The organism is Paraglaciecola sp. L1A13 (genome assembly GCF_009796745.1).
GTDB lineage: Bacteria > Pseudomonadota > Gammaproteobacteria > Enterobacterales > Alteromonadaceae > Paraglaciecola.
This window is the reverse complement of record NZ_CP047024.1, coordinates 3,401,709-3,517,051: the sequence shown is the minus strand read 5'-3', so window position 1 is coordinate 3,517,051 and position 115,343 is coordinate 3,401,709. Positions and strand designations below refer to the sequence as shown.

General features: G+C 41.8%; 96 protein-coding genes, 4 tRNA genes, 1 other RNA gene and 1 riboswitch. Of the genes, 80 read left to right on the top strand and 21 right to left on the bottom strand.

Annotated features, from left to right (window positions below; all coding sequences use genetic code 11):
- Window positions 1-221: 221 nt before the first annotated feature.
- Window positions 222-1,583 carry a hypothetical protein gene (locus GQR89_RS14825; protein ID WP_158770754.1) on the bottom strand — a complete coding sequence of 454 codons (1,362 nt, stop codon included), beginning with the start codon at window positions 1,581-1,583 and terminating at the stop codon, window positions 222-224.
- Between the two features lie 295 nt (window positions 1,584-1,878).
- Window positions 1,879-5,400, bottom strand: a complete 3,522-nt coding sequence (locus GQR89_RS14820; protein ID WP_158770753.1) for a 6-hydroxymethylpterin diphosphokinase MptE-like protein — start codon at window positions 5,398-5,400, stop codon at window positions 1,879-1,881.
- Between the two features lie 338 nt (window positions 5,401-5,738).
- Between GQR89_RS14820 and GQR89_RS14815 the strand changes: the two genes are divergently transcribed.
- From GQR89_RS14815 to GQR89_RS14645, 35 genes are all read left to right on the top strand, one after another.
- On the top strand, window positions 5,739-6,542 hold the full coding sequence (locus GQR89_RS14815; protein WP_158770752.1) for a flagellin: 804 nt from the start codon (window positions 5,739-5,741) through the stop codon (window positions 6,540-6,542).
- A 251-nt stretch (window positions 6,543-6,793) separates the two neighbouring features.
- Window positions 6,794-8,233, top strand: coding sequence for a sigma-54 dependent transcriptional regulator (locus GQR89_RS14810; RefSeq protein ID WP_158770751.1), 1,440 nt, complete (start codon window positions 6,794-6,796; stop codon window positions 8,231-8,233).
- A gap of 145 nt (window positions 8,234-8,378) precedes the next feature.
- Window positions 8,379-9,563: a PAS domain-containing sensor histidine kinase gene (locus GQR89_RS14805; protein WP_158770750.1), complete on the top strand. Its 1,185-nt coding sequence runs from the start codon at window positions 8,379-8,381 to the stop codon at window positions 9,561-9,563.
- 2 nt (window positions 9,564-9,565) lie between these two features.
- Complete coding sequence (locus GQR89_RS14800) at window positions 9,566-10,909, top strand: sigma-54 dependent transcriptional regulator (RefSeq protein ID WP_158770749.1); 1,344 nt, start codon at window positions 9,566-9,568, stop codon at window positions 10,907-10,909.
- Window positions 10,910-11,160: 251 nt separating this feature from the next.
- The gene (gene fliE / locus GQR89_RS14795; protein WP_158770748.1) at window positions 11,161-11,502 is read left to right on the top strand and encodes a flagellar hook-basal body complex protein FliE; all 342 of its coding nucleotides are present in this window, start codon (window positions 11,161-11,163) and stop codon (window positions 11,500-11,502) included.
- Between the two features lie 10 nt (window positions 11,503-11,512).
- Window positions 11,513-13,219 (top strand): flagellar basal-body MS-ring/collar protein FliF, encoded by a 1,707-nt coding sequence (gene fliF / locus GQR89_RS14790; RefSeq protein WP_158770747.1) that lies wholly within the window; start codon window positions 11,513-11,515, stop codon window positions 13,217-13,219.
- A 53-nt stretch (window positions 13,220-13,272) separates the two neighbouring features.
- Window positions 13,273-14,322 (top strand): flagellar motor switch protein FliG, encoded by a 1,050-nt coding sequence (gene fliG, locus GQR89_RS14785; protein ID WP_158770746.1) that lies wholly within the window; start codon window positions 13,273-13,275, stop codon window positions 14,320-14,322.
- 24 nt (window positions 14,323-14,346) lie between these two features.
- Window positions 14,347-15,147 carry a flagellar assembly protein FliH gene (fliH, locus tag GQR89_RS14780; RefSeq protein ID WP_158770745.1) on the top strand — a complete coding sequence of 267 codons (801 nt, stop codon included), beginning with the start codon at window positions 14,347-14,349 and terminating at the stop codon, window positions 15,145-15,147.
- Window positions 15,148-15,153: 6 nt separating this feature from the next.
- On the top strand, window positions 15,154-16,488 hold the full coding sequence (gene fliI / locus GQR89_RS14775; protein WP_158770744.1) for a flagellar protein export ATPase FliI: 1,335 nt from the start codon (window positions 15,154-15,156) through the stop codon (window positions 16,486-16,488).
- Window positions 16,489-16,580: 92 nt separating this feature from the next.
- Window positions 16,581-17,021: a flagellar export protein FliJ gene (fliJ, locus tag GQR89_RS14770; RefSeq protein WP_158770743.1), complete on the top strand. Its 441-nt coding sequence runs from the start codon at window positions 16,581-16,583 to the stop codon at window positions 17,019-17,021.
- A 262-nt stretch (window positions 17,022-17,283) separates the two neighbouring features.
- Complete coding sequence (locus GQR89_RS14765; protein WP_158770742.1) at window positions 17,284-19,572, top strand: flagellar hook-length control protein FliK; 2,289 nt, start codon at window positions 17,284-17,286, stop codon at window positions 19,570-19,572.
- Between the two features lie 80 nt (window positions 19,573-19,652).
- Window positions 19,653-20,180: a flagellar basal body-associated protein FliL gene (gene fliL, locus GQR89_RS14760; protein ID WP_158770741.1), complete on the top strand. Its 528-nt coding sequence runs from the start codon at window positions 19,653-19,655 to the stop codon at window positions 20,178-20,180.
- 18 nt (window positions 20,181-20,198) lie between these two features.
- Window positions 20,199-21,257: a flagellar motor switch protein FliM gene (fliM, locus tag GQR89_RS14755; protein ID WP_158770740.1), complete on the top strand. Its 1,059-nt coding sequence runs from the start codon at window positions 20,199-20,201 to the stop codon at window positions 21,255-21,257.
- A gap of 20 nt (window positions 21,258-21,277) precedes the next feature.
- Window positions 21,278-21,673: a flagellar motor switch protein FliN gene (gene fliN, locus GQR89_RS14750; protein ID WP_158770739.1), complete on the top strand. Its 396-nt coding sequence runs from the start codon at window positions 21,278-21,280 to the stop codon at window positions 21,671-21,673.
- A complete protein-coding gene (gene fliO / locus GQR89_RS14745; RefSeq protein ID WP_158770738.1) occupies window positions 21,633-22,133 on the top strand; it encodes a flagellar biosynthetic protein FliO in 501 nt (166 codons plus the stop codon). The genes fliN and fliO overlap by 41 nt, the downstream gene beginning before the upstream one ends.
- Complete coding sequence (gene fliP, locus GQR89_RS14740) at window positions 22,126-22,881, top strand: flagellar type III secretion system pore protein FliP (protein WP_158770737.1); 756 nt, start codon at window positions 22,126-22,128, stop codon at window positions 22,879-22,881. The genes fliO and fliP overlap by 8 nt, the downstream gene beginning before the upstream one ends.
- 2 nt (window positions 22,882-22,883) lie before the next feature.
- Window positions 22,884-23,153, top strand: a complete 270-nt coding sequence (gene fliQ, locus GQR89_RS14735) for a flagellar biosynthesis protein FliQ (protein ID WP_158770736.1) — start codon at window positions 22,884-22,886, stop codon at window positions 23,151-23,153.
- 1 nt (window position 23,154) lies between these two features.
- Window positions 23,155-23,934, top strand: a complete 780-nt coding sequence (fliR, locus tag GQR89_RS14730) for a flagellar biosynthetic protein FliR (RefSeq protein ID WP_158770735.1) — start codon at window positions 23,155-23,157, stop codon at window positions 23,932-23,934.
- A 15-nt stretch (window positions 23,935-23,949) separates the two neighbouring features.
- Entirely contained in the window at window positions 23,950-25,074 is a 1,125-nt protein-coding gene (flhB, locus tag GQR89_RS14725; RefSeq protein WP_158770734.1) for a flagellar biosynthesis protein FlhB, read from the top strand.
- Between the two features lie 109 nt (window positions 25,075-25,183).
- Window positions 25,184-27,286 (top strand): flagellar biosynthesis protein FlhA, encoded by a 2,103-nt coding sequence (gene flhA / locus GQR89_RS14720; protein WP_158770733.1) that lies wholly within the window; start codon window positions 25,184-25,186, stop codon window positions 27,284-27,286.
- Window positions 27,287-27,320: 34 nt separating this feature from the next.
- The gene (gene flhF / locus GQR89_RS14715) at window positions 27,321-28,637 is read left to right on the top strand and encodes a flagellar biosynthesis protein FlhF (RefSeq protein ID WP_158770732.1); all 1,317 of its coding nucleotides are present in this window, start codon (window positions 27,321-27,323) and stop codon (window positions 28,635-28,637) included.
- Window positions 28,634-29,500: a MinD/ParA family protein gene (locus GQR89_RS14710; protein ID WP_158770731.1), complete on the top strand. Its 867-nt coding sequence runs from the start codon at window positions 28,634-28,636 to the stop codon at window positions 29,498-29,500. Before flhF ends, GQR89_RS14710 begins: the two co-directional genes overlap by 4 nt.
- Window positions 29,497-30,225, top strand: a complete 729-nt coding sequence (locus GQR89_RS14705; protein ID WP_158770730.1) for an RNA polymerase sigma factor FliA — start codon at window positions 29,497-29,499, stop codon at window positions 30,223-30,225. The genes GQR89_RS14710 and GQR89_RS14705 overlap by 4 nt, the downstream gene beginning before the upstream one ends.
- 46 nt (window positions 30,226-30,271) lie before the next feature.
- Window positions 30,272-30,655, top strand: coding sequence for a chemotaxis response regulator CheY (gene cheY, locus GQR89_RS14700; protein ID WP_158770729.1), 384 nt, complete (start codon window positions 30,272-30,274; stop codon window positions 30,653-30,655).
- 32 nt (window positions 30,656-30,687) lie between these two features.
- Window positions 30,688-31,431 (top strand): protein phosphatase CheZ, encoded by a 744-nt coding sequence (locus GQR89_RS14695; RefSeq protein WP_158770728.1) that lies wholly within the window; start codon window positions 30,688-30,690, stop codon window positions 31,429-31,431.
- Between the two features lie 12 nt (window positions 31,432-31,443).
- The gene (locus GQR89_RS14690) at window positions 31,444-33,654 is read left to right on the top strand and encodes a chemotaxis protein CheA (protein WP_158770727.1); all 2,211 of its coding nucleotides are present in this window, start codon (window positions 31,444-31,446) and stop codon (window positions 33,652-33,654) included.
- A 24-nt stretch (window positions 33,655-33,678) separates the two neighbouring features.
- Complete coding sequence (locus tag GQR89_RS14685; RefSeq protein ID WP_158770726.1) at window positions 33,679-34,818, top strand: chemotaxis response regulator protein-glutamate methylesterase; 1,140 nt, start codon at window positions 33,679-33,681, stop codon at window positions 34,816-34,818.
- Window positions 34,819-34,893: 75 nt separating this feature from the next.
- Entirely contained in the window at window positions 34,894-35,673 is a 780-nt protein-coding gene (locus tag GQR89_RS14680) for a ParA family protein (protein ID WP_158770725.1), read from the top strand.
- On the top strand, window positions 35,670-36,449 hold the full coding sequence (locus tag GQR89_RS14675; RefSeq protein ID WP_199271330.1) for a chemotaxis protein CheW: 780 nt from the start codon (window positions 35,670-35,672) through the stop codon (window positions 36,447-36,449). Before GQR89_RS14680 ends, GQR89_RS14675 begins: the two co-directional genes overlap by 4 nt.
- 23 nt (window positions 36,450-36,472) lie before the next feature.
- The gene (locus GQR89_RS14670) at window positions 36,473-36,967 is read left to right on the top strand and encodes a chemotaxis protein CheW (RefSeq protein ID WP_158770724.1); all 495 of its coding nucleotides are present in this window, start codon (window positions 36,473-36,475) and stop codon (window positions 36,965-36,967) included.
- A gap of 37 nt (window positions 36,968-37,004) precedes the next feature.
- Window positions 37,005-37,409, top strand: coding sequence for a DUF2802 domain-containing protein (locus GQR89_RS14665; protein ID WP_158770723.1), 405 nt, complete (start codon window positions 37,005-37,007; stop codon window positions 37,407-37,409).
- A 376-nt stretch (window positions 37,410-37,785) separates the two neighbouring features.
- Window positions 37,786-38,712, top strand: coding sequence for a homoserine O-succinyltransferase (gene metA / locus GQR89_RS14660; protein WP_158770722.1), 927 nt, complete (start codon window positions 37,786-37,788; stop codon window positions 38,710-38,712).
- 33 nt (window positions 38,713-38,745) lie between these two features.
- Entirely contained in the window at window positions 38,746-39,804 is a 1,059-nt protein-coding gene (locus GQR89_RS14655; protein WP_158770721.1) for a homocysteine S-methyltransferase family protein, read from the top strand.
- A gap of 91 nt (window positions 39,805-39,895) precedes the next feature.
- Window positions 39,896-42,520: a methionine synthase gene (gene metH / locus GQR89_RS14650; RefSeq protein ID WP_158770720.1), complete on the top strand. Its 2,625-nt coding sequence runs from the start codon at window positions 39,896-39,898 to the stop codon at window positions 42,518-42,520.
- Window positions 42,521-42,595: 75 nt separating this feature from the next.
- A complete protein-coding gene (locus GQR89_RS14645) occupies window positions 42,596-43,183 on the top strand; it encodes a DUF938 domain-containing protein (RefSeq protein WP_158770719.1) in 588 nt (195 codons plus the stop codon).
- Window positions 43,184-43,255: 72 nt separating this feature from the next.
- Here GQR89_RS14645 and GQR89_RS14640 read toward each other — a convergent pair whose 3' ends face one another.
- Entirely contained in the window at window positions 43,256-44,413 is a 1,158-nt protein-coding gene (locus tag GQR89_RS14640; RefSeq protein WP_158770718.1) for a GNAT family N-acetyltransferase, read from the bottom strand.
- Between the two features lie 44 nt (window positions 44,414-44,457).
- On the opposite strand from GQR89_RS14640, the gene GQR89_RS14635 reads away from it, so the two are divergent.
- The 9 genes from GQR89_RS14635 (at window position 44,458) to GQR89_RS14595 (ending at window position 52,370) form a co-directional block, all read left to right on the top strand.
- Entirely contained in the window at window positions 44,458-44,907 is a 450-nt protein-coding gene (locus GQR89_RS14635; protein ID WP_158770717.1) for a regulatory protein RecX, read from the top strand.
- Between the two features lie 125 nt (window positions 44,908-45,032).
- Window positions 45,033-47,630 carry an alanine--tRNA ligase gene (alaS, locus tag GQR89_RS14630; protein ID WP_158770716.1) on the top strand — a complete coding sequence of 866 codons (2,598 nt, stop codon included), beginning with the start codon at window positions 45,033-45,035 and terminating at the stop codon, window positions 47,628-47,630.
- 135 nt (window positions 47,631-47,765) lie between these two features.
- Window positions 47,766-47,981 carry a carbon storage regulator CsrA gene (gene csrA / locus GQR89_RS14625; RefSeq protein ID WP_158770715.1) on the top strand — a complete coding sequence of 72 codons (216 nt, stop codon included), beginning with the start codon at window positions 47,766-47,768 and terminating at the stop codon, window positions 47,979-47,981.
- Window positions 47,982-48,330: 349 nt separating this feature from the next.
- Window positions 48,331-48,421: transfer RNA gene (locus GQR89_RS14620), tRNA-Ser, on the top strand.
- A 106-nt stretch (window positions 48,422-48,527) separates the two neighbouring features.
- Window positions 48,528-48,604: transfer RNA gene (locus GQR89_RS14615), tRNA-Arg, on the top strand.
- 45 nt (window positions 48,605-48,649) lie between these two features.
- A tRNA-Arg gene (locus GQR89_RS14610) sits at window positions 48,650-48,726 on the top strand.
- 419 nt (window positions 48,727-49,145) lie between these two features.
- Window positions 49,146-49,409, top strand: a complete 264-nt coding sequence (locus GQR89_RS14605; RefSeq protein ID WP_158770714.1) for an OadG family protein — start codon at window positions 49,146-49,148, stop codon at window positions 49,407-49,409.
- A gap of 30 nt (window positions 49,410-49,439) precedes the next feature.
- Complete coding sequence (oadA, locus tag GQR89_RS14600; RefSeq protein WP_158770713.1) at window positions 49,440-51,227, top strand: sodium-extruding oxaloacetate decarboxylase subunit alpha; 1,788 nt, start codon at window positions 49,440-49,442, stop codon at window positions 51,225-51,227.
- A 12-nt stretch (window positions 51,228-51,239) separates the two neighbouring features.
- Complete coding sequence (locus tag GQR89_RS14595) at window positions 51,240-52,370, top strand: sodium ion-translocating decarboxylase subunit beta (RefSeq protein ID WP_158770712.1); 1,131 nt, start codon at window positions 51,240-51,242, stop codon at window positions 52,368-52,370.
- Between the two features lie 132 nt (window positions 52,371-52,502).
- Here the strand turns inward: GQR89_RS14595 and GQR89_RS14590 are convergent, their stop codons facing one another.
- Genes GQR89_RS14590 through pspF form a run of 6 tightly spaced genes read right to left on the bottom strand, consistent with a single transcriptional unit; the run spans window position 52,503 to window position 58,943 of the window.
- Entirely contained in the window at window positions 52,503-53,288 is a 786-nt protein-coding gene (locus GQR89_RS14590) for an ATP-binding cassette domain-containing protein (protein WP_158770711.1), read from the bottom strand.
- Window positions 53,285-54,280 (bottom strand): oligopeptide/dipeptide ABC transporter ATP-binding protein, encoded by a 996-nt coding sequence (locus GQR89_RS14585; RefSeq protein ID WP_158770710.1) that lies wholly within the window; start codon window positions 54,278-54,280, stop codon window positions 53,285-53,287. The genes GQR89_RS14590 and GQR89_RS14585 overlap by 4 nt, the downstream gene beginning before the upstream one ends.
- Window positions 54,280-55,173, bottom strand: a complete 894-nt coding sequence (locus tag GQR89_RS14580; RefSeq protein WP_158770709.1) for an ABC transporter permease subunit — start codon at window positions 55,171-55,173, stop codon at window positions 54,280-54,282. Before GQR89_RS14580 ends, GQR89_RS14585 begins: the two co-directional genes overlap by 1 nt.
- Window positions 55,160-56,191: an ABC transporter permease subunit gene (locus tag GQR89_RS14575; RefSeq protein ID WP_158770708.1), complete on the bottom strand. Its 1,032-nt coding sequence runs from the start codon at window positions 56,189-56,191 to the stop codon at window positions 55,160-55,162. The genes GQR89_RS14580 and GQR89_RS14575 overlap by 14 nt, the downstream gene beginning before the upstream one ends.
- Entirely contained in the window at window positions 56,191-57,825 is a 1,635-nt protein-coding gene (locus GQR89_RS14570; protein WP_158770707.1) for an ABC transporter substrate-binding protein, read from the bottom strand. Before GQR89_RS14570 ends, GQR89_RS14575 begins: the two co-directional genes overlap by 1 nt.
- A gap of 5 nt (window positions 57,826-57,830) precedes the next feature.
- A complete protein-coding gene (pspF, locus tag GQR89_RS14565; RefSeq protein ID WP_158770706.1) occupies window positions 57,831-58,943 on the bottom strand; it encodes a phage shock protein operon transcriptional activator in 1,113 nt (370 codons plus the stop codon).
- Between the two features lie 216 nt (window positions 58,944-59,159).
- Here pspF and pspA point away from each other — a divergent pair, with 216 nt between their 5' ends.
- From pspA to hppD, 8 genes are all read left to right on the top strand, one after another.
- On the top strand, window positions 59,160-59,843 hold the full coding sequence (gene pspA / locus GQR89_RS14560; RefSeq protein ID WP_158770705.1) for a phage shock protein PspA: 684 nt from the start codon (window positions 59,160-59,162) through the stop codon (window positions 59,841-59,843).
- Window positions 59,844-59,865: 22 nt separating this feature from the next.
- Window positions 59,866-60,102, top strand: coding sequence for an envelope stress response membrane protein PspB (gene pspB / locus GQR89_RS14555; RefSeq protein ID WP_158770704.1), 237 nt, complete (start codon window positions 59,866-59,868; stop codon window positions 60,100-60,102).
- Entirely contained in the window at window positions 60,099-60,560 is a 462-nt protein-coding gene (gene pspC / locus GQR89_RS14550; RefSeq protein WP_158770703.1) for an envelope stress response membrane protein PspC, read from the top strand. Before pspB ends, pspC begins: the two co-directional genes overlap by 4 nt.
- Before the next feature lie 161 nt (window positions 60,561-60,721).
- Window positions 60,722-62,146 (top strand): YcjX family protein, encoded by a 1,425-nt coding sequence (locus GQR89_RS14545; RefSeq protein WP_158770702.1) that lies wholly within the window; start codon window positions 60,722-60,724, stop codon window positions 62,144-62,146.
- A complete protein-coding gene (locus tag GQR89_RS14540) occupies window positions 62,143-63,216 on the top strand; it encodes a YcjF family protein (protein ID WP_158770701.1) in 1,074 nt (357 codons plus the stop codon). The genes GQR89_RS14545 and GQR89_RS14540 overlap by 4 nt, the downstream gene beginning before the upstream one ends.
- A gap of 158 nt (window positions 63,217-63,374) precedes the next feature.
- The gene (gene phhA, locus GQR89_RS14535) at window positions 63,375-64,175 is read left to right on the top strand and encodes a phenylalanine 4-monooxygenase (RefSeq protein ID WP_158770700.1); all 801 of its coding nucleotides are present in this window, start codon (window positions 63,375-63,377) and stop codon (window positions 64,173-64,175) included.
- Window positions 64,176-64,305: 130 nt separating this feature from the next.
- On the top strand, window positions 64,306-65,862 hold the full coding sequence (gene tyrR, locus GQR89_RS14530; protein ID WP_158770699.1) for a transcriptional regulator TyrR: 1,557 nt from the start codon (window positions 64,306-64,308) through the stop codon (window positions 65,860-65,862).
- 201 nt (window positions 65,863-66,063) lie between these two features.
- Window positions 66,064-67,167, top strand: a complete 1,104-nt coding sequence (gene hppD / locus GQR89_RS14525) for a 4-hydroxyphenylpyruvate dioxygenase (protein ID WP_158770698.1) — start codon at window positions 66,064-66,066, stop codon at window positions 67,165-67,167.
- A gap of 109 nt (window positions 67,168-67,276) precedes the next feature.
- On the opposite strand, the gene GQR89_RS14520 is transcribed toward hppD, so the two are convergent.
- Window positions 67,277-67,744, bottom strand: coding sequence for an Lrp/AsnC family transcriptional regulator (locus GQR89_RS14520; RefSeq protein WP_158772279.1), 468 nt, complete (start codon window positions 67,742-67,744; stop codon window positions 67,277-67,279).
- A 220-nt stretch (window positions 67,745-67,964) separates the two neighbouring features.
- On the opposite strand from GQR89_RS14520, the gene GQR89_RS14515 reads away from it, so the two are divergent.
- Both GQR89_RS14515 and ffs read left to right on the top strand, forming a co-directional pair.
- Window positions 67,965-69,014 (top strand): Glu/Leu/Phe/Val dehydrogenase dimerization domain-containing protein, encoded by a 1,050-nt coding sequence (locus GQR89_RS14515; RefSeq protein ID WP_158770697.1) that lies wholly within the window; start codon window positions 67,965-67,967, stop codon window positions 69,012-69,014.
- A 117-nt stretch (window positions 69,015-69,131) separates the two neighbouring features.
- Window positions 69,132-69,228, top strand: an RNA gene (gene ffs, locus GQR89_RS14510) — signal recognition particle sRNA small type.
- A 25-nt stretch (window positions 69,229-69,253) separates the two neighbouring features.
- Here ffs and GQR89_RS14505 read toward each other — a convergent pair.
- Window positions 69,254-69,520, bottom strand: a complete 267-nt coding sequence (locus tag GQR89_RS14505; RefSeq protein ID WP_158770696.1) for a late competence development ComFB family protein — start codon at window positions 69,518-69,520, stop codon at window positions 69,254-69,256.
- 272 nt (window positions 69,521-69,792) lie between these two features.
- On the opposite strand from GQR89_RS14505, the gene GQR89_RS14500 reads away from it, so the two are divergent.
- From GQR89_RS14500 to GQR89_RS14485, 4 genes are all read left to right on the top strand, one after another.
- Complete coding sequence (locus GQR89_RS14500) at window positions 69,793-72,771, top strand: TonB-dependent receptor (RefSeq protein WP_158770695.1); 2,979 nt, start codon at window positions 69,793-69,795, stop codon at window positions 72,769-72,771.
- 436 nt (window positions 72,772-73,207) lie between these two features.
- Window positions 73,208-76,108, top strand: coding sequence for a TonB-dependent receptor domain-containing protein (locus GQR89_RS14495; RefSeq protein ID WP_158770694.1), 2,901 nt, complete (start codon window positions 73,208-73,210; stop codon window positions 76,106-76,108).
- A 93-nt stretch (window positions 76,109-76,201) separates the two neighbouring features.
- The gene (locus GQR89_RS14490) at window positions 76,202-77,842 is read left to right on the top strand and encodes a tetratricopeptide repeat-containing sulfotransferase family protein (RefSeq protein WP_158770693.1); all 1,641 of its coding nucleotides are present in this window, start codon (window positions 76,202-76,204) and stop codon (window positions 77,840-77,842) included.
- 168 nt (window positions 77,843-78,010) lie between these two features.
- Window positions 78,011-78,304 carry a hypothetical protein gene (locus GQR89_RS14485; protein WP_158770692.1) on the top strand — a complete coding sequence of 98 codons (294 nt, stop codon included), beginning with the start codon at window positions 78,011-78,013 and terminating at the stop codon, window positions 78,302-78,304.
- A gap of 211 nt (window positions 78,305-78,515) precedes the next feature.
- On the opposite strand, the gene GQR89_RS14480 is transcribed toward GQR89_RS14485, so the two are convergent.
- Complete coding sequence (locus tag GQR89_RS14480; RefSeq protein ID WP_158770691.1) at window positions 78,516-79,481, bottom strand: class I SAM-dependent methyltransferase; 966 nt, start codon at window positions 79,479-79,481, stop codon at window positions 78,516-78,518.
- A gap of 537 nt (window positions 79,482-80,018) precedes the next feature.
- Between GQR89_RS14480 and GQR89_RS14475 the strand changes: the two genes are divergently transcribed.
- From GQR89_RS14475 to GQR89_RS14450, 6 genes are read left to right on the top strand one after another with little or no spacing between them, the layout of a single operon-like run.
- The gene (locus GQR89_RS14475) at window positions 80,019-80,783 is read left to right on the top strand and encodes a DUF3450 domain-containing protein (protein ID WP_158770690.1); all 765 of its coding nucleotides are present in this window, start codon (window positions 80,019-80,021) and stop codon (window positions 80,781-80,783) included.
- A gap of 5 nt (window positions 80,784-80,788) precedes the next feature.
- Window positions 80,789-82,141, top strand: coding sequence for a MotA/TolQ/ExbB proton channel family protein (locus tag GQR89_RS14470; RefSeq protein WP_158770689.1), 1,353 nt, complete (start codon window positions 80,789-80,791; stop codon window positions 82,139-82,141).
- Window position 82,142: 1 nt separating this feature from the next.
- Complete coding sequence (locus tag GQR89_RS14465; protein WP_158770688.1) at window positions 82,143-82,667, top strand: MotA/TolQ/ExbB proton channel family protein; 525 nt, start codon at window positions 82,143-82,145, stop codon at window positions 82,665-82,667.
- 12 nt (window positions 82,668-82,679) lie between these two features.
- Window positions 82,680-83,081, top strand: a complete 402-nt coding sequence (locus GQR89_RS14460) for a biopolymer transporter ExbD (RefSeq protein ID WP_158770687.1) — start codon at window positions 82,680-82,682, stop codon at window positions 83,079-83,081.
- Between the two features lie 2 nt (window positions 83,082-83,083).
- Entirely contained in the window at window positions 83,084-83,698 is a 615-nt protein-coding gene (locus tag GQR89_RS14455) for an energy transducer TonB (protein WP_158770686.1), read from the top strand.
- A complete protein-coding gene (locus GQR89_RS14450) occupies window positions 83,698-84,957 on the top strand; it encodes a lipopolysaccharide assembly protein LapB (RefSeq protein WP_158772278.1) in 1,260 nt (419 codons plus the stop codon). The genes GQR89_RS14455 and GQR89_RS14450 overlap by 1 nt, the downstream gene beginning before the upstream one ends.
- A 102-nt stretch (window positions 84,958-85,059) precedes the next feature.
- On the opposite strand, the gene GQR89_RS14445 is transcribed toward GQR89_RS14450, so the two are convergent.
- On the bottom strand, window positions 85,060-87,213 hold the full coding sequence (locus GQR89_RS14445) for a tRNA(Met) cytidine acetyltransferase TmcA (RefSeq protein ID WP_158770685.1): 2,154 nt from the start codon (window positions 87,211-87,213) through the stop codon (window positions 85,060-85,062).
- Window positions 87,214-87,280: 67 nt separating this feature from the next.
- Here GQR89_RS14445 and GQR89_RS14440 point away from each other — a divergent pair, with 67 nt between their 5' ends.
- The 9 genes from GQR89_RS14440 to rimI all read left to right on the top strand — a co-directional run bounded on the left by GQR89_RS14440 (window position 87,281) and on the right by rimI (window position 93,864).
- On the top strand, window positions 87,281-87,688 hold the full coding sequence (locus GQR89_RS14440) for an acyl-CoA thioesterase (RefSeq protein WP_158770684.1): 408 nt from the start codon (window positions 87,281-87,283) through the stop codon (window positions 87,686-87,688).
- 2 nt (window positions 87,689-87,690) lie between these two features.
- Window positions 87,691-88,581 carry a hypothetical protein gene (locus GQR89_RS14435; RefSeq protein ID WP_233268978.1) on the top strand — a complete coding sequence of 297 codons (891 nt, stop codon included), beginning with the start codon at window positions 87,691-87,693 and terminating at the stop codon, window positions 88,579-88,581.
- Between the two features lie 99 nt (window positions 88,582-88,680).
- A riboswitch (TPP riboswitch) is annotated at window positions 88,681-88,786 on the top strand.
- 74 nt (window positions 88,787-88,860) lie between these two features.
- A complete protein-coding gene (locus GQR89_RS14430) occupies window positions 88,861-90,924 on the top strand; it encodes a TonB-dependent receptor (RefSeq protein ID WP_158770683.1) in 2,064 nt (687 codons plus the stop codon).
- A 14-nt stretch (window positions 90,925-90,938) separates the two neighbouring features.
- On the top strand, window positions 90,939-91,196 hold the full coding sequence (locus GQR89_RS14425) for a hypothetical protein (protein ID WP_158770682.1): 258 nt from the start codon (window positions 90,939-90,941) through the stop codon (window positions 91,194-91,196).
- The gene (gene pnuC / locus GQR89_RS14420) at window positions 91,196-91,825 is read left to right on the top strand and encodes a nicotinamide riboside transporter PnuC (protein ID WP_158770681.1); all 630 of its coding nucleotides are present in this window, start codon (window positions 91,196-91,198) and stop codon (window positions 91,823-91,825) included. The genes GQR89_RS14425 and pnuC overlap by 1 nt, the downstream gene beginning before the upstream one ends.
- Window positions 91,803-92,642: a choline/ethanolamine kinase family protein gene (locus GQR89_RS14415; RefSeq protein WP_158770680.1), complete on the top strand. Its 840-nt coding sequence runs from the start codon at window positions 91,803-91,805 to the stop codon at window positions 92,640-92,642. Before pnuC ends, GQR89_RS14415 begins: the two co-directional genes overlap by 23 nt.
- A 73-nt stretch (window positions 92,643-92,715) precedes the next feature.
- Window positions 92,716-92,792 (top strand) — tRNA-Trp (locus GQR89_RS14410).
- A gap of 78 nt (window positions 92,793-92,870) precedes the next feature.
- A complete protein-coding gene (locus GQR89_RS14405) occupies window positions 92,871-93,419 on the top strand; it encodes a hypothetical protein (protein WP_158770679.1) in 549 nt (182 codons plus the stop codon).
- Window positions 93,412-93,864, top strand: coding sequence for a ribosomal protein S18-alanine N-acetyltransferase (gene rimI, locus GQR89_RS14400; protein ID WP_158770678.1), 453 nt, complete (start codon window positions 93,412-93,414; stop codon window positions 93,862-93,864). Before GQR89_RS14405 ends, rimI begins: the two co-directional genes overlap by 8 nt.
- A gap of 52 nt (window positions 93,865-93,916) precedes the next feature.
- On the opposite strand, the gene GQR89_RS14395 is transcribed toward rimI, so the two are convergent.
- The 4 genes from GQR89_RS14395 to GQR89_RS14380 form a co-directional block, all read right to left on the bottom strand.
- Entirely contained in the window at window positions 93,917-94,171 is a 255-nt protein-coding gene (locus GQR89_RS14395) for a helix-turn-helix transcriptional regulator (RefSeq protein ID WP_158770677.1), read from the bottom strand.
- Between the two features lie 285 nt (window positions 94,172-94,456).
- Window positions 94,457-95,293 carry a hypothetical protein gene (locus GQR89_RS14390; RefSeq protein ID WP_158770676.1) on the bottom strand — a complete coding sequence of 279 codons (837 nt, stop codon included), beginning with the start codon at window positions 95,291-95,293 and terminating at the stop codon, window positions 94,457-94,459.
- A 71-nt stretch (window positions 95,294-95,364) separates the two neighbouring features.
- Window positions 95,365-96,090: a hypothetical protein gene (locus GQR89_RS14385; RefSeq protein ID WP_158770675.1), complete on the bottom strand. Its 726-nt coding sequence runs from the start codon at window positions 96,088-96,090 to the stop codon at window positions 95,365-95,367.
- Entirely contained in the window at window positions 96,090-96,356 is a 267-nt protein-coding gene (locus tag GQR89_RS14380) for a helix-turn-helix transcriptional regulator (RefSeq protein WP_158770674.1), read from the bottom strand. Before GQR89_RS14380 ends, GQR89_RS14385 begins: the two co-directional genes overlap by 1 nt.
- Window positions 96,357-96,960: 604 nt before the next feature.
- Between GQR89_RS14380 and GQR89_RS14375 the strand changes: the two genes are divergently transcribed.
- Window positions 96,961-97,773: an SDR family NAD(P)-dependent oxidoreductase gene (locus tag GQR89_RS14375; RefSeq protein WP_158770673.1), complete on the top strand. Its 813-nt coding sequence runs from the start codon at window positions 96,961-96,963 to the stop codon at window positions 97,771-97,773.
- Between the two features lie 299 nt (window positions 97,774-98,072).
- Here the strand turns inward: GQR89_RS14375 and GQR89_RS14370 are convergent, their stop codons facing one another.
- Window positions 98,073-98,318, bottom strand: a complete 246-nt coding sequence (locus tag GQR89_RS14370; protein ID WP_158770672.1) for a YdcH family protein — start codon at window positions 98,316-98,318, stop codon at window positions 98,073-98,075.
- Between the two features lie 575 nt (window positions 98,319-98,893).
- Between GQR89_RS14370 and prfC the strand changes: the two genes are divergently transcribed.
- The 4 genes from prfC (at window position 98,894) to lysS (ending at window position 105,179) form a co-directional block, all read left to right on the top strand.
- Complete coding sequence (gene prfC / locus GQR89_RS14365) at window positions 98,894-100,480, top strand: peptide chain release factor 3 (RefSeq protein WP_158770671.1); 1,587 nt, start codon at window positions 98,894-98,896, stop codon at window positions 100,478-100,480.
- A 78-nt stretch (window positions 100,481-100,558) separates the two neighbouring features.
- The gene (gene argS / locus GQR89_RS14360; RefSeq protein ID WP_158770670.1) at window positions 100,559-102,295 is read left to right on the top strand and encodes an arginine--tRNA ligase; all 1,737 of its coding nucleotides are present in this window, start codon (window positions 100,559-100,561) and stop codon (window positions 102,293-102,295) included.
- A 187-nt stretch (window positions 102,296-102,482) separates the two neighbouring features.
- A protein-coding gene (gene prfB, locus GQR89_RS14355; RefSeq protein ID WP_158770669.1) for a peptide chain release factor 2 occupies window positions 102,483-103,581 on the top strand; the annotation gives its coding sequence in 2 pieces (ribosomal slippage) (window positions 102,483-102,557 and window positions 102,559-103,581; 1,098 coding nt in all).
- 44 nt (window positions 103,582-103,625) lie between these two features.
- Window positions 103,626-105,179 carry a lysine--tRNA ligase gene (lysS, locus tag GQR89_RS14350; RefSeq protein WP_158770668.1) on the top strand — a complete coding sequence of 518 codons (1,554 nt, stop codon included), beginning with the start codon at window positions 103,626-103,628 and terminating at the stop codon, window positions 105,177-105,179.
- Window positions 105,180-105,293: 114 nt separating this feature from the next.
- Here the strand turns inward: lysS and GQR89_RS14345 are convergent, their stop codons facing one another.
- Genes GQR89_RS14345 through GQR89_RS14335 form a run of 3 tightly spaced genes read right to left on the bottom strand, consistent with a single transcriptional unit; the run spans window position 105,294 to window position 107,478 of the window.
- Window positions 105,294-106,205, bottom strand: coding sequence for a ketopantoate reductase family protein (locus tag GQR89_RS14345; protein WP_158770667.1), 912 nt, complete (start codon window positions 106,203-106,205; stop codon window positions 105,294-105,296).
- A 6-nt stretch (window positions 106,206-106,211) separates the two neighbouring features.
- On the bottom strand, window positions 106,212-106,955 hold the full coding sequence (locus tag GQR89_RS14340) for a TIGR01621 family pseudouridine synthase (RefSeq protein WP_158770666.1): 744 nt from the start codon (window positions 106,953-106,955) through the stop codon (window positions 106,212-106,214).
- Window positions 106,915-107,478, bottom strand: coding sequence for an Hpt domain-containing protein (locus tag GQR89_RS14335; protein WP_158770665.1), 564 nt, complete (start codon window positions 107,476-107,478; stop codon window positions 106,915-106,917). The genes GQR89_RS14340 and GQR89_RS14335 overlap by 41 nt, the downstream gene beginning before the upstream one ends.
- 106 nt (window positions 107,479-107,584) lie before the next feature.
- Here GQR89_RS14335 and GQR89_RS14330 point away from each other — a divergent pair, with 106 nt between their 5' ends.
- On the top strand, window positions 107,585-110,461 hold the full coding sequence (locus tag GQR89_RS14330; RefSeq protein ID WP_158770664.1) for a pitrilysin family protein: 2,877 nt from the start codon (window positions 107,585-107,587) through the stop codon (window positions 110,459-110,461).
- Window positions 110,462-110,565: 104 nt separating this feature from the next.
- Window positions 110,566-112,161, top strand: coding sequence for a glutamate--cysteine ligase (gshA, locus tag GQR89_RS14325; protein ID WP_158770663.1), 1,596 nt, complete (start codon window positions 110,566-110,568; stop codon window positions 112,159-112,161).
- The last annotated feature ends 3,182 nt before the right edge of the window (window positions 112,162-115,343 follow it).

Below are 115,343 nucleotides of genomic sequence, written 5' to 3'. Positions count from 1 at the left end.
TTCATGTACAAACCCTTCGATACAGATTTTTACATAATATTCTAACAGTAAATGACGTTTTATATTTAATGGAACGAAATAATAAAGAAATTTAAGTTAAATTTTTTATTGAAGTTACATTAGAAAGTAATGAAATTCAATGACGTAGGTAACGAAATTAAATGAATAAAGGGGGGGTATTAGAGTTACTTGCTTTTTGTTAATTAAACACTAGAGCCTCTTCACAAACCATCAATAATAATAATCGGGTTTGAGAAATCCTGCAAATCAAACAGTATTTCATTATTATACAGAAATGCAGAGATTAGAATTTTACTATCAGAGAAATTCTCAATGCTAGTGATTGGAATCACCGGGATATTTTTGTATTCACTAATTTTTTCACTTTTTACTTTGTCAACTATAGCGACGAGATTATCGCATATATGTGGAAATAGCAGCATTCCAACCGAACCTAATCCATATAATATATAATCTTGCGAACGATCTAAATCTTGAATAAATTGATAAAGGTTTATCAAACTTACATATTTTTCTTTAACATCGGTTTTTATTGATAAATCATTAGGCATAAAAACTTCATATGAGTAGCTCATACCATATTTCAGTCTAAAGAAGTTATCTTCCATAAAGTAGACAATGTTACTATTGTTACCTACATTCAAAATGCTGGCCCAAAACTGAGTACTGCAATAATCTTTAAATATCCTTATATATTCAGGATCTATAACAGGTTTATGAAAAAAAATTGATTTTTTGTTAAAATACTCGGACTCACTGATCACCGACGATGAAATACCAGCTACACAGGTTATTTCTGGCTGCAGTAATAACTGATAAGTATTTATGTTCTGTAGGAAAACTACGTTTTGTATTTTTTCCAATTGTTGTTGAATAGGCTTAAAATCTTGCATATTCAAATAAGGATGCTTAAGTAAGTATACTCGTTCAAAATCTTGAGAAAGTTTTTTTATATTTTTTTCATAATCAATAAAATTTAAAAATCGTTCATTATAAAGAACAGATTTATCTTGCAACATTTGACCAACAAGCAAACAACTATTTGGTTTTGCAACAAACTGAGTTAAGAAATTTTGATTATGCTGACGTAAAGAGTCTACTTGCTTGTACAATTTTCTATTATCGAATTTAAAGCTTCGCAGTTTTTCTAAAATCACCATGTTGTTAGAGCTGAACTCGAACATCACGTCTTTATAAAACCGAATGGGTGACAACCAAATGTCAATATAAATAACGTCAATATCGGATAAAATGTCGCGAGTATTTGAAGTAAGCTCACATCCGATAATGATATCGTATTGCTTGACTTTATCCACCAAATAATTTCGGCCTTGGGTCGTAATATCTGCTAAGCAAATATCTTGATAAAGATCATTTTTTAATTTAATTTTATTAAGTGAAAAGAAATCCTCTCGACTGAAATTATTTATTTTACTGTCGACAGTCAAGTTCAGTTTTTTCAGTAAAGTTACGAAAATACTAAAAATATTAGCTTGATTTATTAATCCTCTTTGCGTAGATGTTGATAAGAAATCATAAGTGATAAGAATACGCTGTATCATGAAATTATTATATTTCTCCAATTATAAAGGGTTAGCGGCTGCGGAGTTAGCAATACGTCTTTATCGCTTTTTCTCCATTCGCTCTGTACATATTATCTATGGTATTGACAACACTTAGTTATAAGCCCCAACTATCAACCAATGCGTTGGCTCCCAACACTTAATGGGTATTTGTGACACGGCAAGTGGCAGTTAACACCATCGAAGGCGTTTTTTCCTGCCGTGTATGCTAACTTCTTACTTACCTTTATTGTAGATCTTTTCTAATTGAGTGAAAGACCACGTCTAACTGCTGTTAACTATCTAATATCTTTCGCTTAATCTCTAAATGACGCTCTTTCATGGATTTCATTTCTTCGTTAGAGATTAGCGGCATTAATAAATCTTTAATTAATAATTTTCTGTGTATTACTTTACCTATGGTGCCATTTTTCGATTTGTTAGAAGGTGGCTGGTCTTGGTTATATAAACAAATGTATGAATTAAAATCTATAGAAAAATATTTATCATTGAGTAAGGAGAAATTATCATTATTAAAAGGTTCTACTATGGAACTCCAATATCTAGGTAATATTATAGATGCTTTATGTGCGTTTAAGCATGCTCTTATTGCTTGTCGCACAATCCAGATTGAGTCTTTAAAAACATATTCATCGTAGATATTTGGGAATGCGAAATAAGTGACATTGTTTTTATCCGTTAGATTTAATGAATCAATTGAGTTGGTTACAAAGATTGTACTAATTTTTCCTATAATTGGTAGTTTTTTAATTTTTTTAGTTATGAAGTAAATACAATAACCTGGTAAGTATTGTTGATTTTCACTCTCCGATAATGTCAAGATAGATACCTTTAACCAAGGTGAGTTAAGCTTCAAAAAGTATAAGGAAATCTTTTCGAAATAAAAGTCATCAGTAATAATGATTAAGTCTTCATTTTTGTAATTTAATTTTAAATACTCTAATTCTCTTATGATGACGTTGTAGGTCGAAACATCGGAAGTTTCATCGTTAGTATTTAATAATTCCAACTTTATTTTTTTTATTGTTTCAAACCAATGATTTTTGGCATGCGCGAGGTTGACTATAAATGAGTTATCCTCAAAATTTATACTCATTAATTTAGTGAGTATCGCATTCGCATAATTCACAGTCCCATACAAATAATAAAATAACAGTGACTTTCCATTCTTATACGATCTAAATAAAATTTCTCTTTGTTTATTGATGATAAATTCAATATCTTCTCTGGTACTAATCTCTTTACCTAACAGTATTTCAAACTCGTTAAGTTCCGCAATCAATAGTTCTTGAGAAAATAACGCTTCAAATTTCTCCACATAATCATCTAAATTACTGTTTGAGAAAATAGTGGTATTTAGCTTTTTAATAGCGTGTATTTTTTGTAGAGGCGTTGCCACTATCAACAGTTCATCAGGCCTTATTGGTAAAGCCCCTTGAATTTTTGCACCATCACTGCAATTGTAAAACTCTTGCCATTTTGGTTTTGCTCCAGTCACTTGTTCTATGACTTGTTTAGAAACTTTAAATTCATGTTTGGTGTTTACGATAGAGCGGAAATTTCCCGGCACTATCAATGAGGTGTTAGCGGTTGCTGCGTAATCGTATGTTTCTTGCCCGCTATCTTGATAATAACCAGATGATTTTGAATGATGATGTTTTACATCGACGAAACCTAAATCGACACCAATGAGGTAGATACTGGTAAACCCGATGGTGCTGAATAAATCGATGGCAAAATTACTAACCGTTGGGTAGGCGTTTAACAGTGTTGTGAAGTTCTCTCGCCCTAAAACGTTTAGTGCCGAGATTGTTGATGATTCACCTTCTTTAAAGGCAACCATTACATTTTTATATAGATCGCAGGTGTCCGGATGTATGCCGTTGCAGGATATTAGAGTGATGTTTTTTAGGTAGTTCAGATCGCCAATTAATACAGCCCAATCAAAGGTACTGCGGTTTTGTTCTATCTCTGCATGAAAGTCTGGGGTGATGCCATGCCTATGTAAAGCTTGCAGTGCGGTGCCGCAACTCACAACTATTGCTTGGCTTTGCCATTCTTTAATGGCTTCAATCGAGTTGTCTAGAGACGGGCCGTTACCAATAATAAATATAGGCACATCTTTGTCGTCATAACTGAGTTTTTCTGCGGGCTTGGCGCATAATGTAGGTGTTTTTCGCCTCATGCCTTCTTTTGTGTGAGCGATGCCATAGTATGCGTGATCAAAGTATTCGCCCATGGATATAACTATTTTCAACTGCTCTCTGAGCTGGCTTATGGCAGAATTTAAAGATGCATTGTAATAACTTTGGTAAAAGTAGGTACTGTTGAGAATATAAGGACCTATTACGTTGAATTGGCTCAATAGGTCTCTGAACAAATTCGTACCATCGTCGCCTATATTTAAGTAAATACGTGAATCTGAACTTTCGACTTTTTCGAAGATTTTTTGCCAGTCTATGGCAAAGAGTGAAGCATAGAAAAAATCAGGGTTAGGTTCACAAATAAATAGTTTTTCAACACTATGTTCATCAAGTAATTTTTCTAATTGATAGCCTACGCCTAGGCCAAACATGATTATTGATGAGACCTTATCAGGCAGTGCACCTATTTCTTCTTTAGCATCTTCTAATAATTTTTGTGTTTCATTTACAAATTGGTAATGGATATAGTGAGCTAGTTTTGTGCCGGAATAACCTAAAACTAAGCCATCTTTATTCGGTTGTTCGCTAAAGTTGTCAAAGTTTAATACACAATCTTGCTTAGGGGATTCACCGTACCAGGAGTATAGACCTTGGGCTTTGAGTAAATTAATTTCGTTGGCTTGGCTGTTGATTGGCAACCAAAATTTTGGTTTATAATCTTTGTACTGCTTATGGATATTTGGGAAGTATTTTTCAAATGCTTTAAGGTTTGTTTCTAATAACTTACTTTCAGTTGACACTGGAGACTGTTTTGACAAGTCAATTTTAGGTGTCCATGTCGGAATATATTCGAGTTTATTTATAATTGAAGTGATAGTGAAGCCACGACTAAATATGTCATTCCAGTCTCGCTCACATATATCGCGATAAAGTGAATCGAAAATCTCATGATTATAGTGCTTGTAGATATTAAAGCTTGATAGTGAAGTGTGTCTTTTTAGTTCGTTAATATCATTTAATAGGTCTCTACCATCTTTTTCGATTTGAAGGAATATAGTTGTCCCCTTGTCCTTGGCGAGCGCGAATATATCTGACCATGATATGGCCATAGTCGAACACTGAAAGTATTGGATTTCAGGCTCATATATAATCAAATTTTTGATAATACGACTTTCAAGTAATTGTTTTATATGCAGGCCAAGACCGCATCCCAATACAATAAGACATTCAACTTCTTCGCTCATTGGGCTTTGTGCTTGCTCAACTTTAAAGCTCTTAAGCTGTGTATAGTCAAAAGAAATAGAAGAATCTTCTAATTGAATTACATGTTCATTTGGATGAACGAGATCGATACGCGGGCAGCGGCGCAGAGCTTGGTATACTTGTTGCTCTATCTCTTGTTGTGGATGAAAGCCATAAAGTGTTCTGCCTACGCCATAGTCAACAATGTTAGTTTCGCCATACTTATTGTTAAACAAAGATAAACTACTGAGCTTAGACTGCGTAATGTACGGAAGAAGCGATGGGATATTTCGCTGAAATGCATTGATGTTATTTCTGCGCGTTTCGACAATTTTTTTCGCCAGAACATCATCAAGAGTAGCTTGTTTTTCTTCATCTTTTTCTAAGTGTAGACGTATATTTTTTAGCATGGCTCACTTAATTATGTTAACGGTTTTTAACTTAACTCATACTGAGTGAAGGCTATGAGTATTACTTACTAAAACTAGATATTACTAACATAGTAAAAATTAGCGTAGCAAAAACTAGGCCTGTTTAGTTGTCGGTAAATTGACACAAAGTCTACCTAAGCAATTATATAAAAGACAGGCTCGACGGATTTGTACTTTGAGCATACGCAAGCCGTATTAAAATAAACTGTTTGTTATTAAATTACATACACAACCCTTGCTTACTTTTTAACCCATATATTGCTACACTCTCAAAAGGTTTTGAAGAGCTGTAAGGTGCAGTTCTGAGGAGGATAGATATGATTAACTTAAATACTGAATCGAATTCATCTTTGTTGCAGCAAGTTCAGAACAAGCAAGAGTCGAATTTTGAGAAGCTCGCATCAGGTAAAAGAGTTAACAGTGCGGCTGATGGCGCTGCAGCTCAGCAGATAATCGATCGGTTGACCTCTCAGGTAGAAGGTAATCGTCAATCGGTTACCAACGCTTACGATGGTGTGTCGTTAACACAGGTGGCTGAAAGTGGTCTATCAGGTATAAATGACGATGTGAGTCGCATTCGAGAGTTGTCAGTTCAAGCCGGCAATGGCATTCTCAATGATGCTGACCGACAAGCTATCCAAGCTGAAGTTACGCAACTTCAAGACAATATTTCACAAACTATCGAGCAGACTGAGTTTGCTGGAAAGTCCCTTTTGAGTAGCGATAGTAATATCGACTTTCAAGTAGGCGCTAATGCAGGACAGAAAATCGGTGTTGGCACACAAGATATCGCAGCTAATTTGACTGATGTGCTAAATGTCGATTTAAGCACGGCGCAAGGTGCGGAAGATGCACTGGTCGCCGCTGATGATGCTGCAGAGTTTGTTGGCGCAGCGAGAGCGGATTTAGGTGCCACACAAAATCAGCTTGAAAGCGCAGCACGCAATTTAACGGAATCTAATATAAATGTCGCTGCGGCTCGTGGTCGAATTCAAGATACCGACTATGCTCAAGCGACAGCCGATAGCGCCTCAGCTAACATATTAGGGCAAGCTAGCATTTCAGTTCAGGTGCAGGCAAATCAACAGCAAGGGCAAGTGTTAAGCCTGTTGAATGGTTAATAACTAAGCAGATAGAAAAAAAGGCCATTTATGGCCTTTTTTTTTGCCGATTAAATATGCAAATAAGGACTAAAAGCGTTAGCCATTAGTGTATATTGGTTTTTTTAACTGATTGTTATTGTTAATATTTATTTTTTATTGCACGCTTAAAGAAATTTAGGGTTCATTCCTCTATTGCTATCCACCAGTGTTTGGTTAAAATTAAAACCAGAAGTAAAACAGTTAATTAACAAGAAAAGATTGAGGGATGCATGAGTAATATTCTGATTATCAGTGGGCGACCCACGCTCGGGCATAATCTGAACACCATATTGACCTTTTTAGGTGAAAGCAGTACTGCTATCGCTTTTGAACAGGCTGTCAGCACCCTCAAATCTCACTCCATATTTGATGCCGTATTAATTGACGCATTAAATATGGAATTAGCAGGGGAGCTGTGTGATAAATTTCCCCAACAGCCTTTTATTTTAGTTGGTGATAAAGATCCAAATTTTAAGTCAGGTGCTAACCGTGTAGGTGCCGTTGAAGAAGCGGTAACTTACCCCTTGTTAACGCAAATGCTGCACCGTTGCCAAGAGCACCGTCGTATGCAGCCCAACCGCAAAACAACGCCTCAGAACAAAACAAAATTGTTTCGTAGTTTAGTTGGCAAAAGTAAGCAAATACAAAGCGTGCGTCATCTTATTGAGCAAGTCGCTCCGACGGATGCTAATGTGCTTATTTTAGGTGAGTCAGGTACAGGTAAAGAAGTTATCGCGCGTAATGTACATTATTTATCAAAACGCGGTAACAACACCTTTATTCCTGTTAACTGTGGAGCGATTCCTGGAGAGCTGCTTGAAAGTGAACTTTTTGGTCATGAAAAGGGCGCGTTTACAGGTGCAATAAGCGCACGTAAAGGGCGTTTTGAGCTTGCTGAAGGTGGTACTTTATTTCTGGATGAAATAGGCGATATGCCTCTGCAAATGCAGGTTAAATTGCTACGAGTGTTGCAGGAGCGCACGTACGAGCGAGTAGGTGGCATGAAACCTATTCGTTGTGACGTACGCGTGGTTGCAGCGACTCACCGAAATCTTGAGGAAATGATTGAACAAGGTCGTTTCCGTGAAGATTTATATTATCGACTCAATGTGTTTCCTATCGACAGCCCTGCGCTGCGCGAGCGTCACGAAGATATCCCCTTGTTATTACAAGAGCTAGTTTCAAGAATGGAACGTGAAAATGCGCAAATTAAGTTTACTGAAAACGCTATGAAGTCACTTATGGAACATAGTTGGGCAGGAAATGTTAGAGAGTTGTCGAACCTTGTTGAACGGTTGATGATCCTTCATCCTAATCAGCTAATTGATGTGGGTGACTTACCTCACAAATATCGACATTTAGATGTGGATGATTATGAGCCGGATTATCCAGAAGAAGTACTAGAGCGGGAAGCCCTCAATGCGTTGTTCTCGGCTGATGCACAAAGTGACGATGACGACGATGAAGTGGTCGATGACAGTATTAATTCTGCCGAGCTTCCGCCAGAGGGTATTAACCTCAAAGAATATATATCAGAAATGGAAGTCAGTTTGATTTCACAAGCTCTGGAACAACAAGATTGGGTTGTAGCCCGTTCTGCGGAAGTATTAGGTATGCGCCGCACCACACTCGTTGAAAAGATGCGTAAGTACGACATAAGCAAAGCTTGATCCCTTCATCACCATTCCTCGTTCGACAAAAAAATGACACGTCAATATTCATAAAGCGTTGATTTTTAATAATTAATTTATTGGCACAGGATGTGCTTATGTTATTGCTGTATTCAATCTGTCTAAGTTTTGACGTGAGGAACATATGGCACTAAGTAATTTACATACCGTAACAGCTAAACAGACGTCTTCCCAAAATGGGGCTGTCATATCGTTTTCTAATTCCGTCGAGTCTGCGCACGCCCCGACTCAAAGCGCCCAAGAAATTCAGGCCTTGCGTCACCAAGCAACGCGCTTAGAACATTTACTTCAAGTAATGCCGGCAGGCGTAGTGGTTATTGACGGTAAAGGTCATGTCAAACAGGCTAATCATTTAGCCAAATCACTTTTGGGAGAACCGTTAGAAGGCCAGGTTTGGCGTAATATTATTAAACGTTCTTTTCGTCCTCAAGCTGACGATGGCCACGAGGTCTCTTTATTTGATGGGCGCAAAGTTAAATTGTCTATCACCCCTTTGGTCAATGAACCAGGCCAACTTATTGTACTGACAGATTTAACCGAAACACGTCAGCTTCAGCGACGTATTGGACACCTTCAGAAATTATCATCCTTGGGTAAAATGGTAGCGTCTTTGGCTCACCAAATTCGCACACCTTTATCTGCTGCTATGCTTTATGCCGCTAATCTCGCTAGTAGTAATTTACCGCAAGAATCACGTCAGCGCTTTAGCGAGAAGCTATTGTCACGATTACGTGATCTTGAAGGTCAAGTGAATGATATGTTGCTGTTTGCGAAAAGTGGCAATGAACAAGTACTGACTGATATCTCACTCGAAGACATGATGCTAGAAGTCAAGGCGGGTAGCGAAGCAATGCTCAATAGAAGTAATGCTGTACTTGATGTTATTTTGCCCGATCCTAATATCCATTTTATAGGTAATAAAACAGCGTTATGCGGCGCTATTCAAAACCTTATCCACAATGCGCTAGTTGCCAAGACTCTTGATGCACGGATCGTTTTCAGTGCAGAGCGTGACCCACAGAAACTGGATTGCATGCGCTTAACTGTTACGGACAATGGGCCAGGAATTGAGAAGGACAAAATTCAACATATATTTGAACCGTTTTTCACTACGCGAAGTCAAGGTACTGGATTAGGTTTAGCCGTCGTAAAAACGGTAGTTCAATCTCATCAAGGTGAAGTCTCTGTATCCAATTTAGTCTCTGGTGGTGCGTGTTTTAGCATAGTGCTGCCCATTTTAACTCGAACCGGTGATGAACATTTACCCGCCGGAGCTACGAGCAATAACGCCCAACAGGCGAGGAGTTAATTATGTCTCAAACAACGATTTTAATTGTCGAGGACGATGCAGGCTTACGAGAAGCGTTGGTTGATACCTTGTTGCTCGGTAACTATAAAGTACTAGAAGCTGATTGTGCTGAGCGTGGCATGGTTATGATGGCTCAAGAGACAATTGATCTGGTGGTCAGCGATATTCAAATGGGCGAAATGAGCGGTTTATCACTTCTGCGCAGTCTAAAAAACAAGTATCCAAATGTACCTGTGTTACTGATGACAGCCTACGCGACTATTAATGACGCCGTTGTTGCGATGCGTGATGGTGCGACGGATTACTTGTCAAAACCCTTCGCCCCAGAAGTCTTACTTAATCTAGTTGGACGCTACGCACCTGCACAAAAAGTACTGTCTTATGAACCCATTGTAGCCGACCCAACTAGTATCAAGTTATTACAACTTGCTCAGCGCGTAGCACAGTCAGATGCAACCGTTATGGTGCTAGGCCCCAGCGGTTCTGGTAAAGAGGTGCTGGCTCGATATATTCATGATCAGTCGCCTCGTGCTGAGCAGCCTTTCGTGGCCATAAATTGCGCAGCGATTCCTGAAAATATGCTTGAAGCGACGTTATTTGGGTACGATAAAGGTGCATTTACTGGGGCTATTCAAGCGTGTCCCGGCAAGTTCGAACAAGCCCAAGGAGGCACCATTTTGCTCGACGAAATTAGTGAAATGGATTTAGGGTTGCAAGCTAAGCTATTGCGCGTACTGCAAGAAAAAGAAGTAGAACGTTTAGGCAGCCGAAAAATGATCCCGCTTAATGTACGTGTTGTAGCAACAAGTAATCGTAATATTCGCCAGACGGTTGAAGATGGTTTATTCCGTGAAGATTTGTATTATCGCTTAAATGTATTTCCTTTGACTTGGTCCCCTCTAGATAAGCGCCCAGGAGATATTGTGCCATTGGCAGAACATCTGGTAGCGCGTCATCGCGGCAAACAAGGTGCCGGTAGCATTGGCTTTTCATCGTCTGCTCGCAGCAAAATGCTGCAACATCATTGGCCGGGCAACGTTCGTGAACTGGAAAACGTTGTGCAAAGAGCATTGATTTTGTGTGATGGTGAAAAAATTGAAGCAGACGATTTGATGTTGGAATCCGTTGAAAGCGACTTGAGTCAAAATACTCAGCATATTATTGAGGAAGACGAGAGTAAATTAGGTTCAGAACTACGCCAGCAAGAGCATCAAATCATTCTGGATACCTTACAATCTTGCCAAGGACGCAGGAAAGATGTAGCTGAGCGACTAGGCATAAGCCCTCGTACATTGCGCTACAAACTGGCTAAAATGCGTGAAGTAGGGATCGATCTCCCTGCCTAATTTATACTCATTCTCACCATAATTGCATTGTCGTTAAACGATTCTATACCGTCTACTTTTGAGGCGGTTTTTTTTACCTGCTCTATCCTCCTAGTAATCCCATCATGTCAATAAACCGTCATGGTGGAAATCCCCCATTAAAAATATGTTAAGCTACTGATATGTAACGAATAAATTACTTGGCATTAACTTTGCTATCATCTAAGTAAGACATAAAACCGTCATCTCGTTATTACGCCTAGGAGCGCATCATGGATATCAAGGCACAGTCACTTTATCAAGATATGCAAAGCATGGCTTTACAAAGTAAAGCAGGGCTTGGTGAGCTTAATCCAGCCAGCTTAAACGGAGCACAAGTTAACCCTTCTGGTCAGAACTTTGCCGATATGCTTGGTCACGCTCTTGAATCAGTCAATAGCATGCAGTTAGATGCGAAAGGCCAGGCAGAACGTTTCGAAATGGGTGATAAAAGCTTGAGCTTAGCGGATGTTATGTTAGCCAAAGAAAAGTCTGGAATAGCGTTTGAGGCAACGATCCAAGTACGAAATAAAGTACTGGAAGCTTATAAAACAATCATGAACATGCCGGTTTAGGAGCTAACACGTGGCTGAAGCAACAGGTACAGAGTTGGCAATGAGTAATGCCAGTGCAGATCAATACTCAGGCGGTTCAGATGCAGAGCAAAAGTCTGGATTTATGGACTCATTGGGTTCGACTGATATGGTTCGTCAACTCACTCTAGTGGTGGCTTTGGTTATTTGCGTGGCTATTGCGGTATTTATCATGATTTGGGCACAAGAGCCTGATTATCGTCCATTAGCGAGAATGCAAACTCAAGAATTAATTGAAACGCTAGACTACTTTGATCAGAACCAAATTGATTATCGCTTAGAGGGCAATACCGTCTACGTTAGTTCAGATCAATACCAGAACATTAAGCTTGGTATGGCACGTCAAGGTTTGAGTCAAGGCGCCTCAGAAGGCACTGACATCATTATGCAAGATATGGGGTTTGGGGTAAGCCAAAGGGTCGAAAAAGTACGCCTGAAGCATGCTCGAGAACAACAGCTCGCGCGAACTTTAGAAGAAATGAGTGCCGTTACGCGGGCTAAAGTACTACTGGCATTACCTAAAGAAAACGTATTTGCTCGTCGAGAGAAAAAAGCCAGTGCCACTGTCGTTATCACGCCAAGACGTGGAGCCGTTATATCAAGCGAAGAAGTGAGTTCAATTGTCGATATAGTCGCCTCTGCCGTTCAAGGCTTGCAGCCTGAACGTGTAACGGTTACTGATAGTAATGGCCGATTGCTCAACTCAGGTTCACAAGACAGTGAAGCTGCGCGAAGCAAGAAAGAATTTGAGATGGAGCGCAAGCGTGAAAGTGAGTATTTGCAAAAAATTGATTCGATTTTAATTCCAGTTCTTGGGTTAGGTAATTATACCGCTCAGGCCGATGTGACTATGGATTTCACCGCTGTTGAACAAACTAAGCGTAGTTATAATCCTGATTTGCCAGCTATTCGCAGTGAAATGACCGTCGAAGATAACAGTATTGGTGGGGTAATTGCTGGCATTCCTGGGGCCTTAACCAACCAACCACCGCTTGATTCGAATATTCCAGAAGAAGCTAATTCTAGTAGTGCTCAAACGTCTACGCCGGGACGCAATCACAAAGAAGAAACCAGAAATTACGAATTAGACACCACCATCAGTCATACTAAGCAACAAACGGGTGTTATTCGTCGCTTAAGTGTATCTGTCGCGCTGGATCATGTTGCCAGTTTAGGGGAAGACGGGACCAATACATTTGTTCCACGTTCTCAAGCTGAGTTGCTTGATATTCGCCGTTTATTACAAGGTGGTATAGGCTTTGATGTGACCCGTGGGGATTCACTTGAAGTAGTTAGCATACCCTTTAGTCGCGAAGGCCAGGTGGCGTTTGAAGAGCTACCCATATGGGAAGATCCCAAGTTTATGCCAATTCTCAAATTAGTTATTGGCGGGTTAGTTATTATTGTGCTTATTTTAGCGGTTGTACGCCCAATGTTACGGAAACTAATATACCCTGAAGATACTAAGACAAATGATGACTTTGATGCCGATGAGGGACTAGACTTAGGTGATGAAACGATCAGTATGCTTTCACAAGAGTTCGATGATTCCCAAGTTGGATTTGCGGCAGACGGCAGCTTTATGTTGCCAGATTTGCACAAGGACGAAGATGTACTCAAAGCAGTGCGAGCCTTGGTGGCAAACGAGCCTGAGTTATCGTCTCAAGTGGTAAAAAATTGGTTATTACAAGACGAATAAATATCGCTAATGTATGCAGCGCATACCTATGTTACGAGTAAGAGATTAACACCATGCCAGATGAAATAGCAGCACCTGAAACGACTGGGGAAAGTGGTTACGACGTTGGTAAATTAGAAGGCGTTGAAAAGGCTGCCATATTGTTGCTCAGCTTAACGGAAGAAGACGCGGCACAAATACTTAAACATCTTGAACCTAAACAGGTACAAAAATTAGGGCAGGCGATGGCCCAAATTGAAGATATGACGCAGTCAAAAATCACCGCTGTGCATAAGCATTTTATAGATGAAATTCAAAAATACAGTACGATTGGCTTCCAAAGCCAAGACTTCGTTAAACGCGCATTAACCTCCGCTTTAGGTGAAGACAAAGCCGCTAACCTCATTGATCAAATTCTAATGGGCACAGGTGCTAAAGGGCTAGATTCACTTAAATGGATGGATTCCAAGCAAGTGGCCAGCATTATTCGTAATGAACACCCACAAATTCAAACCATTGTAATGTCTTACTTAGACGCGGAGCAATCAGCTGAAATTCTTGCTCAGTTCCCTGAAAAAGTACGCTTAGATTTAATGATGCGCGTCGCTAATCTAGAAGAAGTTCAACCCGCTGCATTACAAGAATTAAATGAAATTATGGAAAAACAATTTGCGGGGCAAGCAGGAACCCAAGCGGCCAAAATGGGTGGCTTAAAATCTGCAGCCGATATTATGAACTACTTAGACACCAACATCGAAGGTCAGTTGATGGATGCTATTCGTGAGCAAGACGAAGAAATGAGCCAGCAAATTCAAGATCTTATGTTCGTGTTTGATAACTTAGCAGATGTAGACGACCGAGCGATTCAAGCTATTTTACGTGAAGTACAACAAGATGCATTACTCAAAGCGATTAAAGGCGCCGATGACGCATTGAAAACTAAAATTACATCGAATATGTCTAAGCGTGCGGCCGATATGTTGCTTGATGATCTAGAAGCACTTGGTCCGGTACGTTTAAGCGAAGTCGAGGCCGCGCAAAAAGAAATTTTATCCGTGGCTCGTCGTTTAGCTGATGCAGGTGAAATTATGCTTGGCGGAGGTGGCGGTGATGAATTCCTATAAGCTTAGACACAGAAGCTGTAACGTATGAATGATTTCGATAGTGACCACGATGAATCAGTTAGCGCTTGGGACTTACCTTTTGTCGAAGATGAACGTAAAGCCAGTGATACCAGCACGAATGCGTTAAACAAGCGTTCGACTTGGAAATATGAACCTCCTGAACAAGATTTAGCAGAAGAAGATAATTTTACTCCCCCTACTGCGCAAGAAATTGAATCGATTAGAGCTGCCGCACAAGCGGACGGTTTTGAAGAAGGGCAAAAAGAAGGCCTTGCAAAGGGCTATCAAGAAGGGCTCGAACAGGGTAAAGAACAAGGACTTGCCGAAGGCTTAGAAGAGGGAAAGGCGCAAGGGCTCGCTGAAGCAAAGGAAGCTATTAATCAGCAATTGGAAAGTTGGCAATCGCTGCTAGCCACGTTACACAAACCGGTAGAATTGGTAGAAGAAGAGTTACAAAGAGAGTTAGTTTTGTTGGCGGTATCTTTGGCTAAATCTGTAATTCGAGCTGAAGTCAAAACCAACTCAGATATCATTTTCAACGCGATTAGTGAAGGCATTAAAGCGCTGCCAATCAATGAGCGCCAATATCAAATTCACCTGCATCCAGAAGACATTAAGTTGGTTAGTGAACACTTTAGTGAGCAGGAAATTGAAAAACATGGCTGGCAGTTGATCGAAGCGCCGACTTTGTCTCAAGGAGGCTGCGATATTGTAACGCAAAATAATGCGGTCGATGTGAGCGTAGAACGCAGAGTTAAAGATGTGCTGGACAAATTTATGTTGGAGCAAGGGTTAGATACTATCCCCTCTGGCGAGGATGGCTAGCTAGCGATGACACGCAATATATTACAAAATATTAAAGCGCTGCAACAACAGGTGCCAAAAGCACCTGTTGTTGCAGCGGGTAAGCTCGTTCGAGGTATTGGTTTAACGCTGGAGGCCGTAGGTTGCCATATGCCAGTAGGAAGTCAGTGCTTAATTCAGACCGTAGACGGCGAGATTGAAGCTGAAGTAGTTGGATTTGCTGAGCATATTACCTACTTAATGCCCACACAGGCAGTGAAAGGCATAGTGCCTGGTTCGCGAGTTCAACCCCTAAATCGTGAGCAAGGTTTACCTGTTGGCATGTCTTTATTAGGTCGAGTGGTCGACGGCAATGGCCAGCCTTTAGATGGGTTAGGGGCCATTAAAGCAGAAAAGCGTGTACCCCTAACACGACCACCAATGAACCCGTTAACTAGAAAACCGATTAAAGAGCCACTAGATGTTGGTGTTCGAGCGATTAATAGCATGATTACTGTCGGTAGTGGTCAGCGTATGGGCTTATTTGCAGGTAGTGGAGTAGGTAAAAGCGTTTTGCTTGGCATGATGACTCGTGGCACGACCGCCGACGTCGTCGTTGTTGGGTTAGTCGGTGAGCGGGGCCGAGAAGTAAAAGAATTTATCCAAGATATTTTAGGTGAGGAAGAGCGCAAAAAATCTGTGGTGGTCGCGGCGCCAGCTGATACATCGCCCTTAATGCGCTTAAAAGGGTGCGAAACAGCGGTTACCATAGCGGAATATTTTCGCGATAAAGGCATGAATGTGTTGCTGTTGATTGACTCACTAACACGATACGCCATGGCTCAGCGTGAAATAGCATTAGCTGTGGGTGAGCCGCCCGCGACGAAGGGATATCCACCGTCTGTTTTCGCGCGTCTTCCTGCATTAGTGGAGCGAGCTGGAAATGGAGCAGAAAATCAAGGTTCGATTACAGCATTTTATACTGTCTTGACAGAAGGCGACGATTTGCAAGATCCCATCGCTGATTCTGCTCGAGCGATTTTAGATGGCCATATTGTGTTGTCTCGAGAGCTGGCCGATTCGGGTCATTATCCGGCGATTGATATTGAAGCATCTATTAGCCGAGTTATGCCTATGGTGGTGAGCCCTGAACATCTTCAAGTTGCTAGGCGCATACGCCAAGTTTATTCCACCTACCAACGAAATCGCGATTTGATAAGCATAGGTGCATATACACGAGGTAATGACCCAAGAATTGACTTGTCCATAAAGGCAGAACCGGCGATCAATGCCTTTTTGCAACAAGGTATGCAACAAATAATATCTTTTGATGAGAGTGTTGAAACCATGAGCAAACTAGGTACTGGGTTAGGTCCAGCGTAGCATTTATCTGATTTGAATGAAGGTAAGCACATCGACGAATAGCAACCGCCTGATATCAACCGTACCTAATTAAGTATAACAAGGAGCTCACTATGTCCGTGAATAAACAATTGCAAATGGTAGCCGATTGGGAGCGACGTAAAGAACAAAAAATGGCGACGGATTATCAGCTTGCTCAGCAAAATGTGACGGATAACCAAAACAAACTTACTGGTCTTGAACAATACCGAGTTAACTACTTAAAAGAAGGGATCCGTAAGGGCCAGTTAGGTATAGCTGGGAAGAACTTTGGTCAACATCAGTCATTCGTTGGTAAAATTGATGCTGCGTGCGAACAACAAACTAAGCAAGTTAGTAATGCGTTGGTAGTCGCAGAGCAACGTAAAACCCAATGGTTAGCACAACAGCGCAAGCGAAAAGCAGTGGAAATGCTGCTAGCCAAACAGGCGCTGAAAATTCAGCAACGTCAAGATAAAGCTGAGCAACAGATGCTTGACGAATTAGCGTTACAGAAGTTTATCCGCTCAAAGTAATGTGTTTTTCATCGCCACCTTGCGTGCTTATCCGTTCAGTTCGATTAAGTAACCTATGCATAATCATTCTCGTTTAGTTGTAATAATTGATTTTCTTCAAATTGGAACGAACATTGCTCTAATGCGTTACAAGCGTAAAAAACAAGAGAGTTTTATGATGAAAACGTCATCTTTGCTGTTCTTTATTATCGAAGGCTACATTGTAACTAACTGTTTTTACGTGATTAATTTATCATTTGCACGGTTGTGCCGAGGAGCTTAAATGCTGCAACAAATTGCCACCACTAAATCAGACATTGCCGCTTTTACGGTAGAAGTTAGTGATGAAACAATGGCTAAACTTCAAAACTCTGAAGAATTTGCTTCTATGCTTGCTAAAGAAAATGCTCAGCATAAAGCGCCGAATAAAGGGGCTGAGGTAAAAGCGAATGATACGAGCAAGCTCGCTCAAGTAACTGTATCTAAAAGTACGAGTAAGAATAAAAACGAAACAAACACTGTAGATGTTATCCCGCCCGAAAAAAACGATAAAAATAGTACGGACTTAATAGATGGCAAACACGATGTGATCACTGGTGAGGAGTCAATTAGTCTAGAAAGTAAAAATAATGTCGTCAGAGAACAAGTGGTCGATGAACAACAGATTTTATTACCTAATAAGGTGACAAAATCAACTGGCAATGAGGCAAGTGAAGAGATAAAGAGTGAGGTTAACGTTAAGGTGCAAGTTGAAGAGGCAATTGGCCTTGAAACTATTGACATAAAGCGTGATACATCTACTGTCGTAACAGCGAATGCTGTGACTCTACCTTTAAACGATGACGTTGTAATAGATGGGCAAGAAGACAACGATGGCTCTCATTGGTTGTCTATTGTTGAGAAATTAGTCGCCAGTAGTCTTAGTGATGACTCAGATGTTAATCAAGTACATGTTACCGGTGAAAAACTAACGCCAGTTCTAGAAATTGACAATACAGATTCACTCAGCAAAGTTGAAAATAGCGACCAAGCAGCACTTCAGACTTTATTGAGCAAAATAAACAGTATGGCTGTTGAAACTAAAGATGTGCAACAAGGCAGTAATGACGTTGACACTTCTGCACTTGACGAAAATAGCGAAATGTTAGCCCTGTTGGAGAATAACCCACAACTTTTAGAAGCGTTAAAGCAGCTTCTATCAAGCCAAGAGAAAATGGCCGTTGGCTCTAATATCGAAGGAATGGATTCAAATACCCAACTTCACGCATTGTTGAATAATGTCAATTTGGCTACCGAACTAGAACCTGATGCCAGCTTAGAGTTTAGTGACGAAGAATTGACACAGTTAGCTGAGGTCTTGTTTACATTCATGGATTCAGAAAAAATATCATCTAGTACAGAGGAATCACCCATCTCGAGTTTGTCGTCATTGGACTCTGTCGAGCAAACACCTTTAGAAAATAACCTTGCCTCACAAGGCTCAAATGAGACTAAACAAGGTGATGATGTGAGTATCGATATTTCTCTGGCTAATAGTAATAGCGCTACCGTGGACAGCGTGGCAGTGGTGCAAGAGGGAGAGTTGACTCAACAGGAATTAGCCTTATTAGAAAGTACCCCTGAATTGCAAACTCTATTGCAGTTGCCCCCAGAAAAACTGGATCGAGCTTTATCTTTGTTAGTGAAGCAATTTCAGCAGATAAATGGAACTGCAACTGAGAAAGATGTTTCAGTTCAGGAGATTAAAGATGTTAAATCTTCAACTGCATCGGATTTAACAATGTTGCGCCAGACGGCTGATTCTGATGGATTACCTGAATTCGTAATTGCACTTAAAGCGGGTTTAGCAGAAGTGAAAATGCAGTTGGAAAAGGGACGAGAGCCGAGAATCGATTTAAAAGGCTTAGTGAACGACGCCATTAAAGCGTCACCAGAGTTGGCAAGCAATATGCTTTCTGTCAAACCTGAACAGGTCGAATTGGCAACGCGCTCAGTACTTCAGGTGCTGGATGTCGCTCAGCTTATGAGTACAGCATTGGAGCAGTCAGCCCATCAGCAATCGGTGAGTACAACTTATCGAGAGCAAGGCATTAATATGGTTGAGCACACGAAGGCAAGCCAATTACAACAAGGGCAATTGGATAAGTCACTTAATCTGGCCAAGCCAGAAGCCCATCAACAGTTGGCTGAAAAGGTGCGCTTTATGGTTAATACCAATCAGTTGGTCGCAGATATTCGCCTAGATCCTGCTGAACTAGGCTCGATGCATGTGAAGGTAACGGTTACAGGGGAATCTGCCAATGTCAGTTTTGTAGTCCAGTCAGCTCATGCAAAAGAAGCGATAGACAATGCTGCGCCTAGATTAAAAGAAATGTTAGCTGAGAAAGGAATAGAGTTAGGCCAATCATCAGTAGAACAAGAGTCTAAGGAACAACATGGCGAGCAACAAATGGCTGACCAAAGAGATGGCACTGGCACTGAGTCAGGTTTAACAGAAGCAGATGTACCTGAAGGTGTATTACAGCAACCTATCGTTAATGGGGCATTAGGTGGAATAGATTACTTCGTTTAACGCAATGCGTTATGGGTTATCCATTGCGATTTTCTGCGTAAGAACGATAATACCGGAAAATTATTATACAAGGCGTGGTCATGGCTGAAGAAGAATTACAAATGGAAGAGGGCGGCAAGAAGAGTAAGCTTATGATGATTATTATCATCGTAGTTGTGTTACTTATTGGTGGCGGCGCGGCCGCATATTTTTTACTGGGTGGCGAAGATGAAGCAGCCATGGTAGAAGGAACCGAACAAGAAATGGTTGAAGGTGCCGAGGGCGAACCGTCAGCTCAGCTTAAAGCTGGGGCCGCCTTGTATGTATCAATCCCTAATCCGATCACATTCAATGTTCCAGGCACCGGTCGGGACCGATTAGTTGAAATTAAGGTTCAATTGATGGTGCGTGGTAGTGATGCAGAAGAAAAAGTTAAAATGCACATTCCGTCGATTCAAGGAGCACTTAATCGGGCCTTTAGTCAGGCGAATGCCGACGATTTAGTGACCGAGGCCGGTAAGGCCGCCATTCGCGTTAACGCCCTAAAAGAGGTACAAAAAACCTTGAAAGATGTCGCGGGCAATGAACTGGTAGAACAAGTATTGTTTACCGGTTTTGTAATGCAATAAGAATAAGCGAGAGAGAGTTTGAGCGATTTATTATCCCAAGATGAAATCGATGCGCTACTTCATGGAGTAGACGACGTTGATGAAGACGACGTTGAAGAGGCTATTGCTGATGGCACTGCTCTTGAATATGACTTTTCGTCACAAGATCGAATTGTTAGGGGAAGAATGCCAACTTTGGAGATCGTTAACGAACGATTTGCCAGACACATGCGGGTCAGTTTGTTTAACATGATGCGCCGTTCGGCAGAAGTGTCGATTAACGGTATTCAAATGATTAAGTTTGGTGAGTATATTCACACCTTATTCGTGCCAACAAGTCTAAATATGGTGCGCTTTCGTCCTTTGAAAGGCACGGGACTGATCACCATGGAAGCGCGTTTGGTCTTTATACTAGTGGATAACTTTTTTGGAGGGGATGGTCGTTATCACGCCAAAATCGAAGGACGAGAATTTACACCTACCGAGCGTCGTATTATTCAAATGTTGCTTAAGCTTATCTTTGAGGATTACAAAGAGGCTTGGGCGCCGGTAATGGATGTTTCCTTCGAATATTTGGACTCAGAAGTTAACCCTGCCATGGCGAATATTGTTAGTCCCACAGAAGTTGTCGTCATCAGTTCGTTCCATATTGAGCTTGATGGCGGTGGTGGCGATTTTCATGTGTCATTGCCGTATTCGATGCTTGAACCGATACGGGAGTTGTTAGATGCCGGTGTGCAAAGTGATAAGGAAGACACCGACTTACGTTGGAGCAAAGCCCTTCGAGATGAGATAATGGACGTAAAAGTCGAGCTATCGACTCATATGATGGATTTAACCCTTAGCCTGAAAAAGATCATGGATCTTAAAGCGGGGGATATAATTCCTATTGATATGCCTGAGCACATCACCGTGATGATTGAAGAATTACCTACTTTTAGAGCCAAACTAGGTCGCTCGAGAGACAATTTAGCACTTAAAATTACCGGAAAAATACCGAGACCGACATCGGTTAAGTCCGAATTACAACTATTAACCAAAGGCGGCCGCAGAATAGATAGCGACGCCGAGTTACAAACCCTTGAAGATGATTTGTAACCAATCAAGAGGCAATTATTATGAGTGAAGAAGACGGCGTAGACGATTGGGCTGCAGCTATGGCTGAACAGGCTGACGAAGAAAGCAAAGATGGTAAAGCAACGGTTGCCGAATATGACGAGCTCGAAGAAGACAAAGACATTTCCCCTGCGGAGAAACGTAAGTTAGACACGATTTTAGATATACCTGTGACTATTTCCATGGAAGTAGGTCGCAGCCATATCAGTATTCGTAATTTACTGCAGTTAAACCAAGGATCCGTTGTTGAATTAGACCGCGTTGCCGGTGAACCACTCGATGTGTTAGTAAATGGCACGTTGATTGCTCATGGTGAAGTAGTAGTAGTCAACGATAAATTTGGTATTCGATTAACTGATGTCATTAGTCAACTGGAAAGAATTAAAAAGCTCCGATAGACAAACCTCTTTTAAAACAAGGGTTTGGATATTACTGAGCCCTCTGTTTTTAGCCCCTAATTCAGCTCTTGCTGAGGCAAAAACCCTCTCTGATCCCACTTCAATAGTGTCAATTTTTCTATCCTTACTGCTCGTTATAGCAGTGGTTTTCATGTTGGCGTTTATTATGCGACGGTTTAACGTCACTGGTGGAAGTACAGGACAACTTAAAGTTGTTGCTTCTCTTGCTGCCGGCCCAAAAGAGCGAGTCTTAGTGATTGATGTGGGAGGCGAACAGCATCTCATTGGCGTGACAGCGCAAAGCATCAATCATTTAGCTAAGCTAGACAACCCTATCGCAAACGATAAGCCCCCATCCGGTGAAAACTTTAAAGACAAGCTCAGTCTGTTTATGGCTGGAAAGTTACAGCCGACTGCCAATTCTGGCGCGAAAAAAAGTGCGGGAGAGCGCGATGAATAAGGTATTTTTAATTTTACTTGCGGGGGTGTTAATCGCCATACCTAGTTGGGCATTAGCGGAGCCGGGTATTCCTGCATTAACCATGACTGAAAATGCGGATGGTTCACAAGACTACACGATGACATTACAAGTCGTGGCCATTATGACAGCGCTAAGTTTGCTGCCTGCTTTTATTATGATGATGACATCATTTACGCGCATCATCATAGTGTTATCAATTTTACGTCAGGCGATTGGCTTACAACAATCGCCATCTAATCAAATTCTGATTGGTGTTAGCTTATTTTTATCGATGTTTATTATGGCGCCGGTTTTTGAAAAAATTAATGAAACGGCGTTACAGCCTTATTTAAATGAGCAAATTACATCTATTCAAGCATACGAATTAGCCAAGGAGCCACTGCGCGGGTTTATGTTGGCGCAAACCCGAGTGAAAGACTTAGAAACTTTCGTACAAATAGGGGGCTATGAAGATCAATTTCAGGAACCAGCAGATGTGCCCATGAATGTGTTGATCCCGGCATTTGTGACTAGCGAGTTAAAAACAGCTTTTCAAATTGGTTTTATGCTGTTTATTCCTTTTCTGATTTTAGATCTCGTGGTTGCCTCTATCTTGATGGCGATGGGGATGATGATGTTGTCACCCATGATAGTGTCGCTACCGTTTAAATTAATGCTTTTTGTGCTGGTGGATGGTTGGAATTTAGTTTTCGGTACATTAGCTAATAGCTTTGGAATGGGGACTTAATCATGGCACCAGAGGTCTTTGTCGATATCCTAAAAGAAGCGCTCAATATGGTCATATTGTTGGTTTCGGCCATCATTTTGCCCAGTTTGTTTGTTGGCTTGATTGTGGCGGTGTTTCAGGCGGCGACCTCAATCAATGAACAAACCATGAGTTTCCTACCGCGCTTAATTGTGACGTTATTATCGCTTAGTTGGGGCGGTCACTGGCTCGTTCAAAAATTAATGGATTTTACCTTCACTATGGTTGAACGGATTCCGGAAGTGGTTGGTTAAGATGGAATTTTCAGCTGACATTATTACTCAGTTTATGGGTGACATGTTACTGCCTTTTATGCGTATTTCGGGCATGCTGGCGACAATGATCGGCCTCAGTGCTAAGACAGTGCCCACAACTGTGCGTGCATTACTAACCTTATTTATTACCCTTATTATTATACCTGTTATACCACCCGTGCCTGTGGAAGAGGTTTTTTCGGTGAGTACATTTGTATTAGTTATTCAGCAACTGATCATTGGTATTTCATTAGGCTTTATTTCCTCTATGGTGCTTGATACGTTCGTACTCGCTGGACAAGTTGTCGCGTTGCAGACAGGCCTTGGTTTCGCATCCATTGTCGATCCGGTAAACGGTATTAGCGTTCCGGCAGTAGGGCAGTTTTATTTAATATTAGCCACTTTGCTTTTTTGGGCGCTTGATGGTCACTTAGCTATGATCCGCATGGTAGTAATGAGCTTTACCGCGTTTCCAGTAGGAGAGGCTTGGCTGCAACCTGAGCAGTTTAGAGAAATTGCCCATTGGGCTGGCTGGATGTTTATTTCAGCACTAACCTTGTCGTTAGCACCGATTGTATCGCTATTGATTGTAAATTTAGCCTTTGGTGTTATGACTAAAGCCGCACCGCAATTAAATATATTTAGTCTGGGCTTCACAATTGCCCAGATCACAGGCTTGGTGATTATCTGGATAACCATGGACAACTTCACATATCACTTTGAACTTCAGTGGGACCGAGCGCAGCAGATGATGTGTCAGCTGGTCAATGTATGTCCATAATGGAGGAGAGTAGTCATGTCTGATGCTAACGAAAAAACAGAAGACCCCACAGCCAAAAAAACGACGGACTCCAGAAAAAAAGGGCAAATTGCTCGCTCAAAAGAGCTTTCTACCGCGTTGGTTTTAGTATTCAGTGCCGCTGCATTTATTATGATGGGTGGGCAAATCGCCAAGGCGATATATATTGTCTCTCAGCGTATGTTCACTTTGTCCAGAGACGAAACCTATGATTTTACCCATATGTTTCAAGCGTGGGGTTATGCCATTGAGGCAGTGAGTACTCCTGTTATGCTGTATATGGTGATTATCACTGCTGCAGGAATATACGGTAATATTGCATTAGGCGGGTATAACTTCACCTGGCAAGGTGCTGCTCCTAAGGCAAGTAAGCTCAATCCTATTGCCGGTATCAAGCGTATGTTTGGTATGAACGGCTTAGTCGAGCTGCTAAAGGCGATCGCTAAAGTTTTTGTGATCATGGGTATGGCTTACGTGGCCATGCTTGTTTTTAAGGACGAAGCCCTTCATCTTGACTTGGAGCTATATCCACAGAATTTGTTTCACGCCATGGATCTCATCTCATGGGCATTTCTTATGTTGTGTTGTGCACTTATTCCTATCGCAGCGATTGATGTGCCTTACCAAAGCTATAAACACAACAAAGAAATGAAAATGTCTAAACAGGAAGTGAAAGACGAAAATAAAAATGCCGAAGGTGACCCGCAAGTTAAAAATCGTATTCGCAGACTGCAATTTCAGGCTGCCGCGAATCGTATGATGCAAGAAGTGCCGACGGCAGATGTTGTTGTCACTAACCCGACGCATTATTCGATCGCGTTGAAATACGATCAACAGGGTAACCGAGCGCCTGTTCTTGTTGCCAAAGGGGTAGATGAAATGGCGATGCATATTCGGAAAATTGCCGGTGCCCACGAAGTGCCCATTGTTGCCTCGCCCATGTTGGCTCGAGCAATTTATTACTCCACGGAAGTTGAATCAGAGATTCCTGCAAAGCTATTTATGGCTGTTGCTCAAATATTAGCTTATGTATTTCAGTTAAAAGCCTATAAAAATGGCAAGGGCAAACGTCCTAAATCGATCCCAAAAGACTTGCCTATTCCCTATGAATTAAGGCGTTAGGGCAGCTATTACACTTTTGGATAGCCTTCATTTATGCCGAATTGAGTTAGTTGGCGCGGTAGTTGCTTTATCAAGTTAAACGTCCGCCAGGTGTCAAAAAATTCGCATTATGCAACTTACTGCTTATCTCAATAGTTTCGACAAAAGCCACTTCCAGACAGCGATGTCTAAGATGGGTGCTCCGTTGGTTTTGCTGGCCATCATGGGTATGGTTATTTTACCCATGCCAGCTTTTCTTCTCGACGTATTGTTCAGTTTCAATATTGCCTTATCTTTAGTCATTATTTTGGTATCTGTCTTTACTAAGAAGCCGGTAGACTTTGGTATTTTCCCACTGGTTTTGCTGATCGCCACTGTTCTACGTCTAGCCCTAAACGTTGCCTCTACTCGAATTGTACTCCTTGAAGGGCACGAAGGCGGAGATGCGGCTGGTAAAGTAATCCAATCGTTTGGTGAAGTAGTCATCGGTGGTAATTATGCGGTAGGTATAGTGGTATTTGCGATCCTACTTATTATTAACTTTAAAGTGGTCACCGCAGGTGCTGGTCGTATTTCAGAAGTAAGCGCACGTTTTACGCTAGATGCGATGCCGGGCAAACAAATGGCAATAGATGCCGATTTAAATGCCGGTTTTATCGACCAAGACGAAGCGCGCAAGCGTCGTTTTGAAGTCACCAGTGAAGCTGACTTTTATGGTTCAATGGATGGTGCATCTAAGTTTGTAAAAGGCGATGCAGTAGCCGGTATGTTTATCATGCTGATCAATATTGTGGGTGGTTTATTTATTGGAATTTTTCAACATGACTTGGCTTTTGGGCAAGCTATTGAAATATACACATTATTGACTATTGGTGATGGATTAGTTGCGCAAATACCGTCGTTACTATTATCTGTGGCGACGGCAATAATCGTGACCAGAGAAAATGATTCACAGGAAATGGGCCAAGAATTAACTCGTCAGTTGGGTAATCGTCAAGCCTTGTATATTACTAGTGGTATTCTTTTTGTCATGGGGATCGTGCCAGGCATGCCACATGTGGCCTTCCTTGGTTTTAGTGCCTTAGTGGGCGGGTATGCTTTTTACCAACAGTGGAGTGAACAAAAACGCGCTTCTGCCCCCAAAGAACTTGTGCCTGCGCCTGAACGTGGCAATACCCAGCCTGCAGAAATTAAAGAACTCGGCTGGGACGATGTTCAGCACGTAGACACTATTGGTCTTGAAGTTGGTTATCGTTTAATTCCGCTGGTTGATAAATCCCAAGGCGGCGAGTTATTGACGCGTATTAAAGGAGTTCGTAAGAAATTATCGCAAGAATTGGGATTTCTTATCCCTCCTGTACATATTCGCGATAATCTAGACTTAAGCCCAAATAATTATACTATTTCAATGCTAGGTGTGGCTGTTGGCGAGGCTGAAATTAGTCACGACGATGAGTTAGCTATTAACCCAGGCCAGGTATTTGGCAAACTTGATGGTACGGTAACAAAAGATCCTGCATTTGGCCTAGATGCTGTTTGGATAAGAGCCAATCAGCGAGAGCATGCACAAACCCTAGGATACACCGTTGTTGATAGCGCCACAGTTGTTGCGACTCATTTGAGCCAGTTACTGACTAACAACGCCTATCAGTTATTAGGCCACGAAGAAGTTCAGCAACTGTTGGATATTCTCGCCAAACAAAGTCCTAAGCTGGTAGAAGGTTTAGTGCCAGATATTCTTTCATTAAGCACTGTGGTTAAAGTACTGCAGACATTGCTTTACGAAGGTGTGCCGATTCGTGACTTACGCACGATAGTACAAACTTTATGCGAATACGGACCGAAAAGTCAGGATCCTGATGTATTGGTCTCAGCATTACGTATTTCTCTTAAGCGTTTAATCATCCAAGAAATTAACGGCGGTCAAGCTGAACTACCAGTCATAACTTTGGCGCCAGAGTTGGAACAGATGTTGCACCAGTCTCTTCAAGCAGGTGGTGGAGATGGCGCTGGTATTGAACCTGGTTTAGCTGAACGTTTACAAAAGTCGCTAAATGATGCCTCTCAACAACAAGAATTAGCCGGTGAGCCTGCCGTATTATTAACGTCAGGTATGTTACGCCCAGTGTTATCACGATTCTTGAAACACGCAGTACAAGGTTTACATGTATTGTCATACCAAGAAATTCCAGATGACAAACAAATAAAAATAGTCAGTGCGGTAGGTCAATAGTCCGTCACGAGATGTAAGTAGCAAGGGGTAAATTGTGAAAATTAGACGCTTTTATGGCAAAGATATGCGAGAAGCATTGAAACAAGTCAAAGATGAATTGGGTGATGACGCTGTCATTATGTCCAATAAAAAACTTAATGACGGTGTGGAAATTGTTGCCGCATATGACAGAGAGCCGACGGTAAGCCCAAAACACGCTGCCCCAGCATCTGCACCTAAACGTAAGGTTGAATCTACTCCAACGCTCAGCGAAATTATCGGTGACAGCGGACCCGATAGCCTACGAGCGCTTTTGGAAAAGCAAATAAATGCCAAAGAAGCGTCATTGCAAACTCATAAGCCTGAACATGTACAAGCACAGCCACAACGTAATGCGAATCCTCCCCCAGTTGCTCGGACTACCGCTCCTCGTGAGCCTCAGCAAGAAGATGCACTTAATGAGATGCGTCAAGAACTAGCGTCTCTTCGTAATGTACTACAGTTTCAAGTGGCTGGTTTGATACAGCAAGATAAAAGCAGAAATCATCCATTGCACGGGTATTTAACCAATAAGTTACAGAAAATGGGCATTAGTCAAACGTTAGCTAATGAAGTGGTTTCTTATACGCCGGCAAAGGCTGATGAGCGCCAAGCTTGGTTGTTTTTGTTAAAGTTATTGGCAAATCGTATTCAGACTGAAGAAAGTAATTTGTTAGTCAAAGGCGGTATTGCTGTTTTAATGGGTCCTACGGGTACAGGTAAGACAACCACAGTTGCTAAATTAGCGGCGCAGGCTGCGCAAAAGTATGGCGCTGAAAATGTCGGCTTAATAACGATTGATAGTTACCGTATTGCTGCTTATGAACAAATTTCTACCTACGCTCGAATCATTGGTTGTTCGGTTAAAAAAGCACAAAACGCTGAAGAATTGTCCGATTTGTTATTCCAGTTTAGAAATAAACGTCTCATACTTATTGATACTGCGGGTTTTGGTCAAAGAGATGTTAGACTGATCAAACAGTTAGAAACGCTGAAACAAAGCACCACGGCAAATATCAGCAGTTATTTAGTGATGCAAGCAAATAGCCAGTATCAGGTTATGCAGCAAACCATAAAAGCTTATAAGCAGATTTCGTTACAGGGTTGTATTTTCACCAAATTAGATGAATGCTACAGTCTTGGAGAGGCGATTAGTGCAGCCATCGAGCACAAATTGCCCGTGAGTTTTATAACCGATGGCCAAAAGGTTCCGGAAGACTTAAAAGTGGCTGAAGCAAAATTTTTGATTACCAGTGCCGCCAAGCTTTATAAAAAGCATGTATTAATTCATACTAGTGATAATTCATTAACTAACACAGCAGTGGCAGTATGATTGAGGACCAAGCAAGTAGCTTAAGAAGAATGAATCAATCGCGATTAATTAAAGTGATCGCCGTGACCGGAGGCAAGGGTGGAGTGGGTAAAACCAATGTCACCTTGAACACCGCAATCTCTATGGCCCAACAGGGTAAAAGAGTGATGGTGCTGGACGCGGATTTAGGCTTAGCTAACGTTGATGTATTACTGGGCTTACGAGTCGTGAAGAATCTTTCTCACGTATTGTCGGGCGAATGCACTTTGGACGAGGTGTTGGTTGAGGGTCCTTACGGCATTAAAATTGCCCCGGCGACCTCCGGTAGTCAGTCAATGACTGAGCTCACACCTACAGAACATGCAGGATTAATTCGAGCCTTCAGTGAACTCCGTTCGCAAATCGATGTATTGATTGTTGATACCGCGGCAGGTATTTCTGACATGGTACTGAGTTTCTCGCGCGCAGCTCAAGATATTCTGGTGGTAGTGTGTGATGAACCCACTTCATTAACTGATGCTTACGCATTGATTAAAATTCTGAATAAAGAACACGGCGTCTTTCGTTTTAAAATCGTGGCCAATATGGTGCGCAATATGCGAGAGGGACAAGAACTATTTAATAAATTAACCAAAGTGACAAATCGCTTCTTAGATGTTGCTTTGGAATTGGTTGCCACCATCCCATTTGACGAGAATATTCGTAAATCAGTGCGCAAGCAAAAAGCAATAGTTGAAGCTTATCCGACTTCTCCTGCAGCGATAGCGATAAACAAATTAGCACAGCAAGCGGCCAGTTGGCCGGTGCCGTCGCAACCTGGGGGACATTTAGAATTTTTCCTAGAGCAGCTTATCGTTAAAAAAGCAGTAGGCGACATCCGGTGAATAACAAAGCGTCTGCGTACCAGCAGTTAGATGACAGAAATGCGTTAGTGGAGCGTCATGCACCATTAGTAAAACGTATTGCACACCATTTAATAGCGCGCTTACCTGCCAGTGTTCTGGTCGATGATTTGATTCAGGCTGGTATGATTGGCTTACTTGAAGCTTCACGTAATTTTGACGGTACCAAGGGAGCAAGTTTTGAGACTTTTGCGGGTATTCGTATCCGTGGCTCTATGCTTGACGAGATTCGTAAAGGGGATTGGACGCCTCGGTCAGTGCATAAAAATGGCCGTGCAATTACCAGTGCGATAAATCAAGTCGAACGTGAAACTGGATGCGATGCCAGAGATGTTGATATCGCTAAAAAACTTGACGTGAGTATTGATCAATATCACCAGATGCTCGGGGAAGTTAATGCGGGCAAAATTATCGGCATAGAAGATTTAGGGGTGAGCGAAGATGTGGTTACCAACGAACAATCTAAAGGCTCTGATACCCCGTTTGAAGACTTACTCCAAGGTTCGTTTCAAAAAGCCTTGGCTCACGCGATAACGACCCTGCCTGAACGAGAAGCGATTGTATTGTCGCTGTACTATGACGAAGAATTAAACTTGCGCGAAATAGGGGATGTCTTAGACGTCAGCGAATCGCGTGTTAGTCAAATACACAGCCAGGCGATGTTAAAACTCAAAAGTAAAATGCAAACTTGGCGTATTGAAGAATAAAACAAAAACTCACAAATACTGTGATTTGCCCTGAGCGGAGATTATTTTGGACAAGAACATGAAGATTTTGGTTGTTGATGATTTTTCGACCATGCGTCGTATCATCAAAAACCTTTTAAAAGATTTAGGGTTTACAAACATTCAAGAAGCAGATGATGGAAGTACAGCATTGCCGATGTTGCAACAAGGCGATTTTGATTTTGTCGTAACCGATTGGAATATGCCAGGCATGCAAGGTATTGATTTACTGCGTGCAATTCGCGCGGACGAAAATCTTAAACATACGCCAGTGTTGATGGTGACTGCTGAAGCTAAGAAAGAACAGATCGTTGCCGCTGCACAAGCAGGCGTGAATGGGTATGTTATCAAACCATTTACTGCAGCAACGCTTAAAGAGAAGTTGACAAAAATATTTGAACGTTTAGGTTAATTTAGGCTTTTCAGAACAAAAAGGAAGGCCATATGACCTCAAGTTCTGCTCCAATGTCGTTAGAAGAAGCAAAGCAACTCGTTGTGATGCTTGAAAATGGCGATAATCAAAGCGCTAGAAAATTACTCGACAGTGTAAATGATAGTAATTCAGTTGAATTATTTGAAGAGGTGGGGAAGTTAACTCGCCAACTTCATGATTCACTTAATAACTTTCAACTCGATGAACGTATCGCTAATATAGCAAACGAAGAGATCCCAGACGCCAAAACTAGACTTACTTACGTTATTGAAACCACTGAAAAAGCAGCAAACCGTACGATGGATCTTGTTGATAGTTGTATGCCGATTGCTGAAAAATTCAACTTGGAAATAAATGCAATTCTTCCTGAGTGGAAGAAACTATTGGGCCGTCAATTAGCAGTAGGTGAATTTAATACCTTGTGCCATCGTCTTGATACCTTTTTAGAGGAAGGTGAAGCAGAGTCGAGTCAATTACACGAACTTCTCACTGAAATGCTACTTGCCCAAGGCTACCAAGACATCACAGGTCAGGTTATTCGTCGTGTTATTGAACTGGTCAAAGTGGTGGAAGATAGTTTAGTACATATGCTGACTATGTTTGGTGGTGCAGAATCGCTGGAAATAACTCATATATCTGATAAACAAGCCGATAGTGTTAAAGCGGAAGGCCCGATTATCGATGCTGCTAACCGTGACGACGTCGCATCTAACCAAGATGATGTTGATGATTTACTATCAAGTTTAGGATTTTAGAGGCGTTAGAATATGGCGTTTGATGTTGACGAGGAAATTCTTCAAGATTTTTTAGTTGAAGCTGGGGAGCTATTAGAACAGCTTCAAGAACAACTCGTCGAATTGGAAAACAATCCACAAGACGCAGAGTTACTCAATGCTATTTTTCGTGGCTACCATACTGTAAAAGGCGGAGCAGGCTTTCTTTCGCTCACTGAGTTGGTGGATATTTGTCACGGGGCCGAAAACGTTTTCGACGTAATGCGCAACGGACAACGTACGCTAACGCCAGAACTTATGGACATTATTCTTCAGGCCACAGATGAAGTGGTGGCTATGTTTGAAGATGTAAAATCTCAAAAACCGCTGGTGCCGGCGAGTCAAAATTTACTCGATACCTTGCATCGTCTGAGTAAGCCTGAGTCAAAAGATGACGTCGCTAAAGTGACGCAAGTGGAAGCACAGAATAAAACTGTATCGGAATCTGACTCTCCCGCTAAATCAGAATCTGATGATTTTGATGAATCTGAATTTGAAGCATTGTTAGACGAATTACATGGTAAAGGCAATCCAGTTAGTAAAAGCGCCTCTGGTCAATCTTCAGCCGTTACCTCTGGGGCAGCAGAGGATGACAACAATGATATCAGTGACGATGAATTTGAAGCATTACTCGACCAGCTTCACGGAGAAGGTCAATTCGGTGAGGGGCAAGACACCTCATCAGATACTTTTGAAGCGTCTGTTAAAGAACCTGCCGCAAAAACATCTTCATCTGATGATGAGGATATCAGCGATGATGAATTTGAGGCTTTGCTCGATCAGTTACATGGCAAAGGCAAAGCACCTACCTCTGAGACTAAGCCAGAACCTGTCAAAGCAGTGGTACCTGAGGTTGATAAGTCAACTTCAGTCGGTGATGCTATTAAGTCTAGTGCGCCGAAGATCGCACCGACCCAAGCTAGTGTGCCAGTAACCAATTCTCAGACTGCACAAAATAAGACAACAGCGACGAAGCGAGAAGAAAAGCGTCCATCGGTTGCGCAGCCAGAAACAACTGTTAGGGTTGATACCAAACGCTTAGATCAAATTATGAACATGGTCGGCGAGTTAGTGTTAGTGCGAAATCGATTACTTAGCCTTGGGTTAACGGTAAACGATGAGTGCATGTCTAAAGCTATTGCCAATCTAGATGTAGTGACGGGAGATTTGCAAGGCGCGGTGATGAAGACGCGAATGCAACCTATCAAAAAAGTGTTTGGGCGTTTTCCTAGAGTTGTTAGAGACCTAGCTCGCACCTTGAACAAAGAAATTACCCTTGAGCTTGAAGGTGAAGATACCGATTTAGATAAAAATTTGGTTGAAGCTTTAGCGGATCCATTAGTGCATTTGGTGCGCAACTCGGTAGATCACGGTATTGAAATGCCAGCAGATCGTATTGCTGCAGGCAAGCCTTCATTAGGAACCGTCAAGTTATCCGCATCCCAAGAAGGGGACCATATCTTACTGAGCATCATCGATGATGGCAAAGGAATGGATCCTGAAAAACTTAAAGAGATTGCGATATCTCGCGGGGTGCTAGATGCCGACGCTGCTGCACGTATGTCGGATGAAGAAGCCTTTAATTTAATTTTTGCCCCAGGTTTTTCTACTAAAACTGAAATATCCGAAGTGTCAGGCCGTGGTGTAGGCATGGATGTGGTCAAAACGAAGATCAATCAATTAAATGGTTCGGTTAAAATTGATTCAGTGCTGGGCAAGGGGACCACGTTAGAAATAAAAGTACCGTTGACCCTCGCCATTTTGCCTACATTAATGATTGTGGTCGGCGATCAAACGTTTGCCTTACCCTTAGGCTCGGTTAACGAAATTATTAATATGGATATGAGCAAGACCAATATGGTCGACGGACAGTTGACTAAAATTGTGCGTTCTAAAGCAATACCATTATTTTATCTGCGTGAATGGCTAGTGCGCAAGAATACTAAAGCAATACCGTTAGACCGCTCAAAAGGACATGTAGTTGTGGTGCAAATTGGTACTCAACAACTCGGTTTTGTAGTTGATGCGCTCATCGGGCAAGAAGAAGTGGTCATTAAACCACTAGATGAATTATTGCAAGGTACACCTGGTATGGCGGGAGCAACTATTACTAGCGATGGTGGTATTGCGTTGATCCTCGATGTACCTGGTTTATTAAAGCATTATGCTAAGAAAAAAGCCGATGCCATTCGGCAAGCGCGATAATCTCGAGGTTTTGAAAGAACATACATGGCTTATAAGATTTTAATAGTTGATGATTCGATTTTTTTTAGGCGCCGTGTAAAAGAAATTTTAGAACAAGACCCCAATTTAGAAGTGGTCGGTGAAGCCAGAAACGGGCAAGAAGCGATTGAAATGGTTATTCGACTTAATCCTGATGTGGTGACCATGGATATAGAAATGCCCATTATGGATGGTATTACTGCTGTTAAGAAAATCATGGCACGCAAGCCAGTGCCGATTATTATGTTTTCTTCTCTTACCTCAGAAGGAGCTAAAGCCACACTGGATGCTCTGGACGCGGGCGCCATGGATTTTTTACCTAAGAAATTCGATGATATTGCTAGTAATCGTCGGGATGCCGTTGCTCTGTTGCAAGCTCGAGTTAAAGGTCTGTGTCGGAAACATCATGGATTTCGTTCTTCAACACCTACTGTTGCTCCACCAAAAGCTATTTTGTTTAACAAGCCTGTTAGTCGCAATTCTAGCAACCCGTTGGTGCAATCAACCAGAACCACCTCGGTGTCAACAGCGATTTATTCTTCGACGTCTGCTGGGATCCCATCAGGCAAAAAATACCGGTGTTTAACCATAGGTACGTCTACTGGCGGGCCTGTTGCACTGCAAAAAGTGTTGACCAATATCCCGAAAAATTTTCCTTATCCTATATTTATTGTTCAACATATGCCCGGTGCTTTTACTCGGGCATTTGCCGAACGGCTAAATCAATTGTCTAAGCTTACTGTGAAAGAAGCGGAAGACGGTGAAATTGTTGAGGCAGGAGTGGCTTATCTTGCGCCAGGTGGACGTCAACTGATTGTTAAAAATGATGGTCATAGAGTGAAATTTAGTGTTTATGATGCGCCGGACAATGCCGATATATTGTATAAGCCCAGCGTGGACATTACCTTTGAGTCTGTTGCTAAAGTTTATGGTGGGGATGTGCTCGGCATTATTCTTACCGGTATGGGGGCTGACGGGAAAGTAGGTGCTAGTGAGCTTAAGAAGAAAGGTGCAAAAATTTGGGCCCAAGATGAGAGAAGCTCTGTGGTATATGGTATGCCACAAGCCGTGATGTCTTCAGGGATTGCCGAAAGAGAGTTTTCTATTGATTCGTTTGAAAGCAATATTGTAAAAGAAATGGTTTAGCGTGTTTTATCCCGATTGCTCAGGCAAAAGGATGTATTTGCAATGCGACCAATAAGCCACTAAAAGGTAATTAACGTGAAGGTGTGGACTGTTGCAAACCAAAAAGGGGGAGTCGGTAAAACTACGACAGCGGTTACCCTAGGTGGTTTGCTAGCTCAACGTGGGGCAAAGGTGATTCTAGTAGACACCGATCCTCACGCGTCTTTGAGTTATTATTTTGGTATTGATTCTGAGGATCTGACTCGCAGCTTATATGATGTGTTTGTGCATGATAATCCTTTAGATAAAGACACTGTTTTAGATTGCCTGTGTCCGACAAAACTTGATTCACTATTCATCCTGCCGGCTAGCATGGCGCTAGCTACCTTGGACCGTAAACTAGGTAATCAAAGTGGCATGGGACTCATTTTGAAAAAAGCGTTGGCACTGCTCGATGATGAATTCGAATATGCGATTATCGATTGCCCACCTGTTTTAGGTGTACTGATGGTTAACGCGTTAGCTGCATCCACTCGAGTCGTTATACCTGTACAAACTGAATTTTTGGCACTAAAGGGTTTAGATAGAATGCTTGATTCACTGCACATTATGCAGCAATCCTTGCGCAAGAAATTTAGTTACACCATAGTTCCGACTATGTTTGATAAGCGCGTAAAAGCGGCGATTGGGGCGTATCACACCTTACGTGAAACTCATGGTGATTCAGTGTGGCAGGGCTTAATACCTATAGATACAAAATTTCGTGACGCCAGCGCAAATCATTCTCTTCCATCGATTCATGCACCAAAAGCTCGAGGTGTATTAGCCTATACCAGTTTATTACGTCATTTACGTCTACTAGAGGTAGCTAAATGAGTCGCAGAACGTTTGGTAAGAAAGATGTGATGGAAGAATATCTGTCTTCCTTACTTACCGAAGACGATAGCAATTTTGAGCCGCTAGAGCACGTCAGTAAATTACTGGACAGTGCATCAGTATTGCTTCGCTCAGAGGCTGATGTTATTGACGCAGCGCCTGAGCAAACGATAAGCGACGATAGCCGAGAAGATAAAGCATTAGAAGAGCCGTTAATCGGTTCGGTTAGCGGGTTACAGGCAGAAGCACCAAAGGCTAACCTAACGGAAAAAGTCCAAGATGCCACAGACAGCGCCGTCGACGGCAATGCACAAGATACGGGTATATATTCAGAACCGTTTCAAGCGCTTATTTTTGAAGTTGCGGGACTATCGCTAGCGCTTCCTTTAACCGAGCTAGGGGGAATACATCAACTAGCAGAAGTAACGCCAATTTTTGGTAAACCCAGTTGGTTCAAAGGTGTCATGCTACACCGTGATGATAAAATGAACGTAGTGGATACCGCTATGTGGGTTATGCCGGAAAAAGGTAACGAAAAACTAGCTGATTCAGCGAAAAATCAATACCTTATTACGTTAGATAACAGTGGATGGGGATTAGCGTGCGAACGTATTATTGACACCATTACTTTGCAACCCGATGATGTAAAGTGGCGCAAGTTTGATGGCAAGCGTACGTGGCTCAGTGGCATGGTAAAGAAAAAAATGTGTGCCTTGGTAAATGTTAAGCAACTTATTCGTTTGCTTGATCAAGGTATGAATAGCAATGATAACTAGCAAATTGATGCTGGAGTAGAAATATGACTGAAGATAGAACATCAAGTAACGCATCTTCTGATCGCAATGATGAAGTATTGCAATGGGTAACTTACAAGTTAGGTGAAGAGACCTATGGCATTAACGTTATGCAGGTACAAGAGGTCTTACGCCACACCGAAATTGCGCCAGTACCCGGTGCGCCTGATTACGTGTTAGGCATTATTAACCTTCGCGGCAATGTCGTCACTGTTATTGATACTCGTGCTCGCTTTGGATTAGAACCAACGGATTTAACTGACAGCACACGTATCGTTATTATCGAATCTGAAGAGCAGGTGCTAGGTATATTGGTCGACAGTGTTGCCGAAGTGGTTTACTTACGTTCATCGGAAATTGATAGTGCACCAAATGTTGGAACGGAAGAGAGCGCTAAGTTTATTCAAGGTGTGAGTAATCGTGACGGTCAGTTGTTAATTTTGGTCGATCTGAACAAACTCTTGAGCGATGAAGAGTGGGATGAGTTAACGAATATTTAATTCGTAACACTAATTAGTAATGCAACTGGACGCAAATGTGGAAATAAATCATCTGATTTACTTGGTTATTATTATCGCCATAGTGCTATTTATTGGTGTTTGTACTGTGCTGACAAAGCGTATCGCGGGGTTGCAAGAAAAATGCGAACAGCAACAAACGCGTTTGGCGGCGTTGCAAGAGCAATTGCTTGTTAATCAACAGGAGTTGCAAGAAGTACGAGTGGGTAGCATCGGCATGGGTGACAAAATAAAAGCGTTGGTCACGACGGTTAAGCAAACTGCCGTTCAGCAAGAGCAACTTGCTAATCAAGATCCCCAAAGCCGTTTGTATCAACAAGCGGCAAAGCTAGTCGCAAGCGGCTACTCGGTTGAAGAGTTAATGCATGAGTGCGATATGCCTAAGGCCGAAGCCGAGCTAATTTACAACCTTCATAAGGGTTAATCGTTTACGGTCTTGTTTTATTATTCCTCCCTTGTCAGATTAGTTTTACCTAACTTACTACCGCTTTATATCACTCCTTGCCTCAAAGGTGCCCCTTTTTCATTTGTGCCCTGATGGCACTCGTTTACCATCTGCATTGGCTTTAAACTATACTTGGGGCGGTAAATTACTGCATTTGATACAACGTATTAATCTCTTGAATTCAAAGCGCAGCGAGACAATCTTACCATTTGCAGTAATCCCAAACGATTGCCGTTTACCCATAAAAAATGAATATTTTTAAATAGTTTACGTTTAGACGTCTAGACGTAAAGATGTTGACATTCATCTCGTTTTGCTCCAAATTTAGAGCATCTCAACACATCTTGGAGCCATGATGCCTATTCGTATTCCTACTGAATTGCCCGCACAGAGCATTTTAAATAGTGAGAATATTTTTATAATGGATACCGACCGTGCTGCCATGCAGGATATCCGTCCGCTGGAAGTGGGTATCTTGAACTTAATGCCGAATAAGTTAGAAACGGAAGTGCAGTTTTTGCGTTTGTTGTCGAATACTCCCCTGCAAATTAATGTAGATTTGATTCGTATCGATAACAAGGCGCCCAAAAACACACCTGAATCCCATATGAAAGCCTTCTATCACAACTTTGATGACGTGGCTGATAAGCAATATGACGGATTAATTGTAACAGGTGCGCCTTTGGCGCTGCTGGATTACGATGATGTTAAATACTGGGAAAGAATGAAGGTTGTGTTGGAGTGGGCTCGGCAACATGTCCAGTCCACCTTATTTTCATGTTGGGCAGCCCACGCTGCGCTATATCATTTTTTTGGCAAGAATCGCAGTTTACGAGACGTCAAATTGAGTGGGATTTTTCCACATCAGGTGCAAAATGAACACAATGAGCTAATGCGCGGTTTTGATCCCATATTTAATGCGCCGCATTCACGCTATGGTGAAATCAGCGTCGCTGATTACGAATCTGTGGATGGATTGAAAGTACTCGCGAGTTCTGAAAAAACAGGGGCATATATTGTTGCATCAGAGGATAAACGCTTAGTGTTTGTTACAGGGCACCCAGAATATGATCCTGACAGCTTAGCTCAAGAATACCAGCGAGACGTTAACGCCGGTTTAGAGGCAATTATTCCCGAAAATTACTATCCTGAAGATGATCCAACCCAGGCACCTATGGTGACTTGGCGAGCTCATGGTAGTTTGCTGTTTACCAATTGGTTAAACTATTACGTATATCAGAACACGCCCTATGATTTGGCATCATTGTCAAAGAAAGATTAGAGCAAATTATTTATCAGTTTTAAAGGAAATATAGTGTCAACAGTATCCTCCGAACAAACCTTACACGACGCTGCAAAAAAACGCATTCTTATTTTAGATGGCGCCATGGGAACCATGATCCAGGCTCATGATTTTCAAGAAGATGATTACCGAGGTGAGCGATTTATAGATTGGCAGAGTGATGTCAAAGGCAACAATGATTTACTGACTTTGACTCAGCCTGATGCGATTTATGATATTCATTGCGCTTATCTTGCAGCTGGGGCGGATATTATTGAAACGAACACTTTTAATGCCACTACGATTTCAATGGCTGATTACAATATGCAATCTCTTGCTAAGGAGATAAATATAGAGGCAGCGAAATTAGCGCGTAAAGCGGCTGATAAATACTCCGCATTAACACCTGATAAACCCCGTTTTGTGGCTGGTGTGTTAGGGCCGACGAGTCGCACAGCATCCATTTCACCAAATGTAAATGATCCCGGTGAGCGTAACGTAACGTTTGATCAATTAGTCGAAGCATATGTAGAAGCAACGCATGGATTGATCGAAGGCGGTGCTGATTTGATCATGATAGAAACCATATTCGACACACTCAATGCCAAAGCTGCGGCTTTTGCCGTTGATACTGTATTTGAAGCGTTAGGCAAATTCTTACCGGTTATGATTTCAGGTACAATAACCGATGCATCCGGCAGAACGTTGTCGGGCCAGACCGCCGAAGCGTTTTATTATTCGATGCGTCATACTAACCCGTTTTCTTTCGGTTTGAATTGTGCGTTAGGTCCTGATTTATTGCGCCAGTATGTAGATGAAGTGTCTACTGTGGCGGAGTGCCTAGTTTCAGCACATCCTAATGCAGGATTGCCAAATGAGTTTGGCGAATACGATCTAGAAAGCGACGAAATGGCAGAGCATATTCGCGAATGGGCACACTCCGGGCTAGTGAATATAGTCGGCGGTTGTTGTGGCTCAACCCCCGAGCATATTGCTGCCATCGCCAATGTAGTAGATGGTGTTGCACCGCGGGTTATCCCTAAGCGCGAGGTCAAACTGCGTTTATCGGGATTAGAGCCTTTTGTGCATTAAGTTGCCGCCAAAAGACGTAATGTTCGTGGGTCGCTTTGTTACCTAGCCCTGCGAAGTAGTAAATGAAAAAATTTAGTAGACTGAGTGACTTATGACCAAAGCAAGTGCATCTTTTATCAATGTCGGCGAGCGTACCAATGTAACAGGCTCTGCCATGTTCAAACGCCTAATTCTAGAAGACGATTTTGAAAAAGCGTTAGATGTTGCTCGTCAGCAAGTAGAAAACGGTGCGCAGATCATCGATATCAACATGGACGAAGCTATGTTGGACTCAGAAGCAGCCATGACTCGTTTCTTAAATTTGATTGCTTCTGAACCGGATATTTCTCGTGTGCCCATAATGATTGACTCGTCTAAATGGTCAGTTATTGAAGCGGGATTAAAGTGCGTACAAGGCAAGGCAATAGTTAACTCTATTAGCTTAAAAGAGGGGGAAGAGAACTTCTTACATCAAGCTAAATTGCTAAAACGCTATGGAGCGGCGACGGTTGTTATGGCGTTTGATGAATCAGGTCAAGCTGATACTGAAGACCGTAAATTTGAAATTTGTCAGCGTAGCTATCGGCTTTTAACTGAGAAAATCGGCTTTCCGCCAGAAGACATTATTTTTGATCCCAATATCTTCGCCGTGGCGACAGGTATTGAAGAACATAACAACTATGCCGTAGATTTTATTAACGCCACTCGGCGTATTACCCAAGAATTACCCCATGCCCATATATCCGGTGGTTTATCGAACGTTTCTTTTTCATTCCGCGGTAATAATCCGGTGCGCGAAGCAATGCACTCGGTGTTTTTGTACCATGCTATCAAAGCTGGAATGGATATGGGCATCGTTAATGCTGGTCAGCTTGAAGTATATGACCAAATCCCAGCGGAGCTAAAAGAAGCGGTTGAGGATGTGATACTTAATCGGAATGCCGAGGCGACAGATCGCTTATTAGAACTAGCCCCTAAGTATCAAGGGGATGGTAAGGCGCAAGTTAAAGAAAACCTTGAGTGGCGTGAGTTACCCGTTAATAAGCGTTTAGAGCATGCACTTGTTCGAGGTATCACCGATTATATTGATGAGGATACAGAACTGGCGCGCCAACAGGCTGAAAAGCCTTTGCATGTCATCGAAGGTCCTTTAATGGATGGTATGAACGTGGTGGGTGACTTATTTGGTGAAGGTAAAATGTTCCTTCCTCAGGTGGTTAAATCAGCGCGCGTTATGAAAAAAGCCGTCGCGTATTTAAATCCTTACATTGAAGCTACAAAAGATGTGGGCAGTACGAACGGTAAAATTTTACTGGCAACGGTGAAAGGTGATGTACATGACATAGGTAAGAACATTGTAGGTGTGGTTCTACAATGTAATAACTTCGAAATTATCGATTTAGGTGTAATGGTGCCTTGCGCCAAAATTCTGCAGGTCGCCAAAGACGAAAATGTTGATATGATTGGCTTATCTGGTTTGATTACGCCGTCTCTCGACGAAATGGTGTATGTAGCGAAAGAAATGCAACGATTAGGTTTGGATTTGCCGCTACTTATTGGTGGGGCGACTACATCAAAAGCACATACAGCAGTTAAAATTGAACAAAACTATGACCAACCCGTCGTGTATGTGCCTAATGCCAGTAGAGCGGTGGGCGTGTGCCAAAAACTTATTTCCAAGGAGCACCGCCCAGCATACGCGGTACAAATATCTAAAGAATATGACGTTGTACGTGAGCAACACGCTCGTAAAAAACCTCGTAGCCGCCCCGTCAGCCTAGAGAAGGCAAGGGCTAACGCCGCAGACATAGATTGGAGTCAATATACCCCTCCAGTGCCTAAAAATTTAGGTGTGCGAACAGTTTCGGTTGATCTGGCTGATCTGCGTGCATATATAGACTGGACGCCGTTTTTCTTAACTTGGTCGTTGGCTGGTAAATATCCGCGTATCTTGCAAGATGAGGTAGTGGGTAAGGAAGCGCAATCGTTATTTGATGATGCCATAGCCTTATTAGACGATTTATGTGCCAATAAAAAACTGCAGGCTAAGGGCGTCGTGGGTATTTTCCCGGCTAATCGGGTTGATGATGATATTGAAATCTACACTGATGAGCAACGAACCGAGGTGCGAGAGGTGTGTCATCACTTGCGTCAACAAACCGAGAAGGCAAAAGGTTTTAACAATTGTTTAAGTGACTTTATTGCACCAAAATCTTCTCATAAGGCTGACTACTTGGGCGCTTTCGCAGTAACCGCTGGTATTGGCGAAGATGAGATCGCCAACGCCTACATCGCGGATGGCGATGATTATAATGGTATTATGGTCAAAGCACTTGCTGACCGTCTTGCCGAAGGTTTTGCCGAATACTTACATGAGAAAGTGCGTAAAGAAATTTGGGGATTCGCACCAAATGAATCGCTCAGTAACGAAGAGTTAATTCGCGAGAAATATCAAGGGATCCGTCCTGCTCCCGGTTATGCTGCATGCCCTGAGCATACCGAGAAACAAGCTATATGGAACTTACTCGATGCGGAACAAAATACCGGTATGAAATTGACCGAAAGCTATGCCATGTGGCCAGGCGCTGCAGTGTCAGGTTGGTATTTTTCTCATCCAGAATCGCGTTATTTTGCCGTCGCTCAAATTCAAAAAGATCAAATGCTTGATTATGCTAAACGTAAAAATTGGTCTGAGTTAGAAGCTGAGAAATGGCTTGGGCCAAATCTTAATAACTAGTATTGCTCTTGGGGCATCGCGAAAAATATAAATAAAGCGCAAGCTTAGCCACACAGAGTGAAAGCAGAAATGACCATGAGTGACAAACGTTTTAGCCCATCATGCGAAAATAATCGAGTGCCTATTTTAGCGGTATTAAAAGAGGCACTGACTGATCGTACCCATTTGCTCGAAATTGGCTCTGGTACTGGGCAACATGCTGCTTATTTTGCGCCTGAATTAGCCAATTTACATTGGCAAACGAGCGATCTGACGGTCAATCACCTCAGTATTCAGGCGTGGCTTGCAGATACAAAGGCAACCAATATTCGGCAACCATTGGCGTTTCAAATTGGTTTGGACGACTGGCCGGGGCAGGGCATAGATAGTGTCTATACGGCTAATACCACCCATATTATGCAACCCCATGAAGCCGAAATCATGATGCAACTAGTGGCGAAAAATTTACCTTCAGGGGGCGTGTTTTGTCAGTATGGTCCCTTTACTGTCGATAATGCATTTACTAGCGAAAGTAACTTGGCATTTAACCAGCATTTATTGAATGAAGGGTGCGGTGGTATTCGCGATATTGATGAATTAACAGGCTGGGCCAAGGGACTTTCTCTTACTGAAGTGCGCCCTATGCCAGCCAATAATTTTATGTTGATTTGGCGTAAACCATAACGCTAAATACCGCTGTACACAGCCCCTATCTTACATGCAAAACGGCTAACGTTAACACCACAAGATAACGCTCTACTCTTGTAATGTGACTTTAAACGGTAATAGTTCAGATGCGTTGGTTTTATAAGATTGGATATTGATATCTTCTTGGCGCAGAAAACGTCGAACACCATCATGAAAAGCAGGTTCTGCTAACCAATGATTTGAATAGCAATAGACGGGTTCAAAACCACGCAATATTTTGTGTTCGCCTTGGGTACCGGGATTAAATGTACTGATATTGTGCTCTATGCAAAACTCAATACCTTGATAATAACAGCATTCATAATGCAGATTGCTTATGTCTTCCAGTGCTCCCCAATAACGTCCATAGAGTTGTTGATCGTCGAACATATAGAATGCGCTCGCTAAGGGAATATCATCACGTGAGGCGATAACAAGCAATATATTGCTATCCATTGAATGATAAAGTCGGGTAAAGAAATCTCGATTTAGATATCCCTTGTGCCCACTGCGTTTTAAATAAGTTTGTTGATAACACTGATAAAAAAAATCTATATGTTCAGCAGTGATTTTTTCACCGTATATTCGCTCAACCTTTACGCCTTGCTCATGTACTTTACGTCTTTCGTTGCGAATAGTTTTACGGCGCCTTGATGTGAGGGTCGCGCAAAAGTCATCGTAATCTTGATAATCACGATTAAACCATTGAAATTGAACGGCTCGTCGCATCAAATGCTGTTGTTGGTTTAATGCGGTACTGAGTGATTCTGGTACAAATAACCAATGCATAGAAGACAGTCCGTTTTGCTTGGCATGCTGCTGAATAGCTTTACACAGTTGCGGAATCAATTGTGCTTGGTCGACGTCTTCTTTTAACATTAAGCGGGCCCCTGGAACTGGCGTAAAGGGTATGGCGCAAACCAATTTAGGGTAGTAATTTAGGCCGTGTTCGCTATAAGAGTTGGCCCACGCGAAGTCAAATACATATTCGCCATAACTATGATTTTTAATATACAAAGGTAGAATGCCTACCAGAGTATCGTTCTGATAGATTGTGAGATGCTGGGGATGCCAACCTGTTTGTGGTTCAACCGAATGTGAGCGTTCGAGCGCCTGAATAAAGGCGTATTGATGAAACGGATCGCAGTGATACGCCAGTGCATGCCAACTCTCTCTGTCGATTTGCTCTATGGCGCTTAGAAACTTAAAATTAAATATTTGGCGCATAACACTCTACAGGACCCTTTGGTTGGGAGATTATATTACCTGATATGACAGATAACGATAGCAAGAACATTAAATATAGTATTACCAAATATTTATCCATGCGCGAGCATGGCTACCATGAATTATTAAAAAAGTTATTAGCAAAGGGATACGACAAAGCGCTTTGCGAAGAACGTATTAAACAGTTTAGTGAAGCTGATATTCAAAGTGACTTACGTTTCGCTGAAATGATCGTTCGCAGTCGAGTGGCAAAAGGAGTAGGTGAGCAACGTATTCGCAATGAGTTGATTCAACAGGAAGTGGCAGGCGAATTGATAGAACAGGCTATTGTCGAACAAGAAATCGATTGGGATGCATTGTTATTGCAAGTCGCCTTGAAAAAATTTGGCCGTAAACCTGCAAAGGATTGGCAAGAACAGCAAAAACGTAATCGATTTTTGCTGTATCGCGGGTTTAGTCACGAGCAAATTAATGCGTTGCAAAGCCTGTCCTAAGTACAGTGAAGTCCTTAACAAGTCGGCAGAAAACATGCTATCGTTGCTGACTAATTAATAGTTAGAAATGGCCATTTGAGGCCATTTTTACCCTCAAATCAATAAATGTTGTTTCAGGATCATCAATGAGTAAGAGCACAGCGCAAATTCGGCAAACCTTTTTAAACTTTTTTGCGGATAAAGGGCATCAAAAAGTTTCTAGTTCGTCTCTGGTTCCAAGTGACGATCCAACCCTGTTATTCACTAACGCAGGGATGAACCAATTTAAAGACGTTTTTCTCGGCACCGAACAACGAAAATACACGCGGGCAGTTTCTTCACAACGTTGTGTTCGAGCGGGTGGTAAACACAACGATTTAGAAAACGTTGGCTATACAGCGCGTCATCACACTTTTTTTGAAATGCTCGGCAACTTTAGTTTCGGAGATTATTTCAAAAAAGAAGCTATCGGCTACGCATGGGCGTTTTTGACTGAAGAATTAAAGTTACCAAAAGATAAATTGTTGGTGACCATTTACTCTGAAGACGATGAAGCATTTGATATTTGGCATAATGATATTGGCATTTCCAAAGAGAAGATTATCCGTATTGCCACGTCTGACAATTTTTGGTCGATGGGTGACACAGGCCCTTGTGGTCCATGTTCCGAGATTTTTTACGATCACGGTGAACATATTTGGGGCGGCCCTCCAGGTTCACCCGAAGAAGATGGTGATCGCTTTATTGAAATATGGAATTTAGTTTTCATGCAGTTCAATCGTCAAGCTAATGGTGATATGCAGCCGTTACCCAAACCGTCTATAGACACGGGCATGGGACTTGAGCGTATATCGGCTATTTTGCAGAATGTGCATAGCAACTACGAGATTGATATCTTTCAAAATTTGATTAAGGCTACTGCAGATTTAGTCGGAACAACAAGTCTTGAAGATAAGTCTTTACGTGTAGTTGCTGACCATATTCGCTCTTGTAGCTTTTTAATTTCTGATGGCGTCATGCCATCAAATGAAGGTCGTGGTTACGTATTGCGCCGTATTATTCGTCGTGCAGTTCGTCATGGAAACAAACTCGGGGCTCAAGGTGTATTCTTTTACAAATTAGTCGCCGCTTTAGCTGAACAGATGGGTGACGCTTACCCTGAGTTGAATGACCAACGTGCTTCTATAGAAAAAGTGCTGCGTATCGAAGAAGAACAATTCTCGCGTACACTAGAGCGCGGCATGCTTATTTTAAATGATGCCCTAGCAGAACTCGATGGTAACGTTGTGCCAGGTGAAGTGGTGTTTAAACTTTATGACACATATGGTTTTCCAGCGGATTTGACGAATGATGTAGCCCGTGAAAAGGGTCTGAAAATTGACGAGGAAGGCTTTGAAAAAGCAATGGCTCAGCAGCGAAAACGTGCTCAAAAAGCCAGTCAGTTTGATGTGGATTACAATGAACAATTACGTAGCGACCAAGAATCTATATTTGTTGGTTACGAGCATGAAGATAATACAGCGCTAGTAAAAGAAATATTCTTTCAAGGTGAGTCGGTTAATGAGCTAGCCCCAGATACATCTGGTACCATTATTCTCGATGAAACATCATTTTATGCGGAGTCAGGTGGTCAAGCCGGTGATACGGGCGTGCTAGCCACTGATAAGGGTGGATTTAACGTAACCGATACTGTGAAGCTCGGTAAGGCCATTGCTCATAAAGGCGTGGCAACAAGTAGCGTGCGCGTTGGAGATAGAGTCGAAGCTAAAGTCGATTGTGCTAGACGTCAGGCAATTAAACTCAATCACAGTGCTACACATTTGATGCACGCTGCGCTGAAATCTATATTGGGTGATCATGTTAACCAGAAAGGTTCTTTGGTACAGCCCGAGCGCCTACGATTTGATTTCTCTCATTTTGAAGCCCTCACGAAGAAACAAATCCTAGCAACCGAAACTATGGTTAACGAACAAATTCTTGCTAACCATGTATTGCAAACGCGTCTTATGGGGTTAGAGCAAGCAAAAGAGGCCGGCGCAATGGCTTTGTTTGGTGAAAAATATGATGACGATGTGCGAGTCGTGTCTATGGGCGAATTTTCAATGGAGTTGTGTGGCGGTACGCACGTTGCGCGTACAGGTGATATTGGCCTTTTCAAGATTATTTCAGAAAGTGGGATCGCTTCGGGCGTTAGACGTATCGAAGCTGTTACTGGGCTAATGGCTTTGCAACATGTACAACAACAAGCTAGCGAACTAAGCTCCCTCAGTGGTGTCTTAAAAACCGACGTGAATAACGTGGGAGAACGAGTAACGCAACTTATCGAGCAAACAAAGACACTTGAAAAAGAAGTGACTCGTCTTAAACAAGAAATTGCTAATAGTGCTGGAAATGATCTTTTATCTCAGGTTAACGAAATAAAAGGGATAAAAGTCTTGTCTTATCATGTACAAGGCATTGAAAGTGGCGCATTACGCTCCATGATAGATGATCTGAAAAACCAAATCGGTAGCGGCATCATTTTATTAGGTGTTGCCAATAACGATAAGGTGAGTCTAATTGCAGGTGTGACTAAAGACTTAACTCAAAAGGTGAAAGCTGGTGAGTTGGTTAATTTTGTTGCTCAGCAAGTGGGTGGAAAAGGTGGCGGACGTCCTGATATGGCCCAAGCTGGTGGCTCTCAACCTGAGAATTTAGACCAAGCAATTGCTTCTGTTGAAGGTTGGTTGCAAGACAGACTATAAGCGTACTATCGACTAATTTTTGAGGTGACAACAAGAATAAGGAAAAGTCGGGTGTGTAATTCTTTGGTTATTTCAAAGAGATACGCTAGTTTTAAATTAGGGATTATTTTTTTGTAAACGGATAAGGAGCTTAGAATGCTAATTTTGACCCGTCGTGTTGGTGAAACCTTAATGGTCGGTGACGAAGTCACGGTAACGGTATTAGGTGTTAAAGGTAATCAGGTAAGAATTGGTGTGAATGCACCAAAAGAAGTATCTGTTCACCGAGAAGAGATTTACATGCGAATTCAAGCTGAGAAAAATGGTCAGCTGGCCGATCATGAACAAGCAACATCAGATGAAGATAATTGATTTTATCGTTCACTGAAAAAAAAAGCTGGTTTATCCAGCTTTTTTTATGCAATCAATTTACCTTTATCTATAATAAATTGCCTGTTAGTTCGTTGGATTATTGCTCGTTAAAGACGTTTTTTGTACGAACGGCTCAAAATACCAGCAAGTAGATTAAATCTTTATAAAAAGTGTTTGACTTACTCCTGAGGCTCGGTAAACTTCGGCTCCAGATTTAGGAGAGACACCAAACGGTGAAAGGCGCTTCCCAAGCTAAGGAAGTTAGGTAAATTAGGCCTTTGTTAGATAGATATGCTTTTGCATAATTACTAACTCAAATAAATCAGTAGCAACAATTTGACGGTTTTCCGGAGAGGTGGGTGAGTGGCTGAAACCAGTTCCCTGCTAAGGAACCATACGTATTACTCGTATCGAGGGTTCGAATCCCTCCCTCTCCGCCATAACATAAACGGTAATCAGTTGATTATTAAGAAGCTTAGACTAAAGGAAATAAGCTTAGGTAAAACAAGGTAGAGTGCCTAATATGTTTTACCAAATAACAATTTTGCGCATGTAGCTCAGCTGGATAGAGTTCCTGGCTACGAACCAGGCGGTCGGAGGTTCGAATCCTTCCATGCGCACCATTTTTAAAGTTTAATATATTAGTCTAATATTAAATTACCCTGTTTGCGCATGTAGCTCAGCTGGATAGAGTTCCTGGCTACGAACCAGGCGGTCGGAGGTTCGAATCCTTCCATGCGCACCATATTAAAAAACCCACTATTTAGTGGGTTTTTTTTTACCTGCTGTAAAATAACACTGCCGTACAAGGATCAAGCGCTTCTAGCAACTGACTGTTGAAGCTATTGCTTCGGTATTTTCAGTTAGTCATTTAGGGTAATCCCACATATAAATTTGCCGATGGCCCTGTTCTTGAACCGATGGCTCTGTTCTTGAATCTGTTCTTGAATTATTTATGCGATATAACAGACACCTATAAGTTATCCAATCGGTTAAGATTGAACTGAATATTCAGCATTGACGGCTATTTATTGGGTAATAATGCAAGAAAAGTGAATTATTTCTTATTTTTTATTCTTTTTGGGTTCCCCTAAAAAGTTGTTTTCTGCCATTTCTCATGGTACTTATCGGGTCGTTTTGTCAGTTATCGGAGAAATACTAACTATGCAACCTGATGTTATGTCGTTATTACTTGAGGCTGGGATGCTCCTTTTAGTGGGTATGTCAGTTGTTTTTCTCTTTTTGACGTTACTGATTGCAGCGGTCAACATTATTGCTTGGGGTTCGGCTAAGTTTCCTGAAGAAGTCCCTAAGTCGGTCAATAAAGCCCTTAGCAGCATTAGTCCAGCGACCAATCAGTCAGGTGTGTCAGTGCCAGTTGTTGCAGCAATATCTGCGGCTGTCGAACAGTACCGCCGCCAACACTAAATTTTACTCATTGTTAATTAGGAACCCAAGATGTCAAAACCTCTAGCCATCACGGATGTTGTGCTGCGTGACGCACACCAATCATTACTCGCTACACGCATGCGTATCGAAGATATGTTGCCCATTGCAGCGAAACTTGATCAAGTTGGATATTGGTCATTAGAAACCTGGGGCGGCGCGACATTTGATTCGTGCATTCGTTATCTTGGGGAAGATCCTTGGGAACGCATTCGGTTGTTAAAGCAAGCCATGCCTAAGACCAAGCAACAAATGTTACTTCGAGGACAGAACTTGCTGGGCTATCGTCACTATGCAGATGATGTTGTAGAAAAGTTTGTAGAGCGGGCTCACACTAGCGGCGTCGATGTATTTAGAATTTTCGACGCGATGAATGATATTCGTAATCTCAAAACAGCGGTCGGTGCGGCCATTAAAGTTGGTGCGCACGCCCAAGGGACTATTTCCTATACAGTCAGTCCGGTCCATTCTCTGGAACTTTGGTTAGACATGGCTAAACAGCTCGAAGATCTGGGTGTTCATTCCATCTGCATTAAGGATATGGCGGGATTACTTAAGCCATATGTCTGTGAAGAGCTCATAACTCGCCTCAAGGAGACTGTGAGCGTGCCAATTGCTATGCAGTGTCACGCAACCACAGGGTTGAGCACTGCGACATACCAGAAGGCGATTGACGCTGGAATTGACATTCTTGATACATCTATATCTTCTATGAGTATGACCTATGGTCACACTGCAACGGAGACCATCGTCTCGATCGTCGAAAATACGCCTCGTGACACAGGACTAGATTTGCCTTTATTGGCTGAAATAGCAGCTTATTTCCGGGATGTTCGGAAAAAATATGCCAAATTTGAAGGAAGCCTAAAAGGAGTGGACGCGCGTATTTTAATCGCACAAGTACCTGGTGGCATGCTAACGAATATGGAATCTCAACTGGTAGAGCAAGGTGCTCAGGATAAGCTCGACGAAGTGCTTAAAGAGATCCCTCGTGTGCGTGAAGATCTCGGTTTTATACCTCTGGTGACGCCTACCTCTCAAATTGTCGGCACTCAGTCTGTTTTAAACGTGTTGACCGGTGAGCGTTACAAAAGTATTACCAAAGAAACCGCTGGTGTGTTGAAAGGCGAATATGGTGCCACTGCTGCGCCGGTAAACAAAGAGCTGCAAGCAAGGGTGCTCAACGGCAAAGAACCCATTACTTGTCGACCTGCTGATTTACTTGAAGATGAATTGCCTATATTGGAGCGAGAATTATTAGCAAAGGCAAAAGAAGAAGGCATTACCTTGGCAGAACAAGCTATTGATGATGTTTTAACCTATGCATTATTTCCACAAATTGGGCTTAAATTCTTAAAAAATCGTAATAACCCTGAGGCATTTGAGCCAGCGCCTAGTGCTGACGATATAAGCTCAGCGCCAGTTGTATCAACTTCGCCCGCGAAGGCTGTAGAGTCATATTCAGTCCGTGTCGATGGCAAAGTTTACGCGGTAGAAGTAGGTCAGGGTGGTCAGTTAACTGATATTCAACCGGTCGGTGGTGCTGCGCCACAAAGCACAGATGCGCCCATTTTACCTGCTGGCCAAGGCGAAGAAGTGTCAGCGCCACTAGCGGGAAATATATTTAAGATTTTAGTGCGCTCTGGTGATGTGATCAGCGAAGGTGACGTTATCGTCATCATGGAAGCCATGAAAATGGAAACTGAAATCCGCTCAACTGCTTCGGGGACGATCAGCGAAATATTGGTCAAAGAAGGCGATGCTGTGCAATCAGGTCAAACCATGCTGGTTTTGGGTTAAAAGGACGTATTAATGGATAAATTAACCTTACTTTGGCAAAGCACTTCACTGGCCCATTTTGAGATTGGTCAGGTTGTTATGATGGCTGTAGGGTGCTTACTACTGTTTTTAGCGATCGTTAAAAAGTTTGAGCCATTGTTGTTGTTACCAATTGGTTTTGGTGCCATTTTAACCAATATCCCGTTAGCAGGGTTTAGCGACCCTGGTGGGCTGCTGTATTACATTTACCATGTTGGAATTGAAACAGGCGTTTTCCCTTTGCTTATCTTTATGGGCGTCGGGGCAATGACTGACTTTAGCGCCTTGATCGCAAATCCAAGAATGTTATTACTTGGCGCTGCGGCTCAGTTTGGTATTTTTGGTACATTGTTTGGAGCCATTGCGCTGAACTGGGTGCCTGGCTTTGAGTTTACCCTAAAGGATGCATCAGCTATTGCCATTATTGGCGGAGCTGACGGGCCTACGGCAATCTTTCTTGCGTCGAAGCTTGCTCCTGAGTTACTAGGTGCTATTGCGGTTGCAGCATACTCTTACATGGCATTGGTACCTATCATTCAACCACCTATCATGCGTCTGTTAACCACAGAAGATGAAAGAAATATCAAAATGGCGCAGCTTAGAGTGGTCTCTAAACGTGAAAAAATCATTTTCCCGTTGGCGGTGTTGCTAATGACAATTCTATTTTTGCCCTCAGCAACGCCTTTGATCGGTATGTTTTGTCTTGGTAATTTGATGAAAGAATCAGGTGTAGTTGATCGTTTAAGCAATACTGCACAAAATGAACTTATAAATATTGTTACGATTTTTCTAGGCTTAGCGGTGGGATCGAAATTATCTGCTGATAAATTTTTAACATTGGAAACCCTTGGTATTTTAGGTTTAGGCGCGATTGCGTTTTCTATCGGAACTGCGGCAGGCATATTAATGGCTAAGGCCTTGGGTAAATTTTCCAGTGAGAAAATTAATCCTCTAATTGGTGCCGCAGGTGTTTCTGCTGTGCCAATGGCAGCGCGGGTGGTCAATAAGGTTGGGTTAGAAACCAACCCTCATAACTTCCTGTTAATGCATGCTATGGGCCCTAATGTTGCCGGTGTATTAGGTTCAGCTGTGGCTGCGGGTATTTTACTAGCGTTAGTGGGGTAAGTCGTATTTATTGTCTCATTTAACTGATTAGAAGCGCCTGCTTCTAATTAGTTAAATGAGAATGGAAAACGTTGATAATGACTTCATCACGATGTAATCAATGTTACGCGCAATGCACCATGAGTTTAAAGCCTAGTCTTGCCCATTAATTAAAGCTTGGTGAGCGTGAACGAGTCTTTTTGTATATTCATCTTTTGGCCAATGAAAAATCACATCTGTCTTACCTGATTCTACAACCTTGCCATGCTTCATCACCAATATCTTGTCGCTAATGTGGCGCACTATCCCCAAGTTATGTGAGATAAAGATAAAGCCTAGACCAAGTTCTCTTTGAAGTTCCATCAATAGATTAACTGTTTGCGAGCGCACCGATGGATCCAATGCGGCAAAAGGCTCGTCGGCAACAATAACTTGTGGGTTCAGTATTATCGCTCGGGCAAGGGCTACCCGCTGTTTTTGGCCGTCAGAAAGCATATGGCGGTAAAAAAAACGATGTTCAGGCAGCAAGCCAACAAGTTTAAGTGTCTGCTCCACTTTTATGATCCGGGCTCGCGGATCTAGGTTGGTATTGAGCTTAAGTGGCTCTTCTAATATAGAACCTAAGGTTATGCCAGGATTCAGTGACTCATTACTATTTTGAAATACCATGCGGATATTGAGCACACGGTGTTTATTGTCGTACTGCTCTAGTTTACGTTCATTAAGATATATGGACCCACTATCAGGACGCTCTAAGCCAACAAGCAGCTTTGCAAGTAAAGATTTACCCGAGCCATTTGCGCCAACGATGGCTAGCGTTTCACCTGCCTGAATACTGAAATTAACCGGGCCTAAAGTGAACCTTTTGCCCTTATGCTGCCAACGTTTACCGTGACAGTTTTCGAATGTTAGGTTTTCAACAGAGAGTAAATCGTTCACTTTTGATCTCGGTGTAATGGGAAATGACAGCTATAAGTATGTTCATGAATACGACGAACTTCTGGCACCTTTACGCATTCTCGGCGGGCCCTAGGACATCGAGGTCCCAATCTACAGCCTATAGGTAAATGTTGAAAGGTGGGTATTGTGCCACCTAATGAACTTAAAGGTGATTTAGGCGGTAAATCAGTGCGAAAGCTTGGGGCGCTCTCAAGTAATGCTTTGGTGTATGGATGCAACGCGCGTCGGCGCAGTTGGTTCATACGGCCACTTTCAACCGTTTGACCACAGTACAATACGGTCATATGGTCAGCCATACTGGAGATGGCTAATAAGTCATGACTTACAAAAAGTATACTGAGTTTTCGAACTTGATTGACTCGCGTCAATAATTTCAATATCTGACTTTTGTCAGTGATTTCCATGCCCCGGGTCGGATCGTCAGCAATAATCAATTTAGGTTGTGAGGCTAGCGCCATAGCAATCATAAACTTTTGACAGATATCATTAGGAATTTGATGCGGTAAACTACGCATATAAGCTTCATGGTGTTTTATACCGACCCGATGAAGCAGTTCAGATGCGTACTTCTTGCGCTGTTTCGCGCGGTTCCAAAACATGCCTTTTTCTAGGTTGGTGGCCAAAATAACTTCTTTTAACTGGTTACCCAACGTCACGATAGGATCGAGCGAACTTTTTGGGTTCTGGAATATGACCGAGATATCTGAGCGAATAATTTTACGTCTTTCACGAACTGACATCTTGAGTAAATCTTGTCCGCGCCAAGTCATACGATCTGCGGTGATCCGCCAGCGGTCTGAAATAGCCCCTACGATGGCTTTGACGATTATACTTTTACCTGAACCTGACTCACCCACAAGCGCATGAATTTGTCCTTCAGTGATAACAAGATTTATTTTGTCTAACGCTTTGATCCAACCACTTTGCGATTCAATTTCTAAAGTCAGGTTTTTAATGTCGAGCAAAATCATTAACGTAGCAACCTGTAACGTAAGGCGGATCGCAAACCATCACCGACTAAATTAATTGACACCATCATGAAAAATATAGCGGCACCTGGTAGGGCGATATTCCACGGTGTTACATAAGCAGCAGACAAACCTTCGGATAACAACGCCCCTAGTTCTGGGGATGGTGCTTGTGCACCTAAGTTTAGAAAACCTAAGGCACTAATATCAAGAATAGCCACAGACAGTGCGAGCGTGACTTGCACTACAAGCATTTCAGCCATATTAGGCAGAATAGAATTGAAAAAGATATGCACTTTACCAGCACCGTCTAATTGAGCGGCTAGTACATATTCCTTTTTCATTTTTTGCCGCACGATATCCCGAGTTTGATGGATAAATTGTGGAATTAGCGCAAGCGAGATAGCCCACATACTGTTAACCAGACCGGTACCAACAATCGCGATAATAATAATCGCGATAAGCAGAGTAGGGATGGCCATGATGGAATCTAATAAATGATTTACCATACTGGAGCGAAAACCCTTACTCATGCCAGCCATTGCACCGAGAGCTACCCCAATCAACATCGATACAACAACCAGCAACAAGCTGATCCCAAAAGTCATTCTGCAGCCATAGATAATGCGCGATAGCATATCGCGGCCTAAACCGTCGGTTCCAAATAAATGGCTTATATCACCGTTGTTGTCCCACGCAGGGGGAACCAACAGAAAGTCGATATGTTGCTGAAGCGGATCAAATGGCGCTAAAAAGGGGCCAAATATCATGATGAATATAAAGAAGATAACGCAATATAGACTCACTACAGCGGCATGATTTTCTTTAAATTCCTTCCACGTGTTTTGTATAGGAGAAGGATAAAACTCTTCTTGGTATAAATTAAGACGTGGCATCTTCTGGCCTTCTGCGAGCTGGATCGAAAATTTGAATCACCATATCGCTAGTGATGGTAAATGTTAGAACGAGTGCGGAAACCGCTAACATCCCTGCTCGAATTGCGGGAAAGTCTCGCTGATAAATCGCTTGAATTAAGCCATTGCCAATCCCCGGCCAGGAAAATATAGTTTCGACAATCATGGCGTTAGTCAGCAATGTTGTAAACTGCATAACCAGTAGCGGCAAAATGGGTATTAACGCATTCTTAATACCATGACGTACAAACACCTGTCTGGGGCTCAAGCCTCGCGCATAAGCAGCTTGAATATACTCGCTGTTCATTACTTCTACTACAGAGCGACGTGTAATTCGCAGCACAATGGTAGAGGTAACAATAGCAATAGACATACTGGGCAACACTAAATGACGCAGTGCATCTTGAAATGCAAATTCTTTGTCTGGCACGTCACTTAGTAAAATATCGATTAAGATAAATCCTGTGTCGTACGGTATATCATAGAGAAGGCTAATTCTGCCAGAAAGTGGGAACCAACCTAGCTGGACTGAGAAGACTAAAATTGCAATTAATGCCGCCCAAAAAACAGGAATTGAATAACCGATCACACTGGCCGACAGCAGTGAGTAATCAATAAATTTATGATGGCGCAAACCGGAAAGAAAGCCCAGCGGCAAACCAATAACAAAGGAGATGACGAGCGCGTAGGCACTGAGTTCAACGCTGGCAGCAAGAGAGCGGCTAATTTCTTCAGCAAGGGGTAGGCCTGAACTAAAGCTCAATCCCCAATTACCGGTAAATAGATGATTTATATAATGCCAGTACTGACTAAAAAGTGAATCATTCATCGCATACTGCTGAGCCAATAATGCATAGGTTTGCTCTGAACTACCACGGATACCGGTCAGATTAACCAACGGATCTCCTGGGAAGAGATAAGCCAAAGAAAATGAGAAAAAGCTCAATATAAACAAAGTTAATATAAGTAGGCTGATGTGGCGTAACATAATTTTTAGCATTATGGCTTACTCACATTTCTAAATTGAATGCCGCCATAAGGATTTATCTCAATGCCTGTAACATCGTCTCGATAAGCCTGATAACGAAACGCATGTGCAATTGGCATAAGCGGCATTTCTTGGCTAATAAGTTCAATTGCCTTACTGTAAAAGTAAGCGCGATCTTCTTGGTCGGTATAGGTTAACGCTTTGTCGATTAAAGTATCATACTCTTTAGAACACCACCGGGCGCGGTTTGTACCCGAATCGATAGCAGCGCAAGTTAACAGTGGTCGGAAAAAGTTGTCAGGGTCACCATTGTCAGCTGACCAACCAATCAACACTGAATCATGTGAGCCTTGATTTAACCGCGCTCTAAAAGTAGACCATTCGTAACTGATAATATTTGCATCAATACCTACATCCCTTAAATAACGTTGCATTAGCTCTGCCATTTTCATGGCATTGGGATTATATGCTCGCTCAACGGGCATCGCCCAAATGGTCATGCTAAATCCTTCTTCAACACCGTTTTCACGCAACAGTTTAGCCGCCTCAATGGGATTGAAGCTTGTGTTTCTTGAGTCAGGTTGAAACGCCCATGATGAAGGGGGAATAATAGAAGCAGCAGGAATGGCACTACCGAAATAGATAGCTTCAAGTATTGCGTTTTTATCAATAGCCAATGCTAGCGCGCGACGCACTTGGGGGTTGTCAAACGGTGGCTTCGAGGTATTGAACGCCCAAAATCCAACGTTTAAGCCTGGTTTTTCGTCCAGTATCAGCTCTTTACGTTTGCGAATGACGTCTAACTGACTATGAGTCGGAAACGCCATGGCATCGCATTCACCGGTCATTAATTTAGCAAGACGCAGTGAACTTGAGGGGGTGATATCGAAAATAAGTTGCTCAGTGGTACTGCGCTCCCGCCAATACTCTGTGTGCGCGTCAAAGCGAACAAACCTGTCTTGTCGAAAGCTATTAAATTTAAATGGACCCGTTCCGATAGGTTGAGTATCAATAAGTTCAGGCGTTCCTACTGCTTGAAGTTGCTTAGCATACTCCGCAGATAAAATAATTGAAAAGTCAGTGGCTAAGTTGGCTAAGAAAGAACTTTCAGGTCTGACTAAAGTCACCTTAACTCGATAACGGTTGATGCGCTCAATACTCCCTATTAGATCGTCCAAGCCTACGCTATTGATATAGGGGTAACGTCCGCCAGATACCTCGTGGTAGGGATGATTTTCATCACGCCAGCGGTTGAAACTGAAAACAACGTCATCCGCATCAAATGAACGTGATGGCGTGAAATAAGCAGTGCTATGAAAGGCGATATCTTTACGAAGTTGGAACGTGTAGGTTAAGCCATCTGAACTGGTAGACCAGCTACTGGCTAACCCTGGTACTATTTCTCCCGTGATTAAATCAAAGTCCAGTAGACGATCGTAAATTTGATGAGATGATACGTCAACCGTGGTGCCCGATGTGTCGAGTTGGGGATTGAAGCTGGCAGGGTTACCTTCTGAGCAGTATATAATCCCATTTGGCTGCTGATGTTCGGTATTTTGGGGATTACAACCCAGCACGCTTAATATTCCACCTGAGACTAAACATGCAGAAATAAAGCGAGAGAGATATTGCCGACATACATTCATAGTGGTTATTCTCTGTCTTCTAGGGGGGTGTCGAGTAAATTATATTTCTTCAAGTAACCACGTAATTGGTGATAAGTAAGTGACAATCTATCCGCTGTTTTCTTTTGATTATATTGGCTCTCGGCTAATGCCTGCTTAATTAAATCAATTTCAAAATTTTGCGATAGTTCCTTTAAATCAACCGGAAATTGAAAGCTATGGTTCGTTTCTGATGTTGCGTTATGTGTATTTTCAGGCAGCGAAGACCCTAGATTAGGCTCGGCAACAGGTAACTCTTGGGGAGATGCTTGGGCTAACTTGATGCGATCAGATGTACGCGTTCGGTTAACTGGGCGAAAAGGCGACTCAAAGGGGTCGAGCACAATATTATGCACCGGAATATCTGGGTTATTAGACCGATATACTGCTCGTTCTACAACATTTTTGAGTTCACGAATATTGCCCGGCCAGTGATGCTCAAGTAATATCCGTTTTGCTGTTTCAGTAAAGCCACTGAAAAGCTCCATCTCCAACTCTCGGGCCATATTAATAGCGAAATGCTCTGCGAGCATCATAATATCGTCTTTACGCTCCCGAAGCGGCGGTAAAGTGATAACGTCAAACGCCAATCGGTCTAACAAATCGGCTCTAAATTCACCGCTTTGGGCTAAAGCTGGCAAGTCTTCATTAGTCGCAGCGACGAGACGAATATCCACTTTCACACTCTTCGAGCCGCCTACACGTTCAAATTCACCATATTCGATTACGCGTAATAGTTTCTCTTGAATTAATCCTGATGTATTCGCTAGTTCGTCGAGAAATAAAGTGCCACTATCTGCGGCTTCGAAACGACCTTCGCGACGTTTTGCTGCACCAGTGAATGCGCCTGCCTCATAGCCGAATAATTCACTCTCGAGTAAACTTTCGCTTAAGGCCGCACAATTGAGCTTTGAATAGGTTTGATCCCAGCGTTTTGACAGATAGTGTAATCGGGCAGCCACGCCTTCTTTTCCGGTTCCTCGTTCTCCAATAATTAAAACGGGTTTATTCAGTGGAGCAATTTGCGAGATTTGTTCCAGCACTTCGAGGAAACTATTGGATTGTCCTAACAAATTATCTTGTTGGCGAAAGCGGCTCATCAATATCCTCAAAAAGTGGTGTAATCGACTAACTTGTGGTGTATGTAATTATAATTGTAGATCCCAGTACCCACAGAGTAAATTAATATTTGTTTAAAATCAGATATTTAGTAATTAAACTAAGTTGGCCTGCTAATTGAATACTATTAATCAACACGAGCGTCCTGCATTTGTTTGATGCTCACCATTAGCCGACATTATATAGAGGTAAAGACTATGGGTATATTCTCTCGTTTCACAGACATAGTGAACTCAAATATCAACGCCATTTTGGATAAAGCTGAAGATCCTGAAAAAATGGTACGCCTAATCATTCAAGAGATGGAAGACACCTTAGTAGAGGTTCGCTCAGCGTCAGCGAAAACCATTGCTAATAAAAAAGAAATCACAGCGCAAATTGGTAAGTTGCGTAATGAAGGAAGTGATTGGCAGAGTAAAGCTGAGTTAGCCATTAGTAAAGAGCGTGAAGACTTAGCCCGTGCAGCATTGCAAGAAAAGAAAAAATGCGATGAGTACGCGGTATCACTGCAAACTGAATTGAATGCTGTTGATGAGCAAATCAGCAAATTACAAAGTGAAGTGACACAATTACAAGATAAATTAGCCGATGCAAAAGCGCGTCAGAAAACGATTATTATGCGCCAGAAAACAGTGAGTTCACGGCTGGATATTAAGCGCACTTTAAACGATGGAAAAGTGGATGCTGCGATGGGACGTTTTGAGCAATATGAGCGCAAAATCGACGATCTTGAATCTCAAGTTGATGCATACGACCTAGGTAAGAAAACCTTGGCAGATGAGTTTGCTGACTTAGCCGTTGACGATGAAATTGATGATGCATTAGCGGCTTTAAAGAAAAAAATGAAAAAACAGTCTGTAGACGCTAAAAATCAAGACTAATATCGATTAAAGGAGAGAGGTTGTGGAAGATATCATTGGGATAATTATTGCGCCAATCATCATCTTTATGGTGATTGTCGCCCCGATTTGGTTAATTTTGCATTACCGCAGTAAAAAACAGATTAGCCAGGGATTGTCTGACGAGGAATACGCTACCTTGCAGGGTTTAGCGGATCAAGCAGACAAAATGGCTGATAGGATACATACGTTAGAGTCTATTTTAGATGCTGAGGCACCCCAGTGGAGAAATAAGGTATGAAAACGCGAGGCGAGTTAACACGAGATCCAGACAAAGGAAAGATTGCAGGAGTATGCGCGGGTGTCGCTGAGTATTTTGGTATCGAGTTATGGCTAGTACGCATTTTAGTGGTGTCAGCCTTTTTCTTAACGGCTGGTACATTTATTGTTGTCAGTTATGTAGCGGCTTGGTTTATTTTAGAAAAAAAATCAACACGCCACGGACCTTCGCATTTCAGGGGCGCAAGCAGTAAAGCAGGTGATGCCACCACTAGCGGTAAGGGCTGGCATAATGCAAATGACGACGAAGATGAGAAAGTTAAAGTGAAGTCAAAGGTGTGGCAATCTGGTGAGCCACCCAAGCAAGCATTTGCTGATATTAAGCAGCGCTTCGAGAAAAATGAAGTGCGTTTAAGACAGATTGAAACCTATGTTACATCTGCTCAGTACCAGTTAAATCGAGAGATTAATAACTTATAAAATGCAGTAGATACACCTTAAATCGGCCTAAAGACGTTTGTAATGCGGTAGGGCCGATTCACTTCCCCCTTTGAATTTCACATCTGGACTCCATATAAAATATCTAGCAGACCACAAAATTAGCTGCTGAGTGTTGGACGTACGTCAACTAGGAAGTCGCGATGAAAAAATACTTAACTACCAATCATTTTATCGACAAAGTAAAACGAAACGTAAAGGTGACCGGTGCTCGGCTTGCTGATAGGCATCTTAATCTCGCCGTAACAGGTTTGAGTGGGAGTGGAAAAACAGCATTTATTACTTCTATTATCAATCAACTCCTTGAGGCCAACGATAGCGCTGAGTTACCGTTTTTCTCAGTTGTGCGTGAAGAGCGCCTATACGGAGTAAAGCGCGAAGCACAGCCTAATTTAAGCTTGCGCCGGTTCGAGTACGAACGCGCAATGCAGGCACTTAATGCCAATCCACCGGTTTGGCCTGAATCTACTACCGGCATTAGCCAAGTAAGATTACATATTCGTTATCGTAAAAATCATGGTTTATCACGTTACATTAGCGAAGATGCAAAATTGATTTTGGATATCACCGATTACCCCGGAGAATGGCTGCTGGATTTACCGTTATTAGAAATGGATTATTTGCAATGGTCTGAGCATTGCGAGCAAGAAATGCTCGCTAAAGAACGACACCCAATTGCCGCTGAATTTCTTGCGTTGCGAGAAAGCCTAAATTTAAGTGATGTGGGGGATGAGTTGGCGCTTAAGAATATTGCCAGCGTATACACCGATTATTTACATAAATGTAGAGCCGCTGGTTTTCAATTACTGCAACCTGGGCGTTTTATTTTGCCTGGTGAACTAGCTGGAGCGCCAGTATTAGACTTTTTTCCGCTGTCTGAAGATCAAATTCAACAATTAGCGAACAGGCATGCTAAAAAGGGTAGTAATAGAGACCTGCTTTTTAAGCGTTACGAGCATTATCAGGAGCAGGTAGTAAAGCCGTTCTATGTTCAACACTTTAAACGATTTGATCGTCAAGTAGTGTTGGTTGACTGCTTATCTGCTTTGAATCATGGTAGCGCCCATTTTAACGATCTACAACGTGCGCTTAATTGGTTACTGACCAGTTTTGAATACGGTAAATCGAATGTGTTATCTCGTTTGTTTTCCCCTAAAATTGATAAGTTAATTTTTGCCGCCAGTAAAGCTGATCACGTTACCCCTGATCAGCAGAGCAACTTAGTTAAATTACTTGATTCCATGTTACATAACGCCCGAAAACAAATGCAATTTGATGGTGTCTCGACAGAATCAACGGCAATTGCTGCCATACGTGCATCTCGGGCGGGAAAGGTCGTTCATCAAGGCGAAAATATTCAAATTTTACAGGGAAGCGACCAGGCTGGGGAGCCTATCCGGTTATTTCCTGGGGATGTGCCATCTAAATGTCCAGACAATCAATTCTGGCAAAACCAGGGATTTGATTTTCCTAGATTCGCACCGCCAAACCGTGCCGAAAATCAGGCGCTACCTCACATTCGGATGGATAGAGTTTTGGAATTTATTTTAGGGGACAAAATTCAATGAGCAGTCATCAAGATGATTTGAAAGCCCCAGTCGATAAAGTAATGAGTGAGCCATCGATTAAATCGAAGATTATATTACCCGCCGAATCGGACCCTAGTCACGCTGAACATATTCGCCAAGCAACCCCTTTGGATCTGAAAATTGAATGGCAAGCGCTTGACCGAGAAGATTATTATTCAGCGGAAACAGACCTAACTGGTCCAGACACACATACTTTGAAACGCAAACGTTGGATAGGTAAATTTATCGCATGCTTGAGTGTCATGGTGTTAGTACTTAGTTTTGTCGAGTTGGGACTGTTTATCCGCGATATGTACCTGCTTAAAGATTGGATAAGCGGTTTATGGTTGGGGGTGGGGGTTTCTATATTAGTGCTACTGATCGGCGCAATTTATAGTGAGTGGCGAGGCTTACGAAGGCTTAAAAAGCAAAGTGCCTCCCGTCAAACGTCCAAGGACTTATATGCTACGCCCGCCATTGGTTTAGCCAAGCAACATTGTGTAGACATTGCCGATACATTACCGCCTGGATACGAAAACGCGATTGCATTATGGCAGCAAAGTATCGATGAGCATCACACTGATAAAGAGGTGTTGAGTCTATTTGAGCAACAAGTCATAGCCAAAGTTGACCAAGCGGCCTTAGCTAAAGTGATGCGTAATGCTGGTGCATCAAGCGTTATGATCGCGGTTAGTCCTTTTGCATTGCTGGATATGGCTATTGTGCTGTGGCGAAATATTCGCATGATGCAACAAGTCAGTGAAGTCTATGGGGTACATTTAGGTTATTGGGGTCGAGTTGCGTTGATACGTCAGGTTTTTCACAGCATGCTTTATGCGGGTGCGGCTGAAATTATCTCTGATGCTGGAAACTATGCACTTGGTGCCAGCTTGACCGGAAAACTCTCAACCCGAATAGCACAGGGCATGGGAGCTGGTGTGTTAACCGCACGGATTGGCTTAAACGCTATTCATAGTTGTCGCCCTTTACCTTGGTTATCAGTAAAACGGCCCGGGCTGAATCAATTAAGCAAAAAAATATTGACCGACCTACATAAGCAGTTGAAATAAAGGCAATATAATTCAAAAGACAAAACGATCTCGACCCGCACTTGTAGCCTAATGTTTACGTATTGTGAAATTATCGTTACTTGCTTGTGGCTTTAGATCTCGCCAGCTTTGGGTAAACTTCGTCCCAAGAATGACTCAAATATGGCAGTTTTGTTATTATGGCTACGCACTCGCAATATACGTCTCATACAGCAGACGAAAATGGTTTCGTTCATTGGAGCGATGCAGAAAATAAAATTTGGCAGCGTTTAATTACTCAACAAGAAACGTTGCTTAAGGGACGCGCGTGTGACGAATACATTCGTGGATTAGCATTGTTAAATTTACCAAATGATCGCGTGCCTCAGCTAGATGAAATTAATACCGTATTAGCTAGCACTACAGGTTGGCAGGTTGTACAAGTACCTGCTCTGATTAATTTCGATTCTTTTTTTAAATTGTTAGCTAATAAGCAGTTTCCAGTTGCCACTTTTATTAGAAATAATGAGGATTTTGAATACTTACAAGAGCCAGATGTTTTTCATGAAATATTTGGTCATTGTCCGTTATTAACGGATCCTGCATTTGCTCACTTTACCCACACATATGGAAAACTCGGCTACGCTGCATCTCCTAAAGAGCGGCAATATTTGGCGCGCTTGTACTGGTTTACCGTGGAATTTGGTTTAGTTAAAACGGCAGATGGTTTACGCATTTATGGCGGTGGCATCCTCTCATCGGGGAAAGAGACACGATTCGCTCTGGAAAATGACGATGCTATCCGCCGAGATATGAACCCATTAGATGCAATACGAACACCTTACCGAATTGATATTATTCAACCTATTTATTATGTGATTGACTCAATGACGTCGCTTTTTGATCTGGCAAACTCGAACATTATGCAATGGGTAGAAGAAGGCCAGAAACTCGGACTAACCCCGCCTAAATTCGAACAAAAATCTAATTTGGCATGTTAATGATATTTACATTTAGTAACAATCTGCTATGAAATAAGCCATTTAAAGGCTCTTTTTTAAGGCTAATTTGATGTGCTGCACATGCTGATTGTGTAATAATATGTTTACAATAATTTGAAGTAAGAGTTTTATGCGTCTGGAAATAAGTTGTCAGGATCGTTTGGGTATCACACAAGATGTCCTTGACATTTTAGTCAGCCATGAAGTGGATTTACGCGGTATTGAAATCAATGAAATGGGAAAAATATACCTTAGTTTTCCCAATATGGATTTTGAAAATTTTAAACATTTGATGCCTAAAATTAGAAAGATAGAAGGAATTGACGATGTCAAAACGATTCCTTTTATGCCTCTTGAGCGAGAGCAAAATCAACTTCGTGCGTTATTACAAACGTTACCAGATCCCGTTTTTTCAGTTGATACCAAGGGGCGAATTTTACTGGTGAACGATGCGGTGACGACTAGCTTAGAATCTGAGCGCCAAGCACTAATTGGTGTTGAAATTGATGAGTTGGTGAAGGGGTTTAATACTTTGCGATGGTTGGAAAGTAAGCAGCGCAGCAATATTACCCAAAAAGTACGTTTTATAGAGCAAAATTATTTAGCGGATATTCTGCCTGTAATGGTTCCTGATTCTGGTGGCGAACCGATTTTAGCTGGTGCGGTTTTTATACTGAAATCAGAGCAACGCCTCGGACAACAGCTTACGGTATTTCATCAAGCATCTTTAGACAGCTTTATGTCGATTCAAGCCTCGAGCAAAATCATGAAAAAAGTGGTTCGGGAAGCAAAGCGTATGGCAGAGCTCGATGGGCCCATTATGTTATATGGAGAAACGGGCACTGGCAAAGAACTTATCGCCAATGCTTGTCACGAAGCGAGCCGCAGAAAAGATGCTAACTTTTTGGTTTTAAATTGTGCTTCATTACCTGACAACGTAGCTGAAACCGAATTATTTGGTTACGCTGCCGGTGCCTTTGGTCAGACCTCAGGTAAAGAGGGATTACTGGAACTCGCCCAAGGAGGCAGTTTATTTTTAGATGAAGTAGGGGACATGTCACCGCAACTACAGGCCAAGTTACTCCGTGTATTGCAAGACGGTAAGTTTAGACGTGTTGGCGATACCAAAGAGGTAAAAGTAGATGTACGTTTTATATGTACAACGCAAAAAGATTTAGCGCAGTTGGTTCAAGAAGGGCGTTTTCGTGAGGACTTATACTACCGGTTAAACGTACTGAGCCTGTGGATACCGCCGTTGCGAGATCGAAAAATGGATATTATTCCTCTGGCTGAGACATTTTTGAAACAACAGAGTTTAAAGCTTGGGCGCAAAGTACCTAAGTTAACAAAATCTTGTGTGGATTATATTCAGGCGTACCCGTGGTTTGGCAATGTGCGTCAATTAGAGAATGTGCTTTACCGAGCGGTTTCATTACTTGAAGGTAACGAATTGAGTAAAGAGCATATTCAAATACCCTCTAGCGCTAATGAGATGAGTTTCGTCACTGAGAACTTTGAAGGTAGTTTAGATGAAGAAGTTAAACGCTTTGAAAAGAGCATACTGCAACGTCTTTATCCTAGTTATCCTAGCTCTCGCTTATTGGCTAAAAAACTTGGCTTAAGTCATACCGCTATTGCCAATAAATTGCGTGACTATGGGATCAATAAAAAGTCCGTAAAGATTTAACTACGCTCCTGTAGCGTTAAGCTGACAGAAAAGCGCACACAGATGGCGCTTTATGCCGTTTAAAATGAGCAAATTGGTAATGTAAACTTTATGTTACTTTTTGTCCGGTTCTTCGTTATTAGCTATCGCACGCTTAGCTCTATCCAACACATAATTTTTGCGGTTTATTAGTGTTTTAACACAACTAACTCCGAGAAAATCATGTGTTCAGACATCCACTACAACCCATTAAATACTGACGGTTTCGAATTCGTTGAATATACGGCTGCAGATGAAAAAGGCATTAATGATTTGGCTAACTTGTTCATATCGTTAGGCTTTGCGGAAGTAGCAAAACATCGTTCAAAACGTGTATGGCTTTTTAAACAGGGCGATATCAACTTCATCATTAATGCTGAGCCAGCTTCGCAAGCAGAGGAATTTGCTAGGCTGCGTGGACCCAGTGTATGTGGCATGGCGTTTAGAGTGAAAGATGCCAAAGTGGCTTTGGAACACGCCATTGAAAACGGCGCGAAGCCATTTAAAGGTAATCTTGGTGCGATGGAGCTTAATATACCTGCTGTTTACGGTATCGGTGAAAGCACGCTTTACTTTGTTGACCGATATGGTGATGACTCAATTTATGAGGTCGACTTTCGATTTTACCCAGGCTGGCAGGAAAAAATGCGTCTCTGTGATGCAGGTCTTCAAACTCTCGATCACCTTACTCACAATGTTAAACGAGGCAATATGGCTGTCTGGGCAAACTTTTATGAGCGCTTAGGTAACTTTAGAGAAATTCGTTATTTTGATATTGAAGGTAAGCTGACAGGTTTGGTCAGTAAAGCAATGACGTCACCTTGTAGAAAAATACGTATTCCAATTAACGAGTCTTCTGATGATAAATCACAAATTGAAGAATTTATTCGTGAGTACAATGGTGAAGGAATTCAACACATTGCATTATCGACTGAAGATATATACCAAACCGTTAAGACCCTACGTGATATTGGCGTTAAGTTTATGAGCACGCCAGATACCTATTACGCTGGCGTTGATGAACGAGTGTCTGGCCATGGTGAAAACCTAGCCGGCTTGCGGAACTTAGGCATTCTGATTGATGGTGCACCGACGAAGGATGGTATTTTACTGCAGATTTTCACAGATACGGTCATAGGCCCAGTGTTCTTTGAAATTATTCAACGTAAAGGGAATGAGGGGTTTGGTGAAGGTAACTTCAAAGCTCTTTTTGAGTCAATAGAACAAGACCAGATACGTCGCGGCGTAATTGACGAAAACACAATTACTGAAGTTAGTGCACAATAATTGTTCTTGTTTTTCTCAGTGTATAATTGACTTGGTAAGCTGGCACGACAAATTTTGAGTTTGGCGCTGCTGTTAGTGAAGCAGGAAATCCTGCTTCACTAAAGAAAATCTATTGTTGTTTAATAGGCAGTTCAGTTGTGTTTTTTACCTGTTTCAGGGCAAATGTGGAGCTGAGGTGATCCACTAGAGGTAAATGCGTTAATTTTGACTTGAGTAAGTGTTCGTATTCTTCAATGCTTTCTACTATCACTTTCAATAAATAGTCTTTTTCACCGCTAGTAGTGTGACACTCCACTATTTCATCGATACTTTGAACCGCTTTCTCGAAGTCATTTAATGACTCCCCATCGTGGTTTTTTAACGTCACATAAATAAATACAGAGACACCTAAATTAAGTTTCTTGCTATTTAGCAAGGTCACTTTTTGCAAAATAATACCGTCTGCTTCCATGCGTTTAACACGTCGCCAACATGGCGTATGGGACAATCCGACTTTTTGGCTTAACTCAGCCATAGATACGGTGGCATCTTTTTGCATTACTCTTAAAATTTCGCGGTCAAACTTGTCCAATTTCATCATTATTTTTCAATTTATAGCGAAGTAAAATTCGCGGCTAGCATGCTGAAAAATATTATCATTTTCAAGCACAGATATTAGGATACATATCCTATATTAAGTCTTGGATAATGACTACTGTTGCAGTGTAGTAATTACGTCATAATAACATCGCAAGGCATGTCCTCTTTGATCTGAGCTAATATAAGCTACGCATTAAAAACCTAACGCTGAGAAAAAAATGTCTGTTTTTGACCACATCGAATTTGACGAACATGAACATGTTGCTTTTTGCCACGACAAAGAAACAGGATTAAAGGCGATTATTGCCGTTCATAATAGCTACCTAGGCCCCGCGTTGGGCGGTTGTAGAATGTGGCCTTATGCTAGTTCCGATGAAGCGCTAAACGATGTGCTGAGATTATCAAAAGGTATGACATATAAAGCTGCGATGGCGAATCTTCATCAAGGTGGTGGTAAGGCCGTTATTATTGGGGATCCTAGAGTAGATAAAAGCCCTGAAATGTTGAGAGCGATGGGGCGTTTTGTTGAGAGTCTAAATGGTAAGTATATTAGTGCTGAAGACTCAGGAATGTCAGTGAGTGACTTGCAGCTAATGGCACAAGAGTCTTCTTATATAGCAGGTACAAAAGCGAGTTATCATTTTGCTGGGGAAGAGGCGGACGGAAATCCTTCACCATCGACTGCCTACGGCGTGTTTATAGGTTTGCGGGAATCCGTTAAATATAAATTTGGCACAGACCTTCAAGGAAAAAAAATCGCGATACAAGGCTTAGGACATGTCGGTTATCGTTTAGCAGAGCACTTGCACCGGGAAGGCGCTGAATTATATGTTGCTGATATATATCCCGAAAGCCTTGAGCGCGCGAAAAAACATTTAAATGCGACAGTGGTATCTCCCCATGAAATATTGCAACTGGACGTTGATGTCGTAGCTCCTTGTGCAATGGGCGCGACAATTAATCATCAGGCAATAGGTCAATTAAAAGCACAAGTTATAGCCGGTGCTGCGAACAATCAGCTAGCGACAGAGAACCTCGGTGAGTTATTGCGTGACAAGGGGATTTTGTACGCGCCAGATTACGTGATTAATGCTGGAGGCATCATTGATATTTATCACCAGCAAATATCGAGTTCAAACGAAGCATTAAAAGCGCATTTAGAGAAAATTGGCCAGACGCTAAATGAAATATATATGCGTGCAGATGAGCAAAATTTAGCCACAAATATCGTAGCTAATTCAATTGCTGAAGAAAAATTTAAAAAATAGTGCGGAAAAAGGTAACTAATCGCGGATGTGGCTTGCATCTGATTTTAGTTTTGTCATAATGCGCCGCCTGAATGATATCGAATAACATCATCACTCAGGCGAGTTTCTATGGTGGTCCTTTGGTCCCTCCGCAATGATACTCTGTGGACTCGGTCAGGCCTGGAAGGGAGCAGCCGCAGCAGACGACTCATGTGCCGGAATGTGGCTGGAGGACCGCCACCCAATTCCCTTTATTCCAATTATTTATTCTCATTTTTATCTAGAAAGCTGATGGCTTTATTAACGGCATTTTGGGTGTTCATCTCCATTTGCTGACGTTCACTCTGGGCTAAGTAAAATGACATATCAACCTCGTAACGAATGTAACGAGGGGGAAGTTGATTTAGCGCTAAACAACAAAGATCAGCAATGTAATCTTCCTCTTTAGTTGACGGTAGCTTTAACTGTGCAATATGGGCGAGCACCAAATGTTCGTAGTAATTATGGATATCATCATCAAGTTTCATTTCACTCTCCATTTTTCTGGTTGGCAACAAACGTAGCATTTAGCGCAGGTTTATACTAAATTTTTGACAAGACGTTCAATGCAAATTCACGTAACGAATATTTCGGTTAGAAATTTTTTAACCTAAATAAGCATTGCTCCAATCTACCGATTTATATATTATTCAACGAGAGGCGCACTACCTCGAAATAAAATATTCGATCGAAATAACATAAACTTCGACGTTATAAATAAATGATATCAATAATATATTCATGGTCCAGGGAGACATACATGTTTAATTTTAGAAAGAGCGTTGCTGCGCTAGCAGTCGCTGCGTCATTGGGTTATGCACTGCCTGCACTTGCTGCTTCAAATACTCAGGGCGGCCTTGTTGGTCAAGCCATAGATAGCTCCGGTAGTACAATCAGTCAAGCCGAAATTACTATTAAAAATGTTGATACAGGGTTAACGCGTACAGCAATGACTGACAGTGAGGGTAACTATCGTTTTCCTTTGTTGCCAGCGGGTAAATACGAAGTTGTTGCCCACAAGGATAACATTGGTGATTCTACTTCTGTTGAAATTGGGATCCGCATCGGTCAGAACGCAAATGTTGATTTGTCTGTCGCAAGTAGCTCTATGGAAGTCATTGAAATTACTGGCAGCAATATATCGATGATGGATGTGGCAAGCAGTGAATCAGTGATGATTATTGACAGTTCCACTATTGATCGTTTGCCCGTCTCACGTGATATTGCCTCTGTTGCCTTACTTGCGCCTGGCGTGAACCAAGGTGACTCTGCATTTGAGGGGGATAGTAAATTAGTCTCATTTGGCGGCGCATCTGTTGGTGAAAATGCCTTTTACATTAATGGATTAAACACAACTAACTTTCGTAACGGCTTAGGTGGTTCCACTGTGCCCTTCGAATTCTATGAACAGTTTGAAGTGAAAAGTGGTGGTTACGGCGCTGAATATGGCCGCTCTACTGGTGGTGTTGTTACCGCTATTACAAAATCTGGTGGTAACGATTTTAAATTTGGGGCAACTGCTTTCTATGAACCCGATGCCTTTCGTAAAGATAAGCCAAATGTTTACTCTGCTGATGGGGATTTGGTTCAAGTAAATAATCAGGATGAAGCGGATAACTACGATTTTAATGTGTATGCATCAGGTGCCATTATAGAAGATTCGTTGTTTTACTATGTTCTATTGAATCCTCGTAAAGAAACTTCATCGTACAATTCTTCTACATTGGGAAGCTCAGCTTTTTATGATAAAGATGAAGAATCTTTGTTTTGGGGACTAAATATTGATTGGTATATCAATGACGATAACATTGTTGAATTGACCGCATTTAGTGATGAACGTGATACCGATCTTACCACCTCGACTTATGACCAAGAGACTCAATCAACATCGAGCCCGGGTTTGTCTAAATTGACTCGTGGCGGCCTTAACGTTGCGTTAAAATATACGTCTATTATTACCGACAACTTGCAAGTTAGTATGTTAGCTGGCTTAAACCGGGCTGATCGTACAGATTCAAGTGAATTTGACGCGACTTGCCCATATATTGTTGACGATAGAAACGATACGCCAACTAACCTTGGTTGTTGGGCTAATTCTAATGCCGTTACTGCCGACGATGAAAGACAGGCGTTTCGTATCGATGTAGATTATTACTTGGGTGATCACGCCTTGCGTTTTGGTTTAGATGTTGAACAAAACACCATTAACAATATTGAGCAGTACTCTGGTGGTAAATATTACCGTTATTATACCGCTGGTGATGGTGGAGCGTTCAATGGCGCTCTTGCTGAAGGTGATGAATATTACAGACTACTCGAACGTAACAGTAATGGCTCATTTGAAACCGATACTAGTGCCTTTTATTTAGAAGATACATGGCAGGTGTCAGATGATGTTGTACTGACGTTAGGTGTGCGTAATGAAACCTTTGATAATAAGAATGCCGAAGGCGATTCTTTTATTAAAGTGACTAACCAATGGGCGCCGCGCTTAGGTGCTAGTTGGGACATAAATGGTGAAGGCATCACTAAAGTCTTTGCTCACTACGGTAAATATTACTTACCTGTGGCGGCTAATACGAATCTACGCCTTGCTGGCGCAGAACTATATACACGTCGTTATTTTGCACTTGATGGGTTAACCGCTGAATCGTTACCGACGAATGATTATTTTTCTGCTGTAACGGGTACTACAGTGACTCACCCAGAACAGCTTAGTGATACAACCGTTTATGATGACGGCATTGCTAACGATACGAGTTCAATCGTTGATGGAAATATCAGCCCCATGTACCAAGAAGAATATATTTTGGGCGTGCAACATCAGTTAAATGACGACTGGGTCGTTGGATTGAGAGCGACCTATCGCGACTTGGCAACCTCTATTGAAGATATTGCTATTGATGCAGGCCTACAACGTTATGCAGACGAGAATTCTGGCGTTGATCTCGACTTAGGTGGCTTTGATTATTACGTATTAACAAATCCAGGCAATGATATGTCTGTTTCAGTTGATGCTGATGGTGATGGCGAGTTGGATAATATTATATTGACTGCTGAGCAGTTAGGCTACCCAGAAGCTGAGCGTCAATATGGCTCGGTTGATTTTACTTTTGCAAGAGCATGGAAAGAGGATTGGTTCTTACAAGGTTCTTACACATGGTCTCATAGTTGGGGGAACTCAGAAGGCGCCGTACGTTCAGACAATGGACAGGATGATTCTGGTTTAACAACCAACTTTGACCAACCTGGATTAACACAAGGTGCAAGCGGTAACTTACCAAATGATCGTCGTCACCAAGTTAAAGTATTCGGCGGTTATGCAGTAACTGAAAATATTTCAGTTGGTGCGAGCTTTAACTGGCAGTCAGGTCGTCCACGCAATGCATTTGGCTATCACCCAACTGATGTTTTTGCACAAGCTTATGGTTCTGAATCCTTCTACCAAAACGGCACGATTGTTCCACGTGGTAGTTTAGATAACCAACCTAGTTATTGGGCATTGGATTTAAACGCTAAATACAATACTGAAATTAATGGTGCAGCGGTTACATTCGGACTTGATGTATTTAACTTGTTTAATAACGACAGAGTTCGTCAAACTTATGAAATTGCTGACTCAGAAGATTCGGGTGAATTTGAAGGTGTTGGAACTCATCCTGCTGACCCTTACTACGGATTGGCTGACAATCATCAAACACCAAGATATGTGCGTCTAAGTGCATCAATGCGCTTTTAAGCTTTCAACTTAGTGATTGACTAAGAGGCGTTCATGTAAATGAGCGCCTTTTTTTTTGGATGCTGCAATTTGAAATGGCGATGTTAGCGGTTTTTAACGTAGGCCTTTTGCAAGTTTATTTAATGCGCAGAACGTGACGGTTTGCTGCATAGCTTTTATTCAATCGCGCTTTTCACAAGAGTGGTTCGTTATTTTATCTTGGCTGTTGAGCAAGTCTTATGCCTGATTTCCTCCCATTTATTTGTAAATAATTCGTGACTATATGGCAATATTTTTTGTTGTGTAAATTGAACTTTTAAATATTCTTAAGTTTGATAGGTTGACCAACGTACTATCGTATGGATATTATGATTAGGAGGTTCACTACCTTTACTTAATAAAAAATCGCATATAGCGAATAAACACTAAACACATATAGTGGTCCAGGGAGACATACATGTTTACAAACTCAAAGTTGACGAAGTCGATTCGTATGGCTATGGCAGTCGGTGCCGTAACAGCCATTTCATCAGGTAATATACACGCTCAAGAAACGGCTAGTGCTGCTGACCAAGCTTCAATCGAAAAAATTCAAGTAACTGGTTCGCGGATCCAACGCGCCAACATGGTGAGTGCTAGTCCTGTTACTGAAATTTCAGCTGCTGATATTAAAATAAGTGGTATTACGCGCGTAGAAGATATCTTAAACGATATGCCAGCAGTTTTTGCTGGTCAGACATCAGGTACTGCAAACGGCGCGACAGGCACCGCTACAATCGATTTACGTAATCTTGGTCCTGAGCGTACGCTTGTTCTTCAAAACGGTCGTCGTCTACCATCTGGTTCTCCATCTGCTGGTGGTATCAGTGCCGATGTTAACCAAATTCCAGCTGCGTTGATTGAACGTATCGAAGTATTGACGGGTGGCTCATCAGCAACTTACGGTTCAGATGCGGTTGCAGGTGTCGTTAACTTTATCCTTAAAGATGATTTCGAAGGTTTCTCCTTTGATTATCAACACAGCTTTTACCAACATGACAATGACAACTCAAGTATTCAAGATCTAGTATCAGGCTCTGGTTTCCCTGTTGCTAGTGGTAATGTTGATGACGGTAATGCTAACGATTTCTCGTTCTTATTTGGTGCCAATACAGCTGATGGCCGAGGAAACGTTACCATGTACGGTACCTTCCGCGACATCCAAGCAGTCGTTCAGTCGTCACGAGACTACAGCTCTTGTGCGATAAATGGTTCTCCAGATGATATGGGATGTGGTGGTTCAAGTACTACTCCTCTAGGTCGTTTCACTGACTTCGATACCTTTAACTACCAATTAAGTGGTGATGAGTTTGTACCCTTTACTGACCTGTACAACTATGGTCCTTTAAACTATTTCCAACGCCCAGATGAACGTAAGACATTTGGCGCAATGGGTCATTATGAAATTAATGAACATGCTGAGGTTTATGCAGAACTAAGTTACATGGATGACCGCAGTGTTGCGCAAATCGCACCATCAGGTAACTTCTTCAGTACTGACCGTCTGTTTTGTGGTAACCCATATCTTTCAGACTCTCAGTTTGACCTAACTTGTGGTGCTGCCGGTCTTACCGAATCAGATTACTATGAAGGTTTTTACATCGGTCGTCGAAATGTTGAAGGCGGACCTCGTCAAGATGACCTTCGTCATACGTCATTGCGCGGTGTGTTAGGTGTTCGTGGGGTCATTGATGATAATTGGTCTTATGATGTTTTCGCTAACTACGGAACAGTTTCTTATCTTGAAACGTATCGAAATGAGCTGTCTGTCGATCATATGAAGAAAGCGTTAGACGCGCGCATCGATCCAGATTCTGGTGATATAGTGTGTGCATCTGTTCTAGACGGCAGCGATCCAAGCTGTGTTACGTGGAACATATTTAGCGAAGGTGGCGTTACAGACGAAGCTTTGGCTTATCTAATTAAACCTCTTTATTCGCGCGGCGACACAAAATCTACTCAAGTTAGTGGTTATGTAACGGGTGATTTAACTGACTCAGGTGTTGTGGTTCCTGGAACATCTACTGGTGTTGGCGTAGTAGCTGGTTTCGAATATCGTAAAGAACAACTTATTCTTGAACCAGATTTTGGCTTCACATCTGGTGACGGCGCAGGTCAAGGCGGACCGACTGCAGGTGTTCGTGGCGACTTCAGTGTTAAAGAAATTTTTGGCGAATTGAACGTTCCGCTACTTGAAGGCAAAGAGTTTGCTGAAGAATTAACATTAGAACTTGCTTACCGCTACTCGGATTATTCAACAGATAAAACAACGAATACATACAAATATGCAATGAACTGGGGCATCAATGACCAAGCACGTGTTAGAGCTAGTTTTCAGCGCGCTGTAAGAGCCGGTAACATTCGTGAATTGTTCCGTCCTTCTTCTCTTGGTTTGTTTAACATGGATATTGATCCATGTGGTGTTGGTGGTGACTTCACGTTAGCACAATGTCTTAATACTGGTTTGACTGAAGCTCAGTACCAAACTAGCGCGCTTGAAAGCCCAGCTGGTCAGTACAACAGTATTACTGGTGGTAATACTGAAGTAAATCCTGAAGAGTCTGACACTTTCTCTTTCGGTGTTGCTTTATCGCCAGACTTCTTACCAGGTTTCACACTTAACGTTGATTACTTCAAAATTGAAGTTAAAGATGCAATTTCATCAATTCCTGAAACAACAATACTTCAGCTATGTGGTGATACAGGTCAATCAGCTTATTGTGACCTTATTAATCGTGGTCCTAACGGTAACTTGTGGGTAGGTACATCTTCTATCACAGCTACTGATTTGAACATCGGTTACTTGAAAACGGAAGGTGTTGATTTTGATGCTAACTACGAGATGGACCTAGGTGAAGGTGGCGAGCTTAGATTTGGATTTATCGCTACGTTACTTGACTCTTTAGCAACGCAATCGATTCCTGGTGGCGACATCGACGAGTGTGCTGGCTTCTGGGACAGAACAGTATGTGGTCAACCTACTCCAGAATGGCGTCATAATTTCAAAGCGACTTGGGTTTCTCCTTGGGACGTAAATGTTACGGCCACATGGAGACACATGTCTGAAGTTAATGAATATGAAGGTGTTGGTCAAGAGGCTGGACCAGGTAAAATTGACTCACAGAACTATTTAGATTTGAGCGCAAACTGGCAGGCACACGAAAATGTTAGCTTACGTTTAGGTGTAAATAACATTTTGGATCGCGATCCACCTATCATTGTGAACGCTCCTTCTGGAACTGGTAACGGTAATACGTTCCCTGGATTCTACGACGCATTAGGTCGTTATGTGTTCGGTGGGGTTACAGTTACTTTCTAATATCCAATTAGATTAATAAAGGGTCGGCTATTATGCCGACCTTTTTTTTACTTTTTATTCGTATCGTTAGTAAATGATAATGAGAGGGGCGTCTTGGAAACTCCAGCGTTAAACAAAGTAATTGGTTTATTTCGAGCCAATAAGCTTAATGAAGCCAAAGAGGCCTGTTTAACCTTATTGAGCGAAGGTCATGTTGAAAAAGAGCCGTTATATCTCATCTTACTAGAGCTAGCGAATATTCAAGCAGACTATACTTTTTCATTAAATTACTATGATCACCTTATTGGGTTGTTTCCAGATGAATTAACGTACTACTTAGAGAAAGCGGATCTACTTAGAAAATTGGGAAAGCCTAAGGCGGGAATCCAATGTTACGAGCAATTACTAGCTAGAAAGCCCTCTAATGCTAATGCTAGGTATAATTTTGCCTTGTTTCTGAAAAAAGAAGGACAAAGCGAGCGAGCAATAGCAAACTATTTACGTGCTATCGAGTTTCACATCAGTGAGCCTCAAGAGGTTTATCTGAACATAGGCGTTATTTATTCTGAGCTCCATGACACAGATAACGCCATAAAGTATTACTCAAATGCGTTAACTATTAATTCGCATTATGTGCCTGCTTTATATAATTTAGGGGGGATATACGAGGAGCTAGGCAAAAAAGAAATTGCAGTTGATTATTATATGCAAATATTGGCTCTTGAACCTAGTAACATCAACGCTTTGTCAAGGCTTGTGTATGCTAAGAGCGATTTGTCATTAGAAAGTGAAGAGGTGCAAAAACTCAAGTCTTATACTGATTCCGCTAGCTATACATATGAAAACTTCGATACATTAGAAACGGCTCTTTTTGCACTTGGTAAAGTCTACGATGAAAGAAAAGTTTACCCAAAGGCTTTTTATTACTACAAAAAAGGTAATGAACTAGGCGATAAGAGGATAACTCCCTATAAACCTAACGAAGTAAGTGGTGAGACAAAGCTTTTAACCGCAAATTTCACAAAACCTTGGTATCAAAACAGTAAAATAGATAATGACTATGAACCTATTTTTGTGTGTGGCATGTTCAGAAGTGGCTCCACGCTGGTAGAGAGTATATTGTCTGAACATCCTCAGCTCTGCTCAGGAGGGGAGATAAGTCTACTGAATAAATGTATCAATGATGCTAAAAAGTACTCAGGTTCATTAAGTCCGAGTGACTATGGCAGCATAGCTGAAAATTACAAAAAACAGATAGGCAAAATATTCGGAACGCACAATGCTGTAGTTGATAAGAGTTTGGATAATTTTAAAAATATCGGTTTGATAAAAGCTATTTTTCCAAAAGCAAAAATAATATGTACGGATAGAAATCCATTAGATATATGTATATCTATTTATTTTCAACAGTTGGGCTCTTCGTTGAACTATTCAACGGAATTACGACATATTGCACATTATTACATCGAATATAAAAAAACATTAAAGCATTGGTTACAAATGTTCCCCGGTGAAATTTTTCTCGTAAATTATGAACAGCTTGTCGAGAATCCTACGGGAGTATGCGCACGTCTATTTTATTATTGTGATTTAGAGTGGAGGGACATTTATTTAGACTTTTACAAGTCAAATAAGCTAGTTAAAACGGCCAGTATTTGGCAAGTGAGGCAACCATTGCAAAAATTGGCCTCACGAAGTCAAAATTATAAATCACAAATTAGAGAAATCGAAGAGATGCTGGCAGGACACTATTAATTCCAATTGACATTAAAAACGTTAATTTCTTATGTAGAAAATTAAATTTTCAAGCCTATAGGTGACAGTCTGCATAACAGTATTGTTGTTTGCACTAGGAAATAATAATATTGCATGGAACATTAATTATAATCAAATAAACAGTTTATAAAACAACAGGGAACATTCATGATCATAAGAAAAATTATTTTTGTCGGTTGTATTGCGTTTCTTTCAGCTTGTAGCACCAGCCACAGCGAAAGCAAAAACGCAAACAGCAGCGAGACCGCAGATGCAGTTGGCGAAGCAGGTAAAACAACCGCATCTAATAGCAATGGCGATTTAAGATGCAAGAATGTAACGGTTACCGGCAGTCGATTCCCGGTTCGTAGGTGTACCACTGCCGCTCAACGAGCTAGAGAGCTCGACGACGCGAAAAAAGTACTAAATGACGCACGTAACAATGTTGGTGCTCAAAACTAATCTGACGCACACCACATAGGCATATACGCTTCTTGATTTGAAGTTAATTACGTCTAATCACTCAAACCTGCTCTAATATTACGCATTTTTAGATGGTACTGTTAGTGTAGGTTTGAGCATAGTTTTATTATGCAGAAATTATTACTTATAACGCTTTTTAAAAAGAGTCTCATAGGAAGTTTTTTGTATATCGAAGATGGCGTTGCTGCGTTTACATTGAAACCTCAATTGACCAAGCAAATGGTTTAGTATGTTTGTTTATTGATATTTCTCTACGAATAATATTGTTAAAGCCTTTTGTTTTGAATGCTATTAGGGCTTGATCTAATGACTCTTCATCCAGAGCGCTTTCGTTCATCGATGCCATTCGAGCTCTGTAATTATTAAGTTCTTCTTCCATGTTGTCTAACCACTGGATTATGGCAACGGCTTCAAATCTATCCCTGTTTTTATACATATAAGATGTGTCGTTATATAACCTAAGCAATAATCCACCAACCAACTTTGGTTGCTCGGATACGGCGTGGGAGAAACGCGACAAAATATCAGCGAAGATCATTTCAAGTTGTTTTGACTGTACATCCGAATCTCCGGCCAACTTAACGTGAAAAGCTAATTGAGCGTACCTAAAGAATTCGATATTGGATAGTAAATCAACCGCCTCCAAATTATCTACACATTCTCTATGGAGGGCACCGTGTTTGTAGTGTGAGATCCCCATAAATCTTCCACTTTTTTTCAATATGCGACTGCACTCAAAAAAAGCATCTAGTCCAGCGTATTCAATACCGAATTGACTCATTACTAAATCAAAAGAGTTTGTGGAAAATGGGAGCTGGGCACAATCAGCTCTTACTACCTCACTGGTTGGATACTTCAGTTTTATTTGTTGAAGAGCTGTCTGAGATAAATCGACAGAGCAATATTGTATTCCATCGGCAGTTTGAAGGGAGTGATATTTAATCATTATTTCTAAAAGTGCGCCCCGACCAGCTGCTAAATCTAATACTTGTTTATTTTTAAAGGTAGAGATGTTTAGAGAAGATAACCAATAACGTTCTATGACGCGGTCATGTATGGCGTTGCTGGCATGAGCGGCTGTATCACTTGTTCTGCTCCAATGCTTTTCCCATTCGTTAGCCCGCGACGAACTTTGTGTGTATACATTATTAAACATCAAGCATCTCATTTAGCCATTGCATAAATAAGTAAATATATTTAATTTCAAGAACTAATAGTAATCACAAATCTATCACAGAACATCAACGTAATTGGTTCAAGTAACGAAGGCCGATTGAGGTGAAGGCCTTAAGATGCGCTTGTATAAAATAAAAATTTATTATTCAGGCTCTTCTAGCAGGTGCATAACTATGAATTAATATTTAGTTTTTCTTGATTCTTATAACTATTTATACTTTTTTTGTATGAAATTTGTTCTTAGGAGGGGGCGGAGAGCAAATTTCGTTTAAAAATTAACAAAATCTTACAAAGATATACAAATGTTAATGTATTTTGGTAATAGGGTTTGTGACGTATTATGTATGTGCCGCCTTGACAATTCGCAGGGTTCCGTGTGAATATCTTGAAGTCTTAGTGTTAATTTTCGTTAGCGCTAAGCCCCTAAAACTTATAAAGCTTAGAAGCCCCTTGCGACGTTTTTTTACCCGTCGGCGAGGATCCAAAACAAGAAAATTGGTTGGGAATTATGTCCAAAATGAGCAAGAGAAACCTTATTGCTTCTACCGTTATCGGTGCACTAGCGCTCGGTAGTAGTGCTGTTGTCTCTGCAGACCCGTTGAATGATCTTCATAACGAAGAGTCTAGAATTCACGTGGATGCAGCGAAGTCTCAAGAAAAAATTAACAAACTATACGAGCAATCGTTAGACATCTTTTCTGAATATCGCCAAGTTGTTGATGAAACAGAAAACCTAAAGGTTTATAACGACTATCTAGCAACATTGGTTGCTGACCAAGGCCGCGGTATCGATTCTCTACAACGTCAAATCGACGGTATTGAAGGCGTTAAACGTGGTGTTGTTCCATTGATGTTTAGAATGATAGATAGCTTAGAGCAATTCATTGAACTCGATATTCCAATTAACCTTGAAGAACGTCATGCTCGTGTTGAGCGTCTTCGTGACGTTATGGCTAACTCAAACGTAACTACGTCAGAGCAGTTCCGTCAGGTAATCGAAGCGTATCAAATCGAAAATGAATACGGTCGCGGAATTCGTTCTTATCAAGGTAAACTTGATTATGAAGGAACTGATATTACGGTTGATTTCTTCAATCTAGGTCGTACTGCTTTAGCAGCGCTTTCTTTAGATCAGAAAAACGCTTGGGTGTGGGACAACGATGCAAGAGCATGGCAGAAACTAGGTGACGAATACTTAAGTTCTGTTATCAAGGCTGTGCGTATGGCCAACAAACTCGTGCCAGCTGACCTTATTAAACTACCCATCAAAGCTGCGGAGTAATATCGATGAAAACAATCTATAAATCAGTATTAGCTGCAGCATCGGTAGCGTTATTCGCATCTTCTGTTCATGCGGCAACATCTCTCGAAGACTTGTTGAAAGAAGTTAAGAGTAATCGTGTGTCTGAAGCGCGTATCAACAAAGATCGTGAGGCAGAATTTCAATCAGCTCGTGCTGACAAACAAGCACTTTTAAGAAAGGCGCAGGCTGCTCTAAAAGCTGAACAAACTCGTGGTGACAACCTAACTAAGAAATACTCTGAAAATGAAGTTGCATTAGCAGAGAAAGAGCAAGAGCTTAATCAAGCAACAGGTACGCTTGGTGAGATGTTTGGTGTAGTTCGTCAAGCATCATCAGAAGCTTTTGGTCAGATTTCGACTTCTATCGTAAGTGCTGAATTCCCAGGTCGTGGCCAATTCTTGAAAAACATGTCAGAAGAGTCGAAAGGCCTTCCTAACATTCAAGAATTAGAAGATTTGTGGTTTGCATTACAAACTGAAATGACTGAGTCAGGTCAGGTTTCACGTTTTCAAACTGAAGTTATTAGCTTAGATGGTGGTTCTACTACTCAAGAAGTCGTTCGTGTTGGTACGTTCAACTTAGTGGGTGAGCAAGGCTACTTAATTTATGATGATGAGAACGAAATTGTTCAACCTCTTGGTCGTCAACCAGATGGTTACCTAGTTGATTCTGCCGAAGAATTGTTATCTGCTAAATCAGGTCTTGTACCTTTCTTTGCTGACCCTTCTAGTGGTGGTATTCTTGGTTTGCTTAAAGAAAAAGCAACTATGATGGAACGTTACCATGCAGGTGGTGTAGTTGGTTACGTAATTACCGTTATGCTAGCGATTGGTTTGCTTATCGGTCTTTATAAGCTTATTACTTTGACTATTATCAGCGGTAAAATGCGTTCACAGCTAAATAACACTGGTAATCCGTCAAGCAGTAACCCTCTTGGCCGTATTCTTCAAGTTTACAAAGACAACAAGACTTCTGATGTTGAGAATCTTGAGCTTAAACTTGATGAAGCTATTCTTAAAGAGCTTCCAAGCATCGAAAGCGGTATCAACATTATCAAGATTTTCGCAGCTATCGCTCCGTTACTTGGTTTGTTAGGTACTGTATTGGGTATGATTATGACTTTCCAACAAATTACATTGTTTGGTACAGGTGACCCAAGATTGATGGCTGGTAGTATCTCAATGGCATTGGTAACGACTGCGCAAGGTATTATTGCAGCACTACCATTGATTCTAATGCACAGCATCGTTGCTGGTCGCAGCAAATCAATTGTCCATATCCTAGATGAGCAGACTGCAGGCATTATTGCTGCACACGCTGAGACGGAGAAAGCATAAGATGTTATACCTGATAGAACTATGGGAGTCTGTCAGGGACTTTATCGCTGCCGGCGGTGACGTATTATACGTTGTCGCCTTAGCGCTCTTCTTAATGTGGGTTTTGATGATAGAGCGTTATTGGTATTTAACTTCCGTTTTTCCTAAAATGAGAAAAGAAATTGTCTCAAATTGGGATGCTCGAGAAGATACTACCTCTTGGTATGCGCATAGAATCCGTGACGCATGGATTTCGCAAGCATCCGATGGACTTAGCGCAAGAATGGTGTTGATTAAAACGCTTGTTGCTATGTGTCCTTTAATCGGCCTTTTAGGAACGGTTACTGGAATGATCGGCGTTTTCGAAACGATGGCAACGCAAGGCACAGGTAATCCGCGCCTTATGGCTGCTGGTATATCAATGGCTACGATTCCAACGATGGCTGGGATGGTCGCTGCTTTATCTGGTGTGTTTTTTAGTTCTCGCCTTGAATCGAGAGTTAAAATGGCAAAAGAAAAGCTAGTTGACAGTTTGCCCCATCATTAGAGAGAGGAATTTATGGCTCGCAAAGTACGTGTTGAAGAAGAAGATGCTGCGATAGACATGACGCCGATGTTGGACATCGTGTTTATCATGCTGATCTTCTTTATTGTAACGACTGTTTTCGTCAAAGAAGCGGGCATCGAGGTTAACAAACCAGGTGCATCGCAAGCTATTATGCCTAAGAACGCCAATATCTTTATTGCGATCACAGAAGACGGCAACGTCTGGATGGATAAACGCGAAATAGATGTTGATAGTGTTCGCGCTAACTTAGAACGTTTGTTAGCCGAACAGCCTTCCGATGTCGTAATTGTTCAAGCTGACGAAAATGCAGAATATGGTGTGGTGATCGAAGTAATGGATCAAATCAAATCCGCAGGTATAGATCGTATTTCTATTGCTGCTAAGGGGAGCTAAATATGGGACGTTTAATTGTTTCTGTGCTCCTTGGTGGGGTAATTGCATTCGTATTATTTGTTGTTATGGCTAAGTTGATTTCAAACTCGTCAAGACCTGCAGATAAAGTACCGCCTGCGCCAGTGATTGATATTGTTATGTCGACACCGGACGATTCAACTCAAACCAGAAATCGGGTTCCGCCTCCGCCTCCGCCACCGCCTCAACAACCTCCTAAATTGGAACCTGTTGAACCGGATACTGCGGACGCAAATACCGACGGACTAAGCTTCAATATGCCAGCAGTGGATATTGGTGGTGCATCTGTTGATATTGGTGGCGTTGGTGCAATGCAGCGAGATGGTGATGCTACACCAATCGTTCGTATCGAACCTAAGTACCCTGCGCAAGCTGCTCGTGACGGTAAAGAAGGTTGGGTTAAACTTTCTTTTACTATCAACGAAGTGGGTGGTGTTGAAGACGTAGACGTAATTGACGCTGATCCTAAGCGTGTTTTTGACCGTGAAGCTAAACGTGCACTGAGAAAGTGGAAGTATAAGCCGAAGGTTGAAGATGGTAAGCCGATGAAACAGACAGGTATGAAAGTTCAGTTAGACTTTAAGTTGGATCAATCATGATGAATAAATATTTTAAAACATTTTTGGTTGGCGCAACGTTTGCCGCTACGACGTTAAGCTCCAGTTTCGTTAGTGCTCAGTCTGCAGCGATCGTTTGTCCTGGTTACAAACGTGGTCCTACAAACATTCCTAGCGAAAGAACAGGTAAAAAGGTTCAGAAAGCTTTCGAAGCGTACAATGAAGACTTGGTTGATGAAGCCTTATCTATTTTGTACGAAATCGATACTTCTCAAGCTTTTGACAGAGCGTTTACTGACCGTTTTATCGGTAATTTATTAGCGACTAAATCGGAAACTGGACCAAAGGCTTTAGAGTATTTGGAAAAGTCAGTAGATTCCAAGGCACTTAATGACACTGAGCAGTCTGGTACATTACGTCTAATTGCAGATTTAAATATGCAAGAAAAGCGTTATGACGTAGCTGTAAAACGTTATCAACAGTGGATGGACTTTACCTGTAAGGAAGATGCCGATGTGTATCTTCGTATGGGACAGGCTTTGTACGAAACGCAAAAGTTTGCTGATATGATCGCGCCGCTTGATAAATCGATCGCATTAGATGACAAACCTAATAAAAATGCTTATGCATTAAAGTTGACCTCTTTTTACAGTCGTAAAATGTATAAAGAGACTGTCGAAGTTGCCGAGGAAATGGTTAAAATCTTTCCTGATAATAAAGCTAACTGGACACAACTTGGTTTCTTCTACATGTTGGTTGAAGATTATAAGAAAGGTTTATCTACCTTTGAAATGGCTTACAATCAAGGTTACTTGACCAAGGCTGCTGAAATTAAGGCATTGACTCAGTTGTACGCGACTAATGAAATTCCTTATAAAGCGGCAGTAGTGTTCGAGAAAAACGTTGAAAGTGGCTTAATCAAACGTGACGATAAAGCGTTAACAAATCTAGCTAACTCTTGGCATCAGGCTAAGAATCATTTAAAAGCAGCTGCCTACTATGGCGAAGCGGCTAAAATGAACTCAGACCCTGATTTGTATCGCAAGCAAGGTACGCTACTGCTAACTGCAGAGAAATATAGCGCTGCTCTTACAGCTTTACAAAAAGCACTTGATGAAGGTGCTGACGATCGTGGCCGTATTCATATGGCGATGATGGAAGCCAATTTTTATACTGGTAAATACAGAGAAGCATATAAGCATGTTCTTGAAGCCAGAAAGGATAAATCAACTTCACGTAGTGCGAGAAGTTGGGCACCTTATATAAAAGAGAAAGCTAAGAACCGCGGTATTACACTATAATAATTTATTAATTGTAGATGTGATAACGAATGTTAAAGGGCTCCTATATGGAGCCTTTTTTGTGCCTTATCATGGCGCTTTTTTTTATGAGCTTCTTTGGATCTATAGGTCTATTAAAGCGAGTCGTATATGTTTGTTTAACGCTTTTTTTCCGCTCAACTTAAACTCTGTTACTAACGTCTCTGTTGGTTTAAATTGCAATAGGCTAGCCACTAGCAAATCTGTTCCGATAGGTATATCACTGATTGTCTCAATAGAGGATAATTTCATTAGAAGGTATTTTGCCAGTACTTGAGAAAATGTATCAAAGGGATTTTTCGATGATAGAAAACACGCTACTCGGCGCTGTTCATCAACGGTAATTGATTCACATTTACATTGTATTAATAGCTTCGAAAGCAAAGCCGTGTTAGTCATTCGGTGGTAACGAGAGATATGATAATGCAACTCTTTAGTAAATTGATCGCGTACCTTTGACACCGAAGTTGAGCCATTTACTGATAATGCACGACCCACAATCAAGCTTACTTCATCACTGGCTGCATCTCGCTTGAACCCCAGCTTCAATGGTGAAAACTTATTCTGAGTCCAAAAATTAAGTAAATTTTCCGATGCACCAAAAGAACTTGTCAGCAGTTCAACACTTTTTGTTTTCGCCGATTCACTGATAGCATTTAATAATGCACTTCCAATTTTATTGCGCCTTTGAGGTTTATCAACAGCGATTCTTACGATACGCCATTGCTTAATACAGCAAAATTTTTGGTTTGCAGTATGTAAAGCGAGATTTTGGGCTACCATGTGACCATTCACTCGTCTATCACCCAGCGTAATTGCTGTTGAAAGTTTGCTTAAATTATCACCGCCTTCCTCGATGATTAAGGCAACACCTACTACTTTGGAATGTAAAGTGTAAGTGAATAAGCGTTGTTCTGGCGCATCTAATAATCTAACTAAATCATCAGGGCTCGTTTGATAATGCGCATTCACGAGTAAAGAAAATGTCTGGTGCAATAATATGGGGTCATCGACAAGTTGTGCGCGTGATATCTCTATGACTTTATTACTTTCAATGTTAGCTATAATGGAGTCAGGATGGATTGGCAGGACTGCCTCAGTAATAGTCGTGATGTGCTTGTCTGTAGAAAAGGACGTGATGTCTTCCATCATAAAGCAGCGGAACCAGAACGCTTCTAAACAGTCATTTTTATACCAACGAATAGGCATAGTAAGTGTGAATGCCTTCCATCCTTTCTTATTCTTTTCTAGATAAGGTTTAAAGCGCAGTTCGAAGCCGCGCCCAGCACCTTCGTATCCGTGCACAGTCGAACTCATTACAACGCTAGAAAACTTGTTTAAAAGTGCTTTCAATATTGATGCGGGAATAGCGGCTGCTTCATCTATAAAAAGTAAGTCAGCTTCGTGTGGTTCGGCTAAAAGGGCATCGGGAGCAACAAATGCAAGGTTTGTGTTCGTATCACCTTGCGCTACAGAGGAAGACTGAGCAAAAGCAAAGACTTGCTCCACATTTTTCTTATTCGGCGCGGTAATAATTATTTGTTTAGATCTTTTTTCTATCAGCTCTTTAGCTGCCAATCCTAATGCAGATGATTTGCCACGTCCTCTATCAGCAGTTATCACGATTGGCCGGTCTTTATGACTGTCAGACATGCTTAATATGCTAGTAATGATTGTTTGTTGCTCAGGTGTTGAGCTATTCAGCTTACGACCAATATCTTCCTGAGGGACGAATACATTGTGTCCATTAATTCTCTCCGGTGTGATAACTATGGTGTCTAAATCGTTTTGAATCAGGGATATCAAGCGCCGAGTAAAGTAGCTTTGTTCAGCATTTTGATTACATCCGTAAGATGAACGTTTACTCGCCAGTGGGTCAGGATAATCTGGCCAACGCGTAAAGTCAGGACAAATAAGGATCATGACCCCACCTGCCATAATAGTGCCGCTAAAGGCTATTAATGCACTCGCACTTAGCCCTGTGTACACGTTGTATACAAGTGCATCGTACTCTGTGCCTAAATGTTGTCGATAGGTAAGACAATCTACGTTTAGGGATGAATCTAAACGATCCCCTACCCAAAGTAATTTGTTTTCTGGTATTTCAGCGATAGTTATTATTTCTTGAGACAGCTTTTCGGCCCAATTTTCAGGTCCGCTAATAATCACTAACTGCCGATGGCATAGGTGATTTTTTCTCGCTTTTAGCCAATCTTGTATTTTAAAGTGCAAATCCATGCTGATTTTATCTGTACAATGTGTCGGAAATTATCGCCAGTTTAAGCAAAGTTACTAAGGAATACGAATGCGTTTTTTATCAAGAAGATTAGTCATGCCCAATGACCTTAATTATGCAAACTCATTATTTGGTGGGCGTGCTTTAGAGTGGATTGATGAAGAGTCGGCGATATATGCTATTTGTCAGTTGGGAACCAACCAGTTGGTAACAAAGCATATCGGTGAAATCAGCTTTGAATCTCCAGCATTGCAAGGCGATGTGGTTGAATTTGGGCTTGAAACAAAGAAGGTTGGACGAACATCAATTACAGTGACTTGCTTGGTGCGAAATAAGGAGACCAAGAGAACGATTTGTCTCGCCGACGATATCGTTTTTGTGCGCGTCGATCGCGAAACTCGTTTGCCTGTAGCTCATGGTAAAACCTTTGATGAGTTAGCAGAACGAGCAAAACTGGAGATGAAAGGATTAATCTAATTATGCGTAATAGCCTAAATTTTCTATACAAGTTGTCGGCGTTAAACCGTTGTGCTTCGGGAGTGCTTACTGCTAGCCTTTTCTTTATTAATAGTTGTGCATTTGCAACGCAAGCGAAATTCGAAATTATAGAAAGTGTATCTTTGTCAAGCGCGTTAGAGGAAACCTCAGCGCTTTACTGTTCGCCTGACAATAGCGTATACAGTTTGAACGACTCTGGTAACGCACCGGTTGTCTTTCGTCTAGACGAAAACGGCCGTATTGTGTCCAAGTTAACACCAGAAGACGTCAAGAATAAAGATTGGGAGGCGTTGACTGCGGATGATTCATTTTTCTATATCGGCGATATTGGCAATAATCGAGGTACCCGTAAAAATGTAATCATCTATAAATTTCCGCGCAGTGCTGAACCTCTCGACAGTGCAACGAAGCTTAGTCTTTCATATGACGGAAATAAACCATCAGAAAATGAATCACTGAACCACGATTTCGACGCGGAGGCCTTGGTCGCCGTTGATGATCATTTGGTATTATTTTCAAAAAGTTGGCTAACGGATCTGCTCAAAATTTATATTGTCGACAAAAGTCAAAATAAACAAAAACTGAGTGCAAAAAAATTAGTAAAAGGGATCCCAGGCGTCATAACCGGAGCGGATTATGACAAAGCGAAACAACGTTACATTCTAGTTGGCTACCCATCTAAACGTATGGGATTTGGCGATCCGTTTATCGTCATATTAGATCGTGAATTTGCATTAATTGATAAAATCCCGCTACCAGGTTTTGGTCAAGTTGAGGGGGTTTGTGCACACCCGTCTGGCCAGATATGGTTTACTCAGGAGTCTTCCATTTTTTCCAGTAACAAGTTGGTCAAGTTACAGCTGGTAGAGTAATTTACTACCCGATTGTGCTTTATCACTCGATAAAACAGGGCTTGCGCTGGGTTACAGTATTGCTACACTGTCGCCACTAACACGCGCTCAAACGTGTGTTTTATTACCAAGGGGTGCCGAAAGGCTGAGATTTGTCTCGAGTTGAGATATGACCCTAACACCTGATCCGGATAATACCGGCGTAGGAATGGTTATTTCGTTCACATCATCCAATGTAAACATCTCCCATTTGTCTGCCGCAAAGCCGGGTCTTTTCAAACTATCACTGAAGAGATCCCAATGAAGTTTTGTTCTACCTTACTAGCGCTATCAATTGCATCCAGTTTTACAGCCCAAGCTAATGAGTTAAATGACCTTGAGCGTATTACCGTCAGCTCAGACTTTCGTGAGCAAGCGCTCATGTTTTTGCCGGCGAGTGCGACCATTTTAAGTGAGTCGCAAATTGAATCTCGCCAGGCACAGCATCTTGAAGATGTATTAAATATTGGAGCAAATATAAATTTTGCTAGCGGCGCCTCAAGAGGCCGGTTCGTGCAAATACGTGGCATCGGCGAGCGTAGTCAATTCTCAGAGCCTAGTAATCCGTCGGTTGGTTTCTTGGTAGATGATTTTGACTTTTCGGGGATTGCAGGCGTAGGAACCTTATTTGACGTGCAGCAGGTCGAGATTTTACGAGGCCCACAAGCGACCGAATTCGGCGCTAGCGCAATGGCAGGCGTGATTAAAATCAAAACCGTCGATGCTGGGCCAGAACAAAGCGGTAAGTTATCGTTTTCACTCGCGGAACAGAATACTTGGAGTTTAGGCGGCGCATACGGCAACGCGATAACTGATAGTTTATTTTATCGGGTAGCGGTTCAACAGTACAAGAGTGACGGCTTCGTTGAGAACACCTTTTTAAACCGCGATGATACAGATAACCTCGATGAATTTACTTCACGAGTAAAACTGAAATATCTCGCCACTGATTGGTTGACGTTTGATCTTAATTATCAATATTTCGACATTGATAACGGCTACGATGCTTTTTCACTTGAGAATAGCCGTGAGTCACGCGCTGATGAGCCGGGCTTCGATCGGCAGGAAACCCATGCGCTAGGACTCAAAACTGAGATAAACAGCGAATTTGCTGACATATTTATTATTTTAAGTCAATCCGACTCTGATATGGGTTATAGCTATGACGAAGACTGGACGTATGTAGGCTTCCATCCCGATGAGTACTCTTCGGTAGACAGCTATTTCAGAGATCGAGATACTAAAAATATGGATATAAGGCTGTTATCAAATGACAGCTCAACATTATTCAACGGCTCTACCCAGTGGTTATTTGGTCTTTATTCAAAGACCATGGATGAAGATCTACTACGTGAATACACCTACGCTGATACTGATTTCACCAGTCGTTATCAACAAGATAACTTTGCTGTGTACTCGCAACTAGATACCCAATTGTCTGAAACGCTTAGTTTACGACTCGGTCTAAGAGCTGATCGCTTTGAAATTGATTACGCTGATAACAGTGGTTTTTCTCAAACCAGTGACAAAACCTTAATCGGCGGAAAAGCCGTGTTGGATTACAGTTTAGATAGCGCATCAGTATATGCCAGCTTGTCCAGAGGGTATAAAGCCGCTGGATTCAACCCAGATGAACGAGTTACTGCTGAAAAACGCATTTACCAACCTGAGTACAATTGGAACTACGAAATTGGGGTAAAAGGTAACTTTGTTAATTACGATGCCTTTATTCGCATCGCGGTTTTTTATATGGATAGAGAAGATACTCAGGTCAGTGATTATGACGTACAAACTCGTGCTGACGGCAGTGCTACGTTCATTGATATCATTGGTAATGCTGATACAGGAACGAATTGGGGTTACGAGCTGGAATCAGGATGGCAAGTAAATGAGCACGTTAATTTACACGCCAACCTTGGCTGGTTAGATGCGACATTTGAAGGTTATACATTGGCTGATGGCTCTGTTGTTAATAAGCAGGATCAGGCGCAGGCTCCTAATTACACGTTTAATATTGGCGCCGACGTACGTTTGTCAGAGCAAGTTAGCTGGACTATCGATGCTGACGGTAAAGACGAGTATAGATTCTCAGACGGCAATGATGAGAAATCGCCATCATACGTGTTAGTCAACACGGCTATGCGTTTTGATGTTCAAGATTGGTCTTGCTCTGTTTGGGTCAAGAATGTATTTGACCGGACGTATTATGTGCGTGGTTTTGGCGGTTTTAACAACGACCCTCGTGAAGGTTATGCCACACCAGAACCGTATTATCAGTTGGGTGATGGCCGTCAGGTTGGCGTTAGCGCCCAATACACTTTTTAAATTAGGAGCTTAATATGAAATTAGTCGCCGAACTTTCAATGTATCCATTGAATGAGCAATACATTGAACCAATACAAACGTTTATCGATCGCCTAAATGAATACGCATACTTAAAGGTAGTGACTAGCGCAACGAGCACCCTAGTCAGCGGTGATTATCAAGCCACTATGCAAGTATTAGCTAAAGAGATGCAGCGAAGCCACCAAGAAGTGGGCCAGGCTATTTTTGTCTGCAAGTTTTTAAACGGTGATAAAATGAGTAGTGACGTTTAATGCAATCGCTGGTTGACTTGCTGCAAGATATTACTCAACAGTTTGTTGCACAGTCATGGTTAGAAGCAATGGCAGTGATACTTGCCATTGCTTACGTTTGGTTGGCTGCTAGGGAGAATATCTGGTGTTGGCCGTGTGCGCTAATTAGTACTGCTATATACACTTGGTTGTTTTGGGAGGTATCGCTAGTTTTTCATACCTTGCTTAATGGTTATTATTTGATCATGGCCGTTTATGGTTGGCAACAGTGGAAAAAACAAGAGAGTGAGCATATACCGATTCAAAGTTGGTCAATGCGCAAGCATCTAATTCGGCTGGTTATCCTAACCAGCATAGCGTTCTCCATGACAGCTTTCGCAGGGATGTGGTTAGACTCAGAATATTTGTATCTAGATGCTTTTATAACAGTGTTTAGTGTTTACACCACACTGATGGTTGCCCACAAGGTTCTGGAGAACTGGTTATACTGGATCATCATAAACAGTTTTGCTTGTTATCTATATTTCGCTAAAGAGATGTACCTTACCGGTGTTTTATTCATTTTTTACGTATTATTTGCCATTTATGGATATGTTAATTGGCGTCAGCAACTGTTAGGTAAACGATATGCCTCATCGGCATCAGCTTAAGCCCGCTGTACTAGCTGAGTTAGTTGGACTTGAGCAGTGCCAGCAGGGGCTTTCCCTTAAGCACGTTCAAAAGGGGGGGGCGGTTAATAGTAGTTATATATTAACGACTCCCAGCCAATGTTTTTTCATGAAAACATTTGAGTCAGACCAAGTTAATCAACTTAATCGAAAAGAATTATTTGATGTTCAAAAAATCATTTGGCAACACGGATTGGCTTGTGAGCCTATTTATTTGTCCGATGCCCATTCGTTTCAGCTTGATGCATGGGTCGAAAGTCATACCTTAGCGACTAACGAACTGGGCGAAGAGCAAAAATACATTCAGCTCGCCAACGCTTTAAGCCAAATTCACGGGTTAGAGATGGATAGGCCATTGCTCGATCTTCCGCTGCAATGGGCTAATTATCTAAAACGGTTGCCTAAATCGAACTTTATAAAAGAACATAAGCTAGCGCAAAGTTTAGCTAATATTTGGTATCAAGCGCCGAAGAGTGATTTGGTTTTCTGTCATAACGATTTATCGTTGCAACACGTAACAGTGCATACGCCCCCCATCATTTTTGATTGGGAATATTGTGCTTACTCAAATCGCTATTTTGATATAGCGGCTTGCATTGAAGTAAATCAACTAAATGGTCATCAGCAAGAAAGTTTGTTGGTTCAATATGCCAAACTGAGTAATGTTGCACTTGATATACTGACTGAGAAAGTCAACGATATGCTGCCATTGGTCAATCTAACGAGCCATTTGTGGTATTGCGCGGCCGACGCTGTGGGCAATTTGCAGGGCAGTTCTGCTGATAAAATAAGCGGTTGAACATAAACAATCGGTTTTCCATGCAAAAGCACTTTACCTTTTAGACGCGTTACGTATAATTCAGCACCTCAGCAGGGGTGTAGTTCCAATTGGTAGAACAGCGGTCTCCAAAACCGATGGCTGGGGGTTCGAATCCCTCCACCCCTGCCAATTTTATAATCTTAAAATACGCTCGATTATTTACCTTCAGTATACTTTTCTTTTTATATATCGTGATATTCTACGCGCATGAATGCAAAAACATCCCAAGCACTTAGTTCATATCAAAAGGCTATCCTCAGTGAAATGGGGATCGTTGTGTGGCAACCTCAAAGTTCTGCGTTATCAGAGTCTGAATTCGCGACGCAGGGTGTGGGCAGTAATCAAGATAGCGCCCAAAACGGTAATGTCGATTCAAATACTGCTGTTGCGCTAATTTCAGCTAACAAATCCCCAAGCCCTATTCCTGAATCCATTAAACAATTTAGATCACACAAAGTTACTCAGGCGGATAAGCGTTCTGTGCCTAATCATCTGGTCTTTGAATTTTCTCCTGATACGCTATCTAATGCTTTGATTGAGGATGTTTTATTGAGTATTGGTTTTGAAGGCGATAACTTCGAACGGCTATCAGGGGTTGATTGTGAGCAACATAGCGATTACGAGTTTGCCTGGAAAATAGGTAACGACATAACACTAGAGGGGAGGTTATTAACAACACCCTCGTTAACGCAACCTTTTTCTCCATCGACTAAAAAACAACTTTGGTCTTTCTTATCAACGTTCGCTAATGACTAACCTAATAAAGCTCACCTCAAAAAACTATCATTCTGCCTATACTATCCACTGTCAAGGGCACTCTCACCCATGGTCTAAGTCTGTGTTTTCAGATTGTTTAACGGATCAATACGAAGCTTATGGATTACGCCAAGATAACGAATTTATTGGACTCTATGTAGCCCTTTTTGTACTCGACGAAGCGACGTTGATGGACATTGGTGTATCAAATGATATGCAAGGTAAGGGCTTAAGCAACAAGCTTATGGCGCATTTTATAACGCGATGCGTTGATAACAATATGCAGTGTGTTTGGTTAGAGGTACGCGCAACGAATGGTGTGGCGATAAGCCTTTATCAAAAGCAGGGTTTTGAGTTGATAGAGCGTCGTAAAGGCTATTATGACACTGTCGACGGTAAAGAAGACGCGTTAATTATGAAACTAACACTTATCGATATTCACTAAATGAGCATTTAGATAAATCGACGAAGCCCTTTCGGGCTTCAGATCGAATACATTATCTACGCGCTGAAGAAATGTTTAGTTGTTGAGACGGATCTTGACGCTCAATGGCCAATTTCACGAACTTAGACGAGTTGTAATTACAACCAACGCACATAGCGATGAACTGATTCATGCTAGGGCTACCAATTTCTTTTTCCCAATTTTCATAGGTTTTACGTGTTTTAACATTAGCAAGTTTTGCCATTTTAACCGTAGTTAAGCCAGCGTCTTGTCTCATTTTTCTTAAATCTGCACCTGTGATATACATGCTTTTATTCCTCATAATATTATTGAAACTACAACAGAGCTGAAACAGCATATAAAAAAACTCTGTTTTTCTATTGTCAGGCGCAGTGTATGTCAACAAATGTGGATTGGATTCCACAAGGTGAAATAATTTCACATTATTTACTTTTGATAGGGCAGAATCGTTACCAACCATTGAGTCAATGAAAAGCACTATAAGCCTCAATATTGAGGCTATGCATTCTTCGTTGTCAGCTGCACTCAGCCCATACCACTATTGTGTAGCGTAATCTTAATTTCTAATAGGTTAAGCGATAATAATTGATTTCATTTCATTGTTTGTCGCGATCAACATCGTAGGCGGAACCTGTTTGCTAGCAACTGCAAGCAATGAAGGCGGAACCTGTTTGCTACCAACTGCAAGCAATGAAGGGGGAACCTGTTTGCTACCCACTGCAAGTAATGTAGGCGGAACCTGTTTGCTGCCAACTGCAAGCAATGAAGGGGGAACCTGTTTGCTACCCACTGCAAGCAATGAAGGGGGAACCTGTTTGCTACCCACTGCAAGTAATGTAGGCGGAACCTGTTTGCTGCCAACTGCAAGCAATGAAGGCGGAACCTGTTTGCTACCCACTGCAAGCAATGAAGGGGGAACCTGTTTGCTACCCACAGCAAGCAATGAAGGGGGAACCTGTTTGCTACCAACTGCAAGCAATGAAGGGGGAACCTGTTTGCTACCCACTGCAAGTAATGTAGGCGGAACTTGTTTGCTGCCAACTGCAAGTAATGTAGGCGGAACTTGTTTGCTGCCAACTGCAAGTAATGAAGGCGGAACCTGTTTGCTACCCACAGCAAGCAATGAAGGGGGAACCTGTTTGCTACCAACTGCAAGCAATGTAGGGGGAACCTGTTTGCTACCCACAGCAAGCAATGAAGGGGGAACCTGTTTGCTACCAACTGCAAGCAATGTAGGGGGAACCTGTTTGCTACCAACTGCAAGCAATGAAGGCGGAACCTGTTTGCTGCCAACTGCGAGTTCTGTAGGTAGACTATTCTTTAACATGTTGTTTGTAATTGAGCTGTATCCAACTAAACATGTGATTGAAAAAGAGATTATAGACGTAGTTGTTAGTAGTAATTTCATTTTTAATTCCTTAGTTTTTAGATTAAGAAATTAGATGTTACATTACTCATACAATTTAGTATTTTTTTACTTTATGCGCTTATTAACCGCTCTTTGAATAGCTTATTTGCCTCATTAAATACAATCCACAAGGTAAATGTTGCAAGAGACTGCATTATATATGGGTATACGTAGTATATGATTTGAATATGTTTTAATTGGAATACGTGCCTCAATATATATTCGAATATATTAAGTCCTTCAATGAAAATATATATCCTAGTGACTTGATATATATACCAGTCTAAATTTATGGACTTCCCAGATTTTGATGTGAATTGCTCAGTCATTTGAATACGTGAGAAAAGAAAATGACGAGTAAGTAAGCCCAGTCCTACTAACGCTGCATACCAGTAAATAGCAGGTGCAGTATTATATCCTATTAGAATCCAGTAAATTTCAGCTGAGATACAGAGCAGTAAAATCATTAAAGAAATCTTACTCATTTTATCGAACCAAAACTTATAAATAATAAAAAACAATAATAAATATATAATTATTTTTGCAAGCCAATAGTTATAAAGCTCCTCGGCAAAAATAAACCACAAAACCTCTTCTAGAACTCTAATTACTGCAAGTATTATTATAATACCTAAAACATTAATATCTTTGCGACAAACAAAGCCTGTAAAGAGTAATATTCCAATAAATATACGATCAAAAACAAGCGCATTGCCAAACGTCAAAATACCCGCGGCGATAAAAAGCCCTCCAAAGAGGGCTGTGATTATCTTGGGTAAGTAGGCACGAACTAACATTAGGTGTGATTAAAACCGAAATAATCCATAACAGTAGAGAAAAAAGATTCACGGGTTTGTTCTGAGGCTTTTTGTCGGCATACAGCCCACCATTTGCTGATTACCTCTACACCGATACTGTTCATCGTTTCTGGTTTTTCATTCTCAATTGCCGAAACTGTCTCTCGGCTAATACCAACTCGCTGAGCAAGCTCGCCTTGGGTGTATCCCGCTTCTTTACGAAGTGCCTTAAGTTGCACACCGCTGAACTTCTTTCTACGTGACATAGTGAGTTGGCTTCCTGAGCAAGTATGAATCGTATAAATTGAGTGAATGTAGGGGTTTTAAATTACCCTTGCCCGTTCGAATATAAGGTAGTGGTGACAACTTGTAAATGCCTTTTACAAAGAAATTAGTGACATCGCAAATATAAATTTTCTTTATAGTTCCTAACGTTACACGCTACATCAGGCATACAGCATAGTGGGTTGGTGATTCTGAACACTGAATGTAGACTTTTTTAACGCCGAGTATTTTATGCTTTTACAACCTAGTCGGTAAACGGGTTAATATTCTGCTTTTTAGCAAATTTTTAATAAGAATATTATCAGTTTTTTGCATAAACTGATTCCATTTCTAGAGGATTATCAGAATAACAACTGGGTGGTAATCTAACTTCGTATTGAACGCGAGAAATTGTCGGTGGGCGTCGGATTTAGACCCAATGACCGTTTCAGTAACCCCCATTATTTATAGGATGGGAATGCATATTCACGATATCCAAGCAATCGTTGTGGTACCAATACATGCGTGAACCAACTACCTATGTCGGCAATGTTAAAACGCGTAGCTAAAGACATATTAGTGGATTTCTAACGAGGATAAACAAGCATGAATAAAACAATTTTAGTAACGGGGGCCACAGATGGTATCGGTTATGAAACCGCGAAAATGCTGTTGTCGGTTGGGCATACAGTGCTTTTACACGGTCGAAACAGCAGTAAGTTACGTGATGCTCAAACTAGGTTAACTGAAGCAACAGGTACAGGCCAAAGTGAGACTTATGTGGCAGATATGTCCAACATTCATGATGTGAAGGCGTTGGCACAAGCTATTATAGCGAAGCATGGGGCGCTCGATGCGCTTATTAATAATGCAGGGGTTTACGGCGAGCCTGAAGTCATGACGCAAGACGGGCTAGATGTTAGGTTTGTGGTGAATACATTCGCGCCTTACGTTTTAACCAAGGCGCTGTTGCCGATGCTTGGTAAAGGCTCTCGAGTAGTGAATGTATCATCCGCTGCACAAGCACCAGTTAGCTTAGCTGCCATGGCAGGCAATCAACCTCTTGATGATTCACAAGCCTATGCTCAAAGCAAACTTGCGCTGACCATGTGGTCACGTCAATTAGGCTTGCAACTTGCTGAGCAGGGTCCCTCTATTATTGCTGTGAACCCGAAATCACTATTAGGGAGCAAAATGGTGAGAGACGCTTACGGTATGGCTGGCGGCGACTTGCGTATCGGCGCGGACATTCTGAGTCGAGCCGCGTTATCTGATGAGTTCGCGCAAGCCTCAGGCCAATATTATGATAACGATATCCAGCAATTCGCTAATCCCCATCGCGATGCCCTGAACGCTGAAAAAACACAGGCCGTCATTTCCTGCATGGAAAAGGTTATTGAGCATATTACTCATTCGTAAGATCTCTAAAAAGGGTTTTGGCTTCAAACCGAAGCCTAACAGCAGTATTTTCTCTGGGACTAAGTTTAGTTGGTGTTTTTTTAAATCATAATTGGATAATAGTACTATGACCAAGAGTCGCGCAGTTTCGCAACATTAATAATGTCTTTAAATTGGTCTTTGGCGATTTTTAGGATAGGTATTTGAAGAGGCTATTACTAATTTTCATAACCCAGCAAAGTGGTTGGCAATGCAATGCAAGGAGTAAGTTGAAGTACCTTAAGGAAAAGGTACTTCACAGCATATTTAAACAAGCTTTCTTATTTGTCTTCACTCAATAAGCGCTGATAGAGCAAATCTTTCAACATGGCTCGGTCATGTTTCATTTGATGCATAGTTTCATCGTCAATCGGGGCATCTTTGAGTTCCAATACTCGTATCTCTTTATCTAACGTATCATACTGCTTTGCCTTCTCAGCAAATTTAGCATCGCTTTTATTAAGAGTTGAGATAACTTCTCTGTACTCGGGGAAATCGCTATTAAGTGAGTGGTTTTCGCCTAACATGTTGACTCCTTATTTTATTAAAAAAAATGTCGTATACAATTATGTATGAATGTTGAGTGGCATCTGTTCAATACCAAAACGGTGTTTGTTCATTCAAACCGATAATGTTACCTACCAAAGACATAGGGACGATAGACCCGTTTGTCAATCAAGGTGACGTGAAATAACTATCATGTTCAGGAAACTATAAACTTGTGCAGCAATAACTAATTATCTAATGCACGTTCCTAGTAGATTTTTGTCCGTAATATTCAAGGAAGAAATCGATGAATGCTCTGACCTTTGGGGGCTACATAGCCCATTTTTAGTATCTGTAAGGGAGTATTTGTTAATTTCATTTAAAGAGGACCCCTTATTATTCTCCTCTGGAGCCACAATTTTCCTAATGAAAATCTATTTCGTCATTTAATCTGAATAAATGCCACTGATAAAGCAAGCATTGATTGTTTATGTGTCTAATATCAGCGAAAATAGCGCGCAATTACGATTAACAAGACGGATTTGAAGATTGAAGCGCTATTGATGGCTTCTCCCTGTGCATACAAAACCGTGAAAACACGAGAAGATTTTATTAAATGTCTAACGCTTTAATCCCGCAGGAAGTCTCACGTAGACGCACTTTTGCCATTATTTCTCACCCGGATGCGGGTAAAACCACCATCACAGAAAAAGTATTGTTATTCGGAAACGCACTGCAGCGTGCAGGTACCGTAAAAGGTAAAAAATCAGGCCAGCATGCTAAATCTGACTGGATGGAAATGGAGAAAGAGCGGGGGATATCCGTTACCACATCCGTTATGCAGTTTCCCTATTCAGGATGTCTGGTTAACCTATTAGACACTCCAGGGCACGAAGATTTCTCAGAAGATACTTACCGTACTTTGACCGCGGTCGATTCCTGTTTAATGGTGATTGATGCTGCTAAAGGTGTTGAGGCTCGTACCATTAAGTTGATGGAAGTCACACGTTTACGTGATACCCCTATTATTACGTTTATGAACAAACTCGACCGCGATACCCGCGATCCTATCGATTTACTCGATGAAGTGGAAAGCGTGTTAAACATTAAATGTGCCCCCATTACTTGGCCCATTGGCATGGGGAAGGAATTCAAAGGTATATATCACTTACTGCGTGATGAAACCGTCTTATATAGCACCGGTCAAGGGCATACCATTCAGCCGAGGCGAGTGATTAAAGGGCTAGACAATCCTGAGTTGGATACGGCTGTTGGCATTTACGCCGATGAGTTACGTGAAATGTTGGAGCTGGTTAAGGGCGCATCCCACGAATTTAATTTGGAAGAATTTATTGCCGGTGAACTCACGCCCGTTTTCTTTGGCACCGCTATGGGTAACTTTGGCGTTGACCATATGCTTGACGGACTAGTTGAATGGGCTCCGTCGCCACAAGGGCGAGAAACAGATCTAGGTAAAGTTGAAGCTAAGGATGATAAATTCAGTGGCTTTGTGTTTAAAATTCAAGCCAACATGGATCCTAAACATCGAGACCGAATTGCTTTTTGCCGCATCGTGTCGGGTAAATATCAGAAAGGTATGAAGATGCATCAAAGCCGTATCGGAAAAGACGTGCGTATTTCTGACGCGTTAACGTTTTTTGCTGGTGACCGCGAAGTGCTAGAAGAAGCGTATGCAGGCGATATTATTGGTTTACATAACCACGGTTCAATTCAAATTGGGGATACATTTACCTCTGGTGAAAAGTTTCGTTTCGCTGGTATACCCAACTTTGCGCCTGAATTGTTTAAACGCATCCGCCTACGGGATCCACTAAAACAAAAACAATTGCTTAAAGGCCTTATTCAACTTTCAGAAGAGGGCGCGGTACAGGTGTTTAGACCACTGCAAAACAATGATTTGATCGTTGGTGCTGTGGGCGTATTGCAGTTTGATGTGGTGGTTGCACGTCTTAAAGGTGAATACAACGTGGACGCTATATACGAACATATCAACGTCGCCACTGCCCGTTGGATATATGGTAAAGATGAGCGAAAAGTCGATGAGTTTCAACGTAAAGCAGAAGCTAATCTTGCCCTCGATGGTGGAGACAATCTAACCTATATCGCCCCCACTATGGTGAATTTGTCGTTAGCGCAAGAGCGCTATCCTGATATAGAGTTTCATCAAACACGCGAACATTAATAGATGCTGGGACAAAATGTCCCCTTCAATACACATTTATATATGTGCTCAACAAGTACGGTTATTGGCTTTAAAAATATGAATTTACATACCCTATTATTGAACAAATTTAGTGCTGCCTTGGCGGCCATTGGCGCCCCTGAAAACTCCCCTGCGCCCCTTAGTCGTGCAACACGTGTGGGGTTCGGCGACTACCAATTTAATGGTGCTATGGCGCTAGCTAAAGTACTTAAGCTCAAGCCGAGAGATATTGCTGAAAAAATCGTTGAAGCGGTTCAGCTTGATGGTATCGCCGAGAAGCTTGAAGTGGCAGGCCCAGGCTTTATCAATATTTATTTAAGTAAACCGTGGCTGGCTGGTCAACTTGCTAATGCAGCAGCAGATACGCGTTTGAATATAGAAGCTCAGCCGAGTAAAACCGTGGTGGTGGATTACTCATCGCCCAACTTAGCCAAAGAAATGCATGTGGGCCATTTGCGCACCACGATTATTGGTGATGCAGTGGTTAAAGCGCTGGAGTTCATGGGACACAACGTCATCCGCCAAAATCATATGGGCGACTGGGGCACACAGTTTGGGATGCTGCTTGCGCACCTAAATGACAAACTTCAAGCGGATCAAGTGGCTGAAACGGCACTTTCTGACTTAGAAGATTTTTACCGCGAAGCCAAAGTGCGTTTTGACGAAGAAGAAGGCTTCGCTGATAGGGCACGTGACTACGTAGTTAAACTGCAGGGCGGTGACAGTCATTGCTTGGCGCTATGGCAGAACTTTATTGACGTCTCTATCACACACAGTGAAGAGGTTTATCACAAATTAAATGTCAGCCTTACCCGTGATGACATCATGGGCGAAAGTGCTTACAACGATGATTTGGCGAATGTGGTTCGCGAACTTCAGGCGAAAGGATTGGCGGTAAAAAGCCAAGGTGCTCAAGTAGTATTTATACCTGAATTAGCAGATAAAGAAGGTAATCCTGCTGCTTACATCGTGCAAAAATCTGGCGGGGGTTACCTATATGCCACTACGGATTTAGCCGCTATACGTCATCGCTGCGGTACCTTGCATGCAGATCGTACCCTTATTATGACTGATGCACGACAAGCACTACATTTTAAGCAAACTGAGATTGTTGCCCGTAAAGCGGGTTTTATTGCACCAGAACAGACTTATGAGCATTGCCCGTTTGGCATGATGTTGGGTAACGATGGCCGTCCGTTTAAAACTCGTACAGGGGGAACAGTTAAACTCGTTGAATTACTAGATGAGGCGGTCGAGCGGGCTGAAGCCCTATTGAGTAAACGCGAAACCGATTTAAGCGCACAAGCGCTAAAAGTACTGGCCAATAAAATTGGTATAGGCGCTGTAAAGTATGCAGATTTGAGTAAAAATCGTACCACTGACTATATGTTTAGCTGGGACAGTATGCTGAGCTTTGAAGGTAACACCGCACCTTATTTGCAATACGCCTATACTCGAGTTATGAGTATTTTTCGTAAAGCCGGCGTGGATCATTTAACGCTAAATGCGCCCATTACGTTGGACGCCTCTCAAGAAAAATTACTTGCGGTGAAGCAATTACAATATGTTGAAGCCATCAATCAAGTGATTGCTGAGGGCACACCTCATGTGTTGTGTACCTACCTTTATGAACTTGCTAGCTTATTTATGAGTTTTTACGAAGCATGTCCGATGTTAAAAGATGGCATAGCACAAGACGTTCGTGACAGCCGTATGACGCTAGCTGCACTGACCGCTAAGACATTGCAATCAGGGTTGGGGCTATTAGGTATAGAAACCATGGATCGCATGTGATTTAGGGGTAAAAATTTGCTGTAACGTTATTCACACCCGCTATTTTGCGGGTGTTTTGTTTAAGAAGATAACGAGACTGCCTTCGTTTACGCTGATTTTTTGCTTCCTAGGGGCTGAGATCTGTCATTAAGGGATAAAATCCGGTAAAATCCGCCGCCATTCAACCGCTATGACAATGTTAAGATTTATGTTCGAAATCAATCCAATACTAAATACAATTAGTGATGTAAAGCAACGCAGTGCATCACTTCGGGGGTATCTTTGACTACGATCAAAGGAGTGAACGCCTCGAGGAAGTTAACCGCGAATTAGAAAACCCTGATGTGTGGAACGATCCTGAGCGTGCTCAAGCCCTAGGCAAAGAAAAAGTCGCCTTAGAACAGATTGTTAATACCATAGTATTGCTTGAGCAAGGTTGTATTGACGTTGAAGAGCTTTTAGAACTAGCTGTAGAAGAAAGCGATCAAGAAACCTTAGATGAAGCTGAAAAAGATTTGGCTGAGCTTGTTAGCCAGCTCGAGAAACTTGAATTCAGACGTATGTTTAGCGGTCCGAACGATGCAAATGACGGTTACATCGATATTCAATCTGGTTCCGGCGGTACTGAAGCGCAAGATTGGGCTAACATGCTATTGCGTATGTACCTTCGTTGGGGGGAAGCCCACGGTTTTAAAACAGAATTAATTGAATTGTCAGATGGTGATGTTGCTGGAATAAAAAGTGCCACTATACGTTTTGAAGGTGAATATGCTTTTGGTTGGTTGCGCACAGAGACCGGTGTTCACCGACTCGTTCGTAAATCACCGTTTGATTCTGGTAGTCGTCGCCATACCTCATTTGCTTCTGTATTTGCTTATCCAGAGATTGACGATGATATTGAAATTGATATTGATCCCTCTGATTTACGAATTGATACTTACCGCGCGTCTGGCGCAGGTGGGCAGCACGTAAACAGAACCGATTCTGCGGTGCGTATTACTCACGAACCAACGAATATTGTTGTGCAGTGTCAAAATGACCGTTCACAACATAAAAATAAAGCCCAAGCGATGAAGCAGCTAAAAGCAAAACTGTATGAATTTGAGATGCAAAAGCAAAACGAAGAAAAACAGACCATGGAAGACAGTAAGTCAGATATCGGCTGGGGCAGCCAAATCCGCTCTTATGTATTAGATGATTCACGGATTAAAGACTTACGTACAGGCGTGGAAACACGTAACACTCAAGCCGTGTTAGACGGTGATTTGGACAAATTTATACAAGCCAGCTTAAAATCTGGATTGTAAGTAAACCCACATTAATTTACAGCTACTAGAAATCAGGAAAGTCGATGACCGAACAGCACCAAGATGAAAACAAGCTCATAGCTGAGCGCCGCACTAAACTTTCGCAGATACGTGAAAACTGTAAATCAAACGGCTTTCCCAATACCTTTCGTCGTGAATTTTATAGTGAAGATCTACAAGCTGAATTCGGCGAGCACGAAAAAGCAGCCCTAGAAGAACTAGGTAAAATTGTCAGCATTGCTGGTCGTATTCTTGCTAAGCGTGGGCCATTCTTGTTATTGCAAGACATGACTGGTCGCATTCAAGCGTATGCCTCCAAAGATACGCAAAAGGATATTAAAGAGCGTTACACCAGCTTAGACATCGGTGACATCATTGGTGTTAAAGGTGAACTGCATAAGTCCGGTAAAGGCGACTTATACGTCAACATGAATGAATACCAACTGTTGACCAAGTCTTTGCGTCCCTTACCTGAAAAGTTCCACGGCTTGGCTGATCAAGAAACTAAGTACCGCCAACGTTATGTTGATTTGATCACCAATCAACAAACTCGCGAAACTTTTATGATCCGCAGCAAAATCGTAACCGGTATTCGTAACTTCTTAAGTGAACGTAAGTTTATGGAAGTGGAAACGCCGATGTTGCAGGTTATCCCTGGTGGAGCAACAGCTAAGCCGTTTACGACGCACCATAACGCGTTAGACATAGACATGTACCTACGTATCGCACCAGAGCTTTACCTGAAACGTTTAGTGGTTGGCGGTTTTGAACGTGTATTCGAAATTAATCGTAACTTCCGTAACGAAGGTTTATCGACTCGGCATAATCCTGAGTTCACAATGCTTGAGTTTTATCAGGCCTACGCGGACTACCATGATTTGATGAACTTGACAGAGGAAATGCTACGTACGGTTGCAAATGACGTACTGGGCACGGCCATTGTTAAAAATACCATCAAGGACATTGAAGGTAATGTTATCGAAGAGAAAACCTATGACTTCGATCAGCCATTTGAACGCTTAACGATGAGCGAAGCGGTCATAAAATACTGGCCTGAAGCGAACGTTGCCGCAATTAATGATCCTGAAGCACATCTTGATGAGCTTAAAGTGATGGCTAAGCAGTTGCACATCAAGGAGCCTGAAGTAGATGGAATTTGGGGCGCGGGTAAGTACTTGTGTGAAATATTCGAAGCTACTGCTGAAGAGCAGCTTGATCAACCTACATTTATTACGGCATATCCATGGGAAGTTTCGCCTCTTGCGCGCCGAAATGATGACAACCATTTCGTAACTGATCGTTTTGAGTTTTTCGTAGGCGGTCGTGAACTAGCTAACGGTTTCTCTGAGTTAAATGACTCTGAAGACCAAGCTGCGCGATTCCGTAAGCAAGTGGCCGAGAAAGATGCTGGTGACGATGAAGCCATGCATTTTGATGACGATTACATTCGTGCCCTTGAGTATGGATTACCACCTACAGCGGGTGAAGGTATTGGTATTGACCGTTTAGTGATGTTATTCACTGACAGCCCTACTATTAAAGACGTAATCTTATTTCCGCATATGAAGCCGGAAGTCAGTGCAGAAAAGGCTGAATAATCAGCCTTTGAATGTACACCATTTTTAACCTTAAAAAGCGCTTAGCATAGGCGCTTTTTTTATGTCTGCAGTTTCATGCTTCCATGGGCTTAGATTTATGCATCTAAAGTGTCGTTAATAATGTGCTTCTAACGCCGTGATGCGCTTAAGTAAATTCTGATTCACTGGTACGTTTATGCCATGAATTTGAGCTTGCTGGCAGATATAGCCATTGATGAAGACGATTTCAGATTGGCGCTTGTGTGCTATGTCTTGATACATAGACGAATAGTTTACGCTGGTGGCCTCAATGACTTGTTTTACCCTATCTATGAGTATGCCCGCTTCAGCGCTAAAACCGCAGGCAGTCATAACGTTTGCAGTCTCTAAACAGATCTCCCCAATGATAGCGTTATATTGAGATTGCGCTAATTGGCCATTTTTAATTTGATGCAATGCTGTCAATGGGTTGATAACCGCATTTATGGCCAGTTTATCCCACAGCGCTTGTTCAATATCGGCATGCCAGCAACAGGGTGTTAGTAGTGACGTTAGTAATGCATCTCGGTTGGTGTCATTGCTAATCAGGGGGGCCGCCGAGTTTTGTCCTCGGGCGATATATCCTAAGTGACACATGCCTAAACCTGTTTCGAACATGGTAGTGGTACTGGGTTTGTAAGCCGCATGGCTGGTGGTGGCTGCAATAATTGGGTTATTGGGTAGTAATGTTTTTACCGCTTCTATTACGCCCATTCCATTATGTAATAACACCAACGTTTGTTCAGCACATAGATGTGGTTTTAACTCTGCAACGGTATCCGCAATCTGATAAGCCTTGACAGGCAATACAATAATATCAGCGTTGTTTAATTGACTGAACGTTGACGGTTGGATTTGAATATTGTGAGCGCGTTGAAGGATATCAGTGGCAACTAATGTAAATGCTTGTTGCGTGCGCGTGACAAGGCTAAATTCTTGTTGTTGAATATGGCATTTAAGCGCGAGCAAATTACCTATGGCGCCGTTGCCAACAATAGCCAATTTCACTGATCGCTAACCCTTATGCGCAGTTTTAGTTGGCCAATTTTGCGACCAAGGTTGAGTGTACTCTTCGAGCGCCTTTTGACAGGCTTCCGTATTAAACAGTTCACCGCTAGTGGGAGAGCAACAGATACCAATTTCTTGAGTTTGGTAGCAAAACCGCAAACTGTAGGCATGTAAATACGTTCTGTCATGCTCTGAACCTTTATACAAACTATCGCCTAAAATGGGACTGCCTAAGCTCTTTAGCATTACCCGCAACTGATGCGTTTTACCGGTTAAGGGTTTAAGCAAATACAGCCTGATACCCGGGGAGACACTCTTGCTAAAAAACTGTGTTGTGGCGACGGCTGTACCATCTTTGCTTAAGGCCCATTTACCATCACGTATTTTTTTCATTGCACCGCTGATGGTGCCCTGTTTCTTTTTGGGTTTGGCGGGGCCAAGGGCAAGGTAGTACTTTTCTATTTTGCGCGTTTCGAATAGCTTGCCTAACGTGCTCGCGGCTTGAGCATGTTTAGCCAAAATAAGTAAGCCTGAGGTCACTTTGTCTAAACGATGCACCAACCAAAGTTTATCAATAGATAATTGCCCACAGATAATGGGCAAAATACCGGAGGCATCTTGCTCATTCTGTACGCTCACGCCAGCAGGCTTGTTAATAACAAGAAAATCGGCGTGCTCAAAAACGATTTCGATTATGGGGAAGTTCGGATTACTCAAGCAGTGCAATCGCTGCTGGATAGTCCAAATCATCAATAGCGCTGAGCAGAGATGCCTCAGTGGCGCTATCTAATGCGCAGTCACGTATATATTGCTCTAATTTGTTGGGCGTAATAAATTCGTTTCTTTTTAACGCCGTGAGCAATTCTTGTTTGCCTTTTGGATTACTCTTTTCCGTTGCACTGGACGACACCACATTATTATTGGATATTGTAGATTGCGTATATTGATTTACAGTGGCAAGTGTTTGCATAAGCACTGCAAGATAAGTTGTTGAATCAATATTTTCCGGGGACTCGCTTTTGATATACGCTTCAAAGTCACGACTGGCTTGGTGAAGTGCATTCATTCCTAAATTGCCACTAACGCCTTTAATCGTGTGAACTTGTTGGCGTACCGCATCTAAATTTTGTAAGCGAATATCACTGACCAGAGATTGTTCTACGTCAGTATATTGCTCCGCAAATTTACCAAGCATTTTAACTAATAAGCTCTCATTGCCACTGAATTGGCGCAATGCAAAGTCCTTGTCGAAAATTACGGGGTCTTGATTCATTCACTAGATCCTTCGAATAGAATGTGATTTAACGTGAATTCAAACAGTATAAGCTGAGTGACTTTATTGTGACTGAAAGGGTAGACTAATAGTCTAGTGTAAATCAATGGGCAAGTTTCCTGTGGTAAAAAAAATCCTTATATTATCGGCAATTACTGGCGTTCTCGTCGCATGTCAACCTACCAATACGGTGACACAACCGTTGAGCTCGAACTTACCTTCAGGGGTAACCTTGATTGCTGAGCATTCGGCGAGCCCAAATAGCGTCAGCATTCCATATAAAAAGTATCGCTTAGAAAATGGCTTAACGGTGGTTCTGCATGAGGACCATTCAGATCCGTTAGTACGCGTTGATGTGACCTACCATGTGGGCTCTGCGCGTGAAGAGGTAGGTAAGTCAGGATTCGCTCATTTTTTTGAGCATATGATGTTTCAAGGCTCGAAAAACGTTGCTGACGACGAACATATTAAGATTGTGACCGAAGCTGGCGGTAATATGAATGGTACCACCAATTCAGATCGCACAAATTACTTTGAAACTGTACCGGCCAATCAGCTAGAGAAAATGCTGTGGTTGGAAGCAGATCGTATGGGATTCATACTTGACTCGGTTACCCAAGAAAAGTTTGAGATTCAACGTGAAACAGTGAAAAACGAACGTGGGCAGAGCTACGACAACCAACCATATGGATTGCGCAGTGAGCGTAACTCAGAGGCCTTGTATCCAGTAGGCCATCCTTATTCTTGGTCAACCATCGGATATATTGAAGATTTAAATCGCGTTAACGTAGACGATTTGAAAGCGTTCTTTAAACGCTGGTACGGACCCAATAATGCGGTATTAACGATTGGCGGTGATATTCAACCTGAGCAAGTACTTAGATGGGCAAATAAATACTTTGGTCCTATTCCGTCTGGTCCAGTGGTAGATAACGCTAAAAAAGAATTGGTCAGCCTAGATGAGACCCGCTACGTTACGTTAGAAGATGAAGTACATTTACCGTTGTTACAAGTAACGTACCCGACTGTATATGTGCGTCATGAAGATGAAGCGCCATTGGATGTATTGTCTAATATATTAGGCTCAGGTAAAACATCATTATTTTATAAAAACTTGGTTAAAGATGGTTATGCCGTGCAAGCATTGGTGTCACATCCATGCCAAGAGTTGGCCTGCGAATTCCAACTTATTGCCTTGGCTAATCCACAAAACAGCACTAATCTGTCGGAGATATATAAGCGATTTGAGCAAACTCTCGCAGAATTTGAAGCGCGAGGCGTCAGTGAAGATGACCTAAATCGTACTAAAATAGGGATCGAGTCATCAACTATTTTTGGCTTACAAAGTGTGTCAGGTAAGGTATCAACTTTAGCCTCCAATCAGACGTTCGATGACGAGCCTGACATGGTGCAATATGACCTTGACCGATACAATGCCGTTACTGCAGAGGATGTGATGCGGGTATATAAGCGCTATATCAAAAGCAAACCCAGTGTTGTTTTAAGCATAGTACCAAAAGGTCATACAGAGCTTGCAGCAAAAGCGGCAAACTTTACTCCACCAGCTCGTAAATTGGATGATCTTAGTACAGTAAAAGAACATATTGAACAAGCAGCAATTGTGGATGACTTTGAGCGTAGTGTGCAACCATCAGCGGGTCCTTCACCTGTGGTGGACGTGCCGGACTTTGCAAAAAAGACCTTCGATAATGGTTTAACCCTAGTAACCTTGGACAGTAAAGAAACGCCTACGGTGTCAATTAGCTTCAATATGGAAGGCGGTCCCTTACTCGATCCTATTGATAAAGCGGGCTTGGCTTCGCTAACCGCACAAATGATGAATGAAACGACCCAAGGCTATACAAACGAAGAGATGGCTAATCAGCTTGCTTTGTTAGGTAGCAGTATTCATTTTGACGCTAACGGCCGTTATACGACTGTACGCGTAAGCAGTTTAACCCGTAGCCTTGATGCAACGTTGGCCTTGTTAAACAAGAAACTATTTCATCCCGCCTTTTTAGAGAGCGATTTTCTGCGTCTAAAACAACGTACGGCTCAGTCACTTCAACAGCAAGTTAAAAATCCATCGGTGTTAGCGAGCAGGGCTGTGAGTGAATTGCTATTTGGAAAAGACAACCGAGTTAGCTTACCAGACTCAGGCACGCTACAAACCTTAGATAACATTACTTTGGATGATATCAAAACCTATTATCATAATTATTACTCCCCAGCAAAAGCGAACGTGGTAGTGGTCGGTGATATTGAACCAAAAGCACTACAGGAATCGTTGGCTTTTTTAAGCGGCTGGTCTCCTAAGCCCTATGAGATAAAAGACTATGCGAAATTTCCAGATACAGGCAAGCCAGTGCTTTACTTGGTTGATAAACCGGGTGCTAAGCAGTCAGTGGTAACCGTTTTTAAACGTTATTTACCCTACGATGCGACCGGTGAACAATTTAGAAGTAAATTAATGAATTTTGCGTTAGGTGGTGTTTTTAGCAGTCGAATTAACCTCAATTTACGTGAAGATAAAGGCTATACATATGGGGCATCTACAGGTTTTATTGGAGGGAAAACTTTAGGTTGGTTTGATGCTAGCGCTGATTTAAAACAAGAAAATACCGCCGATGGCATACAAGAGATGCTTAACGAGATAAGCGTTTATCACGACAAAGGCATGACACAGGTTGAGCTAGAATTAATGCGCAATGCATTTACCCAAGGTGATGCGCTGGAGTATGAAACTCCTGCTAGTAAAGCGGGGTTTTTACGGCATTTATTAACGTATAATCTAGATAAGTCGTACAGAGCGACGCAAACTAACATTATAAACAACATCAGTAAAAGTGAGCTAAATGCACTGGCGGCTAAAGTGCTGGATCCCAACTCGATGCAAATTGTGGTAGTGGGAGATGCGAGTGTTATTCGCACTCAATTAGCAGGTATCGGTCGGGAAATCGTTGACTTAACCGTTGAATATTAAGGTTGAGCGCTGAGTGAAAAAACGTTCAGCGCGGGTCTATATTCCTTGAAAAAACATTAAGGCTCCCCATCTACTGAGGGTTGCTGACTATATTGGAATTTATTTTGCAGACATTAGATAAAGATTTTAGCGAGCGTTTAGCTATTTTAGCAGGTGACGATCTTGCCTCGACGCTGGTAGGAATAAACCACGGAATAGAACGCGAAGCGCTGCGTATTCAACCTAATGGTAAGTTAGCCCAAACGCCCCACAACGAAAAGTTAGGCGCTGCGTTGACACATGAGTATATCACTACCGATTTTTCAGAGTCGCTTTTGGAGTTTATTACTCCCCCAGAGCGGGATGTGGATAAAACCATAGGTCAATTACGTGACGTACATAAATTTGCTTTAGCAAACATAGGTGACGAATGTTTATGGCCTATGAGTATGCCTTGCTACATTGATGATCAAAGCGAAATCCCGATTGCCCAGTTTGGAAAATCCAATGTTGGCAAAATGAAAAGCTTGTATCGAGAGGGACTAAAGAACCGTTACGGTAGTATGATGCAAGCAATTGCTGGTGTGCATTTCAACTATTCTTTGCCAGATGACTTCTGGCAGTTATGGCTCAATAAGGTCGAAGGAACTGAAAATAACAAGGATACTAAGTCAGCTGCTTATTTTGCACTTATCAGGAACTATCGCCGTTTCTGTTGGTTAATCCCATATTTATATGGTGCGTCACCGGCTTTATGTAGTTCGTTTATTAAGGGTAAAACCACCACTCTACCTTTTAAAACTATCGGAAAAGGGTCTTTATACTTACCGTATGCTACTTCTTTGCGTATGAGCGACTTGGGGTATACAAACAGTGCTCAATCCGGTTTGATGACGTGTTACAACCAAGTAGATACTTATATTGCTTCATTGCGTAAAGCTATTAGTACTCCATCTGAAATTTTTGAAAAATATGCCACTAAAAAAGACGGACATTATCAGCAACTCAACAGTAATGTGCTGCAAATTGAGAATGAGCTTTACTCACCGATACGTCCAAAACAACCCACTAAACCTTTGGAAAAGCCTACGGATGCGTTGAATGCTCGTGGTGTTGAATATATCGAGGTCAGAGCATTAGATGTAAACCCCTTTAGCGAATTAGGTATTGAGCGGAATCAGTTTTTCTTTCTCGATGCGTTTTTATTATATTGTTTAGTGATGCCAAGCGCAGATATGACGTCGGATTCTTATCGAGAAACTGAGTCCAATCTTCGAGCTGTGGTCGATCACGGCCGTGATCCGGCTCTAACCTTGTCTAAAGGTGGCCAATCGATACCGATGGCTGAATGGGCTACAGAATTATTCACTGGTATGCGGCAAGTTGCCAAAATACTTGATTCTAACGTAGACGTTGCCGAATATAGTTTGGCAGTTGAGCATGAATGGCAGAAGATACTTAATCCTGAGTTGACGCCTTCAGCTAAGATCCTTGAGACATTATTGAGCAAAAATCAAGACAACGGAGCCTTAGGTATTGAATTGGCAGCACGTTATAAGCAAAGCTTGAGTGAGGAAAAATATCAGTTTTTTGATGCTGATATGCTTCGTAAGCATGCGCTTAGTTCTTTAGATGCCCAGCATCAGATTGAACAGTCTGATATCGTCAGTTTTGATAAATTCTTAACCGACTACTTTACCTATCAATTTGATAAATTCTAAATAAACTTGTTTATCATGATGTTACCTAATGCCGTTCACTTAAGGTGAGCGGCATTTTTTCGTTTGACCGCCGGGTACCCGTTTTAGATACCACTGGTGTACGTACGTAACTGATTTCTCACTTTTCCTTCAAAACAGACTGCCTAGCATTTCGCTCTATACCCAAGACCAATTTAGGCACATTTCCTGAACTTAAACCGACATCGAGCGGCACACAATATCGAATTAATTGTTCGGCTGATGTAACCACTTTGTTCTAAACAACGTCGGTCCAGTTAATACTCAAATGTCCCGTCCATGGGCACGCAACATGTTCATAATGTTCCGACGTCATTAGCGTTAATACTGGTCATAGTATATCTGGCTTTAGCAGATCGATAATATTAGATATTTCGCTTACAGGAAAGATAGAGATGCGGCTAAAGTTTTTGATAATGGGATAAAAATATACGGAAATTTCTTTAGGTGTACTTTTTAACCATCTGATCGACAATACGTTTTTGTCTATATCCGAGTTTTTATGACTGCGGTAAAAATGTTTATGAGGTCTGTTATTAACGCAAAAAAAAGCCCAGCTAAAGAGCTGGGCTAAAAGTCTTTTGGAAACACACATAAACTAAAACACACGCTAATTATGACCGTTTTATACCTGATTAAGTTCACATATTAATGCAAAAAAAAGAATGCGTGAGCCATGGGTAAATAATGATGCGTTCGATGGCTCTACAGTATAGGAACACAACATGCTTGGTGAGGAAAAAATGCTGTAGCTCGCAGCAATTTATGGGCAAAAAAAAGCCCAGCTAGAGAGCTGGGCTAAAAGTCTTTTTGGAAACACACATAAACTAAAACACACGCTAAATATGACCGCGTCATACCTGATTAAGTTCACATATTAATGAAAAAAGTGAATGAGTAAGTCATGAGCTTAAATCAGCCGTTCGATTGATCTTCATATTAGGAATACCCTAGTCCTTGGTGACGTAACTAAATCAAAAATCATCAGTAAATCTCGGGCAAAAAAAGCCCAGCTAAAGAGCTGGGCTAAAAGTTTTTTTGGAAACACACATAAACTAAAACACACGCTAAATATGACCGTGTCATACCTGATTAAGTTCAGTTACAAATGCAAAAAAATGAATTAGTTAATCATTGCTATAAAATGAGTGGATCGAGTGATCCATATGAGATGGATATCAAACTGATTGGTGATGAAAATACCTTGTTGTTCGTAGCCAATCACGGGCAAAAAAAAGCCCAGCTAAAGAGCTGGGCTAAAAGTTTTTTTGGAAACACACATAAACTAAAACACACGCTAGGTATGACCGTGTCATACCTGATTAAGTTCACTTACAAATGCAAAAAAATGAATTAGTTAATCATTGCTATAAAATGAGTGGATCGAGTGATCCATATGAGATGGAGACCACACTGGTTGGAGACGAAAATCCCTTGTCGTACGCAGCTAATTACGGGCAAAAAAAAGCCCAGCTAAAAAGCTGGGCTAAAAGTCTTTTTGGAAACACACATAAACTAAAACACACGCTAGATATGACCGGGTCATATGCCATTAAGTTCACTTATAAGTGCAAAAAAAATAAATTATTTCATTATCGCTACGAAAGCGTAGTCGAGTGATCTATATGGCATGGATACCAAACTGATTGGAGACGAAAATCCCTTGTCGTACGCAGCTAATTACGGGCAAAAAAAAGCCCAGCTAAAAAGCTGGGCTAAAAGTCTTTTTGGAAACACACATAAACTAAAACACACGCTAGATATGACCGAGTCATATGCCATTAAGTTCACTTATAAGTGCAAAAAAATAAATTATTTCATTATCGCTACGAAAACGTAGTCGAGTGATCTATATGGAATGGATACCAAACTGATTGGTGATGAAAATACCTTGTTGTTCGTAGCCAATCACGGGCAAAAAAAAGCCCGGCTAAAGAGCTGGGCTAAAAGTCTTTTTGGAAACACACATAAATTAAAACACACGCTAGATATGACCGGGTCATATACCATTAAGTTCACACATAAATTAAAAAAAGTGAATTAGTTAATTATGGCTATGAAATAAGTAGTTGAGTGATCTATATGACATAGATACCACACTGGTTCGTGATGAAAAGACCTTGTCGTTCGTAGCAATTTACGGGCAAAAAAAAGCCCAGCTAAAGAGCTGGGCTAAAAGTCTTTTTGGAAACACACATAAATTAAAACACACGCTAGATATGACCGGGTCATATACCATTAAGTTCACACATAAATTAAAAAAAGTGAATTAGTTAATTATGGCTATGAAATAAGTAGTTGAGTGATCTATATGACATAGATACCACACTGGTTCGTGATGAAAAGACCTTGTCGTTCGTAGCAATTTACGGGCAAAAAAAAGCCCAGCTAAAGAGCTGGGCTAAAAGTTTTTTTGGAAACACACATAAACTAAAACACACGCTAGATATGACCGGGTCATAGCTGATTAAGTTCACATATTAATGAAAAAAAGTGAATGAGTAAGTCATAAGTATCAATCAGCCGTTCGATTGAGCTTCATATTAGGAATACCCTAGTTCTTGGTAACGTAACCACATCAAAATTATCAGTAAATCACGGGCAAAAAAAAGCCCAGCTAAAGAGCTGGGCTAAAAGTTTTTTTGGAAACACACATAAACTAAAACACACGCTAAATATGACCGCGTCATAGCTGATTAAGTTCACATATTAATGAAAAAAAAGTGAATGAGTAAGTCATAAGTATCTATCAGCCGTTCGATTGAGCTTCATATTAGGAATACCCTAGTTCTTGGTAACGTAACCACATCAAAATTATCAGTAAATCACGGGCAAAAAAAAGCCCAGCTAAAGAGCTGGGCCAAAAGTCTTTTTGGAAACACACATAAATTAAAACACACGCTAGATATGACCGGGTCATATACCATTAAGTTCACACATAAATTAAAAAAAGTGAATGAGTAAGTCATGAGCATCAATCAGCCGTTCGATTGAGCTTCATATTAGGAATACCCTAGTTCTTGGTAACGTAACCACATCAAAATTATCAGTAAATCACGGGCAAAAAAAAGCCCAGCTAAAGAGCTGGGCTAACAGTATATTCAGGAAACACACATAAACTAAAACACACGCTAGATATGACCGGGTCATAGCTGATTAAGTTC

What these genes read in the sequence shown, in the direction of transcription:
- GQR89_RS14825 (WP_158770754.1), bottom strand. Translation starts at nt 1,583, where the DNA reads ATGATACAGCGTATTCTTATCACTTATGATTTCTTATCAACATCTACG.
- GQR89_RS14820 (WP_158770753.1), bottom strand. Translation starts at nt 5,400, where the DNA reads ATGCTAAAAAATATACGTCTACACTTAGAAAAAGATGAAGAAAAACAA.
- GQR89_RS14815 (WP_158770752.1), top strand. Translation starts at nt 5,739, where the DNA reads ATGATTAACTTAAATACTGAATCGAATTCATCTTTGTTGCAGCAAGTT.
- GQR89_RS14810 (WP_158770751.1), top strand. Translation starts at nt 6,794, where the DNA reads ATGAGTAATATTCTGATTATCAGTGGGCGACCCACGCTCGGGCATAAT.
- GQR89_RS14805 (WP_158770750.1), top strand. Translation starts at nt 8,379, where the DNA reads ATGGCACTAAGTAATTTACATACCGTAACAGCTAAACAGACGTCTTCC.
- GQR89_RS14800 (WP_158770749.1), top strand. Translation starts at nt 9,566, where the DNA reads ATGTCTCAAACAACGATTTTAATTGTCGAGGACGATGCAGGCTTACGA.
- fliE (WP_158770748.1), top strand. Translation starts at nt 11,161, where the DNA reads ATGGATATCAAGGCACAGTCACTTTATCAAGATATGCAAAGCATGGCT.
- fliG (WP_158770746.1), top strand. Translation starts at nt 13,273, where the DNA reads ATGCCAGATGAAATAGCAGCACCTGAAACGACTGGGGAAAGTGGTTAC.
- fliH (WP_158770745.1), top strand. Translation starts at nt 14,347, where the DNA reads ATGAATGATTTCGATAGTGACCACGATGAATCAGTTAGCGCTTGGGAC.
- fliI (WP_158770744.1), top strand. Translation starts at nt 15,154, where the DNA reads ATGACACGCAATATATTACAAAATATTAAAGCGCTGCAACAACAGGTG.
- fliJ (WP_158770743.1), top strand. Translation starts at nt 16,581, where the DNA reads ATGTCCGTGAATAAACAATTGCAAATGGTAGCCGATTGGGAGCGACGT.
- GQR89_RS14765 (WP_158770742.1), top strand. Translation starts at nt 17,284, where the DNA reads ATGCTGCAACAAATTGCCACCACTAAATCAGACATTGCCGCTTTTACG.
- fliL (WP_158770741.1), top strand. Translation starts at nt 19,653, where the DNA reads ATGGCTGAAGAAGAATTACAAATGGAAGAGGGCGGCAAGAAGAGTAAG.
- fliN (WP_158770739.1), top strand. Translation starts at nt 21,278, where the DNA reads ATGAGTGAAGAAGACGGCGTAGACGATTGGGCTGCAGCTATGGCTGAA.
- fliO (WP_158770738.1), top strand. Translation starts at nt 21,633, where the DNA reads ATGTCATTAGTCAACTGGAAAGAATTAAAAAGCTCCGATAGACAAACC.
- fliP (WP_158770737.1), top strand. Translation starts at nt 22,126, where the DNA reads ATGAATAAGGTATTTTTAATTTTACTTGCGGGGGTGTTAATCGCCATA.
- fliQ (WP_158770736.1), top strand. Translation starts at nt 22,884, where the DNA reads ATGGCACCAGAGGTCTTTGTCGATATCCTAAAAGAAGCGCTCAATATG.
- fliR (WP_158770735.1), top strand. Translation starts at nt 23,155, where the DNA reads ATGGAATTTTCAGCTGACATTATTACTCAGTTTATGGGTGACATGTTA.
- flhB (WP_158770734.1), top strand. Translation starts at nt 23,950, where the DNA reads ATGTCTGATGCTAACGAAAAAACAGAAGACCCCACAGCCAAAAAAACG.
- flhA (WP_158770733.1), top strand. Translation starts at nt 25,184, where the DNA reads ATGCAACTTACTGCTTATCTCAATAGTTTCGACAAAAGCCACTTCCAG.
- GQR89_RS14710 (WP_158770731.1), top strand. Translation starts at nt 28,634, where the DNA reads ATGATTGAGGACCAAGCAAGTAGCTTAAGAAGAATGAATCAATCGCGA.
- GQR89_RS14695 (WP_158770728.1), top strand. Translation starts at nt 30,688, where the DNA reads ATGACCTCAAGTTCTGCTCCAATGTCGTTAGAAGAAGCAAAGCAACTC.
- GQR89_RS14690 (WP_158770727.1), top strand. Translation starts at nt 31,444, where the DNA reads ATGGCGTTTGATGTTGACGAGGAAATTCTTCAAGATTTTTTAGTTGAA.
- GQR89_RS14685 (WP_158770726.1), top strand. Translation starts at nt 33,679, where the DNA reads ATGGCTTATAAGATTTTAATAGTTGATGATTCGATTTTTTTTAGGCGC.
- GQR89_RS14675 (WP_199271330.1), top strand. Translation starts at nt 35,670, where the DNA reads ATGAGTCGCAGAACGTTTGGTAAGAAAGATGTGATGGAAGAATATCTG.
- GQR89_RS14670 (WP_158770724.1), top strand. Translation starts at nt 36,473, where the DNA reads ATGACTGAAGATAGAACATCAAGTAACGCATCTTCTGATCGCAATGAT.
- metA (WP_158770722.1), top strand. Translation starts at nt 37,786, where the DNA reads ATGCCTATTCGTATTCCTACTGAATTGCCCGCACAGAGCATTTTAAAT.
- metH (WP_158770720.1), top strand. Translation starts at nt 39,896, where the DNA reads ATGACCAAAGCAAGTGCATCTTTTATCAATGTCGGCGAGCGTACCAAT.
- GQR89_RS14645 (WP_158770719.1), top strand. Translation starts at nt 42,596, where the DNA reads ATGAGTGACAAACGTTTTAGCCCATCATGCGAAAATAATCGAGTGCCT.
- GQR89_RS14640 (WP_158770718.1), bottom strand. Translation starts at nt 44,413, where the DNA reads ATGCGCCAAATATTTAATTTTAAGTTTCTAAGCGCCATAGAGCAAATC.
- GQR89_RS14635 (WP_158770717.1), top strand. Translation starts at nt 44,458, where the DNA reads ATGACAGATAACGATAGCAAGAACATTAAATATAGTATTACCAAATAT.
- alaS (WP_158770716.1), top strand. Translation starts at nt 45,033, where the DNA reads ATGAGTAAGAGCACAGCGCAAATTCGGCAAACCTTTTTAAACTTTTTT.
- csrA (WP_158770715.1), top strand. Translation starts at nt 47,766, where the DNA reads ATGCTAATTTTGACCCGTCGTGTTGGTGAAACCTTAATGGTCGGTGAC.
- GQR89_RS14605 (WP_158770714.1), top strand. Translation starts at nt 49,146, where the DNA reads ATGCAACCTGATGTTATGTCGTTATTACTTGAGGCTGGGATGCTCCTT.
- oadA (WP_158770713.1), top strand. Translation starts at nt 49,440, where the DNA reads ATGTCAAAACCTCTAGCCATCACGGATGTTGTGCTGCGTGACGCACAC.
- GQR89_RS14595 (WP_158770712.1), top strand. Translation starts at nt 51,240, where the DNA reads ATGGATAAATTAACCTTACTTTGGCAAAGCACTTCACTGGCCCATTTT.
- GQR89_RS14585 (WP_158770710.1), bottom strand. Translation starts at nt 54,280, where the DNA reads ATGATTTTGCTCGACATTAAAAACCTGACTTTAGAAATTGAATCGCAA.
- GQR89_RS14580 (WP_158770709.1), bottom strand. Translation starts at nt 55,173, where the DNA reads ATGCCACGTCTTAATTTATACCAAGAAGAGTTTTATCCTTCTCCTATA.
- GQR89_RS14575 (WP_158770708.1), bottom strand. Translation starts at nt 56,191, where the DNA reads ATGCTAAAAATTATGTTACGCCACATCAGCCTACTTATATTAACTTTG.
- GQR89_RS14570 (WP_158770707.1), bottom strand. Translation starts at nt 57,825, where the DNA reads ATGAATGTATGTCGGCAATATCTCTCTCGCTTTATTTCTGCATGTTTA.
- pspF (WP_158770706.1), bottom strand. Translation starts at nt 58,943, where the DNA reads ATGAGCCGCTTTCGCCAACAAGATAATTTGTTAGGACAATCCAATAGT.
- pspA (WP_158770705.1), top strand. Translation starts at nt 59,160, where the DNA reads ATGGGTATATTCTCTCGTTTCACAGACATAGTGAACTCAAATATCAAC.
- pspC (WP_158770703.1), top strand. Translation starts at nt 60,099, where the DNA reads ATGAAAACGCGAGGCGAGTTAACACGAGATCCAGACAAAGGAAAGATT.
- GQR89_RS14545 (WP_158770702.1), top strand. Translation starts at nt 60,722, where the DNA reads ATGAAAAAATACTTAACTACCAATCATTTTATCGACAAAGTAAAACGA.
- GQR89_RS14540 (WP_158770701.1), top strand. Translation starts at nt 62,143, where the DNA reads ATGAGCAGTCATCAAGATGATTTGAAAGCCCCAGTCGATAAAGTAATG.
- phhA (WP_158770700.1), top strand. Translation starts at nt 63,375, where the DNA reads ATGGCTACGCACTCGCAATATACGTCTCATACAGCAGACGAAAATGGT.
- tyrR (WP_158770699.1), top strand. Translation starts at nt 64,306, where the DNA reads ATGCGTCTGGAAATAAGTTGTCAGGATCGTTTGGGTATCACACAAGAT.
- hppD (WP_158770698.1), top strand. Translation starts at nt 66,064, where the DNA reads ATGTGTTCAGACATCCACTACAACCCATTAAATACTGACGGTTTCGAA.
- GQR89_RS14520 (WP_158772279.1), bottom strand. Translation starts at nt 67,744, where the DNA reads ATGAAATTGGACAAGTTTGACCGCGAAATTTTAAGAGTAATGCAAAAA.
- GQR89_RS14515 (WP_158770697.1), top strand. Translation starts at nt 67,965, where the DNA reads ATGTCTGTTTTTGACCACATCGAATTTGACGAACATGAACATGTTGCT.
- GQR89_RS14505 (WP_158770696.1), bottom strand. Translation starts at nt 69,520, where the DNA reads ATGAAACTTGATGATGATATCCATAATTACTACGAACATTTGGTGCTC.
- GQR89_RS14500 (WP_158770695.1), top strand. Translation starts at nt 69,793, where the DNA reads ATGTTTAATTTTAGAAAGAGCGTTGCTGCGCTAGCAGTCGCTGCGTCA.
- GQR89_RS14495 (WP_158770694.1), top strand. Translation starts at nt 73,208, where the DNA reads ATGTTTACAAACTCAAAGTTGACGAAGTCGATTCGTATGGCTATGGCA.
- GQR89_RS14485 (WP_158770692.1), top strand. Translation starts at nt 78,011, where the DNA reads ATGATCATAAGAAAAATTATTTTTGTCGGTTGTATTGCGTTTCTTTCA.
- GQR89_RS14480 (WP_158770691.1), bottom strand. Translation starts at nt 79,481, where the DNA reads ATGTTTAATAATGTATACACACAAAGTTCGTCGCGGGCTAACGAATGG.
- GQR89_RS14475 (WP_158770690.1), top strand. Translation starts at nt 80,019, where the DNA reads ATGAGCAAGAGAAACCTTATTGCTTCTACCGTTATCGGTGCACTAGCG.
- GQR89_RS14470 (WP_158770689.1), top strand. Translation starts at nt 80,789, where the DNA reads ATGAAAACAATCTATAAATCAGTATTAGCTGCAGCATCGGTAGCGTTA.
- GQR89_RS14465 (WP_158770688.1), top strand. Translation starts at nt 82,143, where the DNA reads ATGTTATACCTGATAGAACTATGGGAGTCTGTCAGGGACTTTATCGCT.
- GQR89_RS14460 (WP_158770687.1), top strand. Translation starts at nt 82,680, where the DNA reads ATGGCTCGCAAAGTACGTGTTGAAGAAGAAGATGCTGCGATAGACATG.
- GQR89_RS14455 (WP_158770686.1), top strand. Translation starts at nt 83,084, where the DNA reads ATGGGACGTTTAATTGTTTCTGTGCTCCTTGGTGGGGTAATTGCATTC.
- GQR89_RS14450 (WP_158772278.1), top strand. Translation starts at nt 83,698, where the DNA reads ATGAATAAATATTTTAAAACATTTTTGGTTGGCGCAACGTTTGCCGCT.
- GQR89_RS14445 (WP_158770685.1), bottom strand. Translation starts at nt 87,213, where the DNA reads ATGGATTTGCACTTTAAAATACAAGATTGGCTAAAAGCGAGAAAAAAT.
- GQR89_RS14440 (WP_158770684.1), top strand. Translation starts at nt 87,281, where the DNA reads ATGCGTTTTTTATCAAGAAGATTAGTCATGCCCAATGACCTTAATTAT.
- GQR89_RS14435 (WP_233268978.1), top strand. Translation starts at nt 87,691, where the DNA reads ATGCGTAATAGCCTAAATTTTCTATACAAGTTGTCGGCGTTAAACCGT.
- GQR89_RS14430 (WP_158770683.1), top strand. Translation starts at nt 88,861, where the DNA reads ATGAAGTTTTGTTCTACCTTACTAGCGCTATCAATTGCATCCAGTTTT.
- GQR89_RS14425 (WP_158770682.1), top strand. Translation starts at nt 90,939, where the DNA reads ATGAAATTAGTCGCCGAACTTTCAATGTATCCATTGAATGAGCAATAC.
- pnuC (WP_158770681.1), top strand. Translation starts at nt 91,196, where the DNA reads ATGCAATCGCTGGTTGACTTGCTGCAAGATATTACTCAACAGTTTGTT.
- GQR89_RS14415 (WP_158770680.1), top strand. Translation starts at nt 91,803, where the DNA reads ATGCCTCATCGGCATCAGCTTAAGCCCGCTGTACTAGCTGAGTTAGTT.
- GQR89_RS14405 (WP_158770679.1), top strand. Translation starts at nt 92,871, where the DNA reads ATGAATGCAAAAACATCCCAAGCACTTAGTTCATATCAAAAGGCTATC.
- rimI (WP_158770678.1), top strand. Translation starts at nt 93,412, where the DNA reads ATGACTAACCTAATAAAGCTCACCTCAAAAAACTATCATTCTGCCTAT.
- GQR89_RS14395 (WP_158770677.1), bottom strand. Translation starts at nt 94,171, where the DNA reads ATGTATATCACAGGTGCAGATTTAAGAAAAATGAGACAAGACGCTGGC.
- GQR89_RS14390 (WP_158770676.1), bottom strand. Translation starts at nt 95,293, where the DNA reads ATGAAATTACTACTAACAACTACGTCTATAATCTCTTTTTCAATCACA.
- GQR89_RS14385 (WP_158770675.1), bottom strand. Translation starts at nt 96,090, where the DNA reads ATGTTAGTTCGTGCCTACTTACCCAAGATAATCACAGCCCTCTTTGGA.
- GQR89_RS14380 (WP_158770674.1), bottom strand. Translation starts at nt 96,356, where the DNA reads ATGTCACGTAGAAAGAAGTTCAGCGGTGTGCAACTTAAGGCACTTCGT.
- GQR89_RS14375 (WP_158770673.1), top strand. Translation starts at nt 96,961, where the DNA reads ATGAATAAAACAATTTTAGTAACGGGGGCCACAGATGGTATCGGTTAT.
- GQR89_RS14370 (WP_158770672.1), bottom strand. Translation starts at nt 98,318, where the DNA reads ATGTTAGGCGAAAACCACTCACTTAATAGCGATTTCCCCGAGTACAGA.
- prfC (WP_158770671.1), top strand. Translation starts at nt 98,894, where the DNA reads ATGTCTAACGCTTTAATCCCGCAGGAAGTCTCACGTAGACGCACTTTT.
- argS (WP_158770670.1), top strand. Translation starts at nt 100,559, where the DNA reads ATGAATTTACATACCCTATTATTGAACAAATTTAGTGCTGCCTTGGCG.
- lysS (WP_158770668.1), top strand. Translation starts at nt 103,626, where the DNA reads ATGACCGAACAGCACCAAGATGAAAACAAGCTCATAGCTGAGCGCCGC.
- GQR89_RS14340 (WP_158770666.1), bottom strand. Translation starts at nt 106,955, where the DNA reads ATGATTTGGACTATCCAGCAGCGATTGCACTGCTTGAGTAATCCGAAC.
- GQR89_RS14335 (WP_158770665.1), bottom strand. Translation starts at nt 107,478, where the DNA reads ATGAATCAAGACCCCGTAATTTTCGACAAGGACTTTGCATTGCGCCAA.
- GQR89_RS14330 (WP_158770664.1), top strand. Translation starts at nt 107,585, where the DNA reads ATGGGCAAGTTTCCTGTGGTAAAAAAAATCCTTATATTATCGGCAATT.